Annotated in this window: 99 protein-coding genes, 1 tRNA gene, 1 pseudogene and 1 other annotated feature (1 of these 102 only partly in view); of the genes and pseudogenes, 47 read left to right on the top strand and 54 right to left on the bottom strand. The window is 45.9% G+C overall.

From position 1 onward, the window contains the following. A pseudogene (locus tag QUB51_RS01280) lies at positions 1–419 on the top strand (CopG family transcriptional regulator); the annotation flags it as partial. A 180-nt stretch (positions 420–599) separates the two neighbouring features. Next, positions 600–2,216, top strand: coding sequence for a C-3',4' desaturase CrtD (gene crtD, locus QUB51_RS01275; protein WP_333054413.1), 1,617 nt, complete (start codon positions 600–602; stop codon positions 2,214–2,216). A 181-nt stretch (positions 2,217–2,397) separates the two neighbouring features. Here crtD and rplL read toward each other — a convergent pair whose 3' ends face one another. From rplL to rplS, 9 genes are all read right to left on the bottom strand, one after another. Continuing rightward, positions 2,398–2,787 carry a 50S ribosomal protein L7/L12 gene (gene rplL, locus QUB51_RS01270; RefSeq protein WP_333054355.1) on the bottom strand — a complete coding sequence of 130 codons (390 nt, stop codon included), beginning with the start codon at positions 2,785–2,787 and terminating at the stop codon, positions 2,398–2,400. Positions 2,788–2,925: 138 nt separating this feature from the next. Further along, a complete protein-coding gene (gene rplJ, locus QUB51_RS01265) occupies positions 2,926–3,534 on the bottom strand; it encodes a 50S ribosomal protein L10 (RefSeq protein WP_333054357.1) in 609 nt (202 codons plus the stop codon). Between the two features lie 29 nt (positions 3,535–3,563). Next, positions 3,564–3,736, bottom strand: a sequence feature (ribosomal protein L10 leader region). A gap of 109 nt (positions 3,737–3,845) precedes the next feature. Beyond that, positions 3,846–4,559, bottom strand: coding sequence for a 50S ribosomal protein L1 (rplA, locus tag QUB51_RS01260; protein WP_190663916.1), 714 nt, complete (start codon positions 4,557–4,559; stop codon positions 3,846–3,848). Between the two features lie 227 nt (positions 4,560–4,786). Beyond that, the gene (gene rplK / locus QUB51_RS01255) at positions 4,787–5,212 is read right to left on the bottom strand and encodes a 50S ribosomal protein L11 (protein ID WP_333031062.1); all 426 of its coding nucleotides are present in this window, start codon (positions 5,210–5,212) and stop codon (positions 4,787–4,789) included. Between the two features lie 3 nt (positions 5,213–5,215). Next, on the bottom strand, positions 5,216–5,854 hold the full coding sequence (gene nusG / locus QUB51_RS01250) for a transcription termination/antitermination protein NusG (protein ID WP_333054359.1): 639 nt from the start codon (positions 5,852–5,854) through the stop codon (positions 5,216–5,218). After that, complete coding sequence (gene secE / locus QUB51_RS01245; RefSeq protein ID WP_333054360.1) at positions 5,851–6,084, bottom strand: preprotein translocase subunit SecE; 234 nt, start codon at positions 6,082–6,084, stop codon at positions 5,851–5,853. Before secE ends, nusG begins: the two co-directional genes overlap by 4 nt. A 151-nt stretch (positions 6,085–6,235) precedes the next feature. Continuing rightward, complete coding sequence (locus tag QUB51_RS01240) at positions 6,236–6,445, bottom strand: hypothetical protein (RefSeq protein ID WP_333054361.1); 210 nt, start codon at positions 6,443–6,445, stop codon at positions 6,236–6,238. Next, a tRNA-Trp gene (locus tag QUB51_RS01235) sits at positions 6,416–6,488 on the bottom strand. The genes QUB51_RS01240 and QUB51_RS01235 overlap by 30 nt, the downstream gene beginning before the upstream one ends. A 133-nt stretch (positions 6,489–6,621) precedes the next feature. Continuing rightward, positions 6,622–7,005 carry a 50S ribosomal protein L19 gene (gene rplS / locus QUB51_RS01230; protein ID WP_333054363.1) on the bottom strand — a complete coding sequence of 128 codons (384 nt, stop codon included), beginning with the start codon at positions 7,003–7,005 and terminating at the stop codon, positions 6,622–6,624. A 40-nt stretch (positions 7,006–7,045) separates the two neighbouring features. Here rplS and QUB51_RS01225 point away from each other — a divergent pair, with 40 nt between their 5' ends. Then, positions 7,046–8,485, top strand: coding sequence for an inorganic phosphate transporter (locus tag QUB51_RS01225; RefSeq protein ID WP_445299449.1), 1,440 nt, complete (start codon positions 7,046–7,048; stop codon positions 8,483–8,485). A gap of 116 nt (positions 8,486–8,601) precedes the next feature. Here the strand turns inward: QUB51_RS01225 and QUB51_RS01220 are convergent, their stop codons facing one another. The 3 genes from QUB51_RS01220 to QUB51_RS01210 all read right to left on the bottom strand — a co-directional run bounded on the left by QUB51_RS01220 (position 8,602) and on the right by QUB51_RS01210 (position 18,266). Continuing rightward, positions 8,602–8,877, bottom strand: coding sequence for a hypothetical protein (locus QUB51_RS01220; RefSeq protein WP_333054367.1), 276 nt, complete (start codon positions 8,875–8,877; stop codon positions 8,602–8,604). 199 nt (positions 8,878–9,076) lie between these two features. Continuing rightward, complete coding sequence (locus tag QUB51_RS01215; protein ID WP_333259532.1) at positions 9,077–13,147, bottom strand: amino acid adenylation domain-containing protein; 4,071 nt, start codon at positions 13,145–13,147, stop codon at positions 9,077–9,079. Positions 13,148–13,184: 37 nt separating this feature from the next. After that, entirely contained in the window at positions 13,185–18,266 is a 5,082-nt protein-coding gene (locus QUB51_RS01210) for an amino acid adenylation domain-containing protein (protein ID WP_333259535.1), read from the bottom strand. Positions 18,267–18,578: 312 nt separating this feature from the next. Between QUB51_RS01210 and QUB51_RS01205 the strand changes: the two genes are divergently transcribed. The 4 genes from QUB51_RS01205 (at position 18,579) to QUB51_RS01190 (ending at position 22,930) form a co-directional block, all read left to right on the top strand. Continuing rightward, positions 18,579–19,679 carry an alpha/beta hydrolase gene (locus QUB51_RS01205; protein ID WP_333392966.1) on the top strand — a complete coding sequence of 367 codons (1,101 nt, stop codon included), beginning with the start codon at positions 18,579–18,581 and terminating at the stop codon, positions 19,677–19,679. 725 nt (positions 19,680–20,404) lie between these two features. Further along, positions 20,405–20,581 carry a hypothetical protein gene (locus QUB51_RS01200; RefSeq protein WP_325315827.1) on the top strand — a complete coding sequence of 59 codons (177 nt, stop codon included), beginning with the start codon at positions 20,405–20,407 and terminating at the stop codon, positions 20,579–20,581. A 338-nt stretch (positions 20,582–20,919) separates the two neighbouring features. Next, positions 20,920–21,918: a site-specific DNA-methyltransferase gene (locus tag QUB51_RS01195; protein WP_333259543.1), complete on the top strand. Its 999-nt coding sequence runs from the start codon at positions 20,920–20,922 to the stop codon at positions 21,916–21,918. A 4-nt stretch (positions 21,919–21,922) separates the two neighbouring features. After that, on the top strand, positions 21,923–22,930 hold the full coding sequence (locus QUB51_RS01190) for an HNH endonuclease signature motif containing protein (protein ID WP_333259546.1): 1,008 nt from the start codon (positions 21,923–21,925) through the stop codon (positions 22,928–22,930). Between the two features lie 56 nt (positions 22,931–22,986). Here the strand turns inward: QUB51_RS01190 and QUB51_RS01185 are convergent, their stop codons facing one another. The 3 genes from QUB51_RS01185 to QUB51_RS01175 form a co-directional block, all read right to left on the bottom strand. After that, positions 22,987–23,214 carry a GUN4 domain-containing protein gene (locus tag QUB51_RS01185; RefSeq protein ID WP_333259549.1) on the bottom strand — a complete coding sequence of 76 codons (228 nt, stop codon included), beginning with the start codon at positions 23,212–23,214 and terminating at the stop codon, positions 22,987–22,989. A 207-nt stretch (positions 23,215–23,421) separates the two neighbouring features. Then, a complete protein-coding gene (locus QUB51_RS01180) occupies positions 23,422–24,519 on the bottom strand; it encodes a HAMP domain-containing sensor histidine kinase (protein WP_333259552.1) in 1,098 nt (365 codons plus the stop codon). A gap of 241 nt (positions 24,520–24,760) precedes the next feature. After that, entirely contained in the window at positions 24,761–28,096 is a 3,336-nt protein-coding gene (locus QUB51_RS01175) for a non-ribosomal peptide synthetase (protein WP_445299450.1), read from the bottom strand. Between the two features lie 824 nt (positions 28,097–28,920). On the opposite strand from QUB51_RS01175, the gene QUB51_RS01170 reads away from it, so the two are divergent. Both QUB51_RS01170 and QUB51_RS01165 read left to right on the top strand, forming a co-directional pair. Then, positions 28,921–30,696 (top strand): DMT family transporter, encoded by a 1,776-nt coding sequence (locus tag QUB51_RS01170; RefSeq protein ID WP_333259558.1) that lies wholly within the window; start codon positions 28,921–28,923, stop codon positions 30,694–30,696. Positions 30,697–30,810: 114 nt separating this feature from the next. Continuing rightward, on the top strand, positions 30,811–31,371 hold the full coding sequence (locus QUB51_RS01165; protein WP_333054376.1) for a Uma2 family endonuclease: 561 nt from the start codon (positions 30,811–30,813) through the stop codon (positions 31,369–31,371). A gap of 263 nt (positions 31,372–31,634) precedes the next feature. On the opposite strand, the gene QUB51_RS01160 is transcribed toward QUB51_RS01165, so the two are convergent. The 4 genes from QUB51_RS01160 to QUB51_RS01140 form a co-directional block, all read right to left on the bottom strand. Beyond that, the gene (locus QUB51_RS01160; protein WP_333259561.1) at positions 31,635–33,629 is read right to left on the bottom strand and encodes a bifunctional serine/threonine-protein kinase/formylglycine-generating enzyme family protein; all 1,995 of its coding nucleotides are present in this window, start codon (positions 33,627–33,629) and stop codon (positions 31,635–31,637) included. 843 nt (positions 33,630–34,472) lie between these two features. Further along, positions 34,473–34,853 (bottom strand): cupin domain-containing protein, encoded by a 381-nt coding sequence (locus tag QUB51_RS01155; protein WP_333207964.1) that lies wholly within the window; start codon positions 34,851–34,853, stop codon positions 34,473–34,475. Positions 34,854–35,164: 311 nt separating this feature from the next. Further along, positions 35,165–35,650, bottom strand: coding sequence for an ester cyclase (locus QUB51_RS01150; protein ID WP_333207965.1), 486 nt, complete (start codon positions 35,648–35,650; stop codon positions 35,165–35,167). A 137-nt stretch (positions 35,651–35,787) separates the two neighbouring features. Further along, complete coding sequence (locus QUB51_RS01140) at positions 35,788–36,600, bottom strand: TetR family transcriptional regulator (protein WP_445243096.1); 813 nt, start codon at positions 36,598–36,600, stop codon at positions 35,788–35,790. A 52-nt stretch (positions 36,601–36,652) separates the two neighbouring features. Here QUB51_RS01140 and QUB51_RS01135 point away from each other — a divergent pair, with 52 nt between their 5' ends. Further along, entirely contained in the window at positions 36,653–37,645 is a 993-nt protein-coding gene (locus QUB51_RS01135; protein ID WP_333207966.1) for a Rieske 2Fe-2S domain-containing protein, read from the top strand. 59 nt (positions 37,646–37,704) lie between these two features. Here the strand turns inward: QUB51_RS01135 and QUB51_RS01130 are convergent, their stop codons facing one another. Beyond that, positions 37,705–38,178 carry a GNAT family N-acetyltransferase gene (locus QUB51_RS01130; RefSeq protein ID WP_333207968.1) on the bottom strand — a complete coding sequence of 158 codons (474 nt, stop codon included), beginning with the start codon at positions 38,176–38,178 and terminating at the stop codon, positions 37,705–37,707. A 16-nt stretch (positions 38,179–38,194) separates the two neighbouring features. Between QUB51_RS01130 and QUB51_RS01125 the strand changes: the two genes are divergently transcribed. Then, a complete protein-coding gene (locus QUB51_RS01125; RefSeq protein ID WP_333207970.1) occupies positions 38,195–38,347 on the top strand; it encodes a hypothetical protein in 153 nt (50 codons plus the stop codon). A 260-nt stretch (positions 38,348–38,607) separates the two neighbouring features. On the opposite strand, the gene QUB51_RS01120 is transcribed toward QUB51_RS01125, so the two are convergent. Next, on the bottom strand, positions 38,608–38,799 hold the full coding sequence (locus tag QUB51_RS01120; protein ID WP_333234050.1) for a hypothetical protein: 192 nt from the start codon (positions 38,797–38,799) through the stop codon (positions 38,608–38,610). 653 nt (positions 38,800–39,452) lie between these two features. On the opposite strand from QUB51_RS01120, the gene QUB51_RS01115 reads away from it, so the two are divergent. Then, the gene (locus tag QUB51_RS01115) at positions 39,453–39,698 is read left to right on the top strand and encodes an ArsR family transcriptional regulator (RefSeq protein ID WP_333207972.1); all 246 of its coding nucleotides are present in this window, start codon (positions 39,453–39,455) and stop codon (positions 39,696–39,698) included. A 64-nt stretch (positions 39,699–39,762) separates the two neighbouring features. Here the strand turns inward: QUB51_RS01115 and QUB51_RS01110 are convergent, their stop codons facing one another. The 4 genes from QUB51_RS01110 to cpeB all read right to left on the bottom strand — a co-directional run bounded on the left by QUB51_RS01110 (position 39,763) and on the right by cpeB (position 43,113). Further along, entirely contained in the window at positions 39,763–40,377 is a 615-nt protein-coding gene (locus QUB51_RS01110) for a HEAT repeat domain-containing protein (RefSeq protein ID WP_333207974.1), read from the bottom strand. 146 nt (positions 40,378–40,523) lie between these two features. Next, positions 40,524–41,813, bottom strand: coding sequence for a HEAT repeat domain-containing protein (locus QUB51_RS01105; RefSeq protein WP_333207976.1), 1,290 nt, complete (start codon positions 41,811–41,813; stop codon positions 40,524–40,526). 171 nt (positions 41,814–41,984) lie between these two features. Further along, a complete protein-coding gene (locus QUB51_RS01100) occupies positions 41,985–42,479 on the bottom strand; it encodes a bleomycin hydrolase (RefSeq protein ID WP_333207978.1) in 495 nt (164 codons plus the stop codon). Between the two features lie 79 nt (positions 42,480–42,558). Continuing rightward, on the bottom strand, positions 42,559–43,113 hold the full coding sequence (gene cpeB / locus QUB51_RS01095; protein ID WP_015174916.1) for a C-phycoerythrin subunit beta: 555 nt from the start codon (positions 43,111–43,113) through the stop codon (positions 42,559–42,561). Positions 43,114–43,346: 233 nt separating this feature from the next. On the opposite strand from cpeB, the gene QUB51_RS01090 reads away from it, so the two are divergent. The 7 genes from QUB51_RS01090 to QUB51_RS01060 all read left to right on the top strand — a co-directional run bounded on the left by QUB51_RS01090 (position 43,347) and on the right by QUB51_RS01060 (position 48,737). Further along, positions 43,347–43,883 (top strand): phycobiliprotein lyase, encoded by a 537-nt coding sequence (locus QUB51_RS01090; RefSeq protein ID WP_333207979.1) that lies wholly within the window; start codon positions 43,347–43,349, stop codon positions 43,881–43,883. Between the two features lie 50 nt (positions 43,884–43,933). Beyond that, on the top strand, positions 43,934–44,536 hold the full coding sequence (locus QUB51_RS01085; protein ID WP_333207981.1) for a chromophore lyase CpcT/CpeT: 603 nt from the start codon (positions 43,934–43,936) through the stop codon (positions 44,534–44,536). A 226-nt stretch (positions 44,537–44,762) separates the two neighbouring features. Continuing rightward, positions 44,763–45,647 (top strand): phycobilisome linker polypeptide, encoded by an 885-nt coding sequence (locus QUB51_RS01080; protein WP_333207983.1) that lies wholly within the window; start codon positions 44,763–44,765, stop codon positions 45,645–45,647. A gap of 111 nt (positions 45,648–45,758) precedes the next feature. Then, on the top strand, positions 45,759–46,526 hold the full coding sequence (locus QUB51_RS01075) for a phycobilisome rod-core linker polypeptide (protein ID WP_333207985.1): 768 nt from the start codon (positions 45,759–45,761) through the stop codon (positions 46,524–46,526). 231 nt (positions 46,527–46,757) lie between these two features. Further along, complete coding sequence (locus QUB51_RS01070; RefSeq protein WP_333234149.1) at positions 46,758–47,525, top strand: phycobilisome rod-core linker polypeptide; 768 nt, start codon at positions 46,758–46,760, stop codon at positions 47,523–47,525. A 145-nt stretch (positions 47,526–47,670) separates the two neighbouring features. Further along, positions 47,671–47,976: a hypothetical protein gene (locus QUB51_RS01065; RefSeq protein ID WP_015174910.1), complete on the top strand. Its 306-nt coding sequence runs from the start codon at positions 47,671–47,673 to the stop codon at positions 47,974–47,976. Between the two features lie 104 nt (positions 47,977–48,080). Continuing rightward, entirely contained in the window at positions 48,081–48,737 is a 657-nt protein-coding gene (locus QUB51_RS01060; RefSeq protein WP_333234150.1) for a HEAT repeat domain-containing protein, read from the top strand. Between the two features lie 23 nt (positions 48,738–48,760). On the opposite strand, the gene QUB51_RS01055 is transcribed toward QUB51_RS01060, so the two are convergent. Beyond that, the gene (locus QUB51_RS01055) at positions 48,761–49,339 is read right to left on the bottom strand and encodes a phycobilisome protein (RefSeq protein WP_333259565.1); all 579 of its coding nucleotides are present in this window, start codon (positions 49,337–49,339) and stop codon (positions 48,761–48,763) included. A 245-nt stretch (positions 49,340–49,584) separates the two neighbouring features. Here QUB51_RS01055 and QUB51_RS01050 point away from each other — a divergent pair, with 245 nt between their 5' ends. Together QUB51_RS01050 and QUB51_RS01045 are read left to right on the top strand one after the other, a co-directional pair. After that, entirely contained in the window at positions 49,585–50,319 is a 735-nt protein-coding gene (locus QUB51_RS01050; RefSeq protein WP_333207991.1) for a 15,16-dihydrobiliverdin:ferredoxin oxidoreductase, read from the top strand. Between the two features lie 7 nt (positions 50,320–50,326). After that, the gene (locus QUB51_RS01045) at positions 50,327–51,079 is read left to right on the top strand and encodes a phycoerythrobilin:ferredoxin oxidoreductase (RefSeq protein ID WP_333207993.1); all 753 of its coding nucleotides are present in this window, start codon (positions 50,327–50,329) and stop codon (positions 51,077–51,079) included. 2 nt (positions 51,080–51,081) lie between these two features. Here the strand turns inward: QUB51_RS01045 and QUB51_RS01040 are convergent, their stop codons facing one another. Continuing rightward, entirely contained in the window at positions 51,082–51,912 is an 831-nt protein-coding gene (locus tag QUB51_RS01040; RefSeq protein ID WP_333207995.1) for a pentapeptide repeat-containing protein, read from the bottom strand. Between the two features lie 218 nt (positions 51,913–52,130). Here QUB51_RS01040 and QUB51_RS01035 point away from each other — a divergent pair, with 218 nt between their 5' ends. The 4 genes from QUB51_RS01035 (at position 52,131) to QUB51_RS01020 (ending at position 54,542) form a co-directional block, all read left to right on the top strand. Beyond that, positions 52,131–52,739, top strand: coding sequence for a phycobiliprotein lyase (locus tag QUB51_RS01035; protein ID WP_333240919.1), 609 nt, complete (start codon positions 52,131–52,133; stop codon positions 52,737–52,739). A gap of 160 nt (positions 52,740–52,899) precedes the next feature. Next, positions 52,900–53,166 carry a hypothetical protein gene (locus QUB51_RS01030; RefSeq protein ID WP_333207998.1) on the top strand — a complete coding sequence of 89 codons (267 nt, stop codon included), beginning with the start codon at positions 52,900–52,902 and terminating at the stop codon, positions 53,164–53,166. Positions 53,167–53,175: 9 nt separating this feature from the next. Further along, positions 53,176–54,057 carry a HEAT repeat domain-containing protein gene (locus QUB51_RS01025; protein ID WP_333208000.1) on the top strand — a complete coding sequence of 294 codons (882 nt, stop codon included), beginning with the start codon at positions 53,176–53,178 and terminating at the stop codon, positions 54,055–54,057. 8 nt (positions 54,058–54,065) lie between these two features. Continuing rightward, on the top strand, positions 54,066–54,542 hold the full coding sequence (locus tag QUB51_RS01020; RefSeq protein WP_333208001.1) for a DUF2656 domain-containing protein: 477 nt from the start codon (positions 54,066–54,068) through the stop codon (positions 54,540–54,542). 225 nt (positions 54,543–54,767) lie between these two features. Here QUB51_RS01020 and QUB51_RS01015 read toward each other — a convergent pair whose 3' ends face one another. Beyond that, positions 54,768–55,310: a transposase gene (locus QUB51_RS01015; RefSeq protein WP_333208003.1), complete on the bottom strand. Its 543-nt coding sequence runs from the start codon at positions 55,308–55,310 to the stop codon at positions 54,768–54,770. A 740-nt stretch (positions 55,311–56,050) separates the two neighbouring features. Between QUB51_RS01015 and QUB51_RS01010 the strand changes: the two genes are divergently transcribed. Continuing rightward, a complete protein-coding gene (locus tag QUB51_RS01010; protein ID WP_333259568.1) occupies positions 56,051–58,561 on the top strand; it encodes an ATP-binding protein in 2,511 nt (836 codons plus the stop codon). 357 nt (positions 58,562–58,918) lie between these two features. Here QUB51_RS01010 and QUB51_RS01005 read toward each other — a convergent pair whose 3' ends face one another. Next, complete coding sequence (locus tag QUB51_RS01005; RefSeq protein WP_333054382.1) at positions 58,919–59,353, bottom strand: MAPEG family protein; 435 nt, start codon at positions 59,351–59,353, stop codon at positions 58,919–58,921. Positions 59,354–59,362: 9 nt separating this feature from the next. Then, on the bottom strand, positions 59,363–59,791 hold the full coding sequence (locus QUB51_RS01000; protein ID WP_333054384.1) for a DUF6220 domain-containing protein: 429 nt from the start codon (positions 59,789–59,791) through the stop codon (positions 59,363–59,365). Between the two features lie 178 nt (positions 59,792–59,969). Here QUB51_RS01000 and QUB51_RS00995 point away from each other — a divergent pair, with 178 nt between their 5' ends. Next, the gene (locus QUB51_RS00995) at positions 59,970–60,722 is read left to right on the top strand and encodes a LuxR C-terminal-related transcriptional regulator (RefSeq protein ID WP_333259571.1); all 753 of its coding nucleotides are present in this window, start codon (positions 59,970–59,972) and stop codon (positions 60,720–60,722) included. A gap of 142 nt (positions 60,723–60,864) precedes the next feature. Here QUB51_RS00995 and QUB51_RS00990 read toward each other — a convergent pair whose 3' ends face one another. From QUB51_RS00990 to QUB51_RS00980, 3 genes are read right to left on the bottom strand one after another with little or no spacing between them, the layout of a single operon-like run. Continuing rightward, positions 60,865–61,752 (bottom strand): sulfite exporter TauE/SafE family protein, encoded by an 888-nt coding sequence (locus QUB51_RS00990; RefSeq protein ID WP_333054388.1) that lies wholly within the window; start codon positions 61,750–61,752, stop codon positions 60,865–60,867. Continuing rightward, positions 61,749–62,300, bottom strand: coding sequence for a rhodanese-like domain-containing protein (locus QUB51_RS00985; protein ID WP_333054390.1), 552 nt, complete (start codon positions 62,298–62,300; stop codon positions 61,749–61,751). Before QUB51_RS00985 ends, QUB51_RS00990 begins: the two co-directional genes overlap by 4 nt. Positions 62,301–62,331: 31 nt before the next feature. Beyond that, entirely contained in the window at positions 62,332–63,033 is a 702-nt protein-coding gene (locus QUB51_RS00980) for an MBL fold metallo-hydrolase (RefSeq protein WP_333209220.1), read from the bottom strand. 97 nt (positions 63,034–63,130) lie between these two features. Between QUB51_RS00980 and QUB51_RS00975 the strand changes: the two genes are divergently transcribed. After that, entirely contained in the window at positions 63,131–63,475 is a 345-nt protein-coding gene (locus tag QUB51_RS00975; RefSeq protein WP_333054392.1) for a metalloregulator ArsR/SmtB family transcription factor, read from the top strand. A 212-nt stretch (positions 63,476–63,687) separates the two neighbouring features. Here QUB51_RS00975 and QUB51_RS00970 read toward each other — a convergent pair whose 3' ends face one another. From QUB51_RS00970 to QUB51_RS00945, 6 genes are all read right to left on the bottom strand, one after another. Next, positions 63,688–64,395, bottom strand: coding sequence for a methyltransferase domain-containing protein (locus QUB51_RS00970; RefSeq protein ID WP_333054393.1), 708 nt, complete (start codon positions 64,393–64,395; stop codon positions 63,688–63,690). A 381-nt stretch (positions 64,396–64,776) separates the two neighbouring features. After that, entirely contained in the window at positions 64,777–65,592 is an 816-nt protein-coding gene (locus tag QUB51_RS00965; protein WP_333054394.1) for a DMP19 family protein, read from the bottom strand. Between the two features lie 273 nt (positions 65,593–65,865). After that, the gene (locus tag QUB51_RS00960; RefSeq protein ID WP_445243124.1) at positions 65,866–67,452 is read right to left on the bottom strand and encodes an NAD(P)H-quinone oxidoreductase subunit 4; all 1,587 of its coding nucleotides are present in this window, start codon (positions 67,450–67,452) and stop codon (positions 65,866–65,868) included. A 521-nt stretch (positions 67,453–67,973) separates the two neighbouring features. Then, entirely contained in the window at positions 67,974–70,019 is a 2,046-nt protein-coding gene (locus QUB51_RS00955) for an NAD(P)H-quinone oxidoreductase subunit 5 (RefSeq protein WP_333209223.1), read from the bottom strand. A gap of 389 nt (positions 70,020–70,408) precedes the next feature. Next, the gene (locus QUB51_RS00950) at positions 70,409–70,786 is read right to left on the bottom strand and encodes a thioredoxin family protein (RefSeq protein WP_333054396.1); all 378 of its coding nucleotides are present in this window, start codon (positions 70,784–70,786) and stop codon (positions 70,409–70,411) included. A gap of 44 nt (positions 70,787–70,830) precedes the next feature. Next, on the bottom strand, positions 70,831–71,544 hold the full coding sequence (locus QUB51_RS00945; protein WP_333054397.1) for an NnrU family protein: 714 nt from the start codon (positions 71,542–71,544) through the stop codon (positions 70,831–70,833). Between the two features lie 296 nt (positions 71,545–71,840). Between QUB51_RS00945 and QUB51_RS00940 the strand changes: the two genes are divergently transcribed. From QUB51_RS00940 to QUB51_RS00895, 10 genes are all read left to right on the top strand, one after another. Then, the gene (locus QUB51_RS00940; RefSeq protein ID WP_333054398.1) at positions 71,841–72,845 is read left to right on the top strand and encodes a LysR family transcriptional regulator; all 1,005 of its coding nucleotides are present in this window, start codon (positions 71,841–71,843) and stop codon (positions 72,843–72,845) included. A gap of 132 nt (positions 72,846–72,977) precedes the next feature. Beyond that, positions 72,978–74,426 (top strand): protein kinase domain-containing protein, encoded by a 1,449-nt coding sequence (locus tag QUB51_RS00935; RefSeq protein ID WP_333259574.1) that lies wholly within the window; start codon positions 72,978–72,980, stop codon positions 74,424–74,426. 286 nt (positions 74,427–74,712) lie between these two features. Beyond that, the gene (locus tag QUB51_RS00930) at positions 74,713–76,386 is read left to right on the top strand and encodes an asparagine synthase-related protein (RefSeq protein ID WP_333259577.1); all 1,674 of its coding nucleotides are present in this window, start codon (positions 74,713–74,715) and stop codon (positions 76,384–76,386) included. Between the two features lie 519 nt (positions 76,387–76,905). Continuing rightward, on the top strand, positions 76,906–77,091 hold the full coding sequence (locus tag QUB51_RS00925; RefSeq protein WP_333138832.1) for a LysM domain-containing protein: 186 nt from the start codon (positions 76,906–76,908) through the stop codon (positions 77,089–77,091). A gap of 164 nt (positions 77,092–77,255) precedes the next feature. Continuing rightward, positions 77,256–77,915: a CAP domain-containing protein gene (locus QUB51_RS00920; RefSeq protein WP_333233957.1), complete on the top strand. Its 660-nt coding sequence runs from the start codon at positions 77,256–77,258 to the stop codon at positions 77,913–77,915. A 181-nt stretch (positions 77,916–78,096) separates the two neighbouring features. Then, positions 78,097–80,571, top strand: a complete 2,475-nt coding sequence (locus tag QUB51_RS00915) for a glycoside hydrolase family 18 protein (protein ID WP_333233956.1) — start codon at positions 78,097–78,099, stop codon at positions 80,569–80,571. 388 nt (positions 80,572–80,959) lie between these two features. Beyond that, the gene (locus QUB51_RS00910) at positions 80,960–81,391 is read left to right on the top strand and encodes a hypothetical protein (RefSeq protein ID WP_333233955.1); all 432 of its coding nucleotides are present in this window, start codon (positions 80,960–80,962) and stop codon (positions 81,389–81,391) included. Between the two features lie 184 nt (positions 81,392–81,575). Further along, entirely contained in the window at positions 81,576–81,818 is a 243-nt protein-coding gene (locus QUB51_RS00905; RefSeq protein WP_333233954.1) for a hypothetical protein, read from the top strand. Between the two features lie 114 nt (positions 81,819–81,932). Beyond that, the gene (locus tag QUB51_RS00900; RefSeq protein ID WP_333233953.1) at positions 81,933–82,049 is read left to right on the top strand and encodes a hypothetical protein; all 117 of its coding nucleotides are present in this window, start codon (positions 81,933–81,935) and stop codon (positions 82,047–82,049) included. A 170-nt stretch (positions 82,050–82,219) separates the two neighbouring features. Further along, entirely contained in the window at positions 82,220–82,522 is a 303-nt protein-coding gene (locus tag QUB51_RS00895) for a DNA cytosine methyltransferase (protein WP_333233952.1), read from the top strand. 610 nt (positions 82,523–83,132) lie between these two features. On the opposite strand, the gene QUB51_RS00890 is transcribed toward QUB51_RS00895, so the two are convergent. Both QUB51_RS00890 and QUB51_RS30320 read right to left on the bottom strand, forming a co-directional pair. Next, entirely contained in the window at positions 83,133–84,137 is a 1,005-nt protein-coding gene (locus QUB51_RS00890; RefSeq protein WP_333259609.1) for a zinc-dependent alcohol dehydrogenase family protein, read from the bottom strand. A gap of 137 nt (positions 84,138–84,274) precedes the next feature. Continuing rightward, positions 84,275–84,406, bottom strand: a complete 132-nt coding sequence (locus QUB51_RS30320) for a ribbon-helix-helix protein, CopG family (RefSeq protein WP_445243008.1) — start codon at positions 84,404–84,406, stop codon at positions 84,275–84,277. A gap of 37 nt (positions 84,407–84,443) precedes the next feature. Here QUB51_RS30320 and QUB51_RS00885 point away from each other — a divergent pair, with 37 nt between their 5' ends. Beyond that, positions 84,444–85,586 carry a transposase gene (locus tag QUB51_RS00885; RefSeq protein ID WP_333054402.1) on the top strand — a complete coding sequence of 381 codons (1,143 nt, stop codon included), beginning with the start codon at positions 84,444–84,446 and terminating at the stop codon, positions 85,584–85,586. 123 nt (positions 85,587–85,709) lie between these two features. Beyond that, positions 85,710–89,252, top strand: a complete 3,543-nt coding sequence (locus QUB51_RS00880; protein WP_333259584.1) for an EAL domain-containing protein — start codon at positions 85,710–85,712, stop codon at positions 89,250–89,252. Between the two features lie 198 nt (positions 89,253–89,450). Here QUB51_RS00880 and ilvN read toward each other — a convergent pair whose 3' ends face one another. From ilvN to QUB51_RS00860, 4 genes are all read right to left on the bottom strand, one after another. Continuing rightward, on the bottom strand, positions 89,451–89,969 hold the full coding sequence (gene ilvN, locus QUB51_RS00875) for an acetolactate synthase small subunit (protein ID WP_333054405.1): 519 nt from the start codon (positions 89,967–89,969) through the stop codon (positions 89,451–89,453). A 719-nt stretch (positions 89,970–90,688) separates the two neighbouring features. After that, a complete protein-coding gene (locus QUB51_RS00870) occupies positions 90,689–91,501 on the bottom strand; it encodes a carbon-nitrogen hydrolase family protein (RefSeq protein WP_333054406.1) in 813 nt (270 codons plus the stop codon). 252 nt (positions 91,502–91,753) lie between these two features. Continuing rightward, positions 91,754–91,882 carry a photosystem I reaction center subunit IX gene (psaJ, locus tag QUB51_RS00865; protein ID WP_333037175.1) on the bottom strand — a complete coding sequence of 43 codons (129 nt, stop codon included), beginning with the start codon at positions 91,880–91,882 and terminating at the stop codon, positions 91,754–91,756. Between the two features lie 119 nt (positions 91,883–92,001). Further along, a complete protein-coding gene (locus QUB51_RS00860; RefSeq protein WP_333037176.1) occupies positions 92,002–92,490 on the bottom strand; it encodes a Photosystem I reaction center subunit III in 489 nt (162 codons plus the stop codon). A gap of 330 nt (positions 92,491–92,820) precedes the next feature. On the opposite strand from QUB51_RS00860, the gene tsaD reads away from it, so the two are divergent. Both tsaD and QUB51_RS00850 read left to right on the top strand, forming a co-directional pair. Next, positions 92,821–93,894, top strand: a complete 1,074-nt coding sequence (gene tsaD, locus QUB51_RS00855; RefSeq protein WP_333054408.1) for a tRNA (adenosine(37)-N6)-threonylcarbamoyltransferase complex transferase subunit TsaD — start codon at positions 92,821–92,823, stop codon at positions 93,892–93,894. A 232-nt stretch (positions 93,895–94,126) separates the two neighbouring features. Beyond that, complete coding sequence (locus QUB51_RS00850) at positions 94,127–94,618, top strand: N-acetyltransferase family protein (protein WP_333054409.1); 492 nt, start codon at positions 94,127–94,129, stop codon at positions 94,616–94,618. Between the two features lie 341 nt (positions 94,619–94,959). On the opposite strand, the gene QUB51_RS00845 is transcribed toward QUB51_RS00850, so the two are convergent. After that, entirely contained in the window at positions 94,960–95,700 is a 741-nt protein-coding gene (locus QUB51_RS00845) for an HAD family hydrolase (protein WP_333054410.1), read from the bottom strand. 1,139 nt (positions 95,701–96,839) lie between these two features. Here QUB51_RS00845 and QUB51_RS00840 point away from each other — a divergent pair. Then, a complete protein-coding gene (locus tag QUB51_RS00840) occupies positions 96,840–97,472 on the top strand; it encodes a helix-turn-helix domain-containing protein (RefSeq protein WP_333051457.1) in 633 nt (210 codons plus the stop codon). Next, positions 97,432–98,274, top strand: a complete 843-nt coding sequence (locus QUB51_RS00835; RefSeq protein WP_333051458.1) for a transposase — start codon at positions 97,432–97,434, stop codon at positions 98,272–98,274. The genes QUB51_RS00840 and QUB51_RS00835 overlap by 41 nt, the downstream gene beginning before the upstream one ends. Before the next feature lie 13 nt (positions 98,275–98,287). Here QUB51_RS00835 and QUB51_RS00830 read toward each other — a convergent pair whose 3' ends face one another. The 7 genes from QUB51_RS00830 to QUB51_RS00800 all read right to left on the bottom strand — a co-directional run bounded on the left by QUB51_RS00830 (position 98,288) and on the right by QUB51_RS00800 (position 109,940). Further along, positions 98,288–102,502 carry a chemotaxis protein CheB gene (locus QUB51_RS00830; protein ID WP_333259587.1) on the bottom strand — a complete coding sequence of 1,405 codons (4,215 nt, stop codon included), beginning with the start codon at positions 102,500–102,502 and terminating at the stop codon, positions 98,288–98,290. 233 nt (positions 102,503–102,735) lie between these two features. Further along, positions 102,736–104,145 (bottom strand): adenylate/guanylate cyclase domain-containing protein, encoded by a 1,410-nt coding sequence (locus tag QUB51_RS00825; RefSeq protein WP_333051462.1) that lies wholly within the window; start codon positions 104,143–104,145, stop codon positions 102,736–102,738. Positions 104,146–104,860: 715 nt separating this feature from the next. Continuing rightward, the gene (locus QUB51_RS00820; RefSeq protein WP_333051464.1) at positions 104,861–105,976 is read right to left on the bottom strand and encodes a 30S ribosomal protein S1; all 1,116 of its coding nucleotides are present in this window, start codon (positions 105,974–105,976) and stop codon (positions 104,861–104,863) included. Between the two features lie 640 nt (positions 105,977–106,616). Further along, entirely contained in the window at positions 106,617–107,174 is a 558-nt protein-coding gene (nrdR, locus tag QUB51_RS00815; RefSeq protein WP_333051824.1) for a transcriptional regulator NrdR, read from the bottom strand. Positions 107,175–107,368: 194 nt separating this feature from the next. Beyond that, complete coding sequence (locus tag QUB51_RS00810; protein WP_006635641.1) at positions 107,369–107,464, bottom strand: photosystem II reaction center protein T; 96 nt, start codon at positions 107,462–107,464, stop codon at positions 107,369–107,371. A gap of 418 nt (positions 107,465–107,882) precedes the next feature. Beyond that, positions 107,883–109,412: a photosystem II chlorophyll-binding protein CP47 gene (psbB, locus tag QUB51_RS00805; protein WP_333051466.1), complete on the bottom strand. Its 1,530-nt coding sequence runs from the start codon at positions 109,410–109,412 to the stop codon at positions 107,883–107,885. 198 nt (positions 109,413–109,610) lie between these two features. Beyond that, positions 109,611–109,940 (bottom strand): hypothetical protein, encoded by a 330-nt coding sequence (locus QUB51_RS00800; RefSeq protein WP_039887994.1) that lies wholly within the window; start codon positions 109,938–109,940, stop codon positions 109,611–109,613. A gap of 746 nt (positions 109,941–110,686) precedes the next feature. Between QUB51_RS00800 and QUB51_RS00795 the strand changes: the two genes are divergently transcribed. The 3 genes from QUB51_RS00795 to mnmG all read left to right on the top strand — a co-directional run bounded on the left by QUB51_RS00795 (position 110,687) and on the right by mnmG (position 113,544). Then, positions 110,687–111,058, top strand: a complete 372-nt coding sequence (locus QUB51_RS00795) for a type II toxin-antitoxin system RelE/ParE family toxin (RefSeq protein ID WP_333051469.1) — start codon at positions 110,687–110,689, stop codon at positions 111,056–111,058. Between the two features lie 13 nt (positions 111,059–111,071). Beyond that, complete coding sequence (locus QUB51_RS00790; protein WP_333273882.1) at positions 111,072–111,401, top strand: transcriptional regulator; 330 nt, start codon at positions 111,072–111,074, stop codon at positions 111,399–111,401. A 226-nt stretch (positions 111,402–111,627) separates the two neighbouring features. After that, a complete protein-coding gene (gene mnmG / locus QUB51_RS00785; protein WP_333209238.1) occupies positions 111,628–113,544 on the top strand; it encodes a tRNA uridine-5-carboxymethylaminomethyl(34) synthesis enzyme MnmG in 1,917 nt (638 codons plus the stop codon). A gap of 578 nt (positions 113,545–114,122) precedes the next feature. On the opposite strand, the gene glgP is transcribed toward mnmG, so the two are convergent. Further along, positions 114,123–114,475, bottom strand: the final stretch of a protein-coding gene (glgP, locus tag QUB51_RS00780; RefSeq protein ID WP_333231336.1) for an alpha-glucan family phosphorylase. It continues 2,206 nt past the right edge of the window; 353 of the gene's 2,559 nt are visible here — the last part of the coding sequence; the start codon falls outside the window, past its right edge — the gene reads right to left on this strand; the stop codon is at positions 114,123–114,125.

Genomic DNA, 114,475 nt, shown 5'->3' with positions numbered 1-114,475 from the left:
GCGAACACGAGTTTGTGCAACAGCTAGCCGAAAAATCCAGTGCTCTGGAATCTTTGCAGCACCAAATCGCTGAAAAATCCGCTGCTGTGGAATCCTTGCAGCAGCAATTCGCCACCGAAAAGCAAAATCTCGAAAGCCAATTCCAGGAAACCGTGTCGAAGTCGAGTTATGAATCTTTGCAGCACGAGTTAGCAGAAAAGTCAAGTGCGATCGGCGACTTCCAAGTTAAACTGACCAAGTTGCAATATCTGGAAAATGAATTGAGCCAGAGTGCGGCGATACAGCGAAATTACGACGCTTTGCAGCAACAGTCTCAAGAACAGCTAAGAACCATCAAAGCTTTACGGGAACAGCTAGGTCAAATGCAGGCTGTGGCTGGGATTGGCGAAGCTTATCTCAACAAGTGGCGCCGTCCCTGATTCTCTGATCGGCACGCCACAGTCTAACGCTCCGGGTGCGCCCAGAGCATTTTACCCCTAAAAAGTCCTCTAAACTCGACCTCCTTCCTCTTGTAGCGATAGATTTGAACCTGTCGCTACAAGAGCTTTTTATTGCAAAATATGAGCATAATATTAAGAAATATTACAATAAATAAATTTATGACAGGCGATCGCACCCCTTTTGGCAAATCCAGTCCCACAGACACTAAGGGCCGCGTCACGGTAATTGGAGGCGGCATCGGCGGGCTGACAGCAGCAGCCCTGCTAGCCCGCAGAGGATACAAAGTGCTAGTCTTAGAACAGGCGATCGTCCCTGGCGGATGCGCTTCCACCTTCAAACGCAAAGGCTTTACCTTCGATGTCGGCGCCACGCAGGTTGCAGGATTGGAACCCGGAGGCATTCACCACCGAATTTTCTCAGAATTAGACATAGAACTTCCCGCCGCGACACCCTGCGATCCCGCTTGTGCGGTGTTTTTGCCGGGAGAAACCGCACCGATTAGCGTGTGGCGAGATCCGCAAAAGTGGCAGGAAGAAAGACAGCGGCAGTTTCCTGGAAGCGAACCTTTTTGGCAATTATTGTCTGCATTGTTCCAAGCTAGCTGGAAGTTTCAAGGGCGCGATCCGGTTTTACCGCCCAGAAACTTCTGGGATTTCTGGCAATTAATTCAAGCAGTTCGCCCCGACACTCTAATTACTTTGCCTTTCACTTTTATGACAGTGGGAGATGCTTTGCGGCTTTGTGGGTTGGGCGACAATTTGCGCTTGAAAACTTTTCTGGATTTGCAGTTAAAATTGTATTCTCAAGTTGATACCGAAGAAACGGCGCTACTTTACGCGGCGACGGCTTTAGGAGTTTCGCAAGAGCCGCAGGGATTGTATCATCTACAAGGAAGTATGCAGGTATTGAGCGATCGACTCGTAGGGGCGATCGAACTCTACGGCGGCAAAGTCCTGTTGCGGCACACAGTTGAAAGTATTGTCACCGCCAACGGCAAAGCCACAGGTACAGTGATTCGCAATCAAAAAACAGGCGAAGTTTGGACAGAAACTGCCGATCGCATTGTTGCCAACGTGACCGCCCAAAATCTAGTAAAATTGTTGTCAGGCGAGCCAAGTGTCGGAAATTTAACAGATAATTTATCGGTCAAATCAGAGACTTCAGAGACAACTAATAAACTCCCAAATCAAATGGCAGGCTACAAATATCGAGTTGATAAATTGCCGCCCGCATCCGGTGCATTTGTCATATATTTGGGAGTCCATGAAAGCGCAATTCCGGCAAATTGTCCGCCCCACCTTCAGTTTCTCTACGATTACGACGGCGAGATTGGGGAGAATAATTCATTATTTGTTTCAGTCAGTCATCCGGGTGATGGGCGAGCACCGGAGGGAATGGCGACAATTATCGCTTCGTCATTTACTGATACTCGAATGTGGTGGAATGCGGTTGATTATGAAGGATTGAAGCAAAAATACAGCGCAGGGGCGATCGCCCGTTTGAGCGAATATTTCAATTTGACGCCAGAGTCGATCGTACACCAAGAAGCCGCCACACCCCGCACCTTTGCCCGCTATACAGCGAGAGATAGAGGCGTTGTGGGTGGCATCGGCCAGCGAATACCAACCTTCGGCCCCTTCGGATTTGCCACTCGCACACCCATTAAAAACTTGTGGTTAGTAGGTGACTCCACCCATCCCGGAGAAGGAACTGCCGGCGTTTCCTATTCTGCTTTAACAGTAGTGCGACAAATGGAAGCCGCCTCTAAAATCTAAGAGGACACCGCATCGTGCCGTTTCCCTACCCCAAAAATAATTAATCGCGCGAGAGATGTAACTATCGCGCGATTAATTTTAGGGAATAGTTAACAGTTAACAATGAACAGTCAACAGTTAACAGTCAACAGTCAACCATCATTCCGGTGTCACCAGAATTGATATCAACTACCTTCTCTGATTACTTGATAGAAATCTTTGCGCCCACAGCTTCAAGCTGTTTCTTCATTTCTTCAGCAGCTTCCTTAGCAATAGCTTCCTTAACTGCTTTCGGTGCGGCTTCTACCAAGTCTTTCGCTTCCTTCAGGCCCAGACCGGTAATTGCGCGGACTTCCTTCAGAATGGCGATTTTCTTGTCAGCAGGAACTTCTTCCAGCATGACAGTAAATTCGGTTTGCTCTTCTACTGGTTCAGCAGCAGCAGCAGCAGGGCCGCCCATCATCATCATGCCGCCTACAGGAGCAGCAGCGCTGACGCCGAAAGCTTCTTCAATTTGCTTGACCAATTCAGAAGCTTCGAGCAAAGTCAGAGACTTAAGTTTTTCCAAGATTTCGTCAGTTGCAGTAGACATTCGTTAAACTCCTAGTTCGATTGTAGATTTGGGATTTGGGATTTGAGATTTGCTCATTCATCCTTAGTTTTTCGTCTCCAGTCTTCTATTTATTGCTAAATACTAATGACTGAGGACTAATGACTAATTACTAATGACTTACACAGATGCGCTTTCTGCTTCTGCTTCTGGTTGCGCTTCTGCTTCTGCTTCTGGTTGTGCTTCTGCTGCTACTTCTGCTGAACCGCCGTCTTTTTCAGCATAAGCTTTAAGACCGCGAGCGATCGAAGTAGGAACTTGATTGATACCCACAGCCAACTTGGTTGCGACACCGTTGATAGCGCCAGCAATTTGAGCCATGAGTTGTTCTTTCGACGGCAGATCGGCTAATGCTTTAACATCAGCTTCTTTCAGTACCCGTCCTTCCATTACGCCGCCGCGAAGTTCTGTCTTCTTAGAGACTTTTTGGAATTCTTGGTAAGCTTTAATCGCGCCGCCAATATCTTCTTGGACGAACAGAAACGCCGACGTACCTGTCAGCAATTCTTGTATCGGCTGCCAGGTTTCGTTGCCTTCAACAGCAATTCGCATCAGCGTGTTTTTTGCCACTTGGCAACTGCTGCCTTTCGGACGCAAACGCCGACGCAAATCTGTGATTTCAGCAACAGTTAAGCCCGTGTAGTCAATCACGATCGCCAGTTGAGATTCGCTCAAGGTTTGCTTGAGGTCTGCAATAATCTCATTTTTTACTGCTAAACTTTTGCCCATACTTATTTCACCTCCTTTTAGGATCGAAAACTGCCCACCAAAAACCCCGACCTTAGAGCCGGGGCAGAGAATTAAAAATTAACAAGTCAGAATTAAAAATAGAAAATTTCTAATCTTTGAGTCTTGAGTTTTTATTTCTTCAGCCTCGGCAGGAAATTAAGCGGTCGGCACCTGCGGTCTTCAGCTTATTGATTTTTGATTAGGCTATCACCAGAAGGCAGACATTAGCTGGGGTCTGGCGTAAGTCTTGTAAGAGATTTACACAGACAGCCGAAGCAGTCTTTTACCTTCTGCCTTCTGCTGAATTCTTTCTACGCAGCATCAAGTTTGGTATCGCGCAGAGCACTGATATCGACTTCGATCGACGGGCCCATTGTTGCGGATACGTACAAACTGCGCCAGTAGCGACCTTTAGCACCAGAAGGACGGTTGCGGTCAACTGTTTCTTGCAAAGCATGAAGGTTGACGAGCAAATCTTCCGCTGAGAAAGCTGCCTTGCCAAACATAACATGAACGATGCCAGTTCGATCGGCACGGAATTCTAGTTTACCACCTTTAAACTCGTTGATCGCCTGAGCAATGTCAGTCGTCACCGTGCCACCTTTCGGAGAAGGCATCAAACCGCGCGGGCCCAACAACCGACCCAATTTTGCCACCAACGGCATCACGTCTGGGGTAGCAATCAGGCAGTCGAAGTCCATCATGCCCTTCTGAATTTCATCGATCAACTCTTCAGAACCAGCAATATCCGCGCCGGCATTTAGAGCTTCTTTAACTTTTTCGCCCTTAGCAATCACCGCAATTCTGACTACTTGACCAGTTCCTTTTGGTAGCGATACAGTTGTCCGCAACTGTTGGTCAGTATATTTCGGGTCAATTCCCAAACGGATGTGAGCTTCAGCAGCTTCGCCAAACTTAGCGGTTGCTGTTTCTTTCAAAAGTTGCAGAGCTTCCAGCGGTAGATAAGGTCTGTCTTCAACTTTCTTTTGAAGTTCTTGCAGTCTTCGCGATACTTTCTTTGCCATTGTTATCTCCTGGGGTCAGTCGATTTTAGATTTTAGATTTTAGATTTTAGATTGAACCTATCGGACAATCTTAAAATCTACCCGTTTTCGGTTACTAGCGAAGCTTTGCTTCTCCCCCTGAACCGATCGATTTTGGATTTTGGATTTTGGATTTTAGATTGAAGATTTGAGCTTCAACACTGGGAATTACCGATTGCCAACTGACAACTGCCAACTGACAACTGACTTCAATCCGCGATCGCCACGCCCATATTTTTAGCCGTTCCTGCCACAATTTTCATAGCAGCCTCAACATCATTAGCATTGAGGTCAGGCATTTTGGTTTCAGCGATTTCTCGCAGTTGAGCCTGAGTAATCGAGCCTACTTGCTTGCGGTTAGGTTCTCCCGAACCCTTAGCAATGCCAGCAGCTTTTTGAATCAAAACCGACGCCGGCGGGGTTTTGAGAATAAACGTAAAACTGCGGTCTTCAAAAACCGAAATTTCTACCGGAACCACCAGACCTGCTTGGTCTGCGGTTCTAGCATTGTACTCCTTGCAAAACATCATAATATTGACGCCGTGCTGACCCAAAGCTGGGCCGATCGGAGGAGCTGGGTTGGCTTTTCCCGCCGTAATCGCCAACTTAATTACTGCAACAACTTTCTTTGCCATTAGTTAGTTCTGTTTCTGAACCTGATTGAACTCCAATTCTACAGGCGTATCGCGCCCAAAAATCGAGAGTAAAACTTTGAGCTTGTTTCGTTCCGGGCTAACTTCAATCACATCACCTTCAAAATCTTTAAATGGCCCGGAAAGTACCACAACGTGGTCTCCAGTAGACATCGATACTTTGACAACTGGTTCTGATTCCTGAGCATTTCTGAAGATCCGTTCTACTTCCGAATGACTCAGAGGTAGCGGTTTGACGTGACCCCTGCCGCGCCCGTAGCGGCGTTTCTGCTCTGCCCCGACAAAATTAATTACATTCGGGGTATTTTTGATCACCTGCCACGTATCCTCGTCCATAAACATACGGATGAGTACGTAGCCGGGAAAGATTTTTTCATCTGACTGCCGCCTGGAACCGTCTTTGCCGACTTTGATTGCCGGAGTTTGCGGAATTTCTACTTGAACGATGCGATCGGCAACATCCAAAGTTTGAATCCGCTGCTGCAAGTTTGCCTTCACGCGCTTTTCGCAGCCAGAGGCAACTTGAACAGCATACCAGCGAGCATCAATCTCCGGCACATCTGGCGATGCTGCCTGTCCCGTCGCTTCTGTGGAATACTCAGATTCTTCTGATGCAAAAGTCATGGCCCAAACACCTTTCCCGCGCCCCAGTTAAAGAAGTTATCCACCAAATAGATCAGGCTTGCTGAGAGGATCACCATCAAAAGCACGGCCAAAGACTCGCTGATTAGCTGCTGCCTGCTAGGCCAAACCACTTTGTCGAGTTCTTCTCTAGTTTCCTTAAAAAAACCCGCAGGGTCAAACCCAGGCGCTGTTATTTCTTGAGTTTCTTGAGCTTCGTCTTTTTTCGCCACGATTCAATCCCCCTTGCGATTTTAGATTTTAGATTTTAGATTTTAGATGGTGTGAGTGGCCCGCGGCTCTCAGATTTTGTGACACTAACCACTTACGCCCAAGTCCCAAATCTCAAATCTAAAGCCACGACTTTTTTACAAGCCCAACCAATCAACGGCGTAAATGCCGATCGCCGAAACCGATGATCGAGAAGCCACACCGAGCATTTGTTGATGGCATTTTTTGCGAACCGCCCACAAAAATTAATTCTACCCGAAAGTTTGCGGTTTTGACTGTTGCCAGCCAATAGTCCGGGCGCTTTCGGGCAGAATTTAAAGTTTGGTGATTCAGCGCGCCCTGGAGGACTTGAACCCCCGACATCAGGTTTTGGAGACCTGCGTTCTACCAACTGAACTAAGAGCGCACAGGTGAGGTTGCTGAAATTCGCTTAACCTCTAGATTTCTATTTTAACACAGTGCGCTCGTAAATGGGAAACTTTTTTTGAATTTTTTTAATTTCCCATGAACCATGAACCAAGGGGAAGCTGGGTGCATTCCTACAGGGAGCGATCGAACCGCTGTTTGACGCGAGTAGCTTTGCCCACCCGATCGCGCAGGTAGTAAAGTTTTGCTCTGCGGACTTTCCCGCGACGCATCACTTGGATCGTGGCGATGCGGGGCGAGTGAATCAAAAACACCCGTTCCACGCCGACGCCCTGAAACACGCGGCGGACGGTGATTGTTTCATTAATCCCGCCGTTACGCATGGCAATCACAGTCCCTTCGTAGGGCTGAACCCGTTCTTTGTTACCCTCTTTAATTCTTACGCCGACTCGCACTGTGTCGCCGACGTAAATTTCGGGAACTTGTTTATTGAGTTCTTGCTTGACTCTATCTATTTCTGCCGTTTCGATAGAACGGATTATTTCTGCGCCTTTCATCGGATTTACCAAAACTCACAATCCCTTATCATATATCGAAATGCCCGTTTTATGTCAAAAAATTTCTATGTTAGATACCTCTGGGGTCGTATTTCTGCAACTAGGGGCAATGGCCGCACTGGCCTTGTACGTCGCCGCCAACTTGGGTGCCAACGATGTCGCTAACTCGATGGGGACATCCGTAGGCTCGAAGGCCCTAACGCTGCGGCAGGCAATAATTGTTGCAGGCATACTGGAGTTTTCCGGCGCAGTGCTGTTCGGGCAAGGAGTTTCCGAAACTCTCGCCACAGGAGTTGTGAATGCAGAAGTGTTCGCGGCTCAACCGCAAGTATTTTTAATCGGGATGGTGTCAGTGCTGATTGCTTGCGGCTTGTGGCTGCAAATCGCTACCAGTCGAGGTTTGCCTGTTTCTTCATCCCATGCAGTGGTGGGCGCGATCGCGGGTTTTAGCTGTGTTGCAGCCGGAATTAATGCAGTTGATTGGCGAACTATCGGCACCATCTCCCTAACTTGGGTAGCGACACCTGTTGCTAGCGGTGCTTTAGCCGCACTATTTTACAGTGTGGTGAAGTATTCGATTCTCGATCGACCAGATCCTCTATCTCAAATGCGCGAGTGGATACCTTGGCTGAGTGCAGCAATGCTGAGCGTATTTGGGATAATTGTACTGCCGTCTATTGTCGATGTTGCTTTGGTGCAGACAGGGGCGATCGCCGCGGCGCGCGATCGATTTGGCTGGAATCTGCCCATTCACGATATTGTCATTGGCATTGGGAGTATTGGGGCGATCGTCCTCACACTCAATAGCTGGAAAAAATTAGAATCAGTTGAGAAGGAAGAAGGTTCGGCAGCGGATTTTGTAACGGATGTAACGGATGTAACGGATGCAAGGAATAAGAAAGAGGGAATATTTTCCCAATCTCCCACTCTCCCCCTCTCCCCCTCTCCCCCTCCCCGCCACTCTCCCATCGAGCAACAAATGGCGAGATTTCAAGTCTTGAGCGCCTGTTTTGTAGCATTTTCCCACGGTTCCAACGACGTAGGCAATGCCGTTGCTCCCCTAGCTGCGATCGCCTACATCCGGCGCACAGGTTCCTTTCCATCAGGGGATTTCAGCGTGCCCCTGTGGATTTTAGTCCTCGGAGGCGCAGGAATAGTCATCGGTTTAACCATCTGGGGAAAAAATGTAATAGCCACAGTCGGCGAAAAAATCATCGAACTCCAACCAAGCGGCGGATTTTGCGCGGAATTAGCCACAGCCACCACAGTCTTGCTAGCATCCCGCTTCGGTTTGCCAGTTTCCACATCCCACGCTTTAGTCGGTGCAGTTGTCGGAGTCGGGCTGATCAAAGCTTGGAAAACTGTACGCTTGCAAACTTTGCTGTCAATTGGTTCGGCTTGGCTGGTGACAATTCCGATCGCAGCAGGTTTGGGTGCTATCATCTTCAGCATCGCCCAATCAATCGATTTTAGATTTTAGATTTTAGATTTTAGATTGAAGAATTGGAGGTAGATTGGGATTTACTGTTGGGTGGGGGCGGGTTTACGAGATGATTGGTCTTAGGCCGAGATTATTGGTAAAACCCGCCCCTACATTCAAATGTCAACAGACTCATCCTTCTGATTGCCTCGGTTGGGATAAACTCGCGAAGGCAAAAGTTTCCAAGCCGCAGCATCTGCACCCCAGTTGCGAAAAATCTTCACTGAAGCAAAAATTTTAGCGAAACGCCAATTATAGCCACGCTTCCAGTCAGGAGGCCACTGGGCGGTTTCGTCAGCGGCTTGCAAAGCTCTGACTTCAGCTTCGAGTGCTGCGGCGTGGCGCTGCATGATGATTTCTAGTTGCAAAAAGTGTTCTTCGGGCGATCGCAATTTTTTGACATCCTAACTACAAACGTGATAACGGTGATTTTACCGAACATCAGAGTAGTCACTTCTTCATCACTAATAGACATCTCCAGAAAAGCCAGCTTTGAACAGGCAAGATGCCTGTTCCACAATAATTATTGGAGATGGCTGATAGAAATTTCGCACATCAAACCTGGTTTCGACACACAAGCACGCGGGTTGCTCAATCACTTAATTTCTCCTCAAAGCAATGCTTCAGCTTTTGAGCCAGCACCTCGACGCTAGGCTTTCTCAGCATAGTAAGATGATTCCCAGGAACCCTAATCACCTCTACTTTTTGGGTCGTTAATTCACTCCAGCCAAGAGTCGGATCTTGATGACTCATGCTTAGCTGTTCCTCCGATCTAAACAGAGTAATTCGCTGCGGATAAATTTTCGGTACATAGCTGAGAGTTGCTTGACTATTAGCCTGAAATACAGTAAACATCGAGGGGATTGCCAGCTCGCGCCAGCTCCGTTCTTTTGACTCCTGAGATAGGATACTAACCATAACCGCCTGTTTCCAATTCCAGCGATGCAAAAAATTAGCTGCCAAATTAAGCATCTTATTTAATTTCGGAAATTTTGCAAAAATACCGCCAATTTGAACATTTTCTGCACCAGCCACCAAGCGAAAATAATCTACTAAAAAAGGCCAGATAGAGCGCGAAACAGTAGTCAGAATAAACTTGCAACCGTCCCAAAAAGAAGGTTTGTTAGCAGAAATCGGCGCTAAAGTATCAAGCACAGCAAGCAAAGCCACTTCGTCCCCCGCTGCGAGTAACTGTTGAGCCATCTCAAAAGCAACCAAACCTCCAAAAGACCAGCCTCCTAAAAAATAAGGGCCTTTTGGTTGAACGGTACGCAAGGCTGCGATGTAGTCAGCCGCCATGTCTTCAATGCTAGTTAACGGAGAACTTTCGCCGTCAATACCCTTTGGTTGCAGTCCGTAAAAAGGTTGATTTTCTCCTAGCCCAAATGCTAACTCGACATAAGGAAACACGACGCCAAAGATGGGATGGACGCAGAAAAACGGGGGATTTTTACCGCGAGGCTTAATTGCAACTAAAGGCGACCATTCCAGAGATTTTGTTTCTGAAGATAGCAAATCTGCTAAACCTTCAATTGTCGGATTTAAAAAAAGAGCAGACAGCGGCAACTCGCGCTGAAATTGCTGGTTAATCTCATTGATAAGGCGGATTGCCAGCAGGGAATCTCCACCCAAATCAAAGAAATTATCGCGAATGCCAACGCACTCTACGTTGAGGATTGTGGCCCAAATTTGGGCGAGGGTTGACTCGGTTGGTGTGCGAGGTGCTATGCAGCTTTTATCTATTGAATTGCTAGTTAGATTCCCCGGTGCAGGTAGGCGCAGGCGGTCAATTTTGCCATTGGGAGTTAGGGGCAGAAAATCTATCGCCACCAAAGCACTGGGAATCATGTAATTGGGCAGTTGTTGTTTGAGGAAATTGCGTATTTCCCCGCGATTAAGCGTCTGATTGTGATTGGGGACGACATAAGCAACTAGGCGTTTGTTACCTGACAAATCATCCGCAGCAACCGCCGCTGTTTCTTTGACTGCTGGATGCTGAACCAGCAGCGCTTCAATTTCTCCCAATTCTATTCGATAACCGCGAATTTTTACCTGTTCGTCAGTGCGGCCTAAAAAGTCAATATTGCCGTCGGGAAAATAGCGAGCTAAGTCACCAGTTTTATAAATTCGTTCTCCTGCTTTATGGCTGAACGGATTAGCAATAAATCGCTGGGCGGTTAATTCGGGGCGGTTCAGGTAGCCTCGTGCCAATCCGCTGCCGCCGATGTACAATTCACCGGGAATTCCAACGGGTACAGGCTGTAAATTTTTATCTAAAATATAGAGTTGAGTGTTAGCTATTGGGCGGCCGATTGGCGGTTTTTTGCTATCGCTAATTTCGGCCAAACTTGACCAGACTGTCGCTTCTGTAGGGCCGTAAGCGTTAAAAAATCTGCGCCCCGAAGCCCAGCGTTTAACAACATCCGGGGAACAGGATTCGCCAGCACAGATGATTGTTTGTAGTGCGGGAAGTTCGGCGTTTGGAAGGACAGCTAGCAGCGAGGGCGGGAGGGTAGCGTGGGTAATAGCATTGTCCTGCAAAAATTCGATTAATGTTTGTCCTGGCAACAAAGATTCTTTCTTGGCACAGTAAAGTGTTGCTCCGGTTCCCAAGGCCATGACAATCTCAAAAATTGAGGCATCAAAACTCAGGGAAGCGAATTGCAAAATGCGGTGATTTGAGTTTAAGTTAAAAGCTTCTATTTGAGCTAGGGCTAAGTTGTAGAGTCCCCGATGTTCGATTAAAACGCCTTTGGGTTTTCCGGTTGAACCAGATGTGTAAATGACGTAGGCTAGGTTTTCTGGTATGATATTTGTAGTTGGATTTTCTGGGCTTTGTCGGGCGATAATTTCTCTGTCGGAGTCCAAACAGACTACTGAAAAAACTCCGTAATTTTCCGGCTGCGTCAAGTTTTTTGCTAAGTGTTGCTGAGTTACCAAAATCGACACCTGAGCATCTTCTAACATGAAGTTAAGCCGCTCTTGAGGATAAGTTGGATCTAAAGGCAGGTAGGCTGCGCCTGCTTTGATAATGCCTAGCAATCCGACGATCGCATCTAAGGAACGTTCTACACAAAGGCCCACTAAAACTTCTGGTGCTGCTCCCAATTGCTGCAAGTAATGTGCAAGTTGGTTGGCTCGGCTATTGAGTTGGCGGTAGGTTAACTGCTGGTTTTCAAAGACGGCGGCTACAGCATCGGGCGTTAGCGGAGCCCTCGAAGAGGATCGCTCGACTTGCTCTTCAAATAGCTGATGGAAACACTGGTTTTGCGGATAATCTCTCTGAGTGTCATTCCAATCGATTAATAGTTGCTGGTATTCTGGCGCTGTCAGCAAAGCCAAGTCGCTAAGGTGCTGTTTGGGATTGGCAACAATGGCTTCGAGCAGCGTTTGGAAATGTCCCGCCATCCGCGCAATTGTGCCGCTATCAAATAAATCTGTGCTGTAAACAAATTGCCCTTGAATACTTCCTGCATTTTCCCACAAGTGGCACTCTAAATCTAGCTTGGCGGTTCCTGCATCAAAGTCGATCGCCTCGGCAGCGATTCCCGGCAATTCTAGCGCTGCTACAGGAGTGTTTTGCAGGCTGAAACTAACTTGAAATAGGGGGTTGCGGCTCAACTCGCGATCGGGGTGCAATTCCTCAACCAACTTCTCGAAGGGCAAATCTTGGTGGGCGTAGGCTGCCATTGCAACATTTTTTACCCGATGCAATAGTTCCCGAAAAGTTGGATTTCCTGATATATCTGCACGCAGCACCAAACTGTTGACAAAAAAACCGATTAATGCTTCTATTTCGATCAGGTTGCGATTGGCGATCGGCGTTCCTACTGCAATATCTACTTGTCCTGTATAGCGGTAGAGCAAAGTTTGAAAAGCGGCTAGTAGAGTGATAAATAAAGTCGCGCTTTCTTGGTGGCTCAATGACTTTAGCGCCTCGCTCAAAGCAGGTGATAGTGTTATAAATTGTTTAGCGCCGCGGTAGGATGGAACCGCTGGTCTTTGCCTGTCTGTTGGTAGATTGAGTGTGGTAATTCCGTTTAACTGCTGCTGCCAATAAGCTAACTGGGTTTCTAATACTTCGCCCTGCAACCATTGGTGCTGCCATTCTGCAAAGTCGGCGTACTGCACGGGCAGTGCTGGTAAGTGCGAGATCCCATTTTTTACAAATGCTGTGTAGAGCGTTCCTAGCTCTCGAATTAGCACTCCAATCGACCAACCATCAGCCACAATATGATGTAAATTCAGCAGCAATATATGTTCTGTTTCACTGAGTTGTAACAGCGTTACTTTAAATAACGGCCCGGCGGCTAAATCGAAAGGGCATTGCGCTGCATCGGTTGCGAGTTGCAGCGCTGCGGTTTGCTGCTGAGTTGGCGAGAGATTTTGTAAGTCGATTGTGGGGAGGGATACGGTTAAAATGGGAGCAATAATTTGTACGAGTTCCCCTTCCAAAAGCGTAAATGTGGTGCGTAAAGTTTCGTGCCGCTGCACAATTTCGTTGAAGGTTTGCTCTAAGGATCTGAAGTTGAGAAAACCTGTTAAGCGGAGTGCTGTTGAGACATTGTAGAAAGGATTGCCCGGTGCTAATTGATTGAGGAACCAAAGCCGCTGCTGAGCAAACGATGCGGGGAATACAAAAACTTCTGTTTCTTGCTGCATATTTATCGAAATTGCACCCGTTCTACCGCCCTAATTTTTATTTACTTTCTTGATTAAAAGATGATAGCTTCCTCCGCCGACTATCGCGCGAAATCGGCACTAAAGCCGGAGATCCACTTTTAGCATTCTTATCTTTTAAACTCTCCACAATCTTAGATAATTCTCCGATTGTCGGTGCTTCAAAAACCCGGCGCAAAGGCAACTCTACCCCGAAAGCATCTCGCACTCTCGAAACAAGCTGAGTCGCCAGCAGCGAATGGCCTCCTAATTCAAAGAAATTGTCCCGGATACCCACTCGCTTTATCCCCAAAACCTCAGCCCAAATTTTAACTAAAACTTCCTCAATAGAAGTCTGAGCCGCAACATAACCGCCAGCCCATTCTAACTTAATCGGCTGCGGTGCAGGCAAAGCGAGACGATCGACCTTTCCGTTAGGCGTCACCGGTAGCGACTCCAGCACCACAAAAGCCGACGGAACCATATATTCCGGCAGTTTTTCCGCTAGATAAGCCTGCAACTGTGGCACTAATTTACGCGCTGCTTTAGCTTGTAAGGGATTGTTAGCATAAGAGCGCCAAGGACGCAAGTTATCGCTTCTGGTTTCTCGCACAAAATCTTTAGTTTCGCCCCGTGCAAACACTACATCGTAGCGCCCTTGACTGTCGGAATTAGACCAACTAATATTAACATTATACGGAACTTCCAAAGCATACCAAGCTTCGGGATCGACTCCTAAATCCTCGACTTTTTCCACGGCTTTCTGCAACTGACCTGCTGTTGGAAATTTATCGACAACAGACAGCAACTCTGCCGCCTTGACTGCTGCCGTTACCCGCGCATTAGGCACATTAGAAATTCTTAAAACATCCAGTTGATTTTGCAATAATATTTGTTGCACCTTGGTAACACTCAGATTCTGATTTTCATCCAACCAATCCAGCCGTTTTTCTGCGTCCCACTCCCCTTTAGGCGATGATTTTGGGCGTGCTGTTTCCGACGCAATATGCAGAATAGCATTGTACCGAAAATCAGTTAACTCATTGTGGTAACTACCGCGAATTAATTGAATCTCTACGTCGCCAATCTGCGGAAAGCGGTGCTTTAATGCGCTAAAAAACTCTGGTTCAATAACTAACTCTGTTTCTTGAAAAATTTGCATTTGTACTCGCTGCTGCAACTGTTCGCCAGCGAGAGAAGGTTCGGCTTGATACAGTTGTACCGAAGCGTGAAAAGCCTCCAGCAACGGCAAGCTGCGGACATCTCCGATGAATATAAAGCCGCCGGGAGCAGTTGCTTTCACCGCACCTTCTAGCACCTGCACGAGATAGTCGATATTCGGGAAATATTGCACGACTGAGTTGAGAATTACTGCGTCAAAAGCTGCTGTCTCTACTCCTTCAAAATCGGTCGCCATTTTCTGAATTAGCGTTACATTAGTTAACTCTAGATTTGCCAAGTGCTGCTGAATATAGTTGAGCGAAATAGGGGAAAAGTCTGTTCCGCAATATTGAGTGCAGCGAGAGGCAATTTGGAACAGCAACAAACCTGTGCCGCAGCCAATTTCTAACACTCGGCTAGGCTGCAAAGCTAAAATTTGGGCGGCTTGATTGTTCGCCCAGTCGCGCATCTGTTCTGCTGGGATTGGCTGATTAGTATAACTGCTATTCCAGCCGACAATATTAAATGTTGGATCTGAGTCAACAGCAGGTTGATTGTAAGTTTCATTATAGAGGATTTGCCACTGCAAAACCTGTTCGTCCTGCAATTGCATTATTTGGTTTTTTTCGCTAGCAATACTATATTCTGGATTCAGGGCAATATAAGCTACTAAACGTTTATCTCCCTGTCCATCTTCCGAAGCTATTGCTACAGTTTGCTGAACCGCCGGATGTTGAGTTAATTGTGTCTCGATTTCTCCTAATTCGATGCGGAAACCGCGAATTTTTACTTGTTCGTCAATCCGTCCTAAAAATTCAAGGTTGCGATCGCCTCTGTAGCGCACTAAGTCGCCGGTTTTGTAAATTCGCTCTCCTGAATTTGGTTTAAAAGGATTGACAATAAAGCTTTGTGCGGTTAAATCTGGGCGGTTGAGGTAGCCGCGAGCGAGTCCGTTTCCGCCGATGTACAATTCGCCAACAACGCCGATCGCCACTGGTTGCAAATATTTGTCTAATATGTAGATTTGAGTGTTAGCAATGGGGCGGCCAATTGTCGGGGCGATGTCTGTTTGCTCTGTTACAGGAATATAACCGGAAGTTGTGACGACGGTGTTTTCGGTTGGCCCGTAATTATTTACTAGCTTAAATGGATGGGATTTTAAAGGATGTTGTTGCAGTTTTTCGCCGCCTGTGAGCAAGATTCGCAACGCTGTTGTTTGAGGCCAATCTAATAGCAAAACTTTCTCGGCTAAAGGTGTTGGCAAAAAGCTAATTGTAATTGCTTTTGATACTAACCAGTTTTGCAGTTTTTCAGGATCTCGCCTGATGTCATCTTCGGGAAAGTAGATGCTAGCTCCCGCGGCGAGATAAGGCCAAATTTCCCACCCGCAAGCATCAAAGCCGATCGCAGCAATTTGCGTTGCTCGATCGCCCGCTGACACCCCAAACTCTCTTTGATGCCAAAAAACGAGATTTAACAAGCTCCCGTGCTCAATTTCCACTCCTTTCGGCTTTCCCGTGGAGCCGGAGGTGTAAATCGCGTAAACCAGATTTTCGGCTGTGGCTGTGCTGGTGGGATTGTCGGCGATTTCTTGGGAAATCATCTCCCAGTCTGTGTCTAGAAAAACAACCCTTGGATGGTGAATTTTATCATCTGACTGTGTTTCTAAATTTTGCACTTCGCCATCATCCACCAGGGAATAAATTCCCTGGCTCATAGCTGAAGTCGGCTGAAGCCGACTGGAAACTTGTCCTCCGACCGTCGTCTTTAGATGGTGAATTTTATCATCTGACTGTGTTTCTAAATTTTGCACTTCGCCATCATCCACCAGGGAATAAATTCCCTGGCTCATAGCTGAAGTCGGCTGAAGCCGACTGGAAACTTGTCCTCCGACCGTCGTCTTTAGACGACTTTCGCTATTAGACAGGGAATTTATTCCCTGGCGGGTAAGCAATACTGACACTTGAGCATCTTTTAGCATAAAGCTCGATCGCTCAGCAGGATAGCTCGGATCTAAAATTAAGTAAGCTCCTCCCGCTTTCAGGATACCCAACATCCCCACGATCAGATCGAGCGATCGCCCGCAGCAAAGCCCGACTAAAACTTCCGCCCCAACCCCCATTTTTTGCAGATAACGTGCTAGTTGGTTGCTGCGGAGATTTAGCTCTCGATAGGTGACTTGCTCCTCTCCAAATACCAGCGCCACCGCATCCGGTGTCCGATCGGCCTGCATTTCAAATAGCTGATGGATGCACAAATCTTGCGGATAATCCGCCTGAGTATTGTTGCATTCAACTAACAAATGATAGCGCTCTTTGGCGCTCAAATATTGCAAGTTTGCTAGGCGCTGTTCGGGATTTGTCACAATGCTTTCTAACAAGGTTTGAAAATGCCCGATCAGGCGGCTAATCGTAGCTTCATCAAACAAATCGGCGCTGTAAATAACCATGCCGCTGATGCCCTCCGAGCTATCAACCCACAGCTTATTGCTGGGCGATTGGTTGCTTCCCGAAGTGTTGGGCGATCGCTCCCACAAATGAAACTCCAAATCAAACCGCGCTGTACCCACATCTAACTGCTGCGGGCTGAGTGTTAATTCTGGCAATTCTAACTGATTCCCCGGCGCGTTTTGCAGCGCAAACGCCACCTGAAATAAGGGATTTTGGTTCAAGGCGCGATCGGGGTGCAGTTCTTCTACTAACTTCTCAAACGGCAAATCTTGGTGAGCGTAAGCTCCTAATGCTACCTCTTTGACTCGGTTTAAAAGTTCCCGAAAAGTTGGATTTCCCGACAAATCTGTACGCAATACCAAACTGTTGACAAAAAAACCGATTAATCCTTCAATTTCACTGCGGTTGCGATTGGCGATCGGCGAACCTACCACAATATCTTCTTGCTGGGCGTAATGGTAAAGCAACGTTTTAAAAGCGGCCAGCATTGTCATAAACAGCGTCACTCCTTCGCGCTGGCTCAACGTTTCTAAAGCCTCGCTCAGTTGTTTTGGCAGTTGCAAAAATTGCCTTTTGCCTCGGTAACTTTGAATTGCTGGCCTGGGGCGATCCGCAGGCAAATTTAGCATAGAAATGCCGTTTAACTGCTGTCTCCAGTAAGCAAGCTGCGTTTCTAAAACTTCCCCTTGCAGCCATTCGCGCTGCCATTTTGCAAAATCAGCATACTGGATCGACAAAGCCGGTAAAGGCGAAGGTTTTTCGCTAGCAAATGCCGTGTAAAGTGCGCCTAATTCCTGAATAAGCACTCCGATAGACCAACCATCGGAGACAATGTGGTGCATATTCAGCATTAGTAAATATTCGGCATCATCTAGCTGCAATAATGTGACTCGCAGCAACAAGTCATTGGACAAATTGAAAGAGCGTTGAGCTTCCTCAGTCGTGAGCCTGTTTGCTTCAGTTTGTCGAGATTCATTTAGCAAGTTTCGCAAGTCCACTACATTAATCGGGAGGTGGAAAGCAGCAGCTATTCTCTGAACGGGTTGGCCCGAAACTACGGCTAAAGTCGTGCGTAAAGCTTCGTGGCGGCGCACAATTTCATTGAAAGTTTGTTGCAGCGCCGAAAAATTGAGCGAACCTGTCAAACGCAATGCTGCGGGAACATTATAGAAGGGGTTGTTCGGGACTAATTGGTCGAGAAACCACAAGCGCTGCTGTGCAAAGGAAAGCGGTAGATTTCCGTCCCGCCCCACAGGAACAATCGGTGTAGGAGTGAAACTAGAAGTACGATTAGCTGCTTTTAAAAATGAAATAATTTCGGCTTTTTTTTGAGAAATTTCGGCGCGCAGTTCTTGTGTAATAATTCCTTCGGGAGCGTTGCAGCGCAGGATCTCGCCCTCAACAAAAATATTAATATCTAGACTGCGAAGGTAAGATAAAAACTCAACTAACTCCACGCTGACAGAATCTCTGGCATTTGGCGATGAACTCGATATTTTTGGCTCTGGCATTTTGAGTCATCCTGTCAATCGATTTTAGATTTTAGATTTTAGATTTTAGATTTTAGAATTGAAGCATTGACCCCACAGATAAATTCGGGGGTTCCTTTATTGGATACAGGTTTTTTATTTCTGGACGGATGAATCACGTGGCGGGTATCCTGGATGCTTTCGGTCATTACTTGGGCACATCAATAAATTAAATTCCACCAGCGCACAAATTAAGAGCTTAACTTACCGCTTGCTTACTGTGGCCTAACCTAAGTATGATCCTGTTTGAATTCGCAACCAAAATCCTACCCAAGGTTTCAGCTTATGCCGTTCATGCCCTTCAATTTCCTGTTCCTATGGCTGGTGGGACTGCTGTCGATCGGGGTACTTGGCACAGGTATATACATTATTTACGAATGGTACATCGGCGCACTGGTAGGGATTTCCTACTTAATCAGCGGAGTGTTGATGCTTCTTTGGTGTGTTGGCGGCCACTTTATCAGTTTGCCGCTGTTCCGCCGCCCCGGTGCTGACGAACCGAAGCCCACGCGGACGGGTACGGTGCAGCGGGTAGAGAGGCCTGATGGCACTATTTTACAAGTAGAATTCTACGGCCCGGAGGACGGACAGCCGATTATTCTCTCGCACGGTTGGGGGCCGAACAGTATGGTTTGGTATTACGCGAAACGGCAACTAAGCGATCGCTACCGAGTGATTGTTTGGGATCTTCCAGGCCTGGGAAAATCCACTCGACCAAAAAACAGTGACTACTCCCTAGAAAAATTTGCCCGCGATCTTGAAGCCGTCATTGCCATAGCAGGAAATAAACCTGTTATCCTACTCGGACACAGCATGGGTGGCATGATTTCTCTAACATTCAGTCGGCTTTTCCCAGAACTTCTCGGTAGTCGAGTAGCTGGTTTAATTCTGGTAGATACGACTTATACTAATCCCGTCAAAACCGCTATTTTTAGCAGTTTATTACGCGCTTTGCAAAAGCCGCTGCTTCAACCTATGCTCTACCTCACCATAGCTCTTGAACCGATTATGTGGGGAATGACTTGGCTGAGCTATCTCAATGGTTCACTGCACATCAGTGTAGAATTATCGGGATTTAAAGGCACTGAAACGCGCGGTCAATTAGAGTTCTCAGCTTTCTTATCAGCCTTGGGTTCTCCCGGCGTTCTCGCTCGCGGCACACTGGGAATGCTCAAATTTGATGAAACAAAAACTTTGCCATTAATTGACATTCCTGTGTTGGTGATCTGCGGCGATTCAGATATCGCCACTACGCCCCCAGCTAGCCTGCGAATGAAAGCAGAATTACCTCAAGCAGAGCTAGTTACTCTAAAGCGAGGAGGACACATGGCATTAATCGAGCATAACCAGCAGTTTGCAGATGCTGTCAGGGCATTCTGCACAGAAATTTCGTGATTTTTAGCTGCCGTCAACCTCACTGGTAAAACCTGCCCCACCCAATCCAAAATACAGCAAATAATTCATTCTCCGGGGTGGGTTTTACCAACAATAACAGCCAACAATTAACAATAGACCTCTTGCAAAAGTCTGGAGGCAAAAGAAGCTGCACCAATAAACTCAGCTTAGAATATCAGGTCTTGATAACACTGGAATAGCTGGACTTTATAATTTTGAAATCAATCAAGTTCAAAAGATTCATAATTTTTGGATCGGGCATTTTGAGTCATCCTGTCATTACTTGGGCAAATCAATAAAAGAAATTCCACCGGCGCACAAATTAAGAGCCAGGACTTACGGAAGTGTCACAATTAGTAAGGTGCGTCAGATCCGAAACCCTTGATAATCCGTTTATAATCAAAGTTTGACGCACCCTACAAGTCGATTCGAGCGTGCTATTGCAACTAAGTAGGCTGCGATCGCACCCATCGGGCGGTTACGCGATCGTAAGAAGGCGGCGCGGAGGATCGTCGCAAAAAAAGTGAGGCTATCCTACCTGAATTTCCTGCTCAGTTTGAACCTTTGCTAAAGCCGCTTTGAGATTTGCTTCAATCGACTCCACCTCACCCCAATGCTGGCAGTAAACTAGCAGCTTGCTACCTCTCTGAAGGATGAGATTTTGATTCTAGGTAGCTAGACATCAGGCATTGCTTTCTAAATCTTGGCTTTGAAAAATAGCAGGTGTGTCAAACTGTGTCCAGGAAAGATGGCAGCGCGATCGGCAAGGAGTAGTAGCGGAACATCGCCCCTGGTTCCATAAATTGCTCCATCACCAGCAATCTTTACTGATTACTTTCAAGTATTGCCTTCGCCTGCAAAAGTCCTTGAATATTCGTGCCGCGATCGCTGCTAGCTGTTAAATAGATGGGTTCACCCTTGGAGTTAAAGGATACCCTCGCATCTTTGACATTAAAACCTTGCGGTGGTATGATATACATGAATAGAGCAAGATAGTGATTAGAATGTTGATAAATAATCAAACTGGGACAAATTTACTGGGTTTGAGCGATCGCCCAAACTCAAGACTCAAAGGAATAGCGATCAGCTTTAGCAAACCTTTAGGAGATGGATCGTTGAGTCGATCATGTTTGAACTATAGTATTACCTGAGACACTTTACTCTTAAATATCAAAGTCAAATCTCAAATGCATTGTAAGCGCTATTTATCTGTAAAAGGTATGAGTCAATCTGGTAACGCATGAAAAAATTTTTTGAAACACAATTTGGAAGTATTTATCATGCAGATTCTTTAGTACATATGCCAACGCTGAACGATGGCGAAGTTAATCTAATAATGACTTCTCCTCCTTTCGGGCTTGTGAGAAAAAAAGACTATGGCAATGCGAATGCACATGAATATTTAGACTGGTTTAGACCTTTTGCAGAACAATTTCATAGAATTCTCCGAGATGACGGATCTCTTGTGATAGATATTGGCGGGGCATGGATACCAGAACAACCGACTAGATCACTATATCATTACGAGCTAATGATCATGCTTTGTCGAGAGTATGGGTTTCATTTGGCGCAAGATTTTTTCTGGTGGAATCCATCTAAATTACCTACTCCAGCAGAATGGGTAAATATCAGGAGAATCAGAGTCAAGGATGCTATCAATTGCTTATGGTGGCTATCCAAAACGCCTTGGCCTAAAGCCAGTAATCGTAGAGTACTAACTCCTTATAGTGAGTCTATGAAAGGCTTACTAAAAAATGGTTACAAAGCTAAACTACGACCAAGTGGACATGATATTAGCGATAATTTCTCCAAAGATAATGGTGCCTCGATTCCGCCTAATTTGATAGCAATAGCCAACACTGAAAGTAACTCTGCATATCTCACTAAGTGCAAAGAAGCTGGGATTAAACCGCATCCAGCTAGATTTCCTGTTGATCTACCAGAATATTTCATTCGTATGTTGACAGATCAAGGTGATTTTGTTTTTGATCCTTTTGCTGGATCTTGTGTCACTGGTGAAGCATCTGAGAAACTCAAACGAAAATGGACTTGTGTTGAATTAGAGCAAGAATATATTGAGGGTGGAATACTTCGATTTCCTGTTAAGTCTATTGAGAGAAAAATTCCGACTTATAATCTGTCTCATCCTGGTGCATTGTGGAATGGTGTTGATGATGAGGAACCGCTACCGAAAGATGGGGGGAAGAGTCGTCCAGTCAAACCCAAAATAAAGGAATAAAAAAATGCCAGCAGTTAGCCCTAAACTTATAGTCAATGAACTAATTGAAGCCATTCAGCAATCTGGTGGTGTGGCTGCTTATAGCTCGGAAAATGTTAAAACACATCCACGCAAATTTGTTGTCAGCTATTTAGGAAATACTTATAGTCTTTGGATATATATTTGGACAATTACGCATGGTGGTCGAGTTTCATTACCTGATGAATACAGAATCCAAATGACTTCTGTCTCTTCTCCACTACAGAAGAATCCAAGCGGTCTGACTGTACTTATGGGCTATTACCAAGATTTGAAGATGTTTGCTGGCTTTGATCTAAGAAAGCATAGTACATTTACTGCTGGGTCACCCTCAGTCCAGATTGGGATATCTGCTATACATTCAGCGTTACAGAATGGTCTTTCATTCTTTACCAAAGATAATGACGAAATAGCAATAGGAGTGAGACCAGATCAGTTTTTAATTTACTGTCTGGAGGCAGATAATTTACATTCATATGGTGCAGAGAGTCATCTCACCAATTTGTTGACGAAGGCTGTCGAGTTAGAGAAAATTCCTGAAGTGGAAATATCTGCTCTTGCGGTAGAAAGAAAAAGAATTGTGGAGAATGTCAGTAGATATTCGCGTGATGCAAACTTTAAGAAAGTTGTACTAAGTGCTTATGAAAATAGATGTGCAGTTACTAGATTTCAATTACGCCTTGTCGATGCTGCTCATATTCTTCCTGTGATTTCGACAGATAGTAGCGATCATGTTACAAATGGGATGGCGTTATCTCCAACATTTCATAGAGCATATGACAACTGTCTAATTTATCTCGATGAGACTTATGTAATGAGGTTAAATACTGAAAAAGCGGATGAACTAGAAAAATATGACCTAGCTGGTGGAATTAATGAGTTTAAGTTATTTCTAGATAAAAAGATACATCTTCCACTTGATATAAATCAGCGACCAAGGGTTGAATATATAAAAATGGCAAACAAGCACCGTCGAATACCTGGCTATGTTTAGAACAGGTAACGTCTTATTCCATTAGGATATAGATTGTTCATGCGATCGCCCAAAACTCACGACTCACAGTAATAGCGATCGCTTTCCCAAATCTCTTGCTGCACGCTCAAACCAAATAAGCCGCTACTATAATATTCCCAAAGTTGGTCAATTGTACGCAGGTCAGTACAAGGAAACTTGGCAATATCTTCCCCACTCAGCCAGCCTTCTTCTTCGCGAAAAGCTATCTGAAGCATAATTGCCCAAGTATATTCGTCAGCTTTGCGCCATTTCCCCGCCCCCAAAAACCAATACGGTTCAGTTAGTGCTAAAAAAACCGATCGTGCGTAGTTTGGGTTGAGGAACGAACCGTCTGTTTCACGGTTCCTGCCCTTCGACTACGCTCAGGAACCGCGAAGCCGAAGGGCCGCCCAACATTTTCGCTACAATTTTCCTTAACTGAACCCTATTGTTTTATACCCTATTTTTATTATTAGTCTTAATGTCCCGAACTAAAGAAGAACTTTAGGTAAATTGATAATAAAGCTTGTCCCCTTGCCCTCTGCACTTTCAACCGCAAGTGTCCCTTTATGGGCTTCAGTAATATTTTTTGCTAAAAATAATCCTAATCCCCAGCCGGTTTGCTCCTCGGCAGAAATGGTTCGACGAAATTGTTGAAATAGGATGGATTGAGCGTCTAGGGCGATCGGATCGCCTTCATTATGGATAGTAAGGCTGATCTGCGTTTCAGTTTGCTGGAGCGTGAGTGTAATCGGCGTACTAGGCGCACCATATTTCACAGCGTTAATTGCTAAATTTTCAATCACCCGCCGTATTTCTTTACGGCTGCAAACAGTCCTGATATCAGAATCAGAGACCATAACAAACCGCTCTCCATACGCGAAGCTCAAATCTTCTACCACCTCTTGGACTAGCATCACAAAATCGCATTCTTCAAATTCCATCTTTAAGCTCTGCCCTGCCCGCAGCCGACTCGCATCAAGCAGATTTTGAATCATCGAATCCAGCCGATTGATCGCACCCAGCATCCTCGCCGCCACATCCGCGTGGCTATCTCCTCGTTCCAGCCGCCGCAGAGTTAGTTGAGTTCCCATTTTTACGACATTGATGGGATTTCTGAGGTCGTGAGTTAGCGTCACCATAAATAGTTCTTGAATATCTTGCAGCGTTTCGGAGAATTGAGTGGCGGCGTCATTAACGGCTTGCTCAATGGAGCCGATAATAATGTCTCTATCCTGCACTCCTAAAGGTGCTTCTTCTTCTAAAACTTGAAATATTACTTGACGGAGGAGGTGATACTCGAAAATTAGGTGAGTCATGGAGTAGTCAGCATACCCCGCCCGTTCCTGCCCATGCAGCTTGCCAATCCGCGTACTTTCTATCTCGTCGGCTGTGATTCGGGCAGATGTCCTGACAATTCTGTTTGAGAGTTCATCTACCAGTTGGTTTAAGTACAGAGGTAGGGAATCTTGCAAGACAAGAAAATTTTGATGCGTTGATGCACCGACTTCATCACGCGCCCGCTTCTCCCACATCCCCATAATTTTTTCAGAATTTTGTTTAAGACGGTCAGACACTTGGTTGGACATCGTTTTTGATTTTCTGGATGAGTGGCTGTTGAGAGAACTTTTTCTCCCTTATTTGTAATGCCCCGCAAGCAATCTTGCAAGTATATAAACAGCCTCAGCCTTTAGCAGGTTAGCAAGTAACAGGTCTAAATCTCCTCGTGAAACAGGCTTGAATATGAGTTCCCATTGGGGTAATTTCTACCGACAGGGCAGATGCCAATTCTACACAACAATCAAAATCATGCCGCCATTATGTAAGGGCTTAGAATTCCACATCTTCTCGCTCCTTTTCATCGGTTCTGGGAGTATCCAAACCTTTCGCGGCCCAGCGCATTGTTTCAATGTATTTTGCCAGACTCGCCACAGTCGGCGCCTCAAACAAATTGCTGACCGATAACTCGACTTGCAAAGCGTCTCGGATGCGAGAAATCAACTGAGTTGCTAGCAGGGAATGCCCGCCTAGTTCAAAGAAATTATCGTAGATACTAACCTGCTGTTTTCCCAAAACTTTAGCCCAAATTTTCCCGATCGCCTTTTCGAGCTCAGTCCGAGGCCCTACATAATTTTCTGTTATATCCTCGCTGTCTGTATCTAGATCGGGCAAGGCGCGGCGGTCTACTTTGCCATTAGGCGTCAGTGGCATATTCTCCAACACTGCATAAGTTGCAGGAACCATATATCCTGGTAACTTTTCTTTCAGAAATTGGCGCAAGTCACTTGATTTTAGATTGTGATTTTCTGATTTTTTATCGATGCCGTCAGGAATAACATAAGCTACCAAATGTTTATCGCCTGGGATGTCTTCCCTCACAATTACTACTGCTTCGCGCACTTGTGGATGCTGGCACAAAGCCGCTTCAATTTCTCCCAACTCGATGCGGTAGCCGCGAATTTTTACTTGGTCGTCAACGCGGCCTAAAAACTCGATGTTGCCGTCAGCTAAATAGCGACCTAAATCACCTGTTTTATAAAGGCTAGAACCAGATTTATTGCTAAAAGGATTAGGAATGAATGCAGCAGCAGTTAAATCCGGCTGGTTGAGGTAGCCTTTCGCCAATCCGTCACCGCCGACGTACAATTGACCTATAACACCGATCGCCACCGGCTGCAAATCCGCATCGAGGAGATAAATTTGCGTGTTGGCGATCGGGCGGCCGATGGGGATAGATGTTGCGGTTTCTGGTACGTCTTGCACGCAATAATAAGCCGAAAATGTGGTATTTTCTGTAGGCCCGTAAACGTGAATTAACTTAGTAGTTGGATTTTGTTTGAGAAGTTTTTTAACCCATCTCATATCGACCGCTTCTCCGCCAAACAGCAAGCAGCGCAGCGAATCAAAAGCTTGCGGTAAAACTCTAGCAATTTGTTGAAATAAGGCAGTTGTTAAAAACAAAACTGTGATGCCTTCTTGGCGCAGTTCTAAGGCTAAATCATGAGGCGAAAGGGTAATATTTGTGCTAATTCCCACGAGTTGAGCGCCGTTAAGCAAGGCTCCCCAAATCTCGAATGTGGCTGCATCGAATGAAGCGTTTGATGCTTGGGCAATTTTATCGCTAGGTTCTATTTTTATATAGTTGGTGTTGAGTACCAGCCGATTTACTGCTTTGTGGGTGACAGCAACTCCCTTCGGTTTTCCGGTTGAGCCAGATGTGTAAATAACGTAAGCTAGGTTGTCTGCTGTTGCGGTGTTGGCGGGATTTTCGGCGCTTTCTTTGGCTATGTCTTCCCAATCGCGATCGAAGTAAATCACTGAGTTTGAGAAGTCTCGGAAATTCTCAATCAATTTATCTTGAATTAGCAAGACTTTAACTTGAGCATCTTCCAGCATCAAGTTTAGCCGATCGCGCGGATAGCTCGGATCTAACGGTAGGTAAGCTCCTCCCGCTTTCAGTATAGCCAACATCCCGACAATTAGGTCGATCGATCGCTCTGCACAAAGCCCCACTAAAACCTCCGCCCCCACACCCCGTTTTTGTAGGTAACGCGCCAGTTGGTTGCTGCGACTGTTGAGTTCTCTGTAAGTCAGGTTTTGGCTGTCGAAAGTTAGGGCGACATCATCCAGATGCTGCTGGAGTTGCCCTTCAAATAACTGATGAATGCACTTATTTTGAGGATAATCTGTGCGAGTATCGTTCCATTCTTTGAATAATTGATTCACTTCATCCTCGCTCAATAAAGGTAAGTTAGCAATTCCTTGTTCTGGATTAGCCACAATGCTTTCCAGCAAAGTTTTAAAATGCCTCAGCATTCGGGCGATGGTAACTTCATCAAATAAATCTGTATTGTACACAGCCACGCCTCTGAGCCCTTCCGAATCTTCCCACTGTTCGCCGTATCTGTTCCTAAACTTATCGGAAGCTTCCCACAAATGCAGCTCTAAATCAAAGCGGGTTGTTTGAGTCTCTAAATGAAAAGAACTTAACTTTAATTCGGGCAATTCTAGCTCGTCCACAGGCCCATTTTGCAGCCCGAATACCACCTGAAACAGCGGGTGGCGATTCAACGATCGCTCTGGGTGCAATTCCTCAACTAGCTTCTCAAAAGGCAAATCTTGGTGAGCGTAAGCTCCCAGGGTTACTTCCCGCACCCGGCCCAAAAAATCTCGAAATGTCGGGTTTCCCGAACAGTCTGTTCGCAGCACTAAAGTATTGACAAAAAAACCGATTAGTGGTTCTATTTCGCTGCGGTTGCGATTGGCGATCGGCGAACCTACTACAATATCTTCTTGTTGCGAGTAGCGGTAAAGCAAAGTTTGAAATGCTGCGAGCACTGTCATAAATAAAGTCGCTCCTTCTCGCTGCGATAGCTCTACAAGTGCGTCCTTCAGCTTTTTAGGCAGTTCTAAATATTGAGTTTTCCCCCGATAATTTTGCCTAGCTGGTGCAGGGCGATCGGTAGGCAAATTTAACACAGAAATTCCGTGCAATTGCTGCCGCCAATAAGCTAGCTGAGTTTCTAATACTTCACCTTGCAGCCATTCGCGCTGCCACTCTGCAAAGTCGGCATATTGAAGGGATAATTCTGGTAGAGGAGATGGCTGTTGATTTATAAAGGCTGTATAGATAGCTTCTATTTCTCGAATTAGCACGCCGATCGACCAATCATCAGAGGCTATGTGGTGCATATTTACCAATAGAATATGCTCGGTTTCTGTCAGCCGCAGGATGGTGACTCGCATCAGCGGCCCGGTGGATAAATTGAAAGGGCGAAGAGATTCTGCTGCAGAGAGTTTTTTGGCTTCTGTTGGCCGTTGTTCTGGCGGCAAATTTTGCAAGTCTAATACTTTTAAATTAGTTTGGAAAGCCGCTGAGATCATCTGCACTGGTTGGTCTGATACCGTTGCAAAAGTGGTTCGCAAAGTTTCGTGTCGCTGCACTATTTCGTTGAAGGTTTGCTCTAAGGCTGTTAAGTTGAGGGAACCAGTTAAGCGCAGTGCTGTTACTACATTATAGAAAGGGTTTTCCGGTGCGAATTGGTCGAGAAACCACAAGCGCTGCTGGGCAAATGATGCCGGAAAGACAAACACTTCGGCTTCTGAGGAAATATTCAGTTTTTCTATATCCTTTGTCAAGGAATTGTCATAAATTTCGGAGGCCATATCTGTTGCTCTTCGGGGATGGGATGTGTTAATTTTTTGATGGCGCGGGGGGGATTTTTGACCGACAGCATCCAGGATACAAGCTCGCGGATTCATTCCTTCGCAGACTCAGGACGGAGAAATAAAAAACCTGTATCCGAGAAACTGGCCCCCCGAATTTATCTCGCGCAAGTCAATGCTTCAATTCTTTAATCTAAAATCTAAAATCTAAAATCGATTGAGGGTGCGATCGCCTCTTAAAACTTTCGCGAGCAAAAGATCGGAACTGTTAAAATCATAAACCTGGGTGCAGGAGTGCGGGAGAGACGCGGGGAATAGAAACGGGGTTTCTGCCTGCAGGATCAAGTTATCCATTGAGGGGCTAGGAGTGCGACCCCCCAATCAAATTTAGTCACAGAACGGGATCTTAGGTTTGTGAGTCGGGTGCAATCGGGTGAGTTATATGCGAGAATTACCGGGAGCAATTCGTGGAGAGGTCAAGCTGTACAGCAATCCTCAATGATTTGTGTAATTCTTGTAGGGGCAAAACCCACGCCCGGTTGCCCCGATGCAGGCTGGGGTAGGCACTCTTAGCACTACCCCTACATATTTTTACTGATTTAGGATTGCTATAGTATGATTTCTAATTGCACAAAGTGTTCTTGGGGCGATTCCCGGCCGGATAGCTTTGCTTCACGCAATTTTCTCACATTTGTAGCTTAGCGACTACTATTGATTCAACAGTGTTCGCAATCTTTTAGATCAATTCACTAGAACTTGCGACCTAATTTGTCACAATACTTAAGAACACTGAACGTGCAGTTTAAATTAGAGGTTATAGGCTAATGGCGCAGCGGAACGTATACTCGTCAAAGGACGAGCCAGAGGATACACAATCAGCAGAAGAAGTCCTCCACTCAGTAATGCAAGAACTGGACGCTTTGCATCAAAATGTCAAAGGCCAGTTAAATCAAGACATTACTCGGCTGCAAACTGAAAAAAATCACCTGATTGAAGATATTGAAGACCTCCGGGAGCAATATCGCAAATTGCAGTCTCAGCAAATGGAATCTCTGTCTGGGCGATACATTCAGCAGCAGCAATTGTGGCTGAAGCAGTTGGCTCAAGTTTTGGCTCACAATTTGCAGGATTTGTTGGTGCAGCGGTTCAACGAACTCAGCGCTAATTCGGGAAATTCTCTCAGCAGCCCTATTCCCAGCGGCGAGTTCCCGATACCCTTGCCGCCGAGCAACTACGACGAACGGGCATCGCAGTTGCTGGCGGCGCTGGATGAAAGGATCGATCGCAGTTTCCAGATGCTGGAACAAGATTTAACCAGTTACGAAAGCGAGCTTTCTGTGCGGCTCAACAACATGAAAACCCTGGAACTGCAAGGGGAAGAGCTGCTACAAAATCTCGTAAACCGCATCAGGGAAGAACTCGAATCAGAAGAAGAATATCTTGAGAATCCTTTCGATGCTCAAGATTCCTATGTCGAGGAATCAACTAATTCTCTTAATTCTGTCCGCCCGCAATTTCTGCAGCCAACACCTGCGGCAACGCCGCGGGAACCCGCGCCCCAGCCTTCTTCAGCGCCTGCTGCAACTGTTAAAGCATCTTCTCAAGTACAGACAGGTTTGGTGCTGGCTTTGTCTTCGGCGGTGGTATTGTCGCTGTTTAATGTTTGTTTGAGAATTCTGATTAAAAGCAAAAATCCTCGGATGGTTTTTGGGTTGTTTGAATTTCCGGGGGTGGTGACTCCAGGTTTTGGAAATTCTTTGTTGATTTTGTTGATGCGGCTGATCGTGGTGATGGCTTTGATGCCGATATTGGCGACATTTCTGTATCCTTCTGTGTGGAAAGATATTAGGCGGTTGTTTGAGTCGGGCGATCGAGCTTTGTGGAGTAAGGTTTTAGGAAGCGCATTTTTTCTGTTTTTGTCTCAGGTTTTGATTTATTTGGCGATCGGCAATATTCCAGCCGGGATCGCGATTACGATTTTCTTTATTTACCCGATCGTCACCGTACTCGGTTCTTGGATCTTGTTTGGTTCTCGCCCCAGCACAGTCGGCTTTTTGGCGATCGTCGGGATTACCGCAGGTCTGATTTTAGCTGGGTGGCCGAGTTTTGCGGCCCCTGCTCCGGGCGGCGGCAATGTCGGGGTGGGAGTCACGGCTGCACTGGCTTCTGGGATTACCTTTGCAGGTTACGTATTGCTGACGCAAATGGCCGCAGGCAAGCTGCACCCAATTCCTTTTAGTTTAGTTAATTTCGGCGCGATTTTTGTATTTTCCTCCCTGAGTTTGTGGGTGCCACTGTCGGACAATTTTGCTCCTAAAATCGACCCAAATGTTTGGCCGGGTTTGATTGTCGGAGGCGTTGTTTTAGGGGTGCTGACGCTGTTTAGCTATCTTTTGAATAATTTTGCCATCCGGTTCGCGGGGGCAGCCTTAGCATCAGTAATTGGCACTTTAGGGCCGGCAATGACCGCACTCTTCGGTTTTCTAATTATCAATGAGAAGTTGCAGCCTGTGGCAATTCTCGGCATGGCTGTGGTGACGTTGAGCGTGGCTGCTATGAGTGTGGAACGCATAATGGCTCCTCAGAAGAAGGCTAGTTAAGGCAAGAATTTGTCCTTCATAATAGATACCAGAACCCCGACTTTTAAACATTCGGGGTTCTGGTATCTATCCCATTTAAAATCTAAAATCTCAAATCTAAAATCGACTTAACCTATGACTGCAGTTATTAAAATATCGCCCAACTTAGAGGAGTTCCTAAAACTTCCAGAAACGGAGCCACCTTGCGAATATATCAACAAAGAAATCATTCAAAAAGCGATGCCTCAAGGTGAACATAGCAGATTGCAAGGTAAGCTTTGCAATGTCATCAATCAAATAGTCGAAACACCAAAGATTGCTTATGCTTTTCCCGAGTTGCGTTGCACTTTCGGCGGTGTATCACTCGTCCCAGATGTAGCAGTATTCCGGTGGGAAAGAATTCCCTTTCTACCATCGGGTAGAATTGCTAACCGCTTTGAAATTTATCCAGACTGGGCGATAGAAATTCTTTCTCCCGGACAAAGCCAAACAAAAGTGCTTGCTAAATTACTTGCTTGTTCGCAACAAGGCACTGAATTGGGCTGGTTAATGATTCCAGAAGAAGAAAGTATTTTAGCGGTATTTCCCGGGCAAAGGGTGGAGTTTTACGAAGGTGCAACTAATTTGCCAATACTTAATGGAATTGAGTTAGAATTGACTGTCGAAACAGTTTTTAGCTGGTTGAGTTTTAGTTAAGGATCGCGAATTAAATAACTTACAATTTTAATTGTTATTGTGGGATGGGCGTCCCGCCCGTCGCCCAATTTTAATTGTTATTGTGGGATGGGCGTCCCGCCCGTCGCCCAATTTTAATTGTTATTGTGGGATGGGCGTCCCGCCCGTCCACTCATGACGGGCTATAAGAGCCCATCCCACTTTCAAGAGTGGAAGTTATTTAATTCTCATTCCTAAGTTAAAAAGTGCGCGAAGCGGATGTATTCCGTAGGGAATCGCCATTCTTAAACAACAGAAACAACCACTCGAAAACCCACAATACTAGCCTTGCAATCCGGCTGATATCTGAGGCGACACGCGCTGCGACAATTCGGAGGATGATCGTTCCAAGAACCACCCCGCAACAACCTCAGCGAAGACTCCCCGTCAGACTCCCAAACGCTACCATCGGCAGGCGCACCGTTATAATTATTGTGCCAAGAATCCGCGCACCATTCCCAAACATTTCCGTGAAAATCGTACAATCCGAAAGCATTAGGTTTAAAACTGCCAACATCTGTCGTTTGAAAGCGATAAACTCCCTTGGGCGCGTCAGCGTAATTAGAATTTCCGTTGTAATTGGCTAACTCGCTGGTAATCGTTTCCCCAAAATGAAACGGCCCCGTAGTTTGCCCCCGGCAAGCATATTCCCATTGGGCTTCGCTAGGCAAGCGATAATTCTTACCAGTTTTGCGAGAAAGTCGATCGCAAAACTCCACAGCCTCGTACCAAGATACATTTTCTACTGGTCGATTTGCACCTTTAAAACGGGCAGCATTGGGATTGAGAAATATTTTAATTTCCGGCAGCGCCGCCACTGCTGTCCACTGGGCCTGAGTGACTGGAAATTTGCTAATATAGAAAGAGCCTAAAGTTACTGGGTGCTGAGGTTTTTCGTCGCTGTCACCCCGCTCTTTTGGAGAACCCATGAGGAAAGTACCGCCAGGAACTGATACCATTTCCAGCAGTGTACTGTTCCCAAGATGTTCTTCAAAAAAACGCGCTTGACCGCTGTAAACATTAGTTGGCTTCCCGCGCTTGTCTACTGTCACCACTTGAAATTCAAAAGTGCTTTTGACAGCGGTAATTCTCTGTGCTGCCTTGTTCTGAGGCGGATTGGTGTTAGATTTTTCCCTCAGATAGACAGAGATATTGCTGTTGATTTGCCCGCTTTGATTGAGCGGGGTATTGATGGCAAGTTGTCCTCCCTTTGTCCGAAAAGAATTTAGAGCAAGTTGTCCTCCATTGGCACAATGGGGTTGGGGAGGTAAAGAATAGAGATTTAAAGCTTTGATTACTTCATCAGCAGATTGATATCTATTTTTGAGATAATCTTGAATTAATTTGTCTAAAACATTTGCCAACTCGCTGCTGATTTTTGTGCCTGCTGGCAACCGTTCTCTCCAAATCCAGCCGCCGTTTATCGGGTCATAAAGGTCATCGGAACCGTCAACTTTTGGCAAACATTGAGTTAGCAGTCTCAGGCAAGTTATTCCCAAACTGTACAAATCGCTGCCGGGGAAAACTTGACCGCGCATTTGTTCTACCGGCGAATATCCGGGCGTTCCTACCGTCGTGCCTACTTTGCTCATCAGCGAGCCCGTCACTTGTTTGGAAATGCCGAAATCTATCAAAACTAACTCTCCCCGCCCTCCCCTTCGGAAAGCTGAATTCCGAAAATTTCCCGCCTTTGGCAGGGATGAGCTAACAGAGGTGCGGCGCCGCATGATATTCTCAAGTTTGATGTCTCGATGAATGACATTGCGATCGTGCACAAATTTCAAAATCGGCAGTACATCTGCCAACAACTGCCAAATTTTTTCTTCGCTAAAAACGCCCTGCTGAGTTAATTCTGCTAGTAAAGTTTGCCCCTCAATCAACTCTTGTACTAAATAAAGTCGCTTGTCTTGTTCAAAATAAGCAATTAATCGAGGAATTTGGGGATGTTCGCCGAGTTCGTAAAGTCGTTTCGCTTCTTCTTTAAACAATTGTGCGGCTTTTTCAAGTGCTGAGGTTCCTTGAAATTGGGGTACAAACTGCTTAATTACGCAGGGATCGTCCATGCGATCCGTATCTACCGCTTCGTAAGTTCTGCCAAATCCCCCTTCGCCCAACAGTCGAATCACGCGGTAGCGGTTTCTGAAGAGAGGCGTGAGGTCGGACTTGCCGCAACTTTGACAAAATTTAGAGTTGTCTGGATTGAAAGGATTAGAACATCTGGGATTAGAACAGTAGAACATATCTGGGAAGAAATGATCCGGTTAAGATGATGATATATCTTTTTGGCTTCCTCCAGGAAGACTAGCAATTCATAATTAATTATTGACAATTGACGGTAGGGAGGGCATTACCCCCCGCTTGTGTAGCCCCAATGGAGAAAGTAGAAGGCAGAATTTAAAATCCGTATCAATCCAAAGAAAGAGATTTGAAGGCAAAAAATGGCAGCCCGATCGACCGATTTTAGCAACCCGCTTACCGCCGATATTCGTCTGGGGCTTGCGGGGAATTTTTTTACAGAGGGCAGTATGGTACAACTCGGCAGAATTTTACCAGATCGTCCTTAAAGGCGATCGGGGTAATTTCAACTTGAAATGTCATATTTATGCTGCATTTCACAAACTTTCCGCATCCTGTTAAATAAGTTTATTTCTAAATAATTTGACTGCTAAAATAACTGATAGAAACAGAACACAGCATGATACTGATACTATTGTTTCTTTGATATTTGGTGATATAAATACAATAAATCCCTCCTCTTTAATCAGGGCAGAGAAGCTTGAGACACAAAATGGCATGAGATATAACCTAAATGCCTGCCAACGATCTCTTTTGCCTTTACTAGAAGAAACACTTAGCATCAGACCCGTACCGATTACAGCACTTATACCAATTGAATTGATCCATATCTTAACCGAAGGGTCAAAATGAAAACAAACTACTATAACATACCAAATGAGATAGCACCAGAGAATAGCTTTATCTAATTGGATTTCGCAAAGATATTGAATCAACCATTTCATGGCTATAAAAATGCTTGGATTTTTTCAATCTAACTGATGAATACAACCCGGTGAATTGAAGAATTAGGGATGGAGAGCAAAAGAGTTTTCTAACGAGACAAGTTGATACCCCGCATCGGCTGGTGACACAACTGAGATAAAAACCAATGGCTCATCACCGTTGTTGAATACTCCATGTACACATCCGGTATGAGCGACTACAACATCCCCAGCAGCGATCGACTTCGTAGTGCCTGCTTTGTCCAAATAGTAGTCTCCCTTCCCGGTTAAAACAGTCCAAGTGTCTTGCCCGTTGGGATGGGTGTGCGCGGGGATTGCCTGACCTGGCTTGATATACCAGGCGACAACGACAGCCTCCTTAGATTCGGTAACGATCGAGCGAACAGGCTCTCCCTCAGTCGGTTGAAAGAATTTAGAACTGCTGAATATCCTAGTTGTACTCATCTTTGCATCACTCTTTGAAAGACTTCTAAGGTGATTGTCTCACCGATCGCCTACAAAGAACTGTCTCACCGATCACTTTACGGAAACTTAACTCAGAGCAATAAACCCGCTCAAATCACAACTTGTAAGGAGCGCGATCGTCTTTTCCCAAGAGCGCACCGAGTACAAGAATAACGCTAGAAACTAACGATCGCACGCTCATTGAAAAGCGATCGACAAATCAGGTAATTTTGAAGTATTGGGTATTGCGATCGCGACCTAACTCTTACCGTGACTTGTTCTGCCGCTGTCAACTACAAGCTCTGACAATCTTATTTCTGGGCGGATTTGTTAAACAGTTTGGACGCAGCACCTCTCAAAATGTGCGGTAGTAACTTTGGGCCCGGCAAGAAGACAATCCCTAACTGCTGCATTAATCCAAGTGCATCGCCCTGCCCCCAATGCTCCGCGATTTTGCCGTTCTCGACTCGATCGATGTGCATAATCGCCAAGCTGATTTGTTTGCCCGTTGGCGGCAGACCCTGAAATTCTCCGAGGTGTGTTGCTGTGAAGGTTCCCCACGTCACTACTTTATCGCCTGCAACCAGAACCTCATCAAAAACGTGTTTACCCTGACTGAAAGCTAGATAAAATGACATCCCGAACTGCTTGAACTCCTCCCCGTCCAATGGCTCCGGGATTCCCGCCATGCGAGCAATAAAATTCGGCGCTAGAAGTTCTAAGGCTTGTTCCATTTTGCGATCGTCGAAGGCTTTGTAGAACTGGAGAACGATTGCTTTGTTTTGGTCGCTCAGCATACAGAATTTTGTTTTGAACTAAATTGTAACGCAATGATTGCGAGAACCCGATCGAAATATCGAGCCGACTTCAACACGCTGCCTCGACACTCATCTTCAACATCAACTCACTTCACGCAATAATCGATCGCTTCATATCACGTCCGATCGACCAAATTCATCTTCAAAATAACCGATCGCTGGGAATTCTCTACAAACTGTTTGCCACATTCCTTACAGCGATAGCACTGCTTCCCCCGTCGATAACCGTTTTTGGACAACTGCTCCGATCGACAATGAGGACATTTCATTACTTTCATTACATGACTCGATCGACTTTCCCCCACATATGGCTCTAAATACGACACCAACAAATCCTCAATCTGCCCTACGAGTTGTTGGCGATACTGTCGATCGGGGTTCCGAAGTGCCGACAGAATGACAGCATTACTGCTGTGAACGCAAACCTCTGCTAACAGGCTGCATTGCGCCTCCCCCAAGCTGGGATTTCTCTGCTGCAAAAGACTTGCCATAAAGTCGATCGCTTCCTGAGTCATACTTTCATCGATCGACTGGAAAATCTCGCGCGCTATATAAAACTGCACGAACACCACCCGCGATACAGGCTGTTCAAACATCTCTGCAACAGCAGTGACCAGGGTATGGATCATTTCGCGCAGCGGTAACTGAACGATTTCCGACGTGTTCGCCTGCGCCCACATCGCCTTGACCCGATCGGCATGACGCAGTTCCATTGCATTAAAAATGGCAGCTTTATCAGGAAAAAACTGATACAGAGAACCGATGGCTGTCCCTGCTTTTGCTGCAATTAGATGGGTAGTCGCCTCCCAATAGCCCACCTCGTCAAACACTGCTGCTGCTGCATCCAAGATTTTTTCGACTCTTTCTTTACCCCGCTGCTGTTTCGGTTGACGGCGCAAACTGCTTGACGAATGCGAATCTTCTGTCATATTCTAGAAAAGCGACAAATCTCTCACAATTTTAGGTCTAAAGGAGAACACCATGCAGTCTATGCTTCCCGGTGCGCCTTGGTTGTTGGCACACAAATCGATGCTGACAGCGAACCAGCCTCGCAAAATTTCCTTGTACGGCACCGACTATGTGATGTGGAAAGATCCTGCCGGAACCATCCATGCCTTGCCCAATGCCTGTCCGCACATGGGAGCAATGCTGTCGGAAGGATGGTGCGAAACCGAAGGCGATCGCCCAAGCGGTGTTGTCTGCCCCTTCCATGCCCTGAAATTTGATGCGGGCGGCTGCACCGTATTGCCCGGATCGAATCAGAAAACTTTGCCCTTACTGAAACCGTTAGATTTGATTGTTCAAGATGACTTCATTTGGTCTTACGGGGAATACCAGCCGCAAGTCCCCATTCCCAACGTACTGAATGAAATCGCCGAAACTTACTACTTCATCGGGCATACCGCCGATCGCAGTATCGAGACAGATTTGCTGACAATGCTGCTGAATATGCACGACTACAACCATCAAAACGGCACCCACCGGGACTTGTTTAGAATTACCGATGTGGAATTTCATCAATTCATTGATGAGGGACATCAATCCCATGCGTTTTACGATATGCCGACGGCCCCTTACAGTTTGGCAGAAAAGCTCAGAAAGCCAGATTTGTGGTTGCTGCCGAGCACCATTAAAGCTCACTTAGAAAATCATTTCCCATCCCTAGTAATTTTTCATGGAGAAATGCCATTCGGCAAAGCTGCACAGTGTCATATATTCGTACCAGAAGCCGAGAATCGGACGCGGACTTATATTTTGCTGTTCGGTCAAGCAAAGCATCCTCTATTTAAGGTGTTGGGGGGAACGTATCTCAATTTTGGTAAAGTTGTCGTCGATCAAGATGCGGATATTTTAGGAAAAATTTATCCCGATACGCCTCAGAAAATTAAACTCAATAATGAAGTGGGGATGGATTGGGTGCGGCGCAATTTTGAAAGCTTCCCTAGTGTGAGGGAGCCTAATCTTTCCAGGTAGACAGTGAAGATGCCTTCAGCATCCTACTAGGTCGATACCTAAGAGCTCAATACGCAGGCTTATTTCCCCAGAGCGTTCAGAGCCTTGCGGAAAACGATCTTGTCCTCGCCCGCCTTGTAGAACTCGCGGATTCTTGCTTCCTCGTCGTAACCGCTCTTGCGATAGAACGATCGAACGTACTCGAAGCTCTCCAGTCCCGATGTTTCCACGAGCAGCACGCGCTCGCCCCGCTGGGCCAACATCTGTTCGACGTGGGTTAGCAGTGCCGTACCGCGTCCTTGCTGCTGACGATCTGGACAGACGGCAATTAGATATAGATTCCACGTCCCCTGGGTCATTCGTTCCGGCGCAACATACGCGACCCCCACCAGCCCGCCGTCATCGTCGGTGAGCCAGATGTCTTGGCTATTTTCGCCGTCGAAGTAGTCTGCCAGCATGAGGGCGAGTTCTTCGGTCTCGTGTGGCTCGAATCCAATTGCCTCAACTAAGGCGATTAATGCAGTCGTGTCATCGGGCGCGATCGGGCGAATCATAGCAAACTCCGTGGGTATGCAAAATAGGTCAGCCACTGAAGGTAATATTACAACAGTAGTCGATGGCATTGGCACTGGTGTGGTGATCTGTCCCGAGCAGTTCTGTGCAGAGCAACAACAATACCTCGTGCGGCGACATATAGCGGTTCGAGCGAAAGATGAGGTATGAATGACAGCTTATATAACCACTGAAACGTATAGGGCCGGGGCCCAACTACGTCCGCGAATCTTTCTGAGAAAGGCTATATCAATGCTTTACTAACATCATCTTGAATACCGAAGTCCTAGAAACTAAAAGGGCGATCCAATAGCTGCAAGCAACGATGGAGCACGCTCATTGAGCGCGCGATCGACCACAGTTAATTTTGAAGTATTGGGTATTGCGATCGAGTGTTGGAAACTACAATTCATCAAATGAATGATTAGATATTACTTTGTAGTTTGGGGCAACAATTGATTTAGTGCACCACACAAGTATCCCTTCACGGTGTCCCTACTTGCAGTCACGCCACTGGGAAGAGTAAAAATCATTTCGACATTTAATAGATTTCCGTCGGCTGAGGCAAAAACATCGATCGGCAAAGCCCGCTGAAATGCTGTTGCGGGATTTTCGGCTTTCATGACACCTAAGTTCAGATCCGTGCTGAGAGTCTTGATGCCCTCGCGCGCCAAAATTGGTCGTAATTGGGAAAATGCTCTCTCTATCGATAACCCCTCAACCTGAACACGTGCAGAAAAGGCGGAACCATTCAAAAAGTCCCCCTTTTTTTGAAAGCTTTCCTCGCAGGTTGTGGCAACAGCGGGGGTGGCTAAACATATGAGAGCTAGAGTTAGTACAAGCGATCGCATATTAGCTTAGTTATGAGAATGAAACGAAACAATCATCAAGATTATGATGAACCATCATAGGAGGGTTTGGCAAGCGATGCAAATACCTTCGATGGTTTTTAGCATGAGTTGCAGTCTGGTTAGTATTCGCTGCTATTATAGCAACTATAGAAACTAGAATAATTAAGGGTAAAGACTAAAAGAGCGATCGTACTTAGGATCGCGAATTAAATAAATTCCGCAAGGAAAGTGGGATGGGCGTCCCGCCCGTCATGAGTGGACGGGCGGGACGCCCATCCCACAATAACAATTAAAATTGTAAGTTATTTAATTCGCGATCCTTAGTTATAATTTGTCCGCACCCAGCCCAACGCAGTGAAGGGAAGCAATCGCCACCATCTGAGATTGCGACACGAGCGTGAACAAAGACAAGTGATTAGCCGAACATGATCAAAAATGTCACTAAAATCATTGAGGAAACAGGGCTGGGGCAAGCCAATGTTTCCCAGCACCTCAAGATTTTGACCCCGGCAGGCATCGTTCAACAGCAACCGCAGGGAGTCAGTGTTTACTATCAAATCACTGACCCGATGATTTTGAATATATGCGAACTTGTGTGTCAGAAGCTCGAAACTCGATTGCAAGAACAGTCACAACAGTTAAAAAAGCTCGACAGATTGCGTCAACTCTAACCGCGCTCGCGTTGGCTGCAAGTGCTGTGTGCGATCGAGAGTCGTGCTAAAAATGTCACTATATCTAACTATCTGCACGCTTGTAATTCATCACCAAATCCAACCGCGATAAAGAACTTGTCGCTGATTCCCGCACATAAGAATCCACCGATTCATCATTCGCAAATGTGGTCAGAACTTCTACACAACGGCTATCGCCCACAGAAGCAAGAGCATTCACGATCGCCACTTGTACCGCCACATTATCCGTTGTATTCAGCGACTCCACCAAAATCTCAAAAGCAGACGAACCCATCTGCCCCAAGGCCATCACAGAAGCAATATTAACCACAGGATTCGGATCTTCGATCGCCTTTTTTAATCCCTGCAAGCCCGCTTCAGGAAACGGCAACTCTGGATAATTAATCGCAATTTGTGCCAATACCTTCGCCGCACTCCCTCGCACAGTCACATTATCACTGTTTAACAATGCGTCCACCACCGATGGCACGGCATCTTCACCAATCACGCCCAAGGCTTTTACCGCCGCCCGACGATAGGTGACATCTTCTTCATCTAAAATGCCCACCAGTCGAGAAATTGTATTTTCATCGCGGGAATCGGCAATTTCAAACATTGCCCGATCGCGCAGATGAGGGTTCGGGTGTTTTAGTTGTTCAAACAAAGCATCTGTTGTCATGGTTTTTGGGGTTTTAGGTGTTTTGATTAAGCTGAATTAACAATCCTGGGCGCATAAATATCAAAGAAACCGGGTTTTTTACCAGTATTAAAGGCAGGGATACAATATTGTCGTAAAAAAACCCGGTTTCTGCCTCCCGTCCTAAATTAAGATAGTTCGGATGTTACACAAGTATGAGCATCTACTTTAGCTCGAACCAACCAATCTTGGTCGGCCGCAGCAATTTCATAACCGCTGACATCACCAAGTTTTTCTAGTGCCATTAATGCAGCATACTTCAAATCCCAGATTTTAGTTTCCAGACAGATTTTCAATTCGGGAATAGCACGTTGTTCTCCCAGTTCCCCCAGGGCGATCGCCGCCGCTGCACGGGATTTCTGAAACTGGGGTTGGGAGTGATGCAAAGCTTCCAATAACAAATCGTAGGCGGGAGAATGTTTTAACCAACCAAACAATTTTACCACATGAAAATGCGCTCCATAGTCATTATTTGCTTCTTCAGCAAAGGTAGCAAACAGGGCGGCTGGTGCATCCTCTGAGTAATTTTCTAGTATAGTTTTAGCTGCTAGATAGCAACGTCCAAAATCTGTTTCGTATAATTGGCGAATCAAAAACGGTAAGTCGGGTAATTTTTCATAACTATGTATTAAATCTAAATCTGCTGGATAGTCTCTTAATGTTTGTTCCAAATGGGGTTTAATGTTAGCAAATGTCAGGATTTTCTCAGCAATTCCTGCTTCTGCTAACATCCTAATTCCTCTGAGTCTAAAGACTAAAGATACCGGACATCTGGCAATATTTGGAATTGCATCGTAGTAACGCGCATCTATCAAATCCTGAATAGATAATCTGCGCCCCAGGACATTTTTGTGTTGCAACATCGCGACAACTTTTCCCATTTGAGAAAAGTCTCTGGTTAAGCGACAAATTGCGGCGATCGCAGCACTAGCAGTCGGCGGGTCAATATCATCGACAAATCTGCGAATTCTGGCTACGGCTGGCTGATAATCTAATTTAGTTAGGGTGTGGATAATTACCCGGTAGGTTTGTCCCGGTTTGTCGAGCAATTGAGCAACTTCTGCTAAAATATCGGCATCTTGAGTGCCAATTTCGCCGATCGCCCAAACGGCATTTTCCACCGTGTAGCAGTCATCATCGGCCAGACAGGTGCGAATCACCGGCAATGCTTGCACAGCTTGCAATCTTCCTAATGTTTCCACCGATTTGCGGCGCACAATCCGGTTTTCCAGCACCGGATCGGTTTGTTGTACTGCTCGCATCAGTGCTGCGATCGATCGATCACTTGAGAAATTGATCAAGTGAGAAGCAGCTATGTAGCGGGAATCCTCTTCGCCGATTTCAGCTTGGGGCGTATCTAAAAGGGCGATCGCCTGGTCTTCCGTTAAATTAAAAAAACTAAAAAAGCGTTTATCCATAAAATTAGCAGTCTGCAATAACTATAATATGATATGCCTATTAAAACACAATAACAAGCCTAGGAATTCTTTACCCTTACCTCACCAAAATCGGTAAAGCAACGAGCCAAGAGTTCCTAGACTTGTCGGGTAAAAACTACCCAGTCACGACATTACAAACCTGTCAGTTAATTAGGACAGGGAGTTGATCGCGTAGTCAAGAAGAGCATTGTACTCAGTCAAAGCTTGAGCAGACAAATCGCGAGGAGCGCAACCGCGGTTGCGAGCAAAGCTCAATGCTTCAACGTAAGGAGCAGTAGGCAAGCCCAAAGCGCGATAAACTTCGCGTTGACCAGCAATACCCCATTCATCCAGAGGGCCTGTGCCGCCAACAACTAAGCAATATTGAACCAAGCGCAGGTAGTGCTTGATGTCGCGATGGCATTTTGCTTTGAAAGTATCGGTGGAGTTAGCTTGACCTGCTTCGTTCAAGTAAGGATACTTTTTGATGCAAGCATCATAAGCTTCTTTAGCAACTGCGTCGAGGTTGTTGCCTAGTTTTTCGGCAGCTTCTAAACGAGCAGCAGAGCGTTGGATAGAACCTTGAACTGATTCTAAATCTGAGGTGCTAGGGAAGCGGCCTGCTGCATCAGCAGAGGCAATAGCGGTGGTGAGAACTGATTTCATTTCCTAAAACTCCTAAAGTGATTTTGACGACAGTGAGCGTAGTTTCAATTTTGCTGAGCGACTTGCGATTAGCAACTGACTAGCTCAGTGCAGAAATGATGCGATCGAAGTAGCTGGAAGCTTCAGCAACGAGGCTAGCACAACGATCTTCTACTACAGGACTGCCCATTTTGCGGAGCTTAGCACCAGCAAATTTTTCGCTGGGATTGTCTTGGATGTGAGCGGCGGCTTGAGCCTTCATGATTTGAACGGCACGCACGGTGGAGGTAGTGGGCACGCCCAAAGCTGCGTAGGTTTCTTTCAAACCATTCAAGCAACGGTCATCAAGAACTGAAGCATCACCAGCCAACAAAGCATAGGTGACATAGCGCAAAATGATTTCTGCATCGCGCAAGCAAGCAGCCATGCGGCGGTTAGGATAGCAGTTACCACCAGCTTGAATCAAGCCTTGGTTTTCGCAGATCATACCGGCAACAGCATCAGAAACCATGCAGCTAGCGTTGCTGGCGATCGCGTTTACAGCATCCAAGCGTCTGTTGCCGCTGGCAACGAAAGCTCTCAGGGCACTGATATCACCGACGGTGGAGGTGCTGGCATCGGCTGAAACTACAGCTCTTGAAAAAGCGTCAAGCATTGAGTTCTCCTTAACTTAGAAAAATTATTTCTGATTTCAGTTGGTCAACTGGGTGACTAACTTAATGGTTTTGAATATATCTGTGGGGTGTTGCCTCTGTCTCATTCCTGAGAAACAAAGTAACAATTTGTTACTTTTGTGGCTAAAAGCACTTTTTTTCGTGGACAGGGGCGCCAAAAGCGGAGTTCTGAAGACAAGAATATTTTGGCTCTTGCCCCTGTACAATGTTTTCCATGAACAATATTAAGCAGTTTGTTGAAAATTCTCTAGGACGGTGGCGATCGCAGCGCAGCGCCCATCATTTGACTTTCAGACACTTTGAAGCTGTGCAGTCAGTCATTGATATCGTTGCTATCTCACCGGGCGATCGGGCAGTAATCGAACTCTGTCAATTGTATAGTGTTGACCCATCCCAAGCAGTCATGCCTTTTCAAATGAGTTGGGAGGGTGAGTCAGATTGGGATGAGAATTCTGAGGTTAAGGGAAGTTGTATTCTTGTACCAATCCCCGATCCAAATATACCTAATCGCGGTAAGTTATTACGAGATCAAGGTTATGCTGAAACTATTGCCGCAGCAGGTGACTATCATATCGCAGAGGATGGAACTTTTGTGCTTTTGACTAGCTACGAACACGCCGCAGCGGAAGAAAAAATCTGGTTTGCTAATCCTAATTTACGGTTTCGTGTTTCCCTAATTAAAACCAGTGGAGGAAGTGGAGTAGTAACGGCATCATTTTCCTCAGAGATTCGTTCGCTGTCAGGCAATTAGTGAATTGCTAATTGCTATTAATAAACTTTCTTCTACCTTCTCCTTAGCTTATGAATTCCGTTAAAAGCAATGATTTAATCACTTTAGCTCAGTGGATGGCTGGGGATTTTAGTAACTATCAGCAATCTTTTGATAACCCACAACAATTTGCCCATATTCGGATATTTTTTCGTCCCTTACCCTTTGAATTTTTCAATGCCATTGGCTTTTACTCTGAACAGGTTTACGACCACGATCTCTGGACTCCCTATCGTCAGGGAGTTCATCGCTTAATTGACCAGGGAGATCGGATTTATATTGAAAATTATAGCCTCCAAGACCCCATACAGTACGCCGGAGCCGCACGAGAATTAAGCATTCTCAAAACTATTAAACCAGATAGTCTGCAACGACGCTATAACTGTTCCATGATTTTTCAACGAGACGGCGAAATGTTTCGAGGCAGTGTGGAACCTGGAAACCTTTGTCTCATCGAAAAAAGAGGTTGTTCCACCTACCTAGTCAGTGATGTCGAAATTACAGAAAAAACTTGGAGTAGCCTCGATCGAGGTCTGGACGTGAATACCCATCAACAGGTTTGGGGGTCGGCTTTTGGTTCTCTACAGTTTGAAAAGCGTCAAAGTTTTGCCACTGAGTTACCTCACATCCCATAACTTATCGGCGTAATAATTTCAAGTCACATTCGGTATATATTACAACAATTAACGACGTATTACAGAAAAAACATTGTAGGAACAGAGTCAGAGCCAAAATATCAACCTCTTTGTGTAGTACAGATAAGCTCGCCCAGCGCAGTTTGTGTTAAGTTATGTAAAGTTTTCTAATAGAACGTCTAAGTATGGTAGTTTCTCATGTAATACAATTGTGGAGATTTTTTCAATGGTTTTTGGACCTGCATCTCGACTTGGAGTCAGTTTATTTGAAGAAACACCCCGTTTAGAACTAATTCCAGGACGTTCACAAGAAGAAGTAGAAACCATTATTCGTGCCGTTTACCGGCAAGTTTTGGGTAATGCTTACGTCATGGAAAGTGAACGGGCGACGATTCCTGAATCCCAATTCAAAAGTGGTGAATTCAGTGTGCGCGAATTTGTCCGCGCTCTGGCAAAATCAGACGCTTACCGCTCTCGCTTTTTCGATACTTGTCCTCGCTATCGGTTTATAGAACTCAATTTCAAACATCTTTTAGGTCGGGCTCCTGATGGCTTAGAAGAAATGAGAGGACATAGCACCATTCTAGATACTGAAGGCTTCGAGGCAGAAATTGATTCTTACCTCGACAGCGATGAATACCAAAATGCCTACGGGGAAAATATCGTTCCCTATTTCAGAGGCTACAAAACCCAGCCAGGACAAAATATGGTTGGGTTTACTCATATGTTTGCTCTCTTGCGGGGAGCTTCCAGTAGCGACCTCAAGGGCAGTCTTTCTGGAAAAACCCCTGTTCTGAATAAATTCGTGATTCAGCAAACCCCCCTACCCATAGTTCCCCCTTCAGGTGGTGCAGTTGGAGATGGTTGGGCATTCCAAGAATCTGGTATCAATTCCCGTACTCGTGCTGGATTAGGCGCCTCAGCAGAAGGCAAAGTTTATCGCATTACTGTGACTGGATATCGTTCTTCAGCAACGACTGTGATGAACCGAGTCTCTAAATTTCGCTCTAGCAATCAAGCCTATCTCGTACCATTTGATAGGCTCTCGCAAGAATATCAACGCATCCACAAACAAGGCGGCGTAATTTCCAGCATCACTGCTGTCAACTAACAACCGCTCAAACTTCTGCCTTAACGACTTGGGGAATTATCTCCCTGAGCGTGTCTTTCACAATCCCTAATTCTCTGTTTTGAAGCGTTATTTATTCTGAGGAGAAAGTCAATGAGTGTCGTTTTAGATGCGCCAGTAGAACTTTGGCCTACCAGCAGTTCCGATGATAAACAGGCGGTAATTCGCGCTGTTTACAAGCAAGTATTGGGCAATCCCCATGTCATGGAAAGTGAACGCCTGACCATTGCAGAATCCAAGTTGTGCGATGGCACGATAACGGTACGAGAATTTGTCCGCGCTGTGGCTAAATCTGACTTTTATCGCAGTCGGTATTTTGAATCCTGCGCTCCTTACCGCTTTGTCGAGCTAAACTTCAAACATTTGTTGGGTCGCGCTCCTTTAGCTCAAGAGGAACTTTCTGAGCATATTTGTCGGTGTACCCAAGAAGGCTACGAGGCAGAAATTGATTCTTATCTCGATAGTCCAGAATATCAGGAAAAATTTGGCGAGAATACCGTTCCTTATTATCAAGGAGCAAAAAGTCAAGTCGGACAAAAGCAAGTCGGCTACAATCGCACCCTTTCCCTGTATCAAGGTTATGCAGGAGTTGATAGTGCTTTTACCGCTTCTCGCTTAGTAGATTTTGTGGCTGGCAATAGCGGTAACAAGATTACTCTACCAACAACAGGCGGTCGGATCAGTGCTTACAAAGATGCCACCGAAAAGACATTCAAGATTTTAGCGAAGGGGTCTAAATTTGATAGTCCTCGCCGACTAAGTAACACTGAATATCTTGTATCCGGTGCGAATATGACTCCGCAAATTCAGCGCATTCATCGTGCAGGCGGCAAAATTGTCAGCATCACAGAAGTTGCTTGAAGCCTAAAGTGATTCGCGGGTAGAGAAGTAAAGATTTGCTTCTCTACCCTCTCGGAAACAATCGCAATTTTTATCTTATCAGCCTCGCAAATATGAAAGCGATAACGATAGGAACAGATAGTTTTTCTGTCCCTCAATAACAGATGTGTTCGCCTCATTCAAGTTATTTCAACCAACAGCAACTTTTTTTTACACTCTCAATCAAACTTTAATTAACGTTAGGAAAAAATAATGTCCAGTTTAACAGCAGCTTTCGTCAGTGACCCAGTAGAACTGCGATCCAATGCAACGGAAGACGATTTACAAGTCGTCATTCGTGCTGCTTACCGACAGGTGTTAGGAAATGCTCACCTGATGGAAAGTCAGCGTCTCACCAGTGCTGAATCTTTGCTTCGCAATGGTGATATTACGGTGCGTGAATTTGTCAGACAAGTCGCAAAATCAGACCTTTATCAATCTCTCTTTTTTAACACCAATTCTGCCTATCGGTTCATCGAGTTAAACTGCAAGCATTTACTTGGTCGCGCTCCTTTAGAACAGAAGGAGATTTCGGAGCACGTCCAAATTTGTAACGGTCAAGGCTATGAAGCCGAAATCGATTCTTATATCGATAGTGACGATTACAGCCAGAACTTTGGCGAGAATATTGTGCCTTATCCTCGGAGCATTCGCAGCCAAACAGGTATCAAGAATGTCGGGTTTAATCGGATGCTGTCTTTGCTGGGAGGATCAGCTACTAGCGATAGCAGTAATCAAGCTCAATTAATTGCTACGGTTGCGAGCAATCTGCCTCAGAAAATCAAACTTTCTAGCGTTGCTAACAGTGGAGCCTCTAGCACAACTGGTAAACGTTTTCGGATTACTGCTGCTAAGTCTGGTGGTGCTAAGGTCAGAGTGAGCAATATCAGCTATGAAGTCAGCTATGCTCAAATGTCTAAGCAAATTAAAAATATTCAGAAAATGGGAGGAAAAATTCTCAGTATTACTGAAGTTGGCTAAATTTACCTAGACTTCACCTTTGTCTTCATTGAAGTTTGGTATCTCCTGCTTTCTATAGAGCGAGTTTATTATTCGCTCTTTTTCTTCTATGTAACACTTGAAAATAAAAATAAATCACTCAGTTTTCAAGCTGAGGATCTGAAAAATGCTACCCCCAATAGCTTGTAAAAAAATTCAGGCTTGGATCAGAAGTCGTCACCTAATTTTTTGCGGTCAATTGCTAGTTTTTGAAACTTTAGACTATCCAGCAGTTGAGCGATTTGAGGAATGTGTTAACAGTCTAGGAGGGTGCTTAATTTCTGTTGAACCAGCCAAACGACTTTGGATGGGAAATCATCGACAAGTGATTCTCTATCAGGCTAAAGCCAGTTTGCATACACCTCATCATGAACTGCGGCAATATTGGTTCAAGTACGGCTGTTTTCAGACTCGATTCGATCAAAGAGCTTAGCTATAACAACCGCCAAGGTTATTAATTATTAAAATATCTTTGGTTATTTGCATAATTAGGAACTTTTTGGTTAAAATAAAGAAAAATTATACTTTGTTGTAGTTATGGATATTCACGAAATCGAAACCTCTCTGAACAATCCTGATTTTCAGTATCGACTCAAGGCAGTCGCGGCTCTCAAGGATTATCAACCAGAGATTGCCGTTCCCTTGCTCAAGGGCAAACTCGATGACCCGGAGTTCTTAGTACGTTCCTTTGTCAGCAGAGCATTTGGGACACAACAAACCGCTGAATCCTTCGCCGCATTGCTCCAAATCATGAAATTTGATAATACGCCGAATGTGCGAGCTGAGGCTGCTAATTCTCTTTCGCTTTTTGGTCGATGTGCTGCATCTCATTTAGTCTCGACTTTTTTTCAGGATGACCACTGGTTAGTTCGTCGTAGTATTCTGGCTGTTTTGGTTGATATGAAGTGCGAAAGCGAACTCTTTGAGGTCTGTATGGAAGCCTTAGCTGGCGAAGATATGGCCACCCAGGAAGCGGCTGTGGATGCACTTGGTACATTAGCCGGAACTAATCAGGAACAGGCTGCACTTTCTCAGTTATTAATGCTGGCTAATTCTGAGTATGAACGTATGCGTCAGCACGTCGCATCTGCTTTGCAGAATTTTGATGCTCCGCAGGCTAAGGAAATTTTAGGTCAACTTAGGCAAGACTCAAATCATCGAGTTGTTGCTACTGCTTTAGAAAATCTGCTTTAGACAATAAATAGTAAGGAAGTTGATTAAGCTTGACTAAAAGTTTTTAACCCACTGATTAAATGGTCAAAAGAGAGACTCAATAAATCCCGGTCTTCAGAATTAAAATGCTGCAAGCTAACTTTTTTCAACTGTTCTAGTCCACAAAGCATCGCCGAAACAGGAACCCGCAATTCTTGATACAGTAGCTCCATATTTTTGAGCCCTTCTGGGCTAGTAAATTGAGGATTGTTACCTGCAATTCCATAGGTGATACACCGTAGGAACTGCCAAAAATCTCGCCAACAGGCTTCAGCACGTTCGGGAGGATAAAGGTCATTACCAGGCTCAGTGATATCGGGAAAGTCCGCTAATACCTTTTTCCTCGCATCAGCAACAATATCAGGAGCTCGATCTCGCAATAATCTGGCTTTTTCTAGCATTAAAGAGAGATGAGGGTGAATATTTTCAATGCGTTCTAAATCCTCATCTGTGAGATATCGACTTTGATTGTCAGCATCTTGAAAAATGGCAATTACTTCATCTGAATATAAATTTTTCCAAGTTGCAAAACTGACAATTCTCGCTTGAGGAATTAATTGTTTGGCTCTTTCACTTAATTGCATATTTATTAAATTACACTAACTTAATTTACTAGGATAGACTAAAATTATGAGCGAAGGAGTTAAGATTTATTACAAATGCAGCCGTTAAATGATGGTTGGTACAGGGCTTTTCTGGGAAATCCTGAGTGTACAACAGATTTTTGTAACGAAATATTACTTTGTTTGTCAAATACAGAGACAAGATTTAAGGTAATCCCTTATGATCTTGTTTTGAGGGAAAGATTGAAGGAGCTAGATTTTAATCTATGTTTAAGCCGTTTCAGGAATTCTTAGAAAAAGAACTGTTTGGACGTTTTGCTCTAGAGAGTCGTCCCATTCCCTCTGGGTTGGAATCGGTGGTGAGTGAAAGAGGCAAAAATCCTGCCACGATTCAAAGTTGGTGCTATCAATGTCCCGAATTGCGAAAGATTCGTTACACATACATTGATGCTGGAGAAACGGCACAAATTTTCAATAGTGTCATTTATCCGAATTATAATTACGATCTGCCTTTGCTGGGAATTGATTTTTTAGCCTTTGGACAGAAGAAAATCTTGGTTGTCTTGGATTTTCAACCTTTATTCCGCGATCGCGCCTACATAGACAAATATATCGGGCCAATGAGCGCAATTAAGGATAAATACAAAGATTTAACGCAAGACTTAGAAATGAAGTTTTACGATGCGAATCAGTATTTTTCTAATAACTTGCTATTTGCTAAAACAGATGCAGAAACAGTTGTAACTCGTTTGTTTCCAGCCTATCAAGAATATGTCCAGTTGTATTGGCAAATGCTAGAGCAAGCCTCCCCGCTTAACACTCCAGAAGAGATGCAGCAGATTGTGAAGGCACAGAAAGATTACGATCAGTATAGTGCGGAACGCGATCCAGCATCAGGGCTATTCGGCAGCTATTTTGGGCATGAATGGTCAGATAGATTTCTGTACGAGTTTTTGTTTGAAGATGCTGTTCCCTTAGCAGTTCCAGCGGGAGTAAGATAAGTTAAAAATGACTCTTTATCAGCCTTTCTTAGATTACGCTATCCCACTTCTAAAAGCACGACTTGACTTGGCTCCCTATCCCATTCCCGCAGGTTTTGAACGGAAGGAAGCTATAACTGGAAAGGGGAAAAAAGAGCAGTTGGTTGTGACGACAAGTCATGCTTTTAAATCCTCAAAATTACGGCAAATTCGGGCCGCCCATGTTGAGGGTGGTGATGCTCTCCAGGTACTTAATTTTGTGATTTTCCCCCAGTTAAATTATGATTTGCCTTTTTTTGGGGCGGACTTAGTAACTTTGCCGGGGGGACATTTAATTGCTTTAGATATGCAGCCTCTTTTTCACGATGCTGCTTATCAGAAGCAATACTCAGATCCAATTTTGCCGATTTTTAACAACTATCAAAAGGATTTGCCTTGGGGAGGAGATTTTCCTGACGAGGCAAAACCTTTCTTTTCACCTGCTTTTCTTTGGACTCGTCCGAAGGAAACAGAGGCTGTGCAAACTACGGTCTTTGAAGCTTTTAAGGATTATCTTCAAGCTTATCTCGATTTGGTTGAGCAAGCGCAACCTATAACTGATAGTGAAAGGTTGTCTGAGATTCTTCAGGCTCAACGGAATTATATCAATTATCGTGCTGCAAAAGATCCCGCTAGAGGAATGTTTATGCGGTTCTATGGTGAGGAGTGGACTGAGGAATATATTCACGGTTTTCTGTTCGATTTAGAACGCCAAATTCCCGACGTTCAACAATCAGTGTAAATTTATCCTAGCTGAGAGCGAAGACTCTGAGCCGTATTGTTACGAGTAAAAGCATTCCAAGTTCCTAATTCTTTGGGATCGCGAGTGCGAAGCATGGCTTTCATCTCTTGGGTGAGTCCTTGTGCTAGGGTAAAATCAGCGCCAGCAATACTCTTTAATTGCTCTAAATTTGCCCCGGTTAAGTCAGCCCCTCGTAAATCCGCTCCTTGTAATTCGACTCCAATTAAGATAGCATTTCGCAAATAAGCACCAGTCAGAAAGGCATTCTGAAGACTCGCCCCACTTAAGGCTGCTCCCTCTAAATTGGCCCCAGTTAAATCGGCTCCACTGAGATAAGCACCTCGCAGGTTACAACCGTGTAAATCTGCTCCTCTGAGGTAAGCTGTATTCAGAAAAGCTCCACTAAGATTGGCTTGGGGACCAATTGCTCCCGAATTTTTGTAATTAAAACCCTCTGGCCAAAGGGTATGAGCATCATATTGAGCTAGTTTTAATTTTGCCTCTTGTAGCTGGGCACCTACTAAATTACAGCCCTGTAAATCGGCACGAAAAAGATAGCTTTCTTGTAAATTCGCTCCACTCAAATTGGCATCTCTGAGATTGGCCCTTCGTAAATCAACCCCTTTGAGATTTGCCCCTTGCAGATTGGTTTGACTGAGGTTTGCCCCAATCAAGTTTGATCCGCTTAAATCAATACCAGATAAATCCATCTGGCTGAGGTTGATTCCCGCGATGTTGCTTTGAGCTAGACTTTTCCCTTGCTGAATGGTTGCCAAGATTTCAGTTGCAGAAAGGGGTTCGGAGAGGAAAGATGAGTGTTGACGAGGTGACATTATGTTTTTCTGAAAATTTATCGATCGAGTTGCTCAAAATTGTCCTGTGTCATTTATCCTAGAATTTGAAGGATTCCAGACTGACGTTTGTTTATTTTTCTTAACTAAAATCAGCTCTGATTCCCAGTTCGGCTAAGTTCAGGTCAAAGCCTAAATCCCCGTTTTTCATTGAGATTTGTCTCAATCCCTCTGATTACTCTCGCTAAGTTGACACAGAAATGCTGCTAACACCACCTATGACTATGATGGATTTCTTTCGCAAGAGTGAGGGCGTTTGGTTTACTCAGCGAACAGTCCATAATTTTGATACTGCTGCGGCTGATGAGTCGGGAGAGTCCAATGTCATCGTTGAAGTTTTGTCAATAGACGATCGCAGACTTTTAGATGTTTGTCAAGAGCAGAATGTCGATCCCGCTTTAGTTAGTGGGGGATGCAGTTTTATGTGGCAGGACAATTTAGATGATACAGTTCCGAACCAAAACTATGCTGCTATTCTTTTAGATGTGCCTAATCCTACTAATCCGAGAACGGGCAAGTTTCTGCGAAATCGAGGCTATGTTGAAGGTATTCCGGTCATCGGTGTTTACCATTTTGCGGATGATGGGGTGTTGACTATTGAGACGGAATATGAGACTAATCAAGGACAGGAACGCTGTTGGTTTATTAACGATCATTTTCGGGTACGGGTGATGACTGTGCAGATGGTAAATGGGGTTAAACAAATGGCATACTGTTCTGAGCGTCGTTGTATTTCTCACTCGGCTTTAGAAGAGATGATTGAACACAATCGCTTGAGATTTTCTGGGGTGGGTGTGCTGTCACCTTAAAGCACAAATATCCAGTCTATTGCAATCGCAGCTACACACACAGTCAAAATATACTGGTGAGTGAAAGTGCGGTAACACAAACAAAAAATATACCGACGACTGCAATCGCATCTACACACAAAGTTCGCAGACGCGGACTAATTATTGAACTATCAAAACTATGTCTGAAAACGAAGAATTGAATCCATCCGATAATGAGGAAACTGTTGCTACTTCACCAGAGACTAATGTTGAAGAATTGGCAGAAGTAATTGCTGAATTTGAGAAATATCGCGAACGTTTGGTTAATGAAACGATGACTGCGGCACAAAAGGCCAAATTACCTCCGAAGGCGGCGATGGCTAAAATTGAGCCGGAACTTGCTAAGATTGATGCTGGACTGGATAGTCTGCGCGCTCAATTGGCGGCTCTAACTACTAATAATTAGGTGATGGTGATGGTCAATTCTAATGCTCAAGCGGAGGCAGATCCAATTCTCTTGGCTCACGCTGAAACAGATGCTTTTCTTCAGGAAGTTACTGAACAAATAGATTTAGATAGTTTCGACGCTAACGATTCCAATCTGTTGAAGCGGTTGGTTGAATGTTTGGGAGATACGCGGGGGATGACTCGACTGCGTTTCGCGGAAACTTTGGCGGAAATTGGCGAAGCGGCGACTCCTTTTTTGTTGGATGGTTTGGCTAATCATGTTAATCCGGTTGTGCGGCGCGCTGCTGCGAAAACTCTGACTTTGATTGCCGATCCGACTGCGGTTCCTCATTTAATTCATGCTTTGTTGAACGATGAGGATACGGTGGTTAAGGGTTCGTCAATTGGGGCGTTGGCGAGGATTGGGGAACCGTCTGTGCAGGCTTTGTTGGATATTTTAGGGTCAACTGATTTGCCTGAGAGTACGATCGGTCATGCGGCTTGGGCGTTGGCTTTTATTGGGGCGGGGGCGAAGGAGTATTTGTATCGGGCGATCGCGTCTGATTCGCCTGTGGTGCGCGGTGCGGTGGTGGGTGCGATCGCCAAGGTTGCACAGGAAGAACCGAAGGATGAATTATTCGAGATTTTGGTTAAGTCTCTCACGGATGTTGATGTTGATGTGCGCTGTGAGGCGGCGGCGGCTTTAGGAAATCTGGCTTATAAACCGGCTATTCCTAATCTGATTGAGTTGCTGGATACTGGTGATGGGGAAACTCGCAGGGCGGCGGCTTTGTCTTTGATGAAAGTGGGCGATCGGGCTGCGATCGAACCGCTACAAGCTGCATTGGAAAAGGAATCAGAAGCGGCGATTCAAGGTGTGATTAAGTTGGCAATTTCTCAAATTAAGTAACTAAAAGTATGACTGAATCGGGAACGGGGCGGATGTTGCTTTCTCATAATTTTGATATGCCGGAGGGTATTTTTTCCACTTTAAGTAGGGAAGAATTAACTCTGGTATTTGCTGAGGGTTTAAGTCAACATCCTGAGATTAAGTGCCGTCAATTAAATCATGCTCATTGGATGGTAGAAGTTTTATTTTCTACTGATGCTTTTTCTCCGCCTCAAGTGGGAGAATTTTGTGCTCAAGCTTTGGTGGATAAGCGGATGAGTCAGGGGAAAGCCGATGATTCTTTTCCTGATATTTTGATTTTAGCGGGATTGAAGAAGACTCCTCCTTTGAGTAGCGATGCTGAGGCGTTGCAAACGGGAGAATGGGGGGTTGATGTGGTGGAAACTCCGTCTGCTGAGAGTTTTTTGATGGCGATGGGGTGGGAGGAGAAAACGGGGGGGAAAAGTATTGATGATGTTTTTAAGGTTGAAAGGAGAAAGGGGTAAAGGGTGAGTTAAGGTGCCAGGATATCTTTTTAATTGTTACTGTTTGTTATTCTTGAGACTCCGCCAATTTCTGGGGGGTGACAAAGAGGTCTACGAAATAGACTGTATAAGGGTTGCAGCCCGCATACCTTGTTGATAAAAGCGGCGTTGAGAAGGAGTTAACTTGCGTTTACTGTTCCACCTCCAAAGAATATTTTTCTAGATAATTAACCCACTTTTCTCCATCTAATCCAACACCAAATGTACTCCGTCTGCGATACTTTTTCTTGGGTTCTGTGTGACGAGATACATATTCTTGTACCTGCTTTTTTTCAGTTCATTATCTTGAAATATTGCCCAAGTGTACGCCAGTGTCATGAGCAGAATCATGTTAATAAGTCGGTTCCCTTTGAGGCTTGTTCCTTCAAGATCGTAGCCTCCTGTTTTACAGTATCGGAACATTTCTTCAATGCCCATCCGCTGCTTATAAGCATTGAGCGCTGCTCGCAATGAGCCTAAGTCCGTGAGAATAAACCAGGCTTCTTTAACTTGATATTTCCCATAGTTCCTTTTCCACTTACAAGCAAGCTCAAACCCGGTAGTAGGTAGAGTTTTCCTCAGTTTTTTTCCTTGAACATATAAAGACGTTCCTGGTACTATTCCTAATTCATCCAACCGTTGCCAAACTATATGTTGTGTTTCGATACAAAGATTCTTTTTCAGTCTTAAGCAAAAAGACACACCCTTTTCCTTAAGCCAGTTTGCCAAATCAACAGAACTTGCATTCACGGTATCCTAAAACGATGAGTTTATATTCTGAAAATAATGGTAAAACTTGCTGTAAATTGGTAGTCTGTGACTCGAAGCTACTGTTCCCCAATTTGGGCAACAGTGACCAGTATAATGGAATTGCTCTTCGCTCCCAGATCGGGCTAACCATAAAGAGATTTATGCACCCCCATTGACTGCGGTCGATGGCGATTGATAAACGAGTACCAATGGGGCAATAAGTGGTCAACCAATAAGTAATTAAGGGGAACCAAATTAATGAGATAGTTAAGTTTGGTAAATCCAGAAATATTTGTAGTTTTCTACGCCGACTTTCCGTTGTAATTGGGTAAGGAAATACCCGTGCCTGTCGTTATAATCTCACTTGTTTTTCTGATTGGATCGCCCTGGGCAAAGTTGTCATTACAAGAAACTGAGCTGATGTCAGTTGTTTTTTTAAATGAGTCTGGTAAAATGTTGGTATCATTATTTTTGGGATAGGCAAGCGTGTAACAATTATGCTGCCTATCTTTTTTGATCGGCGGATTGGCTCAATCCTCACCACCTCTGGGTTTCAGGCTGGTTGTCACCCCCGCAGGCGATCGCTAATAACCTCAACTGATTGCGCCTCAATCTTTCACCGCTACATTAGATCGATCGCACACTTTTTATCCCTAGAAGGAAACACTAGGTATTTGTTCTTTTTCTTGATTGTGGCAATTACACTTGGATCACAATAAGATTACTCCTATCTGTTTGTTATGGAAATAGATCGCGTTCCATTTCTGAATCGCCTCCGGCGCACCATGTCCTCTGCGGAAGCTTGGGGCTTTAGTGTGGTTGGATATCTGATGTGGTTTACCTTAGCGCCGTCGGTGCAAGCAGAAATTGGCTCCGCATCCCTGTTGGTCTGGATTCCTGGTGCGATGGTCGGAATTCTGTTTAACCTTCAAGTTCAGAGTTTGGGCGAGAAATATCCAGATGTATCTGGGGGAACACCCAATTACATCACGCGACTGCTGCATCGTTACCCTGCCCTTTCCCGTTACTTGGGGATTGCCTACTACTTGGGGTGGGTTTCTTTTCCGGCCATTAATGCGATCGTCATCACAGATTTGATCCAATTTCATTTAGAACCGATGGGGCTGAATGTTCCAGAAAAAGTGTTTGAGATCGGTTTTACTGCGATATCTTACTTTTTAGCATTCAGCGGCACCCGTGCCGTCGCCATTCTGCACCTCTTTTTTATCTTTCCTTCGATCGGCTTTTTACTCCTCTTCTGCGTTCAGGGTTTAGGCTGGCTTGCCTTTTCCGCCCAAAGTCCCGGACTCTTGCCCAGCAGCATTGATGCCATGAGTGTCCATGACTGGCTGAAATGGTTCTTGTTTGCCGCTTATAGCTTCTATGGCTGTGACACAGCTTCATCCTTTGTAGCAGACAGTCTCCACCCAAAAGACACCCTCAAGGCGCTGTCTTGGGTTGCCTGGTTCATGCCTCTGGTGTTTGTGGGTGGCACTTTAGTGTTGGTGCAGTTGGCAACCGCTGTCGGTTTACAAGGCAATTTGTACGGCAATTTCTTGGTGGCTGCCAAGCCTTTCTGGGGAGACGCTGCCCCTGTCATCGTCACATTGCTGGTTGCGGCTAGCTGTTTGTTGGGATCTGCGACTAGCGTTTGCAATACGCCCCGCATCCTTTTTCAACTCGCGCAGGATGGGCTGTTGTCTCCAGTGTTTGGCGCAGTGTCCCGTCGGGGTGCCCTAGAACCCGCGCTGCTGCTAACCTTTATCTGTAGTTTAGGATTTTTAGTATGGGGCAACACCACTCGAATTGTCGTGGTGTCAGGGGTGAGTTTTTTCATTTCTATCATGGGGTTTCACTTGGGGCTGTGGATGCAGCGCAACGATCCAGTCGTGCGTTGGGGGCGACTATCCTTAGCATTACTGGTGGTGGAGTTCATTTCCCTGGTGGTGGGTGGCGTTGCCTGGGGATGGATGGACTTTGGTATCGGGTTGCTGTTGCCGTTAGCAGTGATAGCGATAGACGCTGCGATTCTGCGGATTCCTTGGCCATTTTTGCATTTACCGTGGTGGGATAGACTCCATACCAAGCCAGTAACTCCTCCTAAAAATGAATACTTTGTGGTGCTTCAGGTCGCAATTTTGATTGCGCTGATTTGTGGTACAGCGACGATCAGTTGGCTGATTCGCTCCTGGCTGCTGGTAGAAGCCGGAACCAACAATCCCTATCTGCTGATTATTGTGTTGATGACGTTGGCATTTGTGGGAGTGGCAATTGCTTGCTGGACAAGTCTGCCCCAGGTTGCTGCGATCGAAGAACTAGCAATCTCCTCAACCGCGCAAGCTAAAGAACTGGAGACGACCCTAAACGAACTGAAAAAAGCTCAGATGCAAGTGATCCAAAGCGAAAAAATGTCTAGCTTGGGACAGTTGGTTGCGGGAATTGCCCATGAAATCAATAACCCGGTCAACTTCATCCACGGTAATCTTACTCACCTGGACGAATATACCCAAAATCTGCTGCAGATGATCGAACTCTATCAACAGCGCCATCCCAGCAACGATCCAGACGTGCAAGCAATGGCAGAGGAAATCGATTTGGAATTCCTCACTGAAGATATCCAAAAGATAATTTCATCTATCAGGGTAGGAACAGAGCGAATTCGCGGTATTGTCGTCTCGTTGCGAAACTTTTCTCGTATGGATGAAGCCGACTTCAAAGATGTTGATATTCACGAGGGAATTGAAAGTACATTGCTGATTTTGCAGCACCGGCTCAAAGATAAACCAGAGTGTCCAGGCGTGGTAACGATCAAAGACTATGGCAGTTTGCCCAAGGTGGAATGTTTCCCCGGACAACTCAATCAGGTATTCATGAATATATTGGTCAATGCCCTGGATGCCCTAGATGAGATGAATACTAAACGCTCCTATCGGGAGCTTAAAGACACCCCGAACCAGATTACGATTCGGACTTCTGCGATCGACCATCAATGGGTGGAGGTGGCGATCGCTGACAACGGAATCGGTATGCCAGACCCTGTGAAGCAGCGCATTTTTGACCCCTTTTTTACCACCAAAGCCATCGGTAAAGGTACGGGTTTGGGGATGTCGATTAGTTATCAAATCATTACTGAAAAACATCGCGGTAAAATTAAGTGTTTTTCTACACCTGGATCGGGTACTGAGTTTGTGATTCAGATCCCCATTCGGCAACAGCCAATTTCACCATTCCCGATCGCTCCTCAATCTTAACCACTTCCCATTCAGTGCAGCCCTCAAACAAAGCATCGTACAGAATTGAAGAGCGATCGCTCTTCTGGTAATTTTAAATTAGGAATGAGAATTAAATAACTTCCACAAGATTGTGGGATGGGCCTGAAAGCCCGTCCACTCATCACGGGCTTTCAGGCCCATCCCACAATAACAATTAAAATTGTAAGTTATTTAATTCGCGATCCTTATTGAGTATTGCGATCGCGACCTAACGACTTGGTTCAGTGGCAGACCGCCCCGCAAGACCCCAAACCTACACGCAGAAACAGGGTGGGCTTTCCGCTGCACGCTCATTGTTCGGCAACTTTTGATAACTTCTACCTCATTTGAACGAGGTTAATTGATTGTGCCAAAGTGGATAAGTGCTGCGCGGATCGCGATGAACCACACCGCGAGCGTGGCAAATAGGTAGAGGTAGAACCGAAGTATGATGAGATTGAATGTGCAATGGACAGCACTATGCAATGTGCGAAACACAACGAATACCCACGCGGCGTTCACATACACTGTATCCACCTGCTTTGTGATGAACAGATATAGGACAAGCGCATAGAAAAGTACCGGAACCTCGAACAGGTTTTTTAGGTTATCCGATGGATTGGATACGCTGGGTGGCGAAATTTGTGCCAGTGCGCCCGGTACAGCAAGCTCTTTTGGGGTGAGCTTTCTACTGGTGATAAAACTGATACGGCGGATGTACATATACACCCAGACGAGGAAAGTTAGAAACACTGTTGCAAAGAAGGGACTGAAAATTGTATCTTGCGTCATTTCTACCTCTCAAATTTGATTGTTATGATAGTTTGTGGGCGATAAAGTGCGCCCTATGGAATGTACAAGGCTGGAAGAAACATAGAGTAACGTAAATCCAATTAGAGGATGGAGTATCTCTAGGTGAAGAGGACTTTTGAGATGAATGCTGGAAAATTGTAGTCCAAGCAGGATTGGCAAACTGGCGGCGAGATGTCGTATTCTGCGTGAGAATGGGGCGATTAACGACCATCCCAGTAATACTAATGACAGCCCACTGTACCCTCGCACGAACCAAAGATGAATATTCCACCATGCAGGATTATGGAAGTAGGCAACTCCAACCGTTAATAACTGAGCAATCAAGCAGACATTAAAGATGATTGAAGTCACATAAAAGCTGATGAGTATCCCACGTGTGGGAGTGCGATCGCGAGCGGTTTCCAAACTTGTTATCATGTCAAGTTGTTTTTGAGATTATAAGGGTAATATAAACTGAGTATTGCCATGCTTCCAGACCTCGATCGGGTACTCTTTTTGACACTCAAGCAATTTGGTTACAAGCCCCCAGATTCCTCCGTGGGGTCAATTCTAAAATCTAAAATCTAAAATCTAAAATCTAAAATCGGTTGACACCATGAGCATGACAAGTCCCTTGCAGCTTTTATTTGAAGCGATCGACCAGGTGAAGGATGAACAAGAGCTGCGATCGCAAATCCTGCCCAAAATCGGTGAGTATTTTGCAGCTAAAAGATCGGGAATCTTTTTCTTCGATGGACTTCCTTTAGCCGATAGCAATTTTCAGAAAACATTGAAAGTTGCGCTATCGATCGAACATAATCCTGTTGCACGTTATTTAGCGGAGCGCCATGCTCCTGTCCATGAAGCATTAGTGACATCATCTCCCAAGGTTTGGACAATGATTTGTCCCCGTCCCGATCATTGGCACGTGATGGCGGGGCCGATCGTCAGTCGCGGTCAATTAATGGGTGTAGTGGGTTGTACGCGCGATCGATCCATGCCCGCTTTCGATACAGAGAATCTAGCCGATTTGAGTGCGATCTGTTTGCATTTGTCTGTTTGGGCTGCAACAGTACGCGCGGCGAAGCTATCCCGTAGGGAATCGCAACACCAACCTTTCAAGACTTCACGCCTAACGCCTCGTGAATTGCAAATTGCCGAATTGGTTGCTTTGGGGCGAACCAACGCAGCAATCGGGAGGGAACTTTGGATTACTGAGAATTCAGTAAAGCAAGCTTTGAAGCGAATGTTCCGTAAGCTTGAGGTTTCGTCTCGTGCAGAAATGGTTGCACAGCTTTCGGCGACAAAATATAATTTGCCAACCGTAAAAATGTCTCCATCCAACTTGATGCAGAACACTCACCAATAAACTTAAGGCTAGAAACCCTAAGAGCGATCCTCTTCTGCAAGCTTCGCTAACGCATTGAATTGAAGGGCGATCGATCTAGTGGTAATTTTGAAGTATTGAATAGGGCGATCGCGATCTAAGGGCTAAGATGAGTGGTGGCAGATTACCTCGGCATCACAGCCGACATCTCCCGTCCGTTTGAAGAGAGTGCGTTGTGAGGTGGCTCGTCAGCAGATGACTTTTTGATTCCCTGTAAGCTATCGCGATTTTGGACTAATACGAATGTGGCGACTACTAGCAGAAAGTAACCGAAGCCTTTTTGAAGTTGTTGCGCTGGAATAAACTGTGCAAGATAAGCCCCAATCACCGTTCCGCATCCAGCTAAAAAGGTGAATGAAACCGTGAGATTCCAGTCTAAGGAAATATGCCCTAAATAACCTAGCAAACCCGCGACCGAATTACACGCAATAATTAGCAGAGAAGTCCCTATCGCCTGTCGCATGGGTACGTTTCCCAATAAAACCAAGGCAGGGACGATCGCAAACCCTCCACCCACACCGACTAATCCTGTCAAAATCCCTACTGCAATCCCTTCAGTCATCAGCCATAGCCAGCAGTATTTGCAAACAGGTTTGACGTACTCGATAGCCTCTAGCTCATCCTTACTAGATACTACCGTCTTTGACAAGGTGGTGCGATAAATCATCAAGCCTGCGGCAATCAGCATCGACAATCCAAATAGGGTCATCTGGAATGCGCTGGTAATGAACGGCAGCGTCGCAATTCTTGCACCGAGGTAAGCCCCCAACATGGTTGCAGTTCCAAAAATTACTGCGGTTTTGAGATTAAGATTACCGCGCCGCCCATGGGGAATGCTGCCCAATAAGCTAACAGTCCCGACAATAATCAAAGTCATGGCGATCGCAGGTTTAGGCGCAACACCCATCACATAAACCAGCACAGGCAGTGCTAGCACAGAACCACCACCGCCCAATAAGCCTAAACTCACACCAATACCAACTGCCAGGAAATGTCCAATTATCCAGATCATCGTTTATTTCCGGCTTGTTGGTTGTAAGGTAACTTTGCCAGTAGCATTCCCATCGCACAGGTGTTAGTGATTCCAGCAAACACTAAGCCAGCACCCACAAATCCACTCAGAAGTAAAAAATTAGGTGAGACAAATACCCCTAAAACTGTTCCCACAAAAACCAATGAGCCTGCAACAATCTGCACTTGCCGAAACAAGCTAATCGGCGCATTTTGACTTTTTTCAATCGGATAGCCTGCATTTTTCCAAGTAGGAATTCCACCACGCAGATGAATCACAGAATTGAATCCTGCGTCTAAACATTGTCTGGCGGCTTTGGCAGAGCGATTTCCAGATTGACAGTAGAGAACGAGTTTTTGTCCCTCAGACGGTCGTACTTGAATTGGATCGAATTGTGACAGTGGATGCAATTTTGCGCCGGGAATACGTTCAGTTGCATATTCGGCAGATTCCCGAACATCCACTAAAGTTACGGCGTTTTCCTCAAGCAATTGTTTCAAGGTTTGAGCATCAATTTCTTGAAGTTGAGAATCGTTAGTCAGTGTCATAGTTGTACTCCAAATAAAATAGATCAAAGGTCTAGGCAGAAATTGAGGTGAGGTTGCCACACCGTTCATTAGCTGGCACGGCTTCCATCATTTTTTGAGGGTTGGGCAGATTCAGTGCATTCATAAATTGAATAAACTCATCCCGACTGCGCCCTGTAAACCTAGGGTTCCAGCGTTTTTCTTCCTCAATGGAAGAAACAGTTTGCCCGCGATAGTCGTGTCCTGGATAGATCGAGGTAGAATCAGGCAAGGTAAATAATCTTTGAGTAACTGAATCAAACAAGGTTCCGGCGTCCCCGCTTTGAAAATCCGTGCGTCCACAGCCACGGATCAATAACGCATCCCCGGTCAGCAAGTGACTTTCATTGACGAGGTATGCCATGTGGCTATCTGTGTGTCCTGGCGTGGCGATCGCCTGCACTTCCACAGTTCCAAGCTGTAGCGTTTCCCCTGGATGGATAAAACGGTCTGCACAGTTAACCTGTGCTTGGGCTGGAACCACACTCACACAGCCTGTTGCTTCCCGCAGTTGAGACGCACTGGTAATGTGATCGGCATGAACATGAGTTTCCAAGCAATAACGCAATGTCAAACCCAGTTCTTTCAGCAATTTGATATCTCGCTCCACCTGTTCCAACACTGAATCGACCAATAGGGCTTCTGCGGAAGCGCGATCGGCAATCAGATAAGTATAGGTACTGCTTTCCCGGTCAAAAAGTTGACGAAACAGCATAGGCATCAGCCTCTCATTACATCTTTAGTGATAATATTACTATATAGTAGTATTGTCTAAAAAACAAGTCTCGCTCAAAATCTATTCACTCCTGCTTATGTCTCAAATCCCAGTTTCCGCTCTCGCTCAGGTGGCTGACTACTTCAAAGTTTTATCAGAGCTTAGCCGCCTGCAATTGCTGTGCGCGCTTAAGAGTGGTGCTAAAAATGTCACTGAAATCATTGAAGAAACAGGGCTGGGGCAAGCCAATGTTTCCAAGCACCTCAAGATTTTGACCCAGGCAGGCATCGTTCAACGGCAGCAGCAGGGAGTCAGTGTTTACTATCAAATCACTGACCCAATGATTTTTGATTTATGCGAACTTGTGTGTCAGAAGCTCGAAACTCGATTGCAAGAACAGTCACAACAGTTAAAAAACCTCGACAGATTGCGTCAACTCTAACCGCCCCTGATTGCAGCGTCTAGACACGCTTAATTGTTTCTATCCCAGGAGCGATCGACCCACTGGTAATTTTGAAGTATTGGGTATTGAGTATTGCGATCGCTCTTTGCCGCGACTCGGTTCTGGGGCCTCCAGAAAACTTTGCAACCTCACACTTGGTTTTGGTCAGTCCACTTCACGAGATTTTTCAGCGGCTGTTGATAACTACACTTCTAGCGAGGTGGTGTTCGCCTAGCATACCAGGCATGAATCAGAAGGGTTTGTAAGAACAATACAGGTGTATCAAAGCCGCTGGATGCAATTATTAATCCGACTTCTTGTGGGGGTAGCACAGCAGTATTTCGACCATAAGAAGCACAAAACTTTTCAATCTCCTCAGCAGGCACTTCGGAATACCTCAGCATCCGCTGCCAAACCTCGGAAAGGCTTTGGTACGCTGAAGTAGACATATCGGAAGCCACATCCGCACTGACCAAATATCCGTTAGGGCAAAGTCGTGAAGCAATTTGACTAAAAAAGTTGCGCCGCTCATCTTGTTGCATAAAGAAGTGAGAAACTAGAAGGCAAGTCGCCGCATCGAAAGAGTCCGATGCGCGCAGTGAATCGAGATAGCCTTCGTGAAAAGTGCAACGTGACGCGATACCACACTCTTCGGCGCGTTGGCGACAGATGTCAAGCATCGGTGCCGCAGGCTCTACCGCAGTAAACTGCCACTGTGGAAACGCTTGAGCCAGATAAATCAATTCCAAGCCGGTTCCCGCACCGACACAGAGAATCCGTGCATCGGTAGGAAGTTCAGAAAGTACAAAGCGGATCAGTAAATGAAGTGCGTCGCGCATCGGAGCCAATTTAGCGAATCTTTTGTCGTAGGAAGAAGCGCGTTCTCGATCGAAAACAATAGGTGACTCTTGATTTTGCATTCTGGAAAGCCAATAAGCTTGCAATCTGTATTTTAATAGCTATCTGAATTGGATTTTAGCGCCTCGCTTCAACACTTACGGGGTTCCGGCAAAACAAAAGTAATAAGACTCCTAAAATCTCGATCGCCCAAAACACCATAGAAAAATCCAAAACCCGTTTAATCATCGATGTTTTGGGGTTTTCTTCCTGGCATCCGGTTCAAATTACAACTTGCGAGGGTGCGATCGCCCTTAACAAATATCGCACTCTTGGCAGAACAATAACGCTTTGCAGTTCGGTTAGTATTCCCTTTTATTCTAGCAAGTATAGAAATAAGAACAATTAAGAGTAAAGACTAAAAAAGATAGTGCATCAACCTAACTATTAATTTGGCTGCATAATTATACGACTACCAGCTCCGCAATCTGTTCCTTGGACTTTCCAGAAAACATCATTGCCTTCCCGTCAGCCTCCACCATAAAGTGATGCCCCTTATCGGTAATAAAGTGCCAAGCGAGTATTCTTTGGCCACCGTACTCATTCATAGTATCGCCTGCCGTAACGCGCTCAAGCTTATGGCCGGCTGCATGGCACAAGGCTCGTATCAGTTTAATGTATCTCGGCTCGGCAACACGGGCCTGGGCGAGCCGGGCCTCGCGATCGGAAATACTCAATGCTCGTCGAGTGACTTCCTGTTGGATTCGATCTTCTGCTACAACAATCAGGCCGGGGCGCGCTTTTAACCAGTTAGCATTTAATCGTTCGAGACTCTCCTCTTGTTCGATCGAATAAAAGTCCTCATTTATGCCATTTAGCCTGTCTCTCTCAGCATTTTCGCCGAATAACTCACTCGAAAAGAACGATGCTAACTTTGTCTTTCGTGCTGTAACCAGCGCCTCTCCTTTTGCAAAAAGATCGGTATGTTGTGTCGCGCCGATTTTCCCAAGGCCTTCTTTAACTAGCGCGATGACAGCAGGCTGCCACCTTGTGTTATAGACAAACTGAGCAAAACCGCCATTATTCACCTGCCCGAGGTAGTAATCAACGTAGTAACTGAGGAGTGCGTCGTGAGAAATTTCTGAGAGATTCAGAAGCTCTTGAAATAGTGCATTCACAAAGTCAATATTTGATTGGATCGTCGCGCGGATATCATCGCTATTCATGCTTTCCGCTGAGAGCACGACCGCATCTTTCGAGCCAAGTATGTCGTCACTCATTTTTCCGTCTCCCTCTTAGGCTAAAACTTTTTATCTTGCCCAACTATTAATTATATTGCAGTTGCAACATCGAATATAGCCTATCATGCTCTTTTATGCTTTTTGAGGAACGACAATACTGAAAATTACATCAGCGTTCATCTGTGTTTATCTGCTGAAATCTGCGGTTTAAAAATCCCAATCTAATCGATTTACTTCGAGCCGATATATACAAAACCCCCAAACCATTTTAAAAATTAAGTTTGGGGGTTTTATTCCTAAATCCAGTTCAAATCACAACTTACTCGGCTCGATCGCAGGTGCTCTCAAAGACACAGTTTTATCCGTAGCAGCCTTAGCCACCAAGGAAGGCACAGAATCGCGCAACTTTGCAGTCAACTGTACAGTAGTCGCATCATAAACCTGAGTCAGCATCTTAGGATACAAACCGATACCGATAATCGGCACTAACAGAGCCGCAATAATAAACACTTCTCGCGGTTCCGCATCCACCAATTCCTCGTGATCCGACAATTCCTTATTTTCAGGCCCGTAGAAGATTTCACGCAGCATCGACAGCAGATAAATCGGAGTCAAAATCACCCCGACAGCAGCTAGAAATACCACACAAACCTTAAACACCGGATTGTAAGCATCGCTCGTTGCAAAACCCACAAATACCATCAATTCTGCTACAAAACCGCTCATTCCCGGCAAAGCCAAAGAAGCCATAGAACAAGCAGTCCACATCGCAAAAACCTTACGCATTTTCTGCCCCACACCGCCCATTTCATCGAGCATCAGGGTGTGAGTGCGATCGTAAGTGCAACCTACCATGAAGAACAAACTCGCCCCAATTAAACCGTGGGAAACCATTTGCAGCATTGCACCGCTAATTCCCAAATCGGTAAACGAAGCTATCCCAATCAGCACAAACCCCATGTGCGAAATCGAAGAATAAGCAATTTTTCGCTTCAAATTGCGCTGAGCAAAAGAAGTTAAGGCGGCGTAAACAATGTTAACCACACCCAAAATTACCAAGATGGGTGCGAAGGTAGCGTGAGCATCCGGGAGCATTCCCGCATTCATCCGCAGTAAAGCGTAACCGCCCATTTTTAGCAGAATTCCTGCTAGCAACATATGGGCGGGTGCGGTTGCTTCCCCGTGAGCGTCAGGGAGCCAAGTGTGCAGCGGAAAAATCGGCAGTTTGACACCGTAAGCTATTAAGAAACCTGTGTAAAGGAGCAATTCTACATTGGGGGCGTAATCTTTAGCTGCGATCGCCCGCATATCGAAAGTCACCGTATCGCCGTAAAACGCCATCGTCAGCGCGCCCAGCAAAATAAACAGCGAACCGCCTGCGGTGTATAGGATAAACTTAGTTGCTGCATAGAGGCGCTTCTTGCCGCCCCAGATGGACAAAATCAGGTAAATCGGGACTAATTCCAGTTCCCAAACCAGGAAAAACAGCAACATATCCTGCACGGCAAAAACTGCGATTTGGCCGCCGTACATTGTCAGCATCAAAAAGTAAAAAAGCTTCGGTTTAAAGGTGACAGGCCAAGCAGCTAAAGTAGCCAGAGTAGTAATAAAACCAGTCAGCAAAATCAGCGGCATTGATAAACCGTCAGCACCCACCGACCAATTCAAATCGAGTTGCTGCACCCAAGTATAGCTTTCTACCAGTTGCAAATCTGGATTGCTGAAGTCGTACTGAGTGTAAAAAGCGTAAACAAGTAGGGCAAAATCGATCAAACCCACAATTAGGGCATACCACCGCACCGTCTTGCCATCCTTATCGGGAATTAAAGGAATCAGCAAGGACGCAGCAATGGGAAACAGAATTGTTGTTGTTAACCAGGGAAAGTTAGCTGTATCCATTGCGTTTTAAAATGATCCATCAGTTATTAGGTTTAAACACATTTTGCCAATTTTAGCCTAAATTTTATACTTTCTTTAGACGGAACATTTTTTTTTGCTATTATCTGGACAAATTATGCGATCGCAACAGTTAAGTTTAATGAAAGATTTATTTCTCTTTGCTAATTGTCAATTGTGAGTTATTGAGCTAATGCCCGTTCTTAAAATATCTTCTGGCGAGAAATGGCATTGCCCCTTGGTGTCAACTTCAGCCGCTCATCTGCAATTGGGCGAGTCCGCCAGGGAATGAATTCCCTGGCTAATAGCGAAAGTCCTCTCAAGAGGACTAATAGATATCTCCAAAAAAGCCAGTATTGAACAGGCAAGATGCCTGTTCCACAATAAGAGGTTTAAGGAGTTCTTCAGTCCTCATAGCGAAGACTTTAGCTTTGAGACAGGGAATTCATTCCCTGTCGGACTATCGGACTATCGGTTTTACCGGGAAAGTTGACACTAATGGACAATGCCGTATCTCTACAGATTTAACCGACTCCAGAAACGATCGCAAAACCCAGAACTGCGACAAACACAATCAGAGCATAAAATTGAGCGCGACCGCTCTCAAAGTATTTCAAACCTTCGCCGCTAACCAGGGTGATAAACCCTGTTAAGTTGACGACACCATCGACGACTCGCAAATCAACTTCCATGACTTGCCGCGCTAAACGGCGGCTGCCTTTGACAAAGAGAAAATCGTTGATATCGTCGAGATACCACTTGTTCAGGGAGAACTCGTAAAGCGGTTTGATTTTTTGGGCGATCGCACTTGGGTCAATTTTACGGCTCAAATACATCAGAGAAGCCAAAGTAATGCCCAGCAAAGCAATACCTACAGAGCTTCCGCCCATAATCAAAAATTCCGTCAAATTGAACTCAGCAGCGTGTTCCAAAACTTCTTCGAGAGACTCCCCAGGCGCGCGAACAAACTGCTCGAAATAATTGGCAAACGGCGTACCGAGAAAACCGATAAACACAGAAGGTACTGCCAGCAACACTAACGGCAGAGCCATTGTCAGAGGAGATTCGTGAGGCAAATGGTCGTGCTCATCGTGACTGTCGTCAGTTGATGCCAATTCCTTAACGTTCATCGCTCCCGGGCCGAAAACTAAACCCGGTTGCAGAAGTTGCTGTTTGATAGCGTTGTTATTGCCCCGGAATTCGCCCTCAAAGGTGCTGAAATACATCCGAAACATATAAAACGCGGTCATCCCGGCCGTCAGCCAGCTAACAGCCCACAGAGCGGGATTTGCGGAGAAGGCGCTGGCGAGGATTTCGTCTTTTGACCAAAAACCAGCAAACGGCGGAATTCCGCAGATTGCCAAATTTCCGATTAAAAAGCAAGAAGCGGTAATCGGCATATATTTCCGCAAGCCGCCCATGACTCGCATATCTTGAGCCAGAGCCGGGTTGTGGCCTACAACTGCTTCCATCCCGTGAATCACTGAACCTGAACACAGGAACAGCATTGCTTTGAAGTAAGCGTGAGTCATCAAGTGGAAAAGTCCGGCACTGTAAGCGCCGACGCCCATTGCCATCACCATGTAGCCGAGTTGGGAGATGGTGGAGTAGGCGAGGCCTTTTTTGATGTCATTTTGGGTAATCGCGATCGAAGCGCCCATAAATGCCGTAAAACAGCCGGTGCAGGCGATCAAATTCATGACTGCCGGCAGCCCTTCAAACACTGGGTACATCCGAGCGATCAGGAATACGCCGGCGGCTACCATTGTCGCGGCGTGGATTAAGGCCGAAATCGGTGTCGGGCCTTCCATTGCGTCTGGTAGCCAGACGTGGAGGGGGAATTGAGCGGATTTGGCTGCTGGGCCCAAAAATATGAGGACGCCGAAGATTGTCGCCAGAGTCGCCGAAAGAGCACCGGATTCTACTAAGGAGTGCAGGCGTTCGCCCATCACCTCAAATTCAAAGCTGCCGGTGGCCCAGTAAATGCCGAGGATGCCCAGCAGCAGGCCGAAGTCGCCGACGCGGTTGGTGACAAAAGCTTTTTGGCAAGCGTCAGCAGCGGGTTTGCGATCGTACCAAAATCCGACTAGCAGGTACGAACACATACCTACGAGTTCCCAGAAAATGTAAATCTGAACGATGTTCGGGCTGACTACGAGACCCAACATTGAGGCGCTGAAGATGCTCAGGTAGGCGTAAAAGCGCACGTAGCCGTCATCGTGAGCCATGTAGCCGTCGGTGTAAATCATCACCAAAAAGGCGACCGTAGTGACGATCGCCAGCATCACCGCCGTCAGCGGGTCGATGATATAGCCCATATTCAGCGAGAAGTTGCCAGCAGAAGCCCACTGAATACTGCGGGTGTAGGGTGCGTGGCCCTGTAATTGACTCCACAGCAATGCGAAGGAGAGTACCATTGACCCTCCGAGTGCGGACACGATTAATATCGCATTCGCTTGTCGGAGTTTGTTGGTTGCCTGGTTAAAGGTGATTAAGCCTAGACCTACTAGCATTGCGCCTGCCAGTGGCAGGACAGGAATCAGCCAAGCGTATTGATAAAGCAGTTCCATGACTGATAGGTAGTTTAAAGTTTCTACTAGATATGGCCAAAACTGTAAACAATTGTGACACACGCCTGCGCGACCCGGCAGAAATACTTGTTGTAATTCTCAAGCGTTGTCGATCGACAACGCTTGAGACCTACTGCCTATTTTCCGATCGAGCCGATCGATCTAGTTCGCCTTAAATCTATGCCCAAATATAGACTGACAAATCGAGCTTGGACGGAAAGAAATCAAGAAACCTGGTTTTTTAACCGATACCCTGGCGCTTCACACTATATTTTTGTAAAAAACACTGTTTCGGGGTTCAGGAATGCGACATTTGGCGCTCAGGTGGCCGATCGACAAATGAGGAATTGCTTCTGATTTCTACCTAAAAGCCGAATAACTTGCAGCCGTTACCTGTTGGCTACTTCCTGAAGTTGCAGCCGTTGAGATGGGGAAACTACGTGAGCGGCCAGCATCCAGGCATCCAGAGTCCGCCGCAGTTCCTCGCGTCCTTGGTAGTCTTCCAATCTAAATCGAACTTGATCGCCCTCAAACAAAATCAGCGTGGGCAGACTTGTCAGCCGATAAGTGTGGGCCAACTTGAAACATTGATCGGCATTCACCCCTACGAGCTTGACTTTTCCTGCCCACTGTGCTTCAAAAGTCTTAAGCGTGGGGTCGATCGCGCGGCACAAACCGCACCAAGGAGCCGAAAAGTGAACTAAAACGGGGGTAGAGGCTTGAAAAACCTCTTGTGCAAAAGTGCGTTCGCTAACCGACAACACCATGAGCCCTCAAAATTTAATAATTTTTTTCTATCCTAGGGATCATGCTACCAGTATATGTTCCTAGTGACACGCATCAAAAAAGGATGAATTTCCCACAGCAAACCAGTAAAAATGACTACACCTACGTAGGAAGGGCGCAGAAACTCAAGCAAATCAAGGGTTTGACGCTTTTGTATGATTGCCAAAAAAGGCATGATTGAGGTTCGAGATTTGATGGTTTCAAAGGATTCTCCAAAACGAGCCTGAAGTCGTCTGTCGCCGTGCCACACTCCGAACAGGTGGTGAAGTACCAAACCGATGGAAGTGACGAGGGTAAAGCTAGTGCCAATCCACAGGGTGTGGGCCACGCACCAAATCACTTGTCCCACCATTTGCGGGTGACGAGTGATGCGAATGATGCCAGTCTCGTAGAGGTGAACTTGGGGCTTTTGGACGGCGGCAATTTCTAGGAGGTTGAAAGTTGCTGGGTACAGAAACAGAAAGGAAATTGCCGAAAGTATCCAAACTGCAGGTTTAACTCCGGGTAATCCCTGTACTTGCCAAAGCTGTACGCCGTCGTAACGGTGGTTGAAAAAGTAGACAATCAGAATGACGGCTAGCGGCAAACTGACAAGGGCAAACAAAACGCGGTAAAGTCTCGGCCCGATCAGCTTTTCACCTTTGGGCCGGAGGGCTGCTAAACCGCTGTGGGCGATCGCAAAAACCAGTAATAAGCCCAGAATAACTAAGTGGGAGTCGAGCGCCAAGTCGATCGTCATTGCAAATATTAAGAAAAGTTATTGATTCTCGGCCAATTTGTGTCACAAAGTATCTATGGGAGCATTCAGCGGTTATCAGTCATCACTCATCAGTCATCAGTCATTAGTGACCCAATAGCAACTAAAGACCGCAGACAGAGGACGAGTACAACTGACTTTAAGGTTGCGTGTGTTGCAGCCAAATGACTGGCATCGAAGTCAACTCCGACTGTTGCACACCAAATCGAACCAGCTTGTCGATTGACCGCAGAGATTGACAGAAGACCCGCCCCTACACCTACTGACAATTTAGATATATGTCTGACCTTCCTTTCACTTTAGACCAGTTACGCATTCTCAAGGCGATCGCCTCTGAAGGAAGCTTCAAACGCGCCGCGGACAGCCTCTATGTATCCCAGCCAGCAGTTAGCTTGCAGGTGCAAAACTTAGAGAGACAATTGGACGTGCCGCTGTTTGACCGGGGGGGGCGGCGGGCGCAACTAACCGAAGCCGGACACCTGCTGCTGAGTTACGGCGAGAAAATTTTATCGCTTTGCCAGGAAACTTGTCGAGCCCTGGAAGACTTGCAAAATCTCCAAGGTGGTACTTTGATCGTCGGCGCTTCTCAAACAACGGGAACCTATTTGCTGCCCCGGATGATTGGGATGTTTCGCCAAAAGTACCCGGATGTAGCAGTACAGCTTCACGTTCACTCGACCCGCCGCACGGCGTGGAGTGTGGCCAACGGGCAAATCGATTTGGCAATTGTTGGCGGAGAAATTCCTACCGAACTTGTAGAAGCTTTAGAAATTGTTCCTTACGCTGAGGACGAACTGGCTCTGATTCTTCCTCCATCTCACCCGATGGTACAACAAGAAACTATCCAAAAAGAAGACCTTTACAAATTGCAGTTTATATCCCTCGATTCGCAGTCTACGATCCGCAAAGTAATCGATCAGGTACTGACTCGCTGCGGCATTGACACGCGCCGCTTGAAAATAGAGATGGAACTAAATTCGATCGAAGCCATTAAAAATGCCGTTCAGTCGGGGCTGGGAGCTGCTTTTGTCTCGGTTTCGGCGATCGAAAAAGAGTTGCTCATGGGCGTCTTGCACAAATCTCAAATGGACGAAGTTTTGGTAACTCGCATTTTGTCGCTGATTTACAACCCCAACCGCTACCGTTCTAAAGCAGCAGAGGCTTTCAGCAATGAAATTTTGCCTCAGTTTGCTACTTATTCGACCATCCTGGAGAAGAAAGAACCCCCGGCGCTCGATTTGGGATTCATAGAAATAGGAACTCCCAATTCGGCGGGAAGTTAATCTCTTAGGTCGCTGGCAGTTAGCAGTTCGCGGTGAGTTGAGAAATCGAAATCTGGTTTAACCATCACTTTTTCTTCGTTCTTCCCTTTTCCTTCTTTCCTCTTCCTTCTTCCCTCTTCTTAGCAAACAAAAATGGAAGTTTACTGCACCCGCCCGGGCTGCCCGCGCCCTCAAAACTCTTTTCCCGACCTCGATGACAGTTCGCGGCTGAAAACGGTGCAGCAAAAGTTTTGCACCGCTTGCGGGATGCCCATGATTTTGAGGGGCCGCTATTTGCCCGTGAGGTTGTTGGGTCAAGGCGGTTTTGGGGCGGCGTTTTTGGCCAGAGACCGGGATACTCCGGCGATGCGGCAGTGCGTTGCTAAACTTTTGCAGCCGTCGGTAAGTCTGACTCCGCCCCAGCTAAAAATCGCTCAAACTCTGTTTGAACGGGAAGCGGCGGTGCTGGAAGAACTGGGAAACGAACATTCCCAAATTCCGAGTTTGCTGGCGTTTTTTGAGCTGACTGTTACGAGTTTGCAGCCGGGAAAAAACGATCAGTTTTTCTATCTGGTTCAAGAATTTATTGACGGTAAAAATTTGGAGGATGAACAGGCTGTTAAAGGCCGATTTTCGGAGGCGGAAACGGTGGAGGTGCTGCGGGAAATTTTGAAGGTTCTCGATTTTGTACACTCTCGCGGTTCGATTCACCGGGATATTAAACCTGCTAATATTATGCGGGGTAAAAACGGTCGGCTTTATTTATTAGATTTTGGGGCTGTTAAACAAGTAACACAAAGTGTTGGGAGTGCAAAAGCTTCGACTGGTATTTATTCTTTGGGTTACGCTCCCCCAGAACAGATGAGCGGGCAAGAAGTTTATCCGGCAACGGATTTGTATGCTTTGGCTGTGACTTGTATTACTTTGCTGAGTGGTTTGCAGCCGACGGAGCTTTTTGATAGTTATAGAAACGAATGGAATTGGCATTCGCGGGTGCAGGTAAGTTCGCGTTTGGCTCATGTTCTCGATCGAATGTTATTATCAGCTCCCAGCCAGCGGTTTCAATCTGCGAGTGAGGTGGAAGCGGCTCTGATGTCTGGGCCTCAACAACCTTCTCAACCACCTACAGTCGTGGTGGCGCAGCCTCCCATACCTCTTCAACCAACTCTGCCGCCTCATCCTGTACGGGTTCCTGCAACACCTCCCGGAGGGCTGCAACCTTCGCAGAGAGCGACTTTTTCGATTTGGGAGGTTTTGTCGGGGGCGGCGTTTACGGGTTTTGAGGCGGGGGTGCTGGCGATCGCCCTGACGAGTTTGCTGCCCTCTCCTGGCTTGAGTATCGGATTGTTGGGGATGATTGTGGCGGGTTTGATTTACGGCCAGTATCGCAGGGCGATCGAACAAACTGAGATGTTGATTATTGGTGCAGGTACTGTGGCTTTGCTGTGGTTTTTCCCGGTTTTACAGACGGCGGCAGGTGCGATTTATCCGAATTCTCCGATTACTGGCGTGTTGTTTGTGGGATGGTTGGGTGCTTTGGGTGCGATCGCTGGCACAGCTATTTTTAGATTGATTTATAAGCTGCTTTCAAACATTTTTTAATTTAATACCAATTCTCCTTTCCTCTTGCAACTATCATGAGTGTTGAGTTTGTTGACTGTCGCCCTGTATGCACCGGTGCGTCGCTGCGAGATTTTAGCTATGCGAGTAAGGAGTTATATCAAATCCGGTAGCATCGGAATTATTCCTCTCTGTATTCTCTCCCTCTGCGTTCTCTGCGCCCTCTGCGGTTAAATCATTCCGATACAACCGGAAACGATATTAAGGGTGGCGACGCACCCTACCAGCTACTGTTGCATAAAATTTGAGAATTAGTATAACTAAATCGATGCAAAATCAGAAGTTGATTAACCCGAATTGGGTCATTGCTTGGGGCCCAGAAGCCCGATCGCACCCTGCAACTTGGGCAACTTCCGGTTTTGCCATAATCGGAGCTCAACCCACCTTCAGCCCCAATCAGCGATTTGTGCTGGTAGGTGACTGCTGCTTCGATCGCACCCCAATGCTCAAACAACAGATTGATACCGAGGGATTGACCGATTTGGCGATCGTCGCGCGGCTATGGGAACAGTACGGTACTAAAACACTGAGCTTGCTCTCAGGACAATTTGCCCTTGCTGTGTGGGATCGAGACGAGCAAACCTTGTGTCTGGGGCGCGATCGCGTGGGAGCAAAAACCCTCTATTACACCCGTACAGGAACGACTCGCTGGATTGCGCCTCGACTGCGATCGCTCAATCCGTATCACGATCGAGAACTTGATTTAGTTGCTTTGCGCGACTACTTGTGCTGTGCATTTGTACCCGGAGCACAAACGCTGTGGGAAGCCGTGCGAGAGTTGCGGCCCGGTAGCTACCTGTACTTACCGGATATTGAGGCGCACAGATACTGGCAGCCACAGGAGCAAATTACTAACGCCGATCGCCCTTTGGAATGGCATAGTCAACAAGTGCGATCGCTTTTGGAACAACTGGTGCAGGAAGCGCTACCAGCGGGCGAACCAGTCGCAGCATATCTTTCGGGTGGTATTGATTCAAGTTGCGTCGCGGCGATCGCCACAAGACTGCACGATCGCCCGGTGCACACTTTTTCGATGCACTTTGGCGCTCAATATCCCAGCGAGATTGAATTTGCCAACCTCGTTGCGGCACATTGCGGTACTGAGCACCATATTTTAGAGGTTTCGCCAAAGCAAATTTGGGAGTTGCTACCGGAAACGCTGGCGGCGATGGATGATCCGGTGGGGGAAGGCTTGACGGTTCCCAATTTGCTGTTGGGGCGATCGGCAAAGCAATTTGCAGACGTGGTACTGAATGGCGAAGGTGGCGATCCGTGCTTTGGCGGGCCGAAAAATAAGCCGATGTTACTCAACAGTTTGTATGGTTCGATTCAGGGTAAACCAGATCCGATCGCAGCTTACTTGACTTCGTTTCAAAAATGCTATGTGGATTTGCCGCGTTTGCTGAAGCCGGAGGTTTGGGAAAAGGTGAAGAATGCGCCTTCCGTCTTTGCTGAGGAATTGCAACAGACAGAAACGACGTTTTTGAATCGGCTGATGCGGCTCAACATTGAGTTTAAAGGAGCCGATTACATTTTGACCAAGGTGAATAATCTCACGGCTGCGGCGGGACTAAAAGCTCGATCGCCCCTATTCGATGCGCGGATGGTGGCACTGAGTTTGCAAATCCCTCCAGAATACAAGCTTTCGGGGGCGCAGGAAAAAGCGGTTCTCAAGGCTGCTGTGGCGGATTTGCTGCCCGATGTCATTGTTAACCGTCCGAAAAGTGGCATGGTGATGTCGATGCAGCAGTGGTTTTTGAGGGATTGGCAGCGGCAAGCGCGATCGTTGTTGCTGAATCGTCATGCGGCGATCGCGCCTTACCTCGATCGAACACTAATTCGTGAGTGGCTAAACTATCGTGGGGAAGTTTTTCCCCGCTATGGGCTGAAGCTGTGGCTGCTGGTGACGCTGGAAATTTGGTTACAAGTTAATCGCCGTTAGTTATCCAAAATTAGGACACGGGGCCGTGCCTTTCGTCGTGTCAAATTCAGCAGTTGACGCCCAAATTTCTCGATCGACAATAGCATTTTCCCTATGCGGTTTTCGCTCTTGTTTATAGAACCGAATTAAACCGCAGAGGGCGCAGAGAATACAGAGAAACGGAAGAGACAGATGAATCGTTCCGATGCCAACGGATTTGATATACAGCGTATTCTAGGTGTATTTCATAAACCTGGAATACGCTGTATATAAGCTGCTACGCATTTAAATTGAATCCAGAGAGGGATCTAACTCCCGACCAATTTTGGCCGGGTTTTTTTTGTCAATCGCCCGCCCTCGCCACAAATTCTCCTAAATTCTGCCAAAGTGTCCTGAAAGAGGTGCTGTGAGGTGGAAGACTAAATTAGTAGATGCACCCGTCGCTAATTTAGGATGATTGCATTTATGTATTTGTGTAGTTAATTCTGTCTAACTACTTATCTAACACAACTACGTCAATAATCTTTCAAGGAAAAAAATATGTCCAGTAAACAAGGTCAACCCCCCTGTCAACATACTGTAGAGTCTGGAGATACATTTTCCAATCTTGCACTTGCCTACTATGGTGATGGTAGCGATGCGAACGCGAACAAAATTGCAGGTGCAAATCCTGGCGTTTCCCCTACAAGTTTGCAAATTGGTCAGAAACTTCAAATTCCTGCTTAACAGATTTGGAAAGCTTGTCAAACTAACCACTGCTAATAGCAGTTATTAAGAGTGCAGAAGGTTAGCCAATCAAACTGACCTTCTGCAACTAACACTTGCCAAGGGATTTATATTGACCCGAAGAAGCCAGAGATAACTATTTTTCAATTTTTGGAGCGTTAATTATGTCAGTCGAAATCTTTACAGATTCCAATTTCTCTGGAACTAAATCCGGTTCTCTTGAGCAGGACTCTTCCTGGATTGGAGATTTTTGGAACGACAAAATATCCTCGATAAAAGTTTACTCCGGCACTTGGGACTTTTTTGAACATTCAAAATTCCAGGGTCGAAGCCTCCGACTTGGACCAGGCGAATATCCCAGCTTCAACAATGAAGTTAATGATACCATCTCGTCATTTAAAAAAGTGGCAGTAGGTGATTCAACTGGTTCAGATAATGATGTTCTGAAAAGAATCCTAGACCTTACAAACAATGAGCGTGGTAAAGTGGGTTTATCTCCGCTCACACTTAATTCCCAACTGACTGCTGCTGCACAGAAACACAGCCGGAGCATGGCAATGCAGGACTTTTTTGATCACCGCCAAATGGGGGAGCGGGTCAGAGCGGAAGGTTATCATTACTCACGAGTGGCGGAAAACATTATCGCTGGCCACTCTACACCAGAGGATGCCATTAAAGGCTGGATGAATAGCTCAGGACATCGTGACAACATTCTGAATTCTAACTATCGAGAGCTTGGGGTCGGTTACTACTTTTTGGAAAACGATCAGGGTAGCGTCAACTACAAGCATTACTGGACTCAGGTGTTTGGCACACCCCAGTAACGCTCGATAGCCCGATCAATTACAAGTTGGGCAAACACCTCAAATTCCATAAACCTGAATCGCCGTAGGAATAGCTGATTTTAATTGCAGTTATTGAGGATACAGAAGTTTAGTAACTCAAACTAACCTTCTGTAATTAATACCAACCCCTGGATCTATATTTAGCGAAAGAAGTTGAAAAATGGGAATTTCTACAGATTACTCAAACGTTCCTGACTGGGTAGCTAAACCCGAAGGGTACCCGACCGGATCGATGGTCAAATACAATGGCAACATCTTTTATGCCAACTTCTGGGCTTCAGAACCAGGGGTAGGGGATGCAGATCATAATGGTTGGCGGTTTTACGATGAGTTGTACGATCAAACATCTCACACGCCTACCGCACAAGCTAAAATCATTGCCTATATTCCTACTTGGAGAAAGAAAGAGGGATTTAACTATGCCAATGATGAGATGTATCGATACATCACACACGGCATCGTCTCATTTCTCATGTTTAGTGAGGTAAATCTCGGTGAGTTTGAACCAAAGTCTTTGGATGAGGTTAAGGCAATCCTCTCAGATGTGGTCAACACCGGACATCGAAACGGTACGAGAATCTCAATTGCGCTGGGAGGTGCAGTTGATTATGGATTCCTCAATTTGATGACTTCTATAGGAAATAATCCCGATAATCCACTTCTGGATCGCGCCGTACAAAATGTAGTAAATTTTGTCAAGTCAAACAATCTCGATGGCGTAGACCTGGATTTAGAGTGTTGGTGGGGCAAACCTGGCGAACAGGATCAGGGAGGAAGACCAAAAGGTGATGGACCTCATCCGGCTGGATCTGCTTTGACTTTGTTTGCTCAAAAATTAAAGCAAGCTATTCCTGATAAATTGGTTTCCGCAGCTATTTTTGGCACCTCATGGTATGGAAATAACTATGACCCAAAATTAGCAGATTATGTGGATTGGCTGGGAATTATGACCTACGATCTTACTGGATCTTGGAATAGTTCTCCAGTGGGGCCACATACAACCCTGTATAAGATACGCAATCAGGAGTCATATGTTGAAGAACAACAGGGAGAGTGGCCTGGTGGTGGGATTGTAAATAATCCTATTCTTTCAGTGGAAGACACACTTTGGTACTGGACGAATCCGTTATTTGTGAACTGGCAGGGTGCAGGACAAAATATACCCAGAAATAAGATCGCCGCAGGAGTTCCGATCTATGGCTATGATTTTGCCTACGGGAAAGACCCAGATGACCTGAGCGGTCAAGTACCTCCAGGGTATAAATCGATTCGGTACAAAGATATCCTGGCTCAATTTCCGGATGCTCATACGGCTGCCAATGGCAATATTAAAGTGCCGGGAAGTACACCTAGACCTCCTTTTATCTCTGCTTCAGGAAGCTATCGATATACTCACAATATCTACTTTGAAACTCCAGACACTGCTGTTACCAAATTGAATTTTTTAAAGGATGTGGGAGCGCAGGGAGTGATTATTTGGGAACTTTCTAATGATATCTGGGAAGAGGGGAAAAGCATCATTAAGGCACTTTACCAAAACTCTGGCAACCCGGAAACCAGACCGGCATTGCCTCCAAGTGGGAAGACACCTGTGCCAAGCGATATACTCACCCCGCTCATCGAACGTATCGGAAGCTACACAAATGAGTTCGCGGCTGAGATAGCACAAGGACGTGAAAAGGAAACATCTCGATTAGGCTTGCTTGTCGATCCAAGTTTGGTAGAAGCAATCACAAAATTTTTCGATGAAGCTGGAAAAACAGAGGGCGAAGAAACCTCAAAGGACGATAAAGATAAAATAATTGGATTGTGGATTGAGATAGAGGAAACCGCAAAAAGATATAGGGTAGATAGTCCAGATGCTCTAAATGTCTTAACAGAGCTCAAGGATAAAGTCGCCGGATTGGTCGGGCTGGTTGGGTTGATGATCGGAGGAGTGGCTGGTTGGGTATTTGTACCGTTCTTCTCAATGATTACTTTGTTCCAGGCACATGTTTTGCTGGAAGGGTTTGCACGACAAAATCCTTCACAAGGTCGAGATCCAGATACTGACAATGATGAGGATGAGGAAGAGGAACAAAAAGAATGTGAGCGTGAAGCCGATGAGGTTTCACAACAAATACAGCGAGCCATAGATGTGCTGAAAGGTGCTTTTGATAAATGGCCCACAAAGGATTTAGGAGATATAGGATCGGTCTTAGGTATCCCAGGTATCCCAACCCCTCCTGCTCCACCTGTTGATCCACCTTCTCCTGTGGAGTATAACTATAACGTAGAGATATCAATAACGTATGAGTTATTGCCCCCCCCTGCACACACGTATATTAAGGTAGATTTTCAGAACTCGGATCAAACAGGAAAGTTAGCAACCTTTGGAGGGGACGCTTATATCTCTACACCAAGTTCGCCTATTTTTGGTGGTGGTTCTTGGCAAGGTACGGCAAAGCTCAACTATGGGGTTGACTGGCTTGCGAGTCAGGGCTGGAGAGCTAACTTTGATTTGACCTATGGTCCAGGTGGGATGAATTTGCATTTACGGGGTTTGTCTGGCGAAGAAATAGGTCACATTTCATCAAGTGACCAGGGATTGGTTATCCCTGGAGCTGGAACTGGTGAAGGTGGGTTTTACCTATGACGCAAAAGCAAAAGACCAGTACCTAAAAAGGGTCTGGGTCTTCATGTTCAATAACATAGAATTAGGGTTTCAGGAATTCCGATTTGATGATTTAGCCCTGTTTGCTCAAGTTTCTGGGCTGAATAGTACCTTAACCCCTATTAACTTCTGAGGTGAACGATTATCACCGAAAGAAACAAAAAAACTGAGTATGCTCACACAAATCAATCTAGTTCACTAAACAGGATAATTTATCATGTTCACTACAATTCGTGACAATGCCAAAAAAGCAAAAAACCGTTGCAAGAAGCGACCTAAATCCTATGTAATTCTATGCAATAGTGAATACATGATCGTACCTATTAAGGCTGATCTGAATCCATATAGGAATCCTCCTACGCTTTGGTTTATGGGTGGTACTCCTCAGTTTTTTGGTGGTTCTGCGGATGGTGAGGGTGCTCCTCTAGAGACCCTGCAACGAGAAGTAGGAGAAGAAAGTCGAGGAACTTTGCGATTAAATACTATCTCTGGGGAAGTTTTTACAGCTCTACCAGCCAACGAAGATCGAAATACATATAATTTTTTCTATTCGATAGATTGGCAACGTACTCAAACTCAGTGGAATGACAATGTCACGAATCCAGCGGAAAGAGAAATGCAGAGATTAGTGGAGGTCCCAAGGGGACACTTTGACCCGCAGCAAGACAACGATGACGACATCCGTGATATCCTCCTGCTCGAAACTGGTACTACTCAGGCGAGAGGTGTTGACCAATTCCGTACCTCGCATACTAAGAATGCTTTTGTAATTTTCATCAGAGATATTTGGCCTCATCTCTAAAGGAGTATTCCCAGCGATCGCCGCTTTTGAAGCGACTGCCTCAAAAGTTAAGCGATCACTCATGGAGGAAGGATGATTTAGTGCGATTTCTATTCGTCCAAGTCGAATCTCTACAAATACAGGTTCATCTGAGAATGACTTTGCTGTCGATACCAATCAATTTTTATGGAGAATAAATATACCCATGAATAACTTACAAACTGGCGATCCAAAAGGGAATCAAGCCGAGGAAAACATGATATCCAAAGAAATCATCAGTACAGCAATGCAAAATCTTCGCGAAGCTGTCACGAGCATAGCGCAAAGCTCCAACAAAGAAAAAGTTATAGTCGAAGAGTTTCAGGTCATCGGCTTCGACCCCCAGTCTGCTGTAGCACTTCTCACTCTCCTCGAAGACTCTCAAGGCAATCTCCTCGAAGACCAATGAATATCTAGAGGCTCTGCCTCGATTGAAAAATAGTAGAAAAGATGAGTTTTTACCGCCGGCTTAATAGCCCTGAAAAAAATCCGTTTTATTGACTTATTCTCAGGAAGAGGGGGCATGAGATTAGCGTTTGAATCCGCCGCTCGTTCCTTGAATCTGGGAACGGAATGCCTCTTAAGCAGCGAAATTAATCCCGACGCTCAGTTACTTTACCAGTACCGGGTAGGCGACTAATTGACTATCGCGGTGGCACTTCTCTTCATTCTTGGGAACTGGGTTTGCGAGGCGAGTTCAGTTTAGACAAAATTGAGTTGATGAAGAGTTTTATTTTGAAAAGGCGAAATAAATAATTTGGGCATGACCCAGATGACAAGCTATTAACTAAAGAGCAAATAGCTACTTTTGTGGCTCATCCCAATCTCGATAAAGTTTTGGATTCCTTGGTAACAAAAAAGTACCTGCAAGGGAACAACAATCAGCACAAACCTGTAGCCGGTAACTTTTCCTTTGAAGTCTATAAATTTCTCGATCCGCATAAGATTTCGGTAACAATTGTTGCCAGTGATGCTAATAGATTAGGAGTTTACTCTCATAACCGAGTCCGCAGGATTACTCCCCGCGAAGCAGCACGGTTACAAGGTTTTTCAGATAGTTTTATTTTGCATCCTAACGATGATAAAGCTTATCATCAACTGGTAATAGTGTAAGTATTAATGTAGTTAAAGCTGTTGCTCTAGAAGTTATCCATAATTGTTTATCCTCAGCAAAGCAAGTTCCTTTGAAAAATGCAGTTTAATAATTCTCAATCATAACCTAAAACTGTATAGGATGGGCAAAGCGATTCGCCCGCCCAACTAATTATTGCGTCACGATCTGTATTATGCAAATGGTGAGTAGTATGGGGAGCATCTCATATTTGTAAAAACACTTCTTCTGGCTCCTTCCTTCTTCCTCTTTCCTTCTTCCTCCTGCCTTCTGCCTCAAAACTTAGATTTCTACCTGGCTTGGCTGCAAAAGTGAGATGCTCCCGTAGTATGACCGGATCTCCTGCCCGTTCCACAATAATTGTATAAAAATTGACTGTCAAATTAGGTGTACAACAGCTTAGCAATCCTCGCATCATTTGTGAATTTCTTACTCCCTCCCCTTGGTAAGGGGAGGGTTGGGGTGGGGTAAAAAGTTTACGACTCCTGCAAGAATTGCTTTAGCTCTCCTGCGATGATTATGGGATGTTTGGTTTCAGGCTTTTTTAATTCGCCAACAGTCTATTGAAATCGCCCGCGATTCTTCAACCCACAAATTTAACAATTCGCATTTTTAACCCCCAATTTCAAGCACTATTTTACCAGTTACTGAGCCTGTTTCTAACAGTTCGTGAGCGGCTTGCGCTTCTTCGAGAGGGAAAGTTTTGCTGACGTGAATTTTTAGCAAGTTGCGATCGCACAAACGAGCACACTTCTGCAAAATATGAGCCTGCTGTTCCTGTTCTTCCACCAAACCTTCCAGCATCGGTGTTAACATTAATTCCAGACTAATTCGCAGATTCCGCATTCTCGCTGTTTTCAAATTGCCCAAAGCTGGATCGGGTTCCAAAATGGTTACTAAATCTCCATAAATCTTCACAGCCGGAATAGTTTGGTAAAAAGTTTCTCCGCCGACTGTATCGAAAGCCAAATCAACTCCTTGTCCTTGAGTCCAAGTCAAAACCTCATCGACAACATTGGTATTTTTGTATAAAATAACTGAATCTGCACCGAGGTGCTTGACAAAATTGGCTTTTTCCTCAGAACTAACAGTCGTGCAAACCTCTGCCCCCTGCAATTTTGCCAACTGTACCGCGACGTGGCCGACACCGCCGGCACCAGCTTGAATCAGCACCTTTTGACCGGCTTGCAAGCGCCCTCGATCGTACAGCGATTCCCAAGCTGTAATTAAAACTAACGGTGCCGCCGCCGCCTCGGCAAAACTTAAAGAAGCAGGCTTGAGGGCGAGAAAGCGTTCGTCTACTACGGCAAACTCAGCATAAGTACCGATCGACCCGCCCAAACCGCCATTGCAGAAAAAAACCTCGTCTCCCACTTGGAAACTTTGCACACCAGCACCGACTGCCTCTACGACTCCAGCACCGTCGCACCCCAAAACGTGAGGAGTTTTGTCCGGGTAAAAAGTGCCGCGCGATCGCAACTTAGTATCTATCGGATTGATACCCGCCGCTCGCAACCGTACCAAAACTTCAGTTTCTCTTTGTATAGTAGGGGCGGGGATATCTTGCAGTTTCAATACGGACGGGCTTCCGGGCGTTTCAAAAAAGATTGCTTTCATCAGGGATATTAACTCTCTTGTCGCTTTCACCTGCAATCCTACCTTGTATGCGTTACTCATTCATGACCAAGAAACTGGGATACAAGCCCCGTCACTTCGGCGGAGTTTATCCGCCGAAGGGCTCAGTACATCGCCTTCTAGGACGGCTTTATCTTTATTTTCCTAATAAGCTCCCTGAATACATCGTTTTGCGTTCTATTCGTAAGCTTGCAATATTCCGCAAGTTTCTCATATTCTTCATCAGAACATCTAATAGTTAACTTTTTCATGCCGTCAATATGCCGTCAGTTATGCTAAGATAATAACATGAAAGCAAGATACCAGTACCGATTCTACCCAACCGACCAACAGCAACAGAGCTTAGCTCAGTTGTTTGGTTGTGTGCGAGTAGTGTGGAACGATGCTCTAGCGCTGTGCAAGCAATCAGAGAAAAAGCCCAAATCCGCAGAGCTTCAGAAAATAGTAATTACTCAGGCAAAGCAGACAATCGAAAGAGCTTGGTTGGGGGAAGTGTCAAACATTCCACTACAGCAGTCTGTAGCCGATTTAGAGACAGCATTTAAGAACTTTTTCGACTCCTGTAAGGGCAAGAGAAAGGGACGCAAGGTTGGTTATCCTAAGTTCAAAAAAAGGACTAGCAGCCAGTCGGCAAGACTTACTCGCGGTGGTTTTTCTTTTAAAGGCAATGGTGTCTATTTAGCCAAAATAGGAATCGTCAACCCTATATGGTCTAGGAAATTGCCGTCTAAACCTAGCTCTGTCACAGTAATCAAAGACTGTGCAAACCGCTATTTTTTGAGTTTTGTTGTAGAGCTTGGGCCAATTCAAATTGAGGCTAAGAGTCCAAGTATCGGAATTGACTTAGGGATTAAAACTTTTGCAGTAATGAGTAAGGGTGAAAAAGCTAAAAGTCCCAGTTATAAAAAGTTAGACCGAAAAGTTCGCCAACTCCAGCGCAAAGAGGCCCGTCAGCCCAAAGATTCTAAAAGAAGAAATGTAACTCGAATTAAAATTGCTAAACTACATAATCGCATTGCCGATACCCGTAAAGATTTCCTACACAAACTGTCAACCAAAATAGTCAACGAAAACCAAGTGATTATTCTGGAAGATTTGAACGTGTCAGGAATGCTAAAGAATCGGAAACTTTCAAGGGCAATTAGTCAGCAAGGATGGAGGGAGTTTAGAACTCTCTGTGAAGCCAAATCCGAAAAGTTTGGCAGAGAGTTTCAAGTAATTAGCAGGTGGGAACCTACCAGTCAAGTTTGTGCGGACTGTGGCTTTAAATGGGGTAAAATCGATTTGTCTATTCGTTCAGTGCTTTGCCTGAGTTGTGGTACTGAGCAAGACAGAGATAAAAACGCTTCTAGGAATATAGAACAAGTCGGGATGGGGAATCGCCACGACTCTAAACGGACGCAGAGGGATTGTCAGACTAGCAACGGTTAGCAGAACCCTGTGAAGCGTCAAGAATCACCGCACCTGATAGTCGGTGAGTATTTCAAGATACTTAGTTATTTTTAAATAGATTGGCTTCAGATAACTACAACAATTTTCGAGCGGTGTTAATCGATGTTCGATCTAAATTTATTTTTTTACTTTGAGATTTTTGCATATCTTCTGGGATTATCGGCGATTTTAGCCTTGGCGTCCGCGATTTATCTTAAGTGGCAGCCAATGCCCCCCCGTCTGCCGCCGGCCGAAGAGCAACGGCAGTTGCCACAATTAAACGATGATTTATCTGCCGGATTGAAAATTCGGAAAAACTTTGTGATTTTTCCCAACTCAAATCGGTTGCCGGCAACTGACAGCTTCTTGGGTAAAGTTTTAGGTATGGGTCGCGCTGTATTCTTGGCTAAGCAACAGCGCCTAAGTGTGAATTATTCGCCTATTCTGGGGCCTGGAAATAGCAAAACGCTAAGTCTGAGCATTGCGGGTTCGATGGGGCAAAATCCCGATCGCCCGAATGCCGAGAATCCTCCCAAAGTTACTGCTTCCGCGCAATTAGAGGAAGATTTACTGGGCGAAATCCTAGCAGGTACTGATTCGCCGGGGGGAGCAGAATTCTTTGATGCCTTAGTTTGCCACTTAGCCTCAGCACTCGGAGTTCGCACCGCCGTCGCTGCCAAATCGATTAAGTCGAAGGCACGCACCGATACTGCTGCCGATAGATTGCAACTTATCAGTTTTTGGAGCGACGGACAGCAGCAGCCAAATTTTGAGTGCGACACTGCCAATACTCCCGAAGCGCGGGTGCTGGAGGAGGGAATGTATTCCTGTCCAGACTACCTCGGGGAAACCTTTCCAGAAGACCGCAGACCGGTAGTTACGGGTGCGCGCAGTTTCCTGGGAGTCTTGCTGAAAAACTCTTACGGCGAACCTTTAGGGATTATTTGTATTTTTCACGATCGACCCCTGGTGGAAGCACATCTTGCCAAATTCCGATTAATTCTCAGTATCTTTGCTGGACGGGCGGCCGCTGAATTAGAGCGGCAGCGCCTAGAAGCAGCACTGTCTACTGTAGAAGCGAAATACTGTGCCCTGGTAGAACAAATGCCCGCTGTCACCTACATTTCTCCCCTCAACCGCAAGGCTGCCAAACTTTACATCAGCCCGCAAATTGAGACTTTTCTAGGTTATTCTGTAGCTGAATGGAGAGCAGATCCCGACCTGTGGCTGAAACTCGTTCACCCAGAAGACCGCGATCGCGTGTTAGTGGAAAACGCCACACAGAAATTCAGCGAGGGAGAAGATATCTTCTGCGAGGGGTCGCTGGTTTCAGAATACCGCGCGATCGCCCGCAACGGTCGAGTCGTCTGGTTCCGCGATCAAGCTACCGCAGTTCGCGATGAAGCAAGCAAGTCTGTCATCCTTCAAGGCGCAATGTTTGACATCACAGAGACTAAAGTAGCTGCCAGCGCGTTGCTAGAAAGCGAATATCGCTATTACACCTTGGCAAAAATACTGCCGGTCGGGATTTTCCGCGCCGATGCTGCTGGAGATTGCTTGTACGTCAATGAGCGATTTTTGGAGATGGCGGGACTGACTGCGCCAAAGGCACTCGGCGAAGGTTGGGCGCAAAGTTTGCATCCCGAAGACCGCGAGCGTGTTTTGAGCCAGTGGTATCGCGCTGTCATAGACAAGTTGCCATGTAAGTTAGAGTACCGCTTTTGCAACGGTGAGTTGACAACCTGGGTATTTTGGCAAGCAGTGCCAGAAATTACCAAAAGCGGGGAAGTTCTAGGCTATCTCGGCACGTTGACCGATATCACCGATCGCAAGCAGGCAGAATTCGCGCTGCAACAGGCCGAAGAGAAATACCGCAGTATTTTTGAAAATGCGATCGAAGGCATTTTCCAGACAACGCCCGACGGACGCTACCTCAGCGCTAACCCTGCTTTGGCGAGAATTTACGGCTATTCCTCGGCCGCCGACTTGATCGCGAACATACGCAACATCGACAGCCAACTCTACCTCGATCCCAACCGCCGTGTCGAGTTTTTGCGCGCGATCGAAAAACACGGTTTTGTGTCTGAGTTCGAGTCCCAAGTTTACCGCGCTGACGGCAGTACTATCTGGGTTTCCGAGAACGGCCGGGCAGTTCGCGATCCTGACGGAAATTTACTTTACTACGAAGGCACTGTCGAAGATATTACCCTCCGCAAAATAGCAGAAGATAAGTTGGTACACGATGCTTTGCACGATATGCTAACCGGTTTGCCCAACCGAGCTTTATTTATGGATCGCTTGGGGCACGCGATCGATCTTTCCAAACGCCGCCCCGAAATTTTGTTTGCGGTGCTGTTTATCGATCTCGATCGCTTTAAGGTTGTTAACGACAGTTTGGGGCATTTAGTGGGCGATCGGTTGCTCATCGCGATCGCGCAGCGCCTGGGAATCTGTTTGCGCGCTGGAGATACCGTTGCGCGTCTTGGTGGCGACGAATTCGCTATTTTGCTGGAAAATATCAAAAGCACCGAGGATGCGATCCAGATTGCCGAACGAGTGCAAGCGGAACTGGCAGAGCCTTTTTACCTTAACGAATATCAAGTTTTTACCAGTGCTAGCATTGGGATTGTTTGTTCTGGTTTGCCTCGATATCCAAGGGAAACTAGCAAACTGTCGAGTCCCGAAAATTTGGGAAATATCGATCGGGAAACTTCTTTGTCTGGCTTATCTTCCGACTCTCCTGTTCCCAATGTCCCGTTCCCAATGTTGTACGATCGGCCTGAAGAACTGCTCCGAGATGCAGATGCGGCCATGTATCATGCTAAGGGATTGGGCAAAGCTCGCCACGAAGTTTTTGACTTAAGTATGCACACTCGCGCCGTCGCCCTTTTGCAACTGGAAAACGACCTGCGACGCGCTTTAGACTCCCAGGAATTTCAGCTTTACTATCAGCCTATCGTCTCTCTTGTTACTGGTAGAATCAGCGGTTTTGAAGCGCTGCTGCGGTGGTATCACCCGCAGCGGGGTGTCGTAGCTCCTGGCGAGTTTATTTTAGTAGCTGAAGAAACTAGATTGATTATACCTATTGGCTGGTGGATGATGCGATCGGCTTGCCATCAGATCCACGAGTGGCACCAAAAATTCCCCGAAAATCCGCCGTTGACTGTCAGCGTCAACCTTTCTAACCAACAATTTAAACAACCGGATTTAATCGATCGCATTCGCGACATTTTACAAGAAACTCAGCTTGACCCCCGCACTTTAAAGGTAGAAATTACTGAAGGCGTCATCATGGAGAATGCCGAATCAGCAGTGGCTATCCTCGCGGAATTGAAAAATTTACAAATTCAATTATATATTGACGATTTCGGCACTGGCTATTCTTCTTTGAGCCGCCTGCACACTTTTCCAACTGATGCTTTAAAAATCGATCGAGCTTTTGTCAGCCGCATGACTGAAGATGAAGGCAACGAAGCGATTGTACAGACTATTTTAATTTTAGCCAGTCATTTAGGCATGGATGTAATTGCTGAAGGCATCGAAACCAGCGAACAGCTTAATTTACTTAGAGCGCTGCAATGCGAATACGGACAAGGATACTTTTTCTCAAAGCCGATAGACAGCATCGCAGCCACACTTTTAATAGAAAGTCAACCCCAATGGTAAGGATCGCGAATTAAATAACTTACAATTTTAATTGTTATTGTGGAAGTTATTTAATTCTCATTCCTAATTAGTCAGGAGTCGTTAGTCATTGGTCATCAGCCATTGGTAATTGGTAGTTGGTAATAAGAAGTCGAAAGTTAAAAGTTAAAACATTCCTTCTGACTAATGACTAATGACTAATGACTAATGACTAATGACTTAAACTTTCGCTTCCAAGGACTTGAGAAACTCAGTATTTACCCCCGACTCGCGCGTCAGGGCAATTTTCCCAGTACGAGCAATTTCCTTAATCCCAAATCTATTCAGCACCTGGACGATCGCCACCATTTTACCGGGATCTCCGACAACTTCCAATGTCAGCGTATCATCACCAATATCCACCACTCGCGCTCTAAAAATTTGAGCTAACTCAATGATCTCCGATCGCGTCCCGCTAGCAGCATTAACTTTCAGCAACATCAACTCCCGTTCCACACAGGGAATTTCCGTTATATCCTGAACTTTAAGCACGTTAATCAACTTGTACAGTTGCTTTGTCAACTGCTCAATAACTTGGTCATCTCCGGGTACAACCATCGTAATCCGAGACACTCCCCCTTGTTCCGCCGGGCCAACGGCCAGACTTTCAATATTAAAACCCCGACGGGCAAACAAACCAGCAATTCGAGTGAGGACACCCGCTTCATCTTCAACTAAAACCGAAAGAGTGTGTTTCATCAGAAAATTGGGTAGAAACCTCGTCCTTTTAGGACGGCTTTATATTACAATATAATTGGTCAACGACCCACCCGAGACGATGGATCAAACAGCCTATACGAGCGAAGTTCAGCCCGAGGTGCTGGCGGCGAAGCAAAATCGGTAGACCGGTTCAAGAGGATAGGGCAATGGTAAACATCCCTAGAATCAAAACGAAGAAGAATTCCGTTTGGTATTCGACACATAAAAACCGCTTTCTCTTGCGGGGTTAGTGCGCGAGAGCGAACATAAGACCAAATCTCTTTTAGGGTGGAGGCAGTTGCGAAGAAGCAGAAATTCAAATCGTGAGGTTTGGGAATCCCCGTCCGCGACGGTCGGGGTGGATGTCAATTCTCCAAAAAGACGCATTTCGTGCAATTCTACTTTCGCCCATTCGCCTGAGACCAGAAATGCACGCCCATTCAACCTGCCTTAGACATTTTATCGCGAGTTACTGGCCGTTCCTTTCCAGGAAAAAACAATATATTAAGCTGTCGGGGCGCCTAGTAACGCCCGATCGACAATATCACTCATAGATCGGCGTAAATCCGCCCCCACCCGCTTATTTTTGTCGATCGCACGCACATGATCTAAGTTTTTTTGTGTACGAACCTACACAATTACTTGAGCGAATAAAAACTTGAAAGGTCGGGCGGCCCACTGGGACTGAAATTTTGAGACCAATTGGTCTCAAAATTCCTTCAGAGAAAAACCCGGTGTTGCAGAGATGGCATCTGGCGGCGGACTTGTTCTAGTCGATCGGGATTAATTTCTGCAATTGCCACACCCGGTTCGTCTCCAGCATCCGCCAAAACGGCACCCCAAGGGTCTACAATCATCGCGTGACCGTGTGTTTGACGGCGGCCGTAGTGGTGTCCAGTCTGTGCAGGTGCGATCGTATAACAAGTATTCTCGATCGCCCTAGCTTGCAACAAAACCTTCCAGTGATCCTTGCCAGTGTAAGCAGTAAACGCCGCCGGCACGAACAAAATATCAGCCCCCTTGTACGACAAATGCCTGTACACCTCCGGGAACCGCACGTCGTAGCACACCGAAAGTCCTAGGGTGCCCAAATCCGGCGACACATAAACAGGGGGCAAATCTTCACCAGCTTTCACAGTGTTCGATTCCCTGTAAGTAATGCCGTCTGGCACATTCACATCAAACAAATGTACTTTTCTGTACCTTGCCACTTCAGTGCCGTTTGGGTCTACCAGCAAACAAGTATTGTATACCTTCCCCCCGGTCGTCGGCACTGGAAATCCGCCGCCCAGAATCGTTACCTGGAACCGCTGGGCCATCGTTTTGAGGAATTTTTCGCTTTGGATGCCGATCGCCTCTGCTGAAGCAATCTTTTCCTCCTCTTCGCCCATAAACGAGAAATTTTCTGGTAAGGAAACTAACTCCGCACCCCGACGCACTGCCAGGTCGATTAATTCCTCTGCCTGAACCAAATTTTTTTGCAGGTCAGGCAAGCTAGTCATTTGAATTGCTGCGGCGAGATAAGACTTCATCGATTCAAAATATTAGTCAATAGTCAATAGTCAATAGTCATTAGTCATTAGTCATTAGCCATTGGGAACTAATTTGATAACTAAATAGTTTAGATCCTTGGGTTTTACCCATCTCGGCGCTGGTTTTGCCCGAACTGGTATGGTTTGAGAGTTTTGATATTTGAGTTTTAAATTAGCCTGTAACTCATCACTCAAAACTCAAAACTCTCAACTTTTTACTCCTAGGTTTTGTAACCTAATTTCCTTCAAATCTTACGGCATCGGATGGAAAAGCAGGTCGGGGAAAAAGCGGTTAAATTCAATTAAAGCCGCAGCTTGAATAGATATCCAAAGGATAGCCAATACTGGTGCTGTCGAAAGAAACTTGACAAAGTATTGCATGAATTCTGCTCCTGAAAATTCCAGACAGTTGGTAATTGCCGATCGGTCTAGCGCGCTAATTGCTATTTTCTAGTTAACTACTTAACTGTTAGCTATTAGCTCTTCTCCATTTCCCAATTTTAGCGGGGGGAAACAGTAATTTCGTCGTCCTTCGCAAACATTTCACCGCTGGTGATTGATGTGAGAGCTGCCAGAGGCCATAAAACGCCGCTCAGCATACATTTGATTGCCAAAGGAACGTCGATAATAATCTCTTTTTCCTCTGGGGTTGCTGATTTCTTGGTAACTTGCAGATAAGAACGGCCCACCCAACCAATCCAACCTGCGATATACAAGAACAGTATGCTAGGAATCAAAAAGTCCCCTGCTTTGCTCAAGTTGCCGTCTACGATTAAGTGCGGGTATCCTTCCGGGCCGCACATAGCTTGAGAATAGCGATCGAATCTTGCTTTCGCAGATGCGGGGTCGCCATTGGTTGAACGTGCATTTTTAGCCAGTTCCTTGAATTCGGGAGAGTCCTTGCACGGCACTAAATTGTAAGCCGAAGCAACTGGAGCAAAACTGATCCAGACACTCAACACTAAAATTGCAGCAAACAATCGTCGCATGGAATTGTTTCCTTTTGTTACAAAACAATAAGTTTTTGTACAAGCATTTCAACTTGCCGATCTGGAATCCAGATTACCGTGTTTGTTGACAGTGTAAAGTATCCATCATTGATGTGGCAAAGTCCAATAGAATGAGGGATTCCCGTTCTCATAGGTCAATGCTGAGCTAGCAATACCGCGAGGATATTCCTTCATTGCATCCGATGATGGTCTTACCTGTCGATCGGGCAAAAATCCCTTAACAATAACCTGAGTACAGGTAGAGCGGGGGACTTGCGCCGAATTAGTTAAGCTAGCAATAACTAACCTATCAAATAAAATTAGCAGTTAATGGCAACCATTTTCGCAATCGAAACAAGTTGTGACGAAACAGCAGCAGCAATTGTTAAGAATCGTCAAGTTTGCAGCAATGTTGTAGCATCGCAAATTAAAATCCACCAGCAGTTTGGCGGGGTAGTACCGGAAGTCGCTTCGCGGAGTCACCTAGAAATGCTCAATCAGGTAATTGCCCAGTGTCTCGGTGAAGCAAACCTGAGTTGGTCAGAAATTGACGGCATTGCAGCGACTTGTGCCCCCGGTTTAGTAGGTGCATTGTTAGTCGGGCTGACAGCGGCGAAAAGCTTGGCAATAGTCCATCAAAAACCTTTTTTAGGCGTCCATCACCTCGAAGGACACATCTACGCTTCTTACCTTACCGAACCCGACTTGCAGCCACCGTTTTTGTGTTTGTTAGTTTCCGGGGGCCACACTAGCTTTATTTACGTCAAAGATTGCGGCGTTTATGAAACAGTAGGACACACACGCGACGACGCCGCAGGCGAAGCTTTTGATAAAGTCGCGAGACTGTTGCAGCTAGGATATCCCGGCGGGCCGCTGATTGACAAATTGGCCGCCCTTGGCAATCCCCAAGCATACCCTCTACCAGAAGGCAGAATTTCCTTGCCCGGTGGTGGCTACCATCCTTACGACAGTAGTTTTAGCGGGTTGAAAACTGCTGTTTTGCAATTAGTGCAGAAACTCAAGAAACAAAATAACAATGTGGGTGAGGAAGGCATCTTGACTGCCTCTACAATTAATGATATTGCGGCCAGCTTTCAGGAAACTGTAGCTAAGGGTTTAACAAAAAGAGCGATCGACTGTGCCGTAAATTTCGGGCTTACCACTATTGTAGTCGGCGGCGGAGTTGCAGCAAACAGCGGACTGCGAAAACACTTACAAGCAGCAGCAGCCAAACACAACTTGCGGGTATTGTTTCCGCCATTAAAATATTGTACAGACAACGCAGCAATGATCGGCTGTGCGGCGGCAGAACACTTGCAGCGAGGACACACATCACCACTCACTTTGGGAGCAAATTCAAGAATGGCTGTCAGCGATATTATGGAACTGTACAAGAGTCATTAGTCATTAGTTGTTAGTCATTAGTTATTAGTCATTAGTTATTAGTCATTAGTTAACAGTCATATCATATCCGATCGAGTGACCGCGATTAAAAGGGCGGGTTTTTGAGATTGTCAATTATTGGCAGATGTTTTTCGTGAACCCGCCCCTACCGTATTAAGGGTAATCGACAGGACATAATATCATTAGTTAACAGTTAACAGTCAACAGTCAACAGTCAACAGTCAACCCAACGATGAAAATCCGATCCGCAAAAGAAAGCGATTTGCCAGCAATTGTCCAAATATATAACGCAGCAATACCGGGCAGAATGGCCACAGCCGATTTAAAACCAGTCTCAGTCGAAAGCCGCCTCCCGTGGTACAGAGAACACTCCCCAAATTCCTGGCCGATTTGGGTAATGGAATCAGAACAAAATATTGTTGGTTGGCTGAGTTTGCAGATTTTCTACGGACGCGCTGCCTATCAGCATACAGCAGAAGTTAGCATCTACGTCGCACCCGATCGCCAACGCTGCGGAATCGGACAAAAATTATTGCAATCGGCAATTGTGCGGAGTCCAGAATTGAAGCTAAAAACTCTCATAGGAATAATTTTTGCTCACAATCAGCCGAGTGTAAGATTGTTTGAGAAATTTGGCTTTCAGCGGTGGGGATATCTGCCGCAAGTTGCCGAACTTGACGGCGTTGAAAGAGATGTCGTAATTCTGGGTTTGCGTTGTCTTTAGGGAAACGGCAATGCCCATTGGTGTCAGCTTAAACTGTCAGTCCGCCCAATCATTCCGTCCGCCCGTCAGTCCGCCAGGGAATGAATTCCCTGTCTAATAGCGAAAGTCCTCTTAAGAGGACTAATGAATCTTAAATTTTTCTTCTCAGTCCTCTTAAGAGGACTTTCGCTTTGAGGCAGGGGTTGAAACCCCTGCCGGAGTATCGGTTGTACGTTAAGTTGTCACCAATGGGCATTGCCGTGTCCTAATTTGGAGGAAACGGCAACACCTTGTCTTGATTTGTAGGGAAACGGCAATGCCGTGTCCTAATTTGGAGGAAACGGCATTGCCGTTTCCCTGGCTCAATCTGGTAAAATTGTAATTTCATCCAAAGATGCGATCGCCACATCAGCATTTTCCAAATGACTAACCTGGGCCTTTCCCCAACAAATCCCGATACAGCCAGCCGCGCCCGCATTTTTACCCATCTGAATATCGCCCGCTGAATCTCCCACCATCAAAGTTGCTGCGGGATTTACTCCGAGTTTCTCACAAGCTTGCAAAAACAATTTCGGGTCTGGTTTATGAAGCGTTGAATCAACTCCCATTTCTAACTGAATGTAGTCAGCTAATGCGTGGTGTTTCACAAACTTCTGCACCGATTCTGTTGTAGCAGCCGAAAGAATTCCCAGTTTTAAACCCGCTTCCGAAAGATATTTCAGCACTTCCAAACTGCCGACAAATAAAGGAGAAACTGCACTATTTTTAAACATTTCGTCAGCTTCATCAAAAGCGCGACGCGCAATAGTTAAAGATTCTAGCCATCCCCTGCCGGTTTCGGCGATGTATCCCGCCGCCACAATCTCATTTTCCCTACGACTACCGACGGCCAGCAAGCCTGTGGGGTCGATGCTGCCACCTTCGATGCCGAAAGCCATTTGTAAAGGCTCTCCAACGCCCGGAATTTGAGCGTCTGCGAGGCGCGATCGCTTAATCCCCAACAATCTCAAAAATTCTTGAGAATCCTCTAGAGTGCCGTCTTTGTCAAAGATTACGGCTTGGATATTCGAGAAGGTAATGCCCCGACATTTAATAGTTACCAAGAATCTGAACTCCGTAATATTTATATCAGGACACAACAATGTTGTGTCCCTACAATATCATGTGCGATCGATTAACCATAATACAATACGCTTGGGTTAGTTTGATACTCCCCACCGATGAATCGGGGGGATTCTTGACGTATTCCATAAAAGAACTTTCAAAGGCGTTATCAAGGCACCTCTACCCACTCAGCTTGAACGAGTCCAAACCTTGCGTATACTTTTAGCTTTTTATACTTTCAGAGTCCATCGCAACGCCAGATAGGTACGCTCAATAATTCACTGTTACTTGTTTGGTCAGGCTACGGTCAAGCCGAGACGAACCAACTCAGGAGTTTCACCTTATTAAATTATTTCAACACGTAGATGGTTATTCTTAATCGATGTAATTAGTGTATCATTTCAATTAAATTTGTGCAATTATTTTAAGGCGACTAAATAAGTCGCAGCCACGTTCCTCCCCATGTCTAAAGCCAGGGGCTTCCCGCTCGTTTTTCGGTGAAAAAAACCGATCGTGCGTAGGTTGGGCCCGTGAAACGGAGGGTGCGCTACGCTCGGAGCCCACCTACAGAAGAGTATTGAACCATAACATGGCGGCCGGGGCGGGTTTTTGAGATTGTCAATTATTGGCAGGTATTGTTGGTGAACCCGCCCCTACGAAAATCGCGCTCGATGACCGGAGATCATATCAGTGGCCGGGGCGGGTTTTTGAGATTGTCAATTATTGGCAGGTATTGTTGGTGAACCCTTCGACTACACTCAGGGCATCGCCCGCCCCTCCAAGAATCACGCTCAATTGACATGATTTCTGTAGGGGCGGGTTCACCCTGATCTTCAACACAAATCCCAAATTCAATAAACCCGCCCCGGCCGGATATTACGATCGATCGACCGGACATGATATCATACAAAATATTTAACTACCAGCCGGGAAGTCCCTCGGTATATTTAGAGGGGATTAATCTGAGCGCTGCGCGAAGTACCCCGAATAAATTACGCCCGCGTGATGAAAGGCTCGTCGGGTGTAGGTACGGAAACCGACAATTAGACATTGCGAGTACCTTTAACTATGATGTACTTCCTAGATATTAAAACAAAAGAAATGGTATATTAAGGTAGGTCGAAAAAAGAAGCTAAAAATGCAACTCACTTACAAATACCGCCTCAAACCAACCAAGCCCCAACTATCAACTATTGTGGCTCATTTAGAACTCTGCCGTCGGCAGTACAACTACCGAATCGGCGAAAGATTTAGGTGGTGGGAAACCACGAGAACACCTATCAACGCCTGCCCATTGATTGTTTCGATAGTCCCTGTTGAGGAGATTTATCGAAATATTCCCTTGACTAGATTGCAAACTAGGGATGGCAGAAAAAAGGATGAGTCAGGCAATCCTCTAACCAGGAAAGGTGATGTTTTCTCAAACATTGAAGGCGGATATGTACAGTGGCAGACGATACAATTAGCTGACCTGAAAAACACTAAAAAACTATTTCCTGACTACAAAGCGTTGGATTCTCAGGTTTTGCAAGATGTCGTCAACAGAGTTGAAACTTCCTTTTCAAATTTCACCACGCCCGATAAAAACGGCAATCGTAGAGGTCAGCCCAGATTCAAAGGGCTTCACTACTACAAATCCTTCACTTATCCTCAACTAGATAACTTAGATATTGTCAAGGACGAGCAAGATAGGATTTGTATTAGTCTCGCCAAAATAGGTAAGCGTGCCTATGGTTTTCCACCGTCCAATACCAACAAAGTTCAAAGTTAAGACGGGTACAGTTATCAGAGAAGCGGATGGGTGGTATATTTCCCTGACGCTAGAAGATAAAACGGTTCCCGTAACGGTTGCAGAAATTCAGCCGACGGTCGAAAATACTGTTGGCATTGATTTGGGAGTCACTAATTACGTCTATCTTTCCAATGGCGAAAGAGTTGAGAATCCTAGATTTTTGAGGAAATCGGCTCAGAAATTAGCAAGGCTTCAAGCGAAGTTAGCTAATAGAGTCAAGGGTTCTCAACCTTGGAAAATAATCAAGGACAAGGTTTCCCAACTCCATCAGTTCGTAGCTAGAGCTAGATTAGATTTTCAATTTAAAACTGCACATGAGCTACTTAGCAAGTGTGAGGTTTTAGTTGTTGAAGATTTGAGCGTCAAAAATCTAACTAGACGTGCCAAGCCCAAGACTGATATTGAGAATGGTAATTTGGTTTATTTGCCTAACGGTCAGTCAGCTAAGAGTGGTTTGAATAAATCCATGCTTGATGCTGCTCACGGGCAATTCGCCAACGTTCTGAAATATGTCGCCTGGAAACTAGGTAAAAGTGTTTTATTTGTTGATCCAAAGGGAACTTCCCAGCACTGTTGGAACTGCCTCAACAAAGTCCCGAAAGAATTATCGGAACGGTGGCATTCTTGTCAATGTGGAGAATCTTTGGATCGAGATGAAAATTCAGCCAAACTCATAAGAAAAATTGGTCTGAGTTACAAAAGTGGCGGGGGAACTCCGTCACTCAAAAAAGCCTTTGAAAAAAAGGAAAAAGAAGCCTGCGGTCTAACTGTACTCAGTTGACCGTCAGGTTCGTTCACAATCGTCCTACTAAATTAGCCACCATTAATCCTAGTACAACCGGCTGAATCGGCTTAACCATATGCCTTTGAAAACCAGCTTCGATCGCCATTTCGCGTTCTTTATCGCTCGCATAGGCAGTCAGCGCCGCGGCTGGGATTTCTCCTCCGGCTTCCGCAGCAAGAGATCGCACTTCTCGAATTAAGAAATACCCATCTTCCTCTGGCATTCCGATATCGGAGATGAGCACATCATATCTGCCCGGATTTTCAGTCAAAGCAGCGATCGCACTTCTGGCAGATGCAACAGCCAAAACCTCCGCCCCGTAGCCTTCAAGCACAAATTGTAAGAAGTCGCGCGTATCTATCTGATCATCTACGGCTAAGATGTGCAAGCCTTCTAGAGAGGGGACGCGATCGCTAGAGGCGTTTAAAGGCCCTACCAAAGCAGTTGACTTTAAATCGATCGCCGATGTCAACTCTTGAGGTAGCGATCGCAACGGCAATCTCACAGTCATTGTAGTTCCTTGTCCCTCACCCGGACTTTCGGCTTGCACCGTTCCCCCGTGCAATTCAACCAGGTGACGCACGATCGATAAACCCAATCCCAGCCCTTGATTGGTCTTAGTGCTGCTGGCATCACCTTGATGGAAACGATCGAAAATATACGGCAAAAATTGTGCCTCAATCCCTTTTCCCGTATCGCTGACTCGAAGTTCAGCATGATTCTCAATCGCCGATAGCATGATTTCCACTCGTCCCCCCGCCGGAGTAAACTTAATCGCATTAGACAGAAGATTCCACACAACTTGCTGCAAGCGATTAATATCTCCTAAAACACTCGTAGAAATCAACTCCGAAACAATTTGAATGTTTTTTGCCTCGGCTGATAATTGAACCCCCTCCAGCGCTGCTTGCACCACTAACCGCAGATCGATCGGACAAATGCACAGTTGAAGCTTGCCGCTGGTAATCCGGGAAATATCCAGGATATCTTCGATTAACTGAGATTGCGCCCTCGCGCTGCGCTCGATCACCTCTAAAGCCTTAGTAACGGCTGGTTCCTTCAGTTCCCCCGAACGCAGAATTTGTGCCCAGCCCAGGATCGGAGTCAAAGGATTGCGTAATTCATGGGAGAGATTCGCCAGAAATTCATCTTTACTACGGTTGGCTGTTTCTGCCTGTTGGCGGGCCAACTGTTCATGCAGTAATAACTGCGATCGTACTGTCTCAAACTGCTTGCGCTGCGTGATATCCTCGATCGACAACAGAATCATTAAAGCTTGGTCTTCTCTTTCAAGTTTACAAGCATTCAGCAGCATGGTTTTGGGCCCGATCTGCTCAAACAGGTGATCCAACTCAAAGTTTTCAAGCTGAACATCACTAACCAGAATATCTTCCAGAATCCATCGCACTTGGGGGATATTCCACTGCCCGTTGCCTAGCTCAAACAGCGAAGATTTTGCTACTTCTGACGGTGAAACCTGAAACATTTCATAGAACGATCGATTTGCTTTATTCACTCGGAAATCAGCATCTAGGACGACTAAAGGCGTTTGCACAGTTTCCACAATGGTTTCAGCATAATTTCGGGCCTCCTCCAAGGTTCTGGCACTGCGTTTAAGAGCATCAATATCGAGCAAAACCATCACCACACCGTCAATCTGGTTTTCCGTTGTCCGGTAAGGACGAATGCGGAGGTTGTACCAATATCCCGATAAAGTTTGAACTTCTTGTTCTTTCGTCTGGAGAGTATCAATCACCTCCAAAATCATCTGTTCCAAGTCAGGAACGTTCAGAGTTGAGCGGATGTCGCTAAAAGGCCGTCCAACATCTGTGGGAATCACACTAAAAATTTGCTGTGCCGTTGGCGTAAAGCGTCGAATCTGTAAATCGTTTGTCAGCATTAAAATAGGGATATTGATACTGGAAAGCAAATTTATCAGATCGTTATTCACCAGGCTTTGTTCAGTATTGCGGCTGCGAAGTTCATCGTTAGTGGTAGTGAGTTCCTCGTTAGTGGCTTGAATCTCTTCTTTGGCAGTCTCTAACTCCTCATTCGTGCTTTGCAACTCCTCGTTGCTGGATAGGATTTCTTCGTTGGCAATTTTGAGGTCTTGGTTGAGACTTTCCTGATCCTGGATCACCGCTTGCAGTTGAGATTGAGCCGCAGTTTTTTCTTGGTTAGCCGCTGCAACTTGCTGGCTCAGCAGCTCAATTTCGCGCACTAAATCAGCTTGCTCGAAGCTTTCAGAAGGGAGAGTGCTGAAGTTAAGCACGGGGGGTGCAGCCTCTTCAAATACCACCAAAAAGTAGCGTCCTTCGACCGCCGGTGGCCCGAAGGGAATCACCTCAAAATTGACGATACTCGATCGTCCGCCCGATTCAAGCAATACCCTTTCTTTCCTAATGGTTACGTTCTGCGTTTGTGCCTGATAAATCGCGGTGCGAAGCTCAACCAGCAAGCCTGCCCTTGCCATTGCCAGCAAGTTTAAGTCGGGCGTTCCGGCTACCACTCTCAAGTAAGGATCGATGTCTCCCCGCACTTGCAGGATTTTCATCTGCTCGTTGACAACCACACTGGCTGGGGCATATCGATTTAAAATCAGTTGGTCAGTTTCTTGTTGTAAATCCAAGCTATTCGTAAAATTGTTTTTCACTTCCTCCCGTTCACGTGCTTTAGCGACGGGATAGGAACTCGGCGTAAACGAAAAATGGGGACGAGTCGCAGTCAACTTTTTGGCATAAATTTTAGACTTTTTATCCACTGAAGTAAACAAGTAGGAAAATTCTCCGGTACTCTCAGAAGTGCCTAACAGGAGAAAGCCCGTTGGCTTAAGACTGTAATGGAAAATCGGCATCACTTTTTTTTGCAATGACTCTCCCAAGTAGATCAGCACATTGCGACAGCTAACTAAATCGATATTGGAAAAAGGCGGGTCACTGCCTAAGTCTTGTCGGGCAAATACACAAAGTTCGCGGACTGCCTTGCTGATTCTATAGCTACCTCTTGCTTCGGCAATAAAGAAGCGAGTACGTCGTTCTGGTGAAACATCTACCATCTGGTTTTCTGAGTAGACGCCACACCTCGCTTTGTTGATAGCGTGTTCGCCAATGTCCGTGGCAAAAATCTGGATCGGTGGCTGAATGGCTCGATCGCCCAAAAACTCTAACAAGCAAATGGCGATCGAATAAACTTCTTCACCTGTCGAACATCCTGCCACCCAAATCCGAATCGGAGTTTCGGCCGATTTATTTTGGGTAATCGTGGGGAAAACCAGTTCTTTTAACTTTTCAAAGGCTTCGGGGTCACGGAAGAAACTGGTAACGTGGATCAGGATTTCTTCATACAGGGCTGTGACTTCAGCCGAATTGTGTCGAAGATGTTGGGCGTAATCATTCAAGCTTTCCAGCTTGTACAACACCATCCGTCGCTGGATGCGTCGAGCGATCGTCCTGGGTTTGTACTGGCTAAAATCAACGCCTGTGGTGGATTTCAGCAGCGCAAAAATAGTAGCCAGGGCATCTCCCTGTTCGGGCGATTCCTCAACTTTTGTCATGGCAAGCGGGCCAGTGAGAAGGGGATTGTGACTATAGTTTGCCAGTTCCTCGGCAATTTTTTCCGGTGGCAGAACGAAATCGACATTGCCTGTCGCAACAGCGGTATTCGGCATACTATCGACTTTTGCTGTGCCTTGACATTGAGCAAAAGTCATGCCTCCGGCTGCTTTGATTGCCTTGAGCCCGAGTGAACCGTCTCCGTCTCCCCCGGATAAAACTACGGCGATTGCTTTGTGCCCGCGATCGATCGCCAATGAGGTAAAAAACGCATCTCCCGGCATATATTTGCCATAAACCTTCTCGCGCGGTGATAGTTGCAGGACGCCTTTAGATAGCACCATCTTGGTGTTAGGCGGAATAACGTAGACTTGATTGGGTTCTACAGCTACGCCGTCTTTTACCTCATTCACAGGCATTTGGGTGGTTCTCGCGAGAATCTCGCTAAGCAGACTTTTGTGATTGGGATCTAAATGCTGAATCAGCACAAACGCCATACCCGTATCGGCCGGTAAATGGCTGAGTAACTGCGTGAATGCTTCCAACCCTCCTGCTGAGGCGGCAATTCCAACAATGGGAAAGGGGGCATCGGTTTCGGTTAATTGTTCGCTGTCGAGGGCGGCTGGTGCGATGGCTTCGGGTGTATTTTCTGGAGATAATTGAGGAGAAGTCATGCTATGAAGTCGAGGACTTCAGCTATTCAGCAACCTACAGTTCTCGCAAGATGCTGCTGAAGAACCCGTACTATACTTAAGTATACCTTAAGTTATGGGTATTATGCAACTCATTTAATGAGTAAGTATACTGTTGGAGCCATGATCTGAGCGCTCTCGAACAACTCTATCTGCTGTTGGGGCGATCGTAACGAGAGGCTGGCAATAACCAAGTAGTATATCTGCTTGCCTACTTAGCTTTTTTCACCGACAAGTGTAGCAGACAGCGGGATTACTGATTCCGTATTAATTCTAGCAGTATAAGCGACTTGTGCGCCTTGTATTCCTTTTAAATCTTCTACTCGTTTTTGAATTTCGGAGACTCCAGCAGCTTTTAATGCTGTTAAAAATGCTTCGTCGCTGTAAACATCTTCGGAAAATGAAACTTCGTCACTTTTAGAAAGATTTTGAATGCGGGCGGCTTTGTTGACTGTAGAGCCAAAATAGTCGATCGAATTATTAAGATTTACCAGCAAAGCCGTACCTCGGTGAATGCCAATCCTGACTTGAATCCACTCTGCTTGTTGGCGAGTTGAATTGTATTTCCTGAAACTAGCCACAGCATCGGTGGCTGTCATAATTGCTTGTTCGTTGCTGATAAAAGAAGCCATGACGGCATCGCCGATGGTTTTAATGACTTTTCCGCCAAATTTCTCGATCGACTCAAAGAAAATTTCAAAATGATCGCGCACAATATTGTAAGCTTTGGTATCTCCCAGTGTTTCGTACATTCTGGTAGAACCGGTAATATCAGTAAACATAATAGTAATCGCCCGAATCTTGACTCGCTCTCTTTCCGAGATTACTCGATCGCCGAACAAACGCTTATAATCCGGGTGATGAAGCAGTTGCATTCCTGACAGCCGCAGGGGCAGTTGTTCTACTGTCAATTCATCGGGCAATTCATCTGAATGCAAAATCAGCCCCGACAAATTGTGTTCGCTATTAGTTAATTCTATCTTGAGTTTTCCCGGACGCACGGCAAGCTCTTTTTTATCGAAATCTGGGCCGGCCAACTGCTGGAGTTGAATTTCTTGTATCTCTTCTGTTTCTTCGCCTTCCACCTTTAAAATCCCTTTAGCTAAAGTCAGGGGACAGCAGTAGCGATATCGACCTTTTTCTAAGCTAACTATCTCGGATTCGGTGCAGTATAAAGGTGTTACCAGTTGCAGTTTGCTCTGGAGTACGGGAGGGGGAGCGCAGACGGGCCGCAGTTGCGGGTCTTCGATTTCTTTGTTCAGGGAAAAAGTGACTTCCACGCGATCGAGCAAATCAATGTTGAACTCGCGCTCGCACATCGGGCAAAAAGACATTTCTGATGTGTCTGCCAAATCCTTAAATTCTTCTGTAATCATGTTGCAGTGCGGGCAGTGAATATCCCAGTGCAAGTCGAAGACACCGGCTTTTACTCCGTGCAGAAATTCGGAAGTAATTTTTTTAACATTCTTGACTGTATCGCCTGCTACGTAGTAAGGATTAATTCTCAATCTCTGCAAAATGTGGGAACCGATTAACCAGTTTTCGATTTGGTCGATCGTTCCTTTGCTCGAATTGGGACGTTTTTTGAGCTGTTCTAATTTTTCTTTTAATAGTCCGATTTTCATGATTCACTTGCCTTTGAGCCTCATGGCAAGAAATTTCTAAGTATTCTTTTGTGTAATTTGCTTGTCTAGTGTGTTTTTGCCTGAGAATGCTGATGAGTTGGGGAGCATCTCATATTTGTAAAAACACTTCTTCTGGCTCCTTCCTTCTTCCTCTTCTCTCTTCTCTCCTGCCTCCTGCCTCCTGCCTCCTGCCTCAAAACTCCAATTTCTAGCGGAGGCCTGCTTTCATTGAGATGCTCCCGATGAGTTGGCACTTGTGCGGATGTCCCTGATGTTTGTAAATCTTAACAAATTAGCAGCGTAAAGGCTAGGTTTATTTAGGCAGATCGATCGCGCTGTCACTTGTTTTAATTCCAAGTGCGATCGCTGCATCTGCCTGCAGGAACATATTAAATTGTTGGTAATTGGTAATTGCTAATTGGTAATTGCTAATTGTCAACCACTAAGTAGGGAGACAGCAATGCCCATAGGTGTCAACTTAAGCTGTTAGCTCGCCAAGTTCGTTAGTCATCCCGTCAGTCCGCCAGGGGTTTCAACCCTTGCCGGACTATGGGTTTAACGTTAAGTTGACACCTATGGGCAATTCCGTTTCCCTACAAATGCCCGCGTACTTTTCAGAATTGATATTAATTGGTAATTAATGATTGGTAATTGGGACGTTTAAGGCAAAAAAAAAGAGGGAATTTTCCCTCTTTTAATCACACTAACTGTGATCTTATTCTTCCGTCGCAGGAGGGATTTCTTCCTCTACATCTAATACTGCTTCGGGTGCTGCTTCGGGTGCTGCTTCGGGTGCTGCTTCGGGTGCTACTTCGGGTGCTACTTCCGGCAGATCCTCTTCCATTGCTGAGGGCACATCTTCGAGTTCGTCGGAGAAGTCATCATCAGCATCAGTTGAGTCTACAGGAATGTCTATGCCTGCTTTAGCTTGCTTTTGAGCCAGCATTTTCTCGCGGAACTTAGCTGCCATTTCCTCAGCTTTTTCGTATACCAATTCGCGATTTTTGACCATCGCGCCCGGTTCCGGTTCCAACTGCTTGGTGGAGAGAGAAATCCGGCCCCTCTCGGCATCCAAGTCAATGATCATCACTTTCACTTCGTCGTTGACATTGAAGACGCTATGAGGCGTATCGATGTGATCGTGTGAAATTTCCGAGATGTGCAGCAAGCCGCTGACGCCGCCGATGTCGATAAAGGCACCGTAAGGCTTGATACCGCGTACTGTACCGATGACGACTTCCCCGACTTCGAGGCGGTTCATCTTGCGCTCAACTAAGGCGCGGCGGTGACTCAACACTAGGCGGTTGCGGTCTTCGTCTACCTCTAAGAATTTTAATGGTAATTCTTCGGCGACTAATTCTTCCTTCGGTTTGCGGGTACTGATGTGAGAACCGGGAATAAAGCCTCGCAAGCCTTCTATTCTCACGAGTGCGCCGCCGCGGTTGGTGGCAAATACTTGCGATCGTACTGTGGCATCTTCTGCTTGCAGTTGTCGCACTCTTTCCCACGCCCGCATATACTCGATGCGCCGGATGGACAGGGTTAATTGTCCGTCTTCATTTTCATCGGTTAGAATGAAAAATTCTCTGGTTTCGTTTGATTGCAATACCTCTTCAGGGCTTTCCACTCTATTGATGGACATTTCCTGAATGGGAATGTACGCTGCTGTTTTAGCACCGATATCAATCAGAGCGCCCCTGGGTTCTATACTAAAAACTGTACCCGCTACTACATCGCCCGGGCTAAAGTGATAGTCATATTTATCAAGTAGGGCTGCAAAATCTTCGTGAGTAAAGCCGATGTCTTTGACTGTGGTTTTGAGATTGACCATGCGAATAGTTTCCTAGGATTTCTCTCCTTCATGTTTTTCGTTTGTGCCGGCAGATATTCGAGATTTTGGTGAAAAAGCGATTAACTTTTTTCAAAATCTTTTACTAAAGTCAGTTTTCGCTAACTTTTGCCAGGTGCAACTGCACACCAGCGCTTGCCATTACTGTTACTCCATACTCTGTGTTAAAACGTTGAATCTTAACATTCCGAGTCAAGTAGACTATTTTGACACTCTCAGGTATAAATAAACTGAGATTCTTCGTTCAACGAGCCGACTTGCTGGCGACAGGATTACTCCAGTCTAAGTAGAGGTCGGTTTCTCCAGAAGCGTAAATTTCGGTATGTCCTACCGTATTTAATTAGTCACCGAGCTTTAGTTAGGTTTTGTTCAAATGCGAGCTTTCCTAAACTGCAACACCGTTAGGTGTGACTACGCACTCAACTAATCCAGTTAAGTTTTTACGTTGTCTAGTTATACTCTATTTTAGACCGATGACGATCATATCACACCCAGCACTGTTACTGAGAAAAAAGAACACTCGCTCGAATGAGAGTCCCTTGAGTCGCTATTCCTCCGGGCCTTCATCGGGACACGGTTTTCAATCTCAAGCGAATATTTCTCTAAATTAATTTAAGCGAGCTTAGCTGGGAGTTGCACAGGATGCTGGGCTTTCTCGATCGACTGCTTCGGAATCCGGCAAATCTGCGTCAAAATTTGTCCCTGTTTCTGTATCTTCAGCTTCGTTGAGGGGATTCTGAAGGTGATTTAGGGTATCTACAAAATCTCGGATGCCTCGAAATTGCCGATATACCGAGGCAAAACGGACATAAGCGACTTCGCTGAGGGGTCGCAGGTGCAACAGCACCAGTTCCCCTATTTCTGAACTGGCGATTTCTCGGAGCGATCGACCTTGAAGTTGTGCCTCGATTTCTTCTGCCAGAGTTTCGAGATGCCCGGAAGACAAACCGGTTTTTTCGCAGGCCCGAATCAATCCCCGAACTAATTTTGACCTGTCAAAAGATTCGCGCTTGCCGTCCCGCTTGATCACCGTAATCGGCACAAATTCTATGCGTTCGTAGGTTGTGAAGCGGTGCTGGCAGTTCAAACACTCACGCCGCCGACGGATGCTTTGACCTGATTCGGCTGAACGCGATTCTAGAACGCGGCTATTTGTGTGTTGGCAGGAGGAACAGCGCATGATTGCTGATTTTAACAGGCATTGCCAGCAAATTGCCATTCATCTAACCGCTTGGGGTCTGATGAATGGCTGGACTAGAAAAATCACTTAGCACACAGCGGTGAAAGAGTCCCGCACCAAATTAGATCGCTATGATGCGGGCTAACCGCAGTCCGGTTCAGGATATTTTGGACTTACCGCAGGCGTATAGCTAATTATTTGCCAATCCGGGGAGGTTCCCGAAATGCGATCGCAAAAAATAGTACGCCTATGGCTAAAGCCAGAATCAAAATGTAAGCAACACTTTCCATGTTAAATTTTCCCTATCTTCCCTTGCCGTATTATTTTATCGTGAACAAACCTGACGGTCAACTGAGTACAGTTAGACCGCAGGCTTCTTTTTCCTTTTTTTCAAAGGCTTTTTATAGTGAGGTAGTTCCACCCCCACTTGCTAATATAGTATCAGAGTATTTCCCGATCATCTTGGGGTTTAAAAGAATAATTGTCGGTTTCGGTACCAAAACCCAACAAACCTTTCATCCCAAGGAGTAATTCCCAACGAGGTACGGGGCCGAGCGCTCAGATTAATCCCCTCTAAATATACGTTCGGGACTTCCCGGCTGGTAGTTAATTGCTGGTTTTATTATTAACTAAAAAAACCCGGTTTCTTGAAGAAACCGGGTTTTTTACACCGGGGATGTTTCCCGGCTAGCCAGAGGCTGGCAAAATTTAGAGAGGTTCTTGTCTTCTGGTGGTCACGTCGCCCAGTTTTTGGAACAGGCCCCACTCGACTTGTTCTTCCAAGTCAGCCTCAACTCCAGCAAACACGTCGCGGAAAATAGTCCGAGAACCGTGCCAGATATGGCCGAAGAAGAATAGCAAAGCAAAGCAAACGTGTCCGAAAGTGAACCAACCGCGAGTCGAAGTGCGGAAAACGCCGTCAGAATTCAAGGTTTCGCGATCGAATTCAAACACTTCACCCTTTTGAGCAGCGCGAGCAAACTTCTTAACATCTAGAGGATTATTAAAGGTTTGACCGTTAAGTTCACCACCGTAGAAGCTGACGGTAACTCCGCTTTGTTCAAAGCTGTATTTTGATTCAGCACGGCGGAAGGGGATGTCAGCGCGAACGACCCCATCTTTGTCCGTCAAAATTACTGGGAAAGTTTCAAAGAAGTTGGGGAGGCGGCGAACCGACAATACCCGACCTTCGCTGTCAGTAAATACTGGATGGCCCAGCCAAGATTTAGCAATACCGTCGCCATTGACCATCGCGCCGGCCCGGAACAAACCGCCTTTAGCAGGAGAGTTGCCCACGTAGTCGTAGAAAGCCAATTTTTCGGGAATTTGTTCGTAAGCGGATTGGAAGCTAGCGCCACCGGCCAAGCTAGCTTGAGCTCTGCGATCGATTTCTTGTTGGAAATAGCCGCTGTCCCACTGATAGCGAGTCGGGCCAAAAAGTTCGATCGGAGTTGCAGCAGAACCGTACCACATCGTACCCGCAACCACAAAGGCTGCGAAGAACACGGCAGCGATACTGCTAGAAAGTACAGTTTCGATATTCCCCATCCGCAGGGCTTTGTAAAGACGTTCCGGCGGCCGCACTGTCAAGTGGAACAAACCGGCAATTACGCCGACTACGCCCGCTGCAATGTGGTGAGCCACGATGCCGCCCGGATTGAACGGATCGAAGCCTTCAGGGCCCCAAGCAGGCGCCACTGGCTGGACGTGACCGGTCAGGCCGTAGGGGTCGGACACCCACATTCCGGGGCCAAAAAGTCCCGAAAGGTGAAATGCGCCGAAGCCGAAGCAGAGCAAGCCGGAGAGGAACAGGTGAATGCCAAACATTTTTGGCAAGTCGAGGGCTGGTTCACCGGTGCGAGGGTCTCTGAAAAGTTCTAAGTCCCAAAATACCCAGTGCCAAACTGCTGCTAAGAACAGCAGGCCAGAGAGGACGATGTGAGCGATTGCGACGCCTTCAAAGGACCAGAAGCCCGGATCGACGTTACCTTCGCCAGTGATGCTCCAACCGCCCCAAGAACCCGTAACTCCCAAGCGAGTCATGAAGGGCAACACGAACATCCCTTGACGCCACATTGGGTTCAGAACTGGGTCTGTGGGGTCAAAAACTGCTAGTTCATAAAGGGCCATTGAGCCGGCCCAACCTGCCACGAGGGCTGTGTGCATTAAGTGTACAGAAATCAATCGGCCTGGGTCATTTAAGACGACTGTGTGTACGCGATACCAGGGTAGTCCCATTGACTGCGGTTCTCCAAGGTGTAAGTGATGATGTCTATTTTTACGGAAAAATCAGATTCTCAATCCCCAGCAGTTACCTGCAGGGTTTAAACTCTGCCTTTTGCCGACTGCCATCTACCTTCAAAGGTGGAGGCATAAAAATGAAAGTTATTTAAAGAAGTGTATCGAGTGTTAGAACCGATTGCAATATGTTGAGCATTACATTAGTTGCGGGTTGCCCATTTCGCAGCGGGCGGCGATCGTCCCGAGGCGTTCGAGGACTTGCTCGGCATCGATCAGTCTGGTGAGGGTGACGTTGCCGATATTTTTGGCGGGATCGGCGGGATCGGGACGGACTGCGGGTTGGACTTCTACCATGAGTACGGCGTCTTCTACGCGGTAGAGCCACATTTTTTCGTTGCGATCGGAAAGACAGAGGTTGAGCTGTTGGATGTCCGGCGCCCGCCTCCAGGCGGCGTGACTCCACTCGCCGCCGACGCCCCAAACGCGCCCAACTTTCCAGCCGTCGGATAAGAAGAAGTATTTCACTTGTGTACGCTTGTTGAGATTTTTTTGTCTAACATAACGCAAAACTGGAAAAGTACGGAATTGTTGAACCGCGAAGACGCCAAGGACGCGAAGGAAGAGGAGAGAAGATGTAGGTAATCTGCAAGCTGTTGGGTAAATCTACAGAATTGTCCGATAAGTTTCGGTCTGGTCGATCGGTAAAATATCCAATCTTAGATTTTTCAAGTCGAGTGCAGTTCCCAGCATTTCGAGGAGGAATACTCGTCACAGCGGCTCGCTTGGGTCAGAAAGTTCTAAACATTCAAATGTGCCTTCGGGCCCTAACAAGGTTGTGGTAATTTTGCTGTTTTGGTCGCTGGCTGTCGATCGCATCATCTTAATCTCGGTTAATATGCGCCAATTATGAGCGTTCGATATTTGACCAAACCTTTTAATATACTATATAATGGTATTAAATGACAGGTGCCCTGAACTGCACGGGGAGGTATGGTACGGTTGAGATACCGTGCGCCTGTCAGAGACCAGGTGCCCCGAACTGCACGGGGAGGTATGGTACGGTTGAGATACCGTGCGCCTGTCTAAAATCTTATTCAATAAAGGAACCCAGGACTCTCGCAGTCGTGGGTTTCTGATTAAATATCTTTCTTCGCTTAGGGAAGGAGTTCGCGATCGATCGAGCCTTCAAAGTTGTTTTCAGCGTGCATATAAATATTGTTATTCGATCGACTATTGTCTATAATATGCTATGTAAGGCATAATCGATCCAAATGACATGGAACATTCAGTTTCACTTTGATTTTTACTCTGAGTTTAGCGAATTCCCCACTGATGTCAGATTAGAGCTTTTAGCAAAACTCACACTGTTACAAGAATTTGGCCCAAACCTCAAGCGTCCTCACGTCGATACTCTCAATGGTTCTACCTACACCAATATGAAAGAACTTAGGTTTCAGGCGGCTGATGGAGTTTGGCGAGTCGCTTTTGCATTTGACCCCCGCAGAGAAGCGATTTTGTTGGTAGCTGGGGACAAATCGGGTAGTAGTGAGAAGCGATTTTACAAGCAAATAATTAAGATAGCAGATAGTAGATTTACCGACCATTTGAATAAGTTAATGGAGCCAGAAACCGATGACAATTAGCCTGAAGACTATTATGGATAATTTGCCTCCCGAACAACGAGCAATAGTCGAAAAGCGATCGGTTGAATTAATGGCTGAAGAAATGACATTGCAAGACTTACGAAAAGCAAGGAAGTTTACTCAGATTCGCATGGCAGAATTATTAAATATGCGTCAAGAAAATGTCTCGCGACTAGAACGCCGTGCGGATTTGTTGGTATCTACTTTGCAAAGTTATATCGCGGCAATGGGTGGGGAGTTGTCATTTGTCGTAGAATTCAAAGATCGACCCCCCGTAAAAATTACTGGATTAACATCGATGTTTGAAGAAAGCAGCTACACTAATGGAGAGGAAGAGTTTTAATTGAGGAACACCTGTTGTTAAAGTGAGAGCGATCGAACCTTTTCGCATCTAGAGACCGACGATCAAAAACATCGTATCCGATAAGTACGCATCCGCATTAAACTCTGAAGTCAATTAGACATCTTCTAAAAAGATTTTGTCAGCCTTTCCCTACCTGGACTAAAACCTAATTTTGCCAGATGTCTATTATTCAATCTAAAATCTAAAATCTAAAATCTAAAATCGAATGACTGCACAAACACCAGTACAATTCCAAGACAGTTTCGACATCATCGTAGTAGGTGGCGGACACTCCGGCTGCGAAGCCGCCCTCGCCACTTCTCGCCTCGGCTGTCGCACCCTTCTCCTCACCCTCAACCTCGACAAAATTGCGTGGCAACCTTGCAATCCGGCTGTCGGCGGCCCGGCTAAAACCCAACTTACTAACGAAGTTGATGCGTTAGGCGGGGAAATTGGCAAAATGGCCGATCGCACTTACTTACAAAAGCGCGTCCTCAACGCTTCGAGAGGCCCCGCAGTGTGGGCGCTGAGAGCACAAACAGACAAGCGGGAATACGCCGCTGTGATGAATAATATTGTTGAAAACCAACCCAATTTGACCATCCGCGAAGCGATGGTGACAGACTTAGTTTTGGGCAAAAACGAAGAAGTTATCGGAGTCGAAACATACTTCGGCGTCGCTTTTGAATGCAAAGCAGTAATTCTGACAACAGGTACTTTTTTAGGTGGCACGATTTGGGTGGGCAATAAGTCGATGCCCGCCGGACGGGCGGGAGAATTTGCCGCCGTTGGTTTGACGGAAACTCTCAATCGTTTGGGCTTTGAAACTGGCAGGTTAAAAACAGGAACTCCGGCAAGAGTTGACAAACGTACTCTCGATTACACCAACCTGGAACCGCAGCCGGGAGATGCAGAGGTTCGCTGGTTTAGTTTCGATCCAGAAGTTTGGATCGAACGGGAACAAATGCCTTGTTACTTAACTAGAACTACGCCTGAAACTCACCAGTTAATTAGAGACAATTTGCACCTTTCTCCAGTCTACGGCGGCTGGGTTGATGCGAAGGGGCCGCGCTATTGTCCGAGTATTGAAGATAAGATTGTGCGGTTTGCGGATAAGGAAAGTCACCAGATTTTTATTGAACCGGAAGGTAGAGATATTCCTGAACTTTATATTCAAGGATTTTCTACTGGTTTACCGGAAAATTTGCAATTGCAAATGCTGCGGACTCTTCCGGGTTTGGAAAAGTGCGAGATGATGCGCCCTGCTTATGCTGTGGAGTACGATTATTTGCCGGCAACTCAGTGCTTTCCCACGCTGATGACTAAGAAGATTGAAGGGCTGTTTTGCGCGGGTCAGGTGAACGGTACAACTGGATATGAGGAGGCGGCTGCACAGGGGATTGTGGCGGGGATTAACGCAGCCCGGTTTGCGAAAAATCAGGAGATGATTGTGTTTCCTCGCGAGCAAAGTTATATCGGGACTTTGATCGATGATTTGTGTACGAAGGATTTGCGGGAACCTTACCGGATGTTGACTTCGCGATCGGAATATCGGCTATTATTGCGATCGGACAATGCTGACCAACGCTTGACGCCGCTGGGACGGGAAATTGGTTTGATTGACGATCGCCGCTGGGAGTTGTTCGATCGCAAACAAGCTAATATTGTGGCAGAGAAGGAACGGTTGTACTCGACGCGGGTGAAAGAGCACGAGGAAGTAGGGAAGGCAATTTTTGCTGACACTCAACAAGCAATTAAAGGTTCAATTACTCTGGCTGATTTGTTGCGTCGTCCTGGTTTTCATTATGTGGATTTGGAACGCTACAATTTAGGCAATTCTAGTCTGAAGTTGGCTGAGAAAGATGGTGCAGAAATTGACATCAAATATTCCGGCTACCTGCAAAGACAGCAAAATCAAATCGATGACATTGCCAAACACGAACGCCGACAATTGCCTGCGGATTTGGATTACATGGCAATTACAACTCTATCCAAAGAATCGCGGGAAAAATTGGCTAAGGTGAAACCGCTGACGATTGGCCAAGCGGCGAGAATTGGCGGAGTAAATCCGGCTGATGTTAATGCTTTGTTGATTTTTCTGGAAGTGCGAAACCGTCAGCAGCCAGCGGGTGTAGGAAAATAACCTCAACTAGAGGTGTTTCAAAGCTGCCTTCAATTTTATGCAATATACCAATCCTTGCAGGAGTCGTAAACTTTTTACCCCACCCCAACCCTCCCCTTATCAAGGGGAGGGAGTAAGAAATTCACAAATGATGCGAGGATTGCTATAGTAGTATGAAAAAGTTTGGCTATTGTGGCACCACTTTTTTGTTTGGCGGCTTTCATATTGATGGATATAGATTCTGGGCTTTGCTGAGTCACGGTATGAATCAACTTTTATCGGAATTTACAAAACTCACCAGACTTGGCTTATAAAAACTCCGAAATCGGGAATTGATACCTGTATTCAGCAACGCCACAAAAACGGAAAACTGGCAGAATGTCAACTATAATTGATGAAACTCTGCCAGTCTATTGTAGATATTTATCAATCCTCGAACCCCAACTTCCATAAAGAGTGCGAGAGAGAGGGGGAGACAGCGAGAGGGAGAGGGGGAGAGGGGGAGAAGTGGGAAACACAGTTAAATTCATCCGTGTATCCGTGTCCGAATCCGTGTCGTGCCTTCCTTCTTCCCTCTTCCTTCTTCCTTCTTCCTTCCTTTAATGTGCCCAGAGAATCACGCCAGCTTCATAAGGACTGCTGAGATTATCGTGCTTCGGCAAAACCCGCAAGGACAAGCCTTGCAAACCGCTAGAAGTATAAGTAATGTCAGCCGTATAAAGGCTAGCATTCTGAGAATCTTCACCCAAATACTCCATCACCACCGGCACGCCACCAATGATATCGCCGTTAGCATCAACCGAGCCTTGATAAAGTTCAACTTGCACGTCTGCAGGCGTCAATCCCATCAGATTAATCCGAGATTTAACAGAGATAGACTGATTGACCTTAACTTCCTTATCCTGGGAAATATCAACAGCCTCAATCTTAATATCGTGCCATTTCGCGAGAA

Source organism: Microcoleus sp. AT8-A3 (assembly GCF_036705675.1).
Classification (GTDB): domain Bacteria; phylum Cyanobacteriota; class Cyanobacteriia; order Cyanobacteriales; family Microcoleaceae; genus Microcoleus.
Note: the sequence above shows the minus strand (reverse complement) of the source record. Positions and strands in the feature narration are given on the sequence as shown.

Excerpts from the sequence above, each read along its gene's own strand:
- QUB51_RS00995 (WP_333259571.1), top strand. The coding sequence starts at position 59,970 with ATGAGCATGACAAGTCCCTTGCAGCTTTTATTTGAAGCGATCGACCAG.
- QUB51_RS01060 (WP_333234150.1), top strand. The coding sequence starts at position 48,081 with ATGGATATTCACGAAATCGAAACCTCTCTGAACAATCCTGATTTTCAG.
- QUB51_RS01170 (WP_333259558.1), top strand. The coding sequence starts at position 28,921 with ATGGCGCAGCGGAACGTATACTCGTCAAAGGACGAGCCAGAGGATACA.
- QUB51_RS00930 (WP_333259577.1), top strand. The coding sequence starts at position 74,713 with ATGCAAAATCAGAAGTTGATTAACCCGAATTGGGTCATTGCTTGGGGC.
- nrdR (WP_333051824.1), bottom strand. The coding sequence starts at position 107,174 with ATGCGCTGTTCCTCCTGCCAACACACAAATAGCCGCGTTCTAGAATCG.
- QUB51_RS00850 (WP_333054409.1), top strand. The coding sequence starts at position 94,127 with ATGAAAATCCGATCCGCAAAAGAAAGCGATTTGCCAGCAATTGTCCAA.
- QUB51_RS00945 (WP_333054397.1), bottom strand. The coding sequence starts at position 71,544 with ATGACGATCGACTTGGCGCTCGACTCCCACTTAGTTATTCTGGGCTTA.
- psaJ (WP_333037175.1), bottom strand. The coding sequence starts at position 91,882 with ATGCAATACTTTGTCAAGTTTCTTTCGACAGCACCAGTATTGGCTATC.
- QUB51_RS01100 (WP_333207978.1), bottom strand. The coding sequence starts at position 42,479 with ATGAAATCAGTTCTCACCACCGCTATTGCCTCTGCTGATGCAGCAGGC.
- QUB51_RS01010 (WP_333259568.1), top strand. The coding sequence starts at position 56,051 with ATGGAAATAGATCGCGTTCCATTTCTGAATCGCCTCCGGCGCACCATG.
- rplL (WP_333054355.1), bottom strand. The coding sequence starts at position 2,787 with ATGTCTACTGCAACTGACGAAATCTTGGAAAAACTTAAGTCTCTGACT.
- mnmG (WP_333209238.1), top strand. The coding sequence starts at position 111,628 with ATGACTGCACAAACACCAGTACAATTCCAAGACAGTTTCGACATCATC.
- crtD (WP_333054413.1), top strand. The coding sequence starts at position 600 with ATGACAGGCGATCGCACCCCTTTTGGCAAATCCAGTCCCACAGACACT.
- rplS (WP_333054363.1), bottom strand. The coding sequence starts at position 7,005 with ATGAAAGGCGCAGAAATAATCCGTTCTATCGAAACGGCAGAAATAGAT.
- QUB51_RS01000 (WP_333054384.1), bottom strand. The coding sequence starts at position 59,791 with ATGATAACAAGTTTGGAAACCGCTCGCGATCGCACTCCCACACGTGGG.
- ilvN (WP_333054405.1), bottom strand. The coding sequence starts at position 89,969 with ATGAAACACACTCTTTCGGTTTTAGTTGAAGATGAAGCGGGTGTCCTC.
- QUB51_RS01065 (WP_015174910.1), top strand. The coding sequence starts at position 47,671 with ATGCTACCCCCAATAGCTTGTAAAAAAATTCAGGCTTGGATCAGAAGT.
- QUB51_RS00915 (WP_333233956.1), top strand. The coding sequence starts at position 78,097 with ATGGGAATTTCTACAGATTACTCAAACGTTCCTGACTGGGTAGCTAAA.
- QUB51_RS00840 (WP_333051457.1), top strand. The coding sequence starts at position 96,840 with ATGCAACTCACTTACAAATACCGCCTCAAACCAACCAAGCCCCAACTA.
- QUB51_RS01205 (WP_333392966.1), top strand. The coding sequence starts at position 18,579 with ATGCCCTTCAATTTCCTGTTCCTATGGCTGGTGGGACTGCTGTCGATC.
- QUB51_RS00890 (WP_333259609.1), bottom strand. The coding sequence starts at position 84,137 with ATGAAAGCAATCTTTTTTGAAACGCCCGGAAGCCCGTCCGTATTGAAA.
- QUB51_RS00925 (WP_333138832.1), top strand. The coding sequence starts at position 76,906 with ATGTCCAGTAAACAAGGTCAACCCCCCTGTCAACATACTGTAGAGTCT.
- QUB51_RS01085 (WP_333207981.1), top strand. The coding sequence starts at position 43,934 with ATGAATTCCGTTAAAAGCAATGATTTAATCACTTTAGCTCAGTGGATG.
- QUB51_RS00970 (WP_333054393.1), bottom strand. The coding sequence starts at position 64,395 with ATGCAAAATCAAGAGTCACCTATTGTTTTCGATCGAGAACGCGCTTCT.
- QUB51_RS00905 (WP_333233954.1), top strand. The coding sequence starts at position 81,576 with ATGAATAACTTACAAACTGGCGATCCAAAAGGGAATCAAGCCGAGGAA.
- QUB51_RS00810 (WP_006635641.1), bottom strand. The coding sequence starts at position 107,464 with ATGGAAAGTGTTGCTTACATTTTGATTCTGGCTTTAGCCATAGGCGTA.
- QUB51_RS01120 (WP_333234050.1), bottom strand. The coding sequence starts at position 38,799 with ATGAAAGCCGAAAATCCCGCAACAGCATTTCAGCGGGCTTTGCCGATC.
- QUB51_RS01025 (WP_333208000.1), top strand. The coding sequence starts at position 53,176 with ATGGTCAATTCTAATGCTCAAGCGGAGGCAGATCCAATTCTCTTGGCT.
- QUB51_RS00880 (WP_333259584.1), top strand. The coding sequence starts at position 85,710 with ATGTTCGATCTAAATTTATTTTTTTACTTTGAGATTTTTGCATATCTT.
- QUB51_RS01240 (WP_333054361.1), bottom strand. The coding sequence starts at position 6,445 with ATGTCGGGGGTTCAAGTCCTCCAGGGCGCGCTGAATCACCAAACTTTA.
- QUB51_RS01030 (WP_333207998.1), top strand. The coding sequence starts at position 52,900 with ATGTCTGAAAACGAAGAATTGAATCCATCCGATAATGAGGAAACTGTT.
- QUB51_RS01225 (WP_445299449.1), top strand. The coding sequence starts at position 7,046 with ATGCCCGTTTTATGTCAAAAAATTTCTATGTTAGATACCTCTGGGGTC.
- QUB51_RS01155 (WP_333207964.1), bottom strand. The coding sequence starts at position 34,853 with ATGAGTACAACTAGGATATTCAGCAGTTCTAAATTCTTTCAACCGACT.
- QUB51_RS00950 (WP_333054396.1), bottom strand. The coding sequence starts at position 70,786 with ATGGTGTTGTCGGTTAGCGAACGCACTTTTGCACAAGAGGTTTTTCAA.
- QUB51_RS00795 (WP_333051469.1), top strand. The coding sequence starts at position 110,687 with ATGACATGGAACATTCAGTTTCACTTTGATTTTTACTCTGAGTTTAGC.
- QUB51_RS00790 (WP_333273882.1), top strand. The coding sequence starts at position 111,072 with ATGGATAATTTGCCTCCCGAACAACGAGCAATAGTCGAAAAGCGATCG.
- QUB51_RS00870 (WP_333054406.1), bottom strand. The coding sequence starts at position 91,501 with ATGAAGTCTTATCTCGCCGCAGCAATTCAAATGACTAGCTTGCCTGAC.
- QUB51_RS01070 (WP_333234149.1), top strand. The coding sequence starts at position 46,758 with ATGTCCAGTTTAACAGCAGCTTTCGTCAGTGACCCAGTAGAACTGCGA.
- QUB51_RS00975 (WP_333054392.1), top strand. The coding sequence starts at position 63,131 with ATGTCTCAAATCCCAGTTTCCGCTCTCGCTCAGGTGGCTGACTACTTC.
- QUB51_RS01150 (WP_333207965.1), bottom strand. The coding sequence starts at position 35,650 with ATGCTGAGCGACCAAAACAAAGCAATCGTTCTCCAGTTCTACAAAGCC.
- QUB51_RS01215 (WP_333259532.1), bottom strand. The coding sequence starts at position 13,147 with ATGCAGCAAGAAACAGAAGTTTTTGTATTCCCCGCATCGTTTGCTCAG.
- QUB51_RS01080 (WP_333207983.1), top strand. The coding sequence starts at position 44,763 with ATGGTTTTTGGACCTGCATCTCGACTTGGAGTCAGTTTATTTGAAGAA.
- QUB51_RS30320 (WP_445243008.1), bottom strand. The coding sequence starts at position 84,406 with ATGAAAAAGTTAACTATTAGATGTTCTGATGAAGAATATGAGAAACTT.
- QUB51_RS01195 (WP_333259543.1), top strand. The coding sequence starts at position 20,920 with ATGAAAAAATTTTTTGAAACACAATTTGGAAGTATTTATCATGCAGAT.
- QUB51_RS00835 (WP_333051458.1), top strand. The coding sequence starts at position 97,432 with ATGGTTTTCCACCGTCCAATACCAACAAAGTTCAAAGTTAAGACGGGT.
- QUB51_RS00955 (WP_333209223.1), bottom strand. The coding sequence starts at position 70,019 with ATGGAACTGCTTTATCAATACGCTTGGCTGATTCCTGTCCTGCCACTG.
- QUB51_RS00965 (WP_333054394.1), bottom strand. The coding sequence starts at position 65,592 with ATGAGTGACGACATACTTGGCTCGAAAGATGCGGTCGTGCTCTCAGCG.
- QUB51_RS00980 (WP_333209220.1), bottom strand. The coding sequence starts at position 63,033 with ATGCTGTTTCGTCAACTTTTTGACCGGGAAAGCAGTACCTATACTTAT.
- QUB51_RS00885 (WP_333054402.1), top strand. The coding sequence starts at position 84,444 with ATGAAAGCAAGATACCAGTACCGATTCTACCCAACCGACCAACAGCAA.
- QUB51_RS01125 (WP_333207970.1), top strand. The coding sequence starts at position 38,195 with ATGCAAAATAGGTCAGCCACTGAAGGTAATATTACAACAGTAGTCGAT.
- QUB51_RS01180 (WP_333259552.1), bottom strand. The coding sequence starts at position 24,519 with ATGTCCAACCAAGTGTCTGACCGTCTTAAACAAAATTCTGAAAAAATT.
- QUB51_RS01135 (WP_333207966.1), top strand. The coding sequence starts at position 36,653 with ATGCAGTCTATGCTTCCCGGTGCGCCTTGGTTGTTGGCACACAAATCG.
- QUB51_RS01130 (WP_333207968.1), bottom strand. The coding sequence starts at position 38,178 with ATGATTCGCCCGATCGCGCCCGATGACACGACTGCATTAATCGCCTTA.
- QUB51_RS01160 (WP_333259561.1), bottom strand. The coding sequence starts at position 33,629 with ATGTTCTACTGTTCTAATCCCAGATGTTCTAATCCTTTCAATCCAGAC.
- QUB51_RS00940 (WP_333054398.1), top strand. The coding sequence starts at position 71,841 with ATGTCTGACCTTCCTTTCACTTTAGACCAGTTACGCATTCTCAAGGCG.
- QUB51_RS00860 (WP_333037176.1), bottom strand. The coding sequence starts at position 92,490 with ATGCGACGATTGTTTGCTGCAATTTTAGTGTTGAGTGTCTGGATCAGT.
- QUB51_RS01140 (WP_445243096.1), bottom strand. The coding sequence starts at position 36,600 with ATGACAGAAGATTCGCATTCGTCAAGCAGTTTGCGCCGTCAACCGAAA.
- QUB51_RS01050 (WP_333207991.1), top strand. The coding sequence starts at position 49,585 with ATGTTTAAGCCGTTTCAGGAATTCTTAGAAAAAGAACTGTTTGGACGT.
- tsaD (WP_333054408.1), top strand. The coding sequence starts at position 92,821 with ATGGCAACCATTTTCGCAATCGAAACAAGTTGTGACGAAACAGCAGCA.
- rplA (WP_190663916.1), bottom strand. The coding sequence starts at position 4,559 with ATGGCAAAGAAAGTATCGCGAAGACTGCAAGAACTTCAAAAGAAAGTT.
- QUB51_RS01090 (WP_333207979.1), top strand. The coding sequence starts at position 43,347 with ATGAACAATATTAAGCAGTTTGTTGAAAATTCTCTAGGACGGTGGCGA.
- QUB51_RS01040 (WP_333207995.1), bottom strand. The coding sequence starts at position 51,912 with ATGTCACCTCGTCAACACTCATCTTTCCTCTCCGAACCCCTTTCTGCA.
- QUB51_RS01190 (WP_333259546.1), top strand. The coding sequence starts at position 21,923 with ATGCCAGCAGTTAGCCCTAAACTTATAGTCAATGAACTAATTGAAGCC.
- QUB51_RS00825 (WP_333051462.1), bottom strand. The coding sequence starts at position 104,145 with ATGAAAATCGGACTATTAAAAGAAAAATTAGAACAGCTCAAAAAACGT.
- nusG (WP_333054359.1), bottom strand. The coding sequence starts at position 5,854 with ATGACTTTTGCATCAGAAGAATCTGAGTATTCCACAGAAGCGACGGGA.
- QUB51_RS00920 (WP_333233957.1), top strand. The coding sequence starts at position 77,256 with ATGTCAGTCGAAATCTTTACAGATTCCAATTTCTCTGGAACTAAATCC.
- cpeB (WP_015174916.1), bottom strand. The coding sequence starts at position 43,113 with ATGCTTGACGCTTTTTCAAGAGCTGTAGTTTCAGCCGATGCCAGCACC.
- QUB51_RS01105 (WP_333207976.1), bottom strand. The coding sequence starts at position 41,813 with ATGGATAAACGCTTTTTTAGTTTTTTTAATTTAACGGAAGACCAGGCG.
- QUB51_RS01210 (WP_333259535.1), bottom strand. The coding sequence starts at position 18,266 with ATGCCAGAGCCAAAAATATCGAGTTCATCGCCAAATGCCAGAGATTCT.
- QUB51_RS01110 (WP_333207974.1), bottom strand. The coding sequence starts at position 40,377 with ATGACAACAGATGCTTTGTTTGAACAACTAAAACACCCGAACCCTCAT.
- QUB51_RS01115 (WP_333207972.1), top strand. The coding sequence starts at position 39,453 with ATGATCAAAAATGTCACTAAAATCATTGAGGAAACAGGGCTGGGGCAA.
- QUB51_RS01175 (WP_445299450.1), bottom strand. The coding sequence starts at position 28,096 with ATGGCCTCCGAAATTTATGACAATTCCTTGACAAAGGATATAGAAAAA.
- rplJ (WP_333054357.1), bottom strand. The coding sequence starts at position 3,534 with ATGGGCAAAAGTTTAGCAGTAAAAAATGAGATTATTGCAGACCTCAAG.
- QUB51_RS00910 (WP_333233955.1), top strand. The coding sequence starts at position 80,960 with ATGGGTGGTACTCCTCAGTTTTTTGGTGGTTCTGCGGATGGTGAGGGT.
- QUB51_RS01035 (WP_333240919.1), top strand. The coding sequence starts at position 52,131 with ATGCTGCTAACACCACCTATGACTATGATGGATTTCTTTCGCAAGAGT.
- QUB51_RS00820 (WP_333051464.1), bottom strand. The coding sequence starts at position 105,976 with ATGGTCAATCTCAAAACCACAGTCAAAGACATCGGCTTTACTCACGAA.
- rplK (WP_333031062.1), bottom strand. The coding sequence starts at position 5,212 with ATGGCAAAGAAAGTTGTTGCAGTAATTAAGTTGGCGATTACGGCGGGA.
- QUB51_RS00985 (WP_333054390.1), bottom strand. The coding sequence starts at position 62,300 with ATGACACTGACTAACGATTCTCAACTTCAAGAAATTGATGCTCAAACC.
- QUB51_RS01165 (WP_333054376.1), top strand. The coding sequence starts at position 30,811 with ATGACTGCAGTTATTAAAATATCGCCCAACTTAGAGGAGTTCCTAAAA.
- QUB51_RS01055 (WP_333259565.1), bottom strand. The coding sequence starts at position 49,339 with ATGCAATTAAGTGAAAGAGCCAAACAATTAATTCCTCAAGCGAGAATT.
- QUB51_RS01005 (WP_333054382.1), bottom strand. The coding sequence starts at position 59,353 with ATGACGCAAGATACAATTTTCAGTCCCTTCTTTGCAACAGTGTTTCTA.
- QUB51_RS00900 (WP_333233953.1), top strand. The coding sequence starts at position 81,933 with ATGAGATTAGCGTTTGAATCCGCCGCTCGTTCCTTGAATCTGGGAACG.
- QUB51_RS00935 (WP_333259574.1), top strand. The coding sequence starts at position 72,978 with ATGGAAGTTTACTGCACCCGCCCGGGCTGCCCGCGCCCTCAAAACTCT.
- QUB51_RS01020 (WP_333208001.1), top strand. The coding sequence starts at position 54,066 with ATGACTGAATCGGGAACGGGGCGGATGTTGCTTTCTCATAATTTTGAT.
- QUB51_RS01045 (WP_333207993.1), top strand. The coding sequence starts at position 50,327 with ATGACTCTTTATCAGCCTTTCTTAGATTACGCTATCCCACTTCTAAAA.
- QUB51_RS01075 (WP_333207985.1), top strand. The coding sequence starts at position 45,759 with ATGAGTGTCGTTTTAGATGCGCCAGTAGAACTTTGGCCTACCAGCAGT.
- QUB51_RS00960 (WP_445243124.1), bottom strand. The coding sequence starts at position 67,452 with ATGGATACAGCTAACTTTCCCTGGTTAACAACAACAATTCTGTTTCCC.
- QUB51_RS00990 (WP_333054388.1), bottom strand. The coding sequence starts at position 61,752 with ATGATCTGGATAATTGGACATTTCCTGGCAGTTGGTATTGGTGTGAGT.
- psbB (WP_333051466.1), bottom strand. The coding sequence starts at position 109,412 with ATGGGACTACCCTGGTATCGCGTACACACAGTCGTCTTAAATGACCCA.
- QUB51_RS00830 (WP_333259587.1), bottom strand. The coding sequence starts at position 102,502 with ATGACTTCTCCTCAATTATCTCCAGAAAATACACCCGAAGCCATCGCA.